The organism is Nonomuraea sp. NPDC049378 (genome assembly GCF_055586745.1).
Genome location: NZ_JBVJHP010000004.1, coordinates 222,297 through 337,215 on the forward strand (window position 1 = coordinate 222,297; position 114,919 = coordinate 337,215).

Sequence of the window (114,919 nt, forward strand, 5' to 3'; positions counted from 1 at the left end):
GGGGCATCGGAGAGCGGGCCTGGTGGCTGCAGCAGGTCATCGCCCGCGCCCCGCTGGCGATCTGGGGCCACCCGCCCGCCCGGCTGCTCCGGATGACGATCCCCGACTGGGACGCCGAGGTGAAGACGGCCTGGGTGCGCGCCGCCGTGCTGCAGAAGGAGCCGGATTGGGCGCGGGCGATGTTCGGCTGGGACCCGATCGCGGACCTTCTCGAATGCCTCCCGCCGGACGAGCAGCAGGAGCTCGCCGCTGGTTTCGTGAAAAAGCATGACCTGGACAGCCAGTTGATCATGGTGCTGGGCGGTGTCTCGTCCCACTGGCGCGACGAACTGGCCACGGCCGTGCTCCGCAAGATCGTGAAGGTGGCCACCACGCAACCGTGGAACCTCGGCGAGCTGGTCAAGCTGGCGGGAGAGCACATCGACCCGGCCCTGTTCCCGCTGGCCGAGAGCTACTCGCCCGTGGAGCCCATCCAGCAGGTCGCCGCCCTGCTGCGTTTCCGTGCCGACATGTACAAGGAGCTTTCCGTGAGTGAGACAACGATGAGGGAGGGCTCATGACCGTTCTGCGCCCGCACGCGGAAGACCAGTACTCCGAGGAGCTGGCCCTGCTCGCCAAGGACGACGACCGGCCGAGGCCGCCCGGCTGGAAGTTGTCCCCGTGGGCCGTCACCACCTACATCCTGGGCGACGGCGAGCGCGTCACCCCGAAATACGTCGGCGCGCGGCGGATCGTCGAGGTGGCCGTCGCCACGCTGGCGACCGACCGCGCGCTGCTGCTGCTCGGGGTGCCCGGCACCGCGAAGACGTGGTTGTCGGAGCACCTCGCCGCGGCCATCAGCGGCGACTCGACGCTGCTCGTGCAGGGCACCGCGGGCACCGCGGAAGAGGCCATCAGGTACGGCTGGAACTACGCGAGGCTGCTGGCCGAGGGGCCGTCGATCGAGGCGCTGACCCCGTCGCCGGTGATGCGCGCGATGGCCGAGGGCCGCGTGGCCCGCGTCGAGGAGCTCACCCGCATGCCGACCGACGTACAGGACGCCCTCATCACCGTGCTGTCGGAGAAGACGCTGCCGATCCCCGAGCTCAACCGCGAGGTCCAGGCCGAACGCGGCTTCACCGTCATCGCCACCGCCAACGACCGTGACCGGGGCGTCAACGAGCTGTCCAGCGCGCTGCGCCGCCGCTTCAACACGGTGGTGCTGCCCGTGCCCTCCACCGCCGAGGAGGAGGTGGACATCGTCGCCCGCCGCGTCACCCAGCTCGGCGCCTCACTGGAGCTGCCGGAGACGACGACCGGACTGGCGGAGATCCGCCGGGTGGTGACGGTGTTCAGGGAGCTGCGCGCGGGCGTCACCGAAGACGGCCGCACCAAGGTCAAGTCGCCCAGCGGCACCCTGTCCACGGCTGAGGCGATCTCCGTCCTCACCAGCGGCATCGCGCTGGCAGCGCACTTCGGCGACGGCGTGCTCCGCCCGTCCGACGTGGCGGCCGGGATCGTGGGCGCGGTGGTCCAGGAGCCGGTGTCGGACCGGGTGGTGTGGCGCGAATACCTGGAGACCGTCGTACGCGAGCGGCCGGACTGGCGCGACTTCTACCGCGCCTGCCGCGAGGTCTCGTGAACTCCCGCCCACCCTCCGCCGCGGCGGGTGTGCCGAGGGCCGGGCGGGGGGACGTCTTCGTGCTGGGCGTACGCCACCACGGGCCCGGGTCGGCGCGGGCCGTGCGCGACGAGCTTGAGCGGCTGCGGCCCGACGCGATCCTCATCGAGGGCCCGCCGGAGGCCGACCCGATCGTCTCGCTCGCCCCCGGCATGGAGCCGCCCGTCGCGCTGCTCGCCCACGTGCCGGGACAACCGTCCCGTGCGGCGTTCTGGCCGTTCGCGGTGTTCTCCCCGGAATGGCAGGCCATCGTGTACGGCACGTCCGCCGGCGTCCCGGTGCGCTTCTGCGATCTGCCCGCCGCCCACTCGCTGGCAGGCGACGGCGACGAGCGGGTGGCCGGCCTGCGGGCCGATCCCATCGGGGCGCTGGCCGCGGCCGCCGGACACGACGACCCGGAACGCTGGTGGGAGGACGTCGTCGAGCACCGCGGTGACACGCCCTTCGCCGTGATCGCCGAGGCCATGGCCGCGGTGCGCGAGGGCCACCAGCCGGACGAGCGGGAGGCCCGGCGCGAGGCGTACATGCGCAAAACCCTCCGCGCGGCGATCAAGAAGGGCTACGGGCGCATCGCGGTGATCTGCGGCGCCTGGCACGTGCCCGCGCTGGCAGAGCCCCTGCCCCCGGCGGGCGCGGACAACGCGCTGCTGCGCGGCCTGCCGAAGGTGAAGGCGGAGCTGGCGTGGGTGCCGTGGACGTACGGGCGGCTGGCCTCGTGGAGCGGCTACGGCGCGGGCATCTCGTCGCCCGGCTGGTACCACCACCTGTTCGACGCGCCCGACCGGCCCGTGGAGCGGTGGCTGGCCGGGGCGGCGGGGGTGCTGCGCGACGAGGGCCTGCCGGTGTCGTCCGCGCACGTCATCGAGTCCGTACGCCTCGCGCACGGTCTCGCGGCCCTGCGCGGCAGGCCGCTGGCCGGGCTCGGCGAGGTCACCGAGGCGGCCAGGGCCGTGCTGTGCGAGGGCGACGACCTGGCCCTGGCGCTGATCCAGCGGCGCATGGTCGTCGGCGACCGGCTCGGCCACGTCAGCGACGGCACGCCGATGGTGCCGATCCAGCGCGACCTGCGCGAGCAGCAGCGGCGGCTCAGGCTCAAACCCGAGGCGCTCGACCGGGAGATCGACCTCGACCTGCGCAAGCCGCTCGACCTCGACCGCAGCCACCTGCTGCACCGCCTGCGCGTCCTCGGCGTCGGCTGGGGGACGCCGGGGCAGGCACGGGGGAAGGGCACGTTCAGGGAGACCTGGACGCTGCGGTGGCGGCCGGAGCACGACCTGGCGCTCATCGAACACGCCGCCCTCGGCACCACCGTCGAGACCGCCGCCACCCAGCGGGCCAGGGGCCTGGCGGCGGCGGAGCCGGTGGCGCTGGCGGATCTGACGTCGCTGGTCGAGCTGTGCCTGCTGGCCGAACTCCCGGAGGCGCTGCCCGAGGTGCTGGCGGCGCTGTCGGCCAAGGCGGCCCTGGACACCGAGGTCACGCATCTCATGGCGGCGCTGCCGGCGATGGTCAGGGCCCACCGGTACGGCGACGTGCGCGGCACCCCGGCGGAGGGGCTGGCGGCGATCGTACGGTCGATGCTGGACCGGATCTGCGTGGGGTTGCCGGTGGCGGTCACGGGGCTGGACGACGAGGCGGCGGCGGGGCTGCTCAAGCACGTGGACGGCGTTCACTCGGCCGTCGCCCTCCTCAACGAGCCGGCCGGTCCCACCCCGGCCACGCCCGCCGCGCCGGTGACCGATGGGGGCGAGGAGGAGGTGTCGCCGAGGGGGCAGTGGCTGGGCACACTGCGGGGCATCAGCGACAGGCAGGATCTGCACGGGCTGATCGAGGGCCGGCTCACCCGGATCCTGCTCGACTGCGGAGGTCTCGACGACGCCGGCGACCGTATGTCCAGGGCCATGTCGCGGGGCCAGCCGCCGGCGCGGGCGGCGGCGTGGGTCGAGGGGTTCCTGGCCGGGGGAGGGCTGCTGCTGGTGCACGATCCGCGGCTGCTCGGCCTGGTGGACGGGTGGCTCACCGGGCTGTCCCCCGACCAGTTCACCGACGTGCTGCCGCTGCTGCGCCGTACGTTCGGCACGTTCGCCGCGCCGGAGCGGCGGGCGGTCGGCGAGCGGCTGCGCTCGGCCGGTCGTGAGGCGGGAGAGCGTGCTCAGGCCGTCGACGAACGCCGCGCCGCGCCCGCCGTCGCGACCGTGCTCTCCATCCTCGGCGCTCCCCATCCCCGGCACAGCGGGCCGGTGAGCGCCCCTGGGCGGGCGGACCGGGCACCCTGGGGACGATGGCGTGGGAAGGCGGAGCGATGAGCGCGGCGGACGAGCGGATGCGCCGGTGGCGGCTGGTGCTGGGCGGCGGCGACGCCGACGGGACCGGGTGCGCGCTGGAGGGCGCCGACGCGGGGATGGACGCGGCGCTGGCCGCCGTCTACGAGCCCGTTCACGAGAGGGGCGGTCGCGCGGGCGGGCTGGGGGCGTCGGCCCCGAGGGTGGCCCGCTGGCTGGGCGACATCCGCACCTATTTCCCCTCGACAGTCGTTCAGGTCATGCAGAAGGACGCGATCGAGAAGCTCGACCTCACCCGGCTGCTCCTCGAACCCGAGATGATCGAGGCGGTGGAGCCCGACGTTCACCTGGTCGGCACCCTGCTCGCGCTCAACAAGGTCATGCCCGACCAGGCCCGCGAGTCGGCCAGGGCGCTGGTCCGCCGGGTGGTGGCGGAGCTCGAACGCCGGCTCGCGCAGAAGACCAGGGCCGCGGTGACGGGCGCCCTCGACCGTTCGGCCAGGACCCACCGCCCGAAGCGGGTGGCCGACATCGACTGGAACCGTACGATCAGGGCGAACCTCAGGAACTATCTGCCCGAGCGGAACACCGTCGTCCCGTCACGCCTGGTGGGTTATGCCCGCAGGCAGCGGTCGGTGCAGCGCGAGGTGGTGTTGTGCATCGACCAGAGCGGTTCGATGGCGGCCTCGGTCGTCTATTCGAGCGTGTTCGGGGCGGTGCTGGCGTCGATGCGGTCGTTGAGGACGTCGCTGGTGGTGTTCGACACGGCGGTGGTGGATCTCACCGACCAGCTGCACGACCCGGTGGAGCTGCTGTTCGGCACGCAGCTCGGCGGCGGCACCGACATCAACAGGGCCGTCGCCTACTGCCAGGGCCTCATCACCAGGCCGGCCGACTCGATCGTCATCCTGATCAGCGACCTGTACGAGGGAGGCGTCAGGCAGGAGCTGCTGCGCAGGGTGGCGGCGATGACGCAGGCCGGGGTGCAGGTGATCGTGCTGCTCGCGCTGTCGGACGAGGGCGCGCCGTTCTACGACCACGAGAACGCCGCCGCGCTGGCCGCGATGGGCGTGCCCGCGTTCGCGTGCACGCCTGACGCGTTCCCCGACCTGATGGCGGCGGCGATCGAGCGGCGCGACATCGCCCGGTGGGCCGAGCGCCACGCCGCGGTCAGGGGCTAGGCGCCTCGGCCCTTGGGCGCCACCGGCTCGATCTCCTGCTCGACGGGATGGAGGGGCGCATGCCGTGACCGTGCCTTAGGTCCAAGGGCCTAGGGCCCGCGCCCGATGTGCTGACCTGTGGGTTCGCCATAGCTTGCCACCATGACGACAACTGTTGACGGGCCCGCGGCCGCCGCTCCGGTGAGCGTGGTGTCCCCGCCCTATCGAGCGCTCAGCGTGGGCCTGGTCGCGCTGATCATGTTGACGGCCTTCGAGGCGATGGCGGTGGCCACGGCGATGCCTGTCGTGGCCCGCGACCTCGGCGGCATGCACCTGTACAACCTGGCCTTCAGCGCCACGCTGGCGGCCAGCGTGATAGCGACGGTGCTGGGCGGGCGGTGGAGCGACGTGCGCGGGCCGTTGCCGCCGATCGCCGTCGGCGTGACGAGTTTCGTGGCCGGGCTGCTGCTGGCCGGGTTCGCGCCGACCATGGAGGTGTTCGTCGCGGGCCGGTTCGTGCAGGGCCTTGGGGCTGGTTTGATCCAAGTCGCGCTTTACGTGCTGGTTGCCAGGGTCTATCCGAGCGCGATGCATCCCAAGGTGTTCGCCCTGTTCTCCGCCGCCTGGGTGGTGCCCTCGATGGTCGGCCCGGCGATCGCCGGGTTCGTGGTCGAGAACATCGACTGGCGGTGGATCTTCCTCGGCGTCTCCCTGATCGTCATCCCGGCGGCGTTGCTGCTCTGGCGCGGCACCGCGGGACGTCAGGTGCGGGACGGCGTCGCCGGGCCCGCGCCCGGCCTGGGACGCAAGCTCGTCTGGGCCATGCTGACCGCCGTCTCCGCCGCCCTCATCCAGTACGGCAGCGCGCTCAAGCTCGCCGGCCTGCCCCTGCTGCTCATCGGGATCGTGCTGCTGGTCGTGGCGCTGCCCCGGCTGCTGCTTCCCGGATCGCTCAAGGCCGCCCGCGGCCTGCCGACCGCGCCCGTGCTGCGCGGCCTGGCCTTCGGCGCGCTGACCGCGGCCGAGGTGCTCGTCCCGCTCATGCTGATCAGCGAGCGCGGCCTGACCCCGACCGGGGCCGGCATCGTGCTCACCATCGGCGCGCTCGGCTGGTCCGCCGGCTCGTGGATCAAGGGCCGCGGCGCGATCAGCGACATGACCGCCATCCGCGGCGGCGCCGCCATGATCGCCCTGGGCATCTCCCTAATGACGCTCGTGCTGATCGACTCGGTGCCGATCGCGGTCGCCTACGTGGCCATGGCCACCGCCGGCCTCGGCATCGGCGCCCTGCACCCCACGGTGTCCGTCCTGGTGCTGGAGATGTCCGCGGAGGGGGAGGAGGGCCAGAACAGCGCTGCCGTCGGCGTCGGCGAGTCGGTGTTCACCGTCGTGGCCGTCGCGGTCAGCGGCGCCCTGTTCACGGCCGCCGCCGGGAACTATCTCGCCGGTCTGACCTTCACCATCGTGCTGGCGGTGCTGGCCTTCCTGCTGGCCCCGCGTTTTGCCAAGCCCGCGGTACCAGGCACTATGGAGGGAAGCGCGTCATAGAACGACGAGAAATCTCCCCTTCCGCCGCCCGCTGCTGACCGGGCACGACCCTGGGGCGGCGGCCGGAGGGGCGGGGCTCTCGCCGGTGAGGGGGATACATGCCGCGAGTGCGGGAGCTTGAGGTCTTCCGGCTGGCACTGCCGTTCGGCAAGAGGTCGGAGAGCCTGCTCGTGAAGCTCACCGACCACGGCGGCATGAGCGGCTGGGGCGAGGTGACCTCACCCCAGCCGAAGACCTGGTCGAGGCTGGAGGAGTCGCTGGCGGCCCTGCTGATCGGCGTGGACTGGGAGCATCCCGACACCGTGCCGAGCGGCGACTCCGCGGTCGACATGGCCTGCTGGGACCTGTGGACCAAGATGCGGGGCGTGCCGCTCGCCGAGGCGATCGGCGGCACCCGCACCTCGCTCATGGCGACCGTGCGCATCGCCCCCGACCTGTCCGTCGAGAGCCTCGTGTCCCGGGTCAACCAGCAGGTCTGCGCCGGCTACGGGCACGTCACGCTGGACGTCAGGCCCGGATGGGACGTCGAGCCCGTACGCGCGGTGCGGCAGGCGTACCCTGCGCTGACCCTGGCCGTCGACTGCGGCAACGCCTACTCCGACCTGGACCAGCTCGTCGCGCTCGACTCCTACGGCCTTGAGGTCATCGAGCGGCCCTTCGACGCCGGCGACGTCCAGTCGCACGCCCTGCTGCAGGACCAGGTGGCCGCCTCGGTCGCCGTCGAGGTCGGCTCGATCGCGGGTCTCGACGACTACCTGACGCTGCGCGCGGCGCGGGTCCTGCTGCTGCGGCCCGCCGCGTTCCCGTCGTTGTCGGAGGCCAGGCGGGCGCACGACCGGGCCGCCGCGGCGGGCTGGGACATCCAGTGCGCGGGCGGTCAGGGCGCGGGGCTGGCCAGGGCGGCGACGGTGGCGGTGGCGAGCCTGCCCGGGTGCACGCTGCCGTGCGACGTGACGCAGCCGCCGCGGCAGAACCAGATCGTCACCCCGATCGTGGGCGCGAACGCCGGCGTGATCGCCGTGCCGTACACCCAGTCGGGTCTCGGCCACGACATCGACGAGACACGCCTGCGCAAACTGGCGAAGGACTCCTTCCACGCGTGACCGCGACGCGGCGCGAACCCCGGCGGGCACGCCGTTCGGCGACCCTGAGCAGGGGTTTCCCGTCCGCCCGGCGCGCTCACGTGTAACGGCCAGGGCTTAACCTGGGTTAGGGGAGGTCCGACACTGACGGCTCAGCGCGTGCTGGGCCGCTGGAGTGATCAAGGCCATGGCTGAGTCGAACATCGCGAACGACTGCCGGCTGCCGGCGGAGCTGAACAGCTTCGTGGGCCGCCGGCATGAGGCGGCCGAGGTGAAACGGCTCCTGTCCGAGTCCAGGCTGGTGACGCTCGTCGGCGTGGGAGGAGTCGGCAAGTCCCGGCTGGCCCTGCGGGTGGCGTGCGACGTGCGGCGCGCCTTCCCCGACGGTGTGTGGCTGGTCGAGCTGGCCGCGCTGGAGAGCCCCGAGCTGCTCGCCCAGACGGTCAGCGAGGCCCTGGGCATCCAGGACCGGTCCGTACGCTCCCCGATCGACGTGCTCACCGGCCACCTGCGGGACAGACACCTGCTCGTGGTCCTCGACAACTGCGAGCACCTGCTGGACGACTGCGCGGTCCTGGCGGCCACGCTGATCCGCGCGGCGCCCCGCCTGAGCATCCTCGCGACGAGCAGGCAGGCGCTCGGTGTCATGGGCGAGGTGACGATGCCGGTGCCGCCGCTGGTGGTCCCGGGCCTGGACAGCGATCGCCCGTCCACCGCGTCGCTGCGGCAGTCGGACGCGGTGCGGCTGTTCGTCGACCGCGCCCACGCCGTGCTCCCCGGCTTCGAGCTCACCGACGCCAACGGCGACAGCGTGGCGCGGATCTGCCGGCGGCTGGACGGCATCCCGCTCGCGATCGAGCTGGCCGCCGTGTCGCTGAGGGCGATCTCCGTCGACCAGTTGCTGGCCCGGCTGGACGACCGCTTCCGGCTGCTCACCAAGGGCGCGCGGACCGCCATGCCCCGCCAGCGCACGCTGCGGGCGCTGATCGACTGGAGCTACGGGCTCTGCACCGAACAGGAACAACTGCTCTGGGCCCGGCTCTCCGTCTTCTCGGGAGGCGTCGACCTGGAGGCGGCCGAGCAGGTGTGCTCCGGCGACGGCATCGAGCCGGACGAGATGGTCGACCTGGTGAGCGGCCTCGTCGGCAAGTCGGTGCTGGCCCGCGAGGACCACGGCTCGTCGGTGCGGTACCGGCTGCTGGAGACCATCCGCCAGTACGGCCGCGACCGGCTGCGGGAATCGGGCGGCGAGCAGGAACTGAAGCTGCGGCACCGCGACTGGTGCCGGGAACTGGTCGACCGGGCGCAGCGGGGCTGGTACGGCCCCGACCAGCTGACCTGGTTCGCCCGCCTGCGCGCCGAGCACGGCAACATCCGCGCGGCCCTGGACTTCTGCCTCACGACGCCGGGCGAGACGGAACCCGGCCTGGACATCGCCATGGCGCTGCGCTTCTACTGGATCGCGTCGGGCTCGTTCCGCGAAGGGCGCAGCTGGCTCGACCGCCTGCTCGCCGCGGACCACGAGCCGAGCGCGGCCCGTGCCCGTGCCCTCGTCGTCGACGCCAGGCTGGCCGTCCTGCAGAGCGACTTCGCGGTGGCGGCGGCCATGCTGGACGAATGCCACAGCCTGGTCGCGCGGCTCGGCGAGGAGTCGATCCTGGCCAGGTCCGCCTATGTCGCCGGCTTCTCGGCCCTGCTCCAGCGTGACCTCGACGGCGCCCTGAGGATGCTCGGCGAGGCGGTGGAGCGCAGCCGCGACGAGGACGACCAGACGGGCGTGGTGAACGCGCTGATCTACCTCGCCACCGCGCACTCGCTCCTCGACCATTCCGAACAGGCCGTCACGCACTTCAAGGAGTGCCTGGAGATGTGCGAGGCCCGCCAGGAGCACTGGTTCAGGTCGTACACGCTGTGGGTGTTCGGGATCGAGAAGTGGCGGCAGGGGGACACCGCGGAGGCGGTCGGGATGGAGCGCCTGGCCATCCGGCTCAAGCAGCCCTTCGACGACCGCCTGGGCATCGCCCTGTGCATCGAGGCCCTGGCGTGGATGGCGGCCGAGGACGAACCCGAGCGCGCCGCCGTCCTGCTCGGGGCCGCGCGGGAGAACTGGCGCTCGTTCGGCGGACCGCTGTTCGGCAACCTGTCCGACTACCACGACGCCTGCGAGGCGTCCACGCGGGAACGCCTCGGCGCACGGCGCTTCGACACCGCCTTCCGCAAGGGCACCGAGTTCGGCTCCACCGCCGGGGTCGCGTACGCCATGGACGAGGACCCGCGGCCGGGCAGGCAGGCGGCCGATTCGTCGCCGCTCACCCGCAGAGAGACGGAGATCGCCCGGCTCGTCGCCCAGGGGATGAGCAACAAGGCGATCGCCGCTTCGCTGGTGATCGCCCGGCGGACCGCGGAAGGACATGTCGAGCACATCCTGAACAAGCTCGGGTTCACCTCACGGGCCCAGATCGCCGTCTGGGTCGGCGAGCAGGACCACCGCGACCCCGGGAGTTCCTCATGAAGTCCAACGGCGGCCTGCTGACCGGCGGAGCCTCCTTCGTCGGCCGGAGACGCGAGCTGGCCATGGCCAGGAAGGCGCTGATCCACGGACGGCTGCTCACGTTGACGGGGGCGGGCGGCGTCGGCAAGACCCGCCTGGCCCTCCAGATCGTCGAGCACGTCAAGGGGGCGTACCGCGACGGCGTCGGGGTGGTCGAGCTGGGCACGCTGGAGACCGGCGAGCTGCTGGAGCCGGCCGTCGCCTCGGCGCTGGGGCTGCGCGACACGGGCCCCGACCCGATGAACGTGCTGGTGGACCGCATGTCCGGCAAGCGGATGTTGCTCGTCCTGGACAACTGCGAGCATCTGAGCGCGATCTGCGCCCGCTTCGTGGACCGGCTGCTGCGGGTCGCCCCCCGGCTGCGCATCCTCGTGACCAGCAGGCAGACGCTGGGCGTCTACGGCGAGCAGGTGCTGACCGTGCGGCCGCTGGCCGTGCCCGACCCGGGCCGGCCCCTCGGGGAGATCGCCCGCCACGACTCCGTCCGCCTGCTCGAGGACCGCATGGCGGACGTCCTTCCCGGCTTCTCCCTCGCCGCGGACAACGCGTGTCGCGTGGCCCGGCTGGCCCAGCGCCTGGAGGGGGTGCCGCTGGCGATCGAGCTGGCCGTGGCCAGGCTCCGCACGATGCCGCTCGACCAGCTGATACGCGAACTGGACAAGCCGATCGACGTGCTGGAGGCCGACACCCGCGCCACGCTGCCGCGCCACCACTCGGTGCGCGCGACCACGGAATGGAGCTTCGGGCTGTGCTCGGCGGCCGAGCAGCGGTTGTGGGCCCGGCTGTCGATGTTCCCCGCCGGGGCCGATCTGGACACCGCCGAGTCGGTGTGCTCCGGCGACGGGATCGACGCCGCCGACGTGCTCGACCTGCTGGCCGGGCTGGTGGACAAGTCGGTGCTGTGCTGCGAGCGCAGGGAGAGCGGGCTCAGATACCGCATGCTGGAGAGCCTGCGCGCGTACGGCTGCGAGCGGCTGACGCCGTCCGAGAAGGACCGGCTGCGCGAGCGCTACGTCGATCACCACCGGCGGCTGGTCGAGGACAGCCAGATCGACCGGATGGTGCCCGACCAGCTCGAACGCTACCGGCGGCTGCAGGTCGAGCTGCCCAACGTGCGGGTCGCCCTCGAAGCGTGCCTGAGCACGCCGGAGCTGACGCGCGTGGGGCTGGACACCGCCTCGGCGTTGTGGTGCTACTGGCTGCTGGCCGGATCGCTCATCGAGGGGAGATACTGGCTCGAACGCGGCCTGCACCTGGTGCGGGAGCCCGGCAGGATCCGCGCGACGGCGCTCTGGGTGGACAGCATGCTCGCCCTGCGCCAGGGCGACCTCGTGATGGCGCTGCCCAGGCTGGGGGAGTGCCTCGACCTGGCCCGCCGCCCCGGCAACGAGGCCGTCCTGCCGTACGCCATCAGGACCGCCGGAGTCGCGGCGTTCTCCAGCGGAGACCACGAGCGCGGGCTCTCGCTGCTGCAGGAGTCGCTGGCCCTGCACCGCGCGGGCGAGAACCTCGACGGCGTCATGCTCAACCTCTACTACGCCTCCGCGTACGGCTCCGTCGGCCACCCCGAGCGCGCCGCCGAGTTCGGCGAGGAACTGCTCACGCTCTGCGAGAAGCACCATGCGCGGGTCTCCCGCGCGTACGCCCAGCTGGCGCTCGGCGTCGCCCGCTGGAACCTGGGCGACTGCCGCCGGGCCGAGACGCTGGTGACGTCGGCGGCCCTGTTCGCCGGGGAGGTCAACGACCGATGGTGTCTCACCCAGTGCCTGGAGGTGCTGGCGTGGATCGCGGGCGCCCGCGAGGAGCACGGGCGGGCCGCCGGGCTGATGGGCGCGGCCCACGCGCTGTGGCAGGCGATGGGAGCCTCGCCAGAACGGCTGTGGTATCACGCGGCATGGCACGAGCAGTGCAGGGAGCGGGCGCGCAGGGCGCTGGGCGGGAGGGCGTTCGCGACGGCCTTCCGCCAGGGGGCGCGGCTCGGCCAGGACCGCGCCGTGACCTACGCCGTCGCGGGCTGAAGCCCAGGTGGCACGTCAGGTCAGCGCGGCCTCCAGGAGCAGGGCGCCGGCGCCCAGGAGCGCGGCGTCGCGGCCGGCCCGCGCCGGCACCACCTCCAGGTCCCTGGTGGCCAGGGGGAGACAGCGTTCCCAGACGGCGGCCCGGATCGAGGTGATCAGCGGCTCGGCCGCCGACAGGCTGCCGCCCACCGCCACCACGTCCGGGTTGAAGAAGTTCACCAGCACGGTGAGGACCTCGCCGATCCGCCGGCCGGCGTTGCGCACCAGGCTGGTCGCCTCGGGGATCGCGTCGTTGACCAGGCCCACGATGTCGCCGGTGCGGGTCACCGGGATCCCGGCCTCCGACAGGGCGGCCATCAGGGCGGCGCCGCTGGCGTAGGCCTCCAGGCAGTCGGGATGGCCGCAGGCGCAGATGACGGACGAGTCCGAGCGGACGCGGACGTGGCTGATGTCGCCGGCCGCGCCCCGGCCCCTGTGCAGGCGGCCGTTCACGACGACGCCGCAGCCGATGCCCGTGCCTGCCTTGACGACCATGAGGTTACGGCGGTCCGGCCAGCATCGTGTCTCGCCCGCGGCCATCAGGTTGGCGTCGTTCTCGACCAGGATCGGCAGGTCGTAGCGGGTGGCCAGGTGCTCGGCCACGGGGAAGTCGTTCCAGCCGGGCATGCGCGAGGGCGTCACGACCCGCAGGGTGAGCGGGTCCACGGGGCCGGGGATGCCGGTGCCGATCCCGCGCAGCGGCACCGCCGCGGGCACGTGCTCGGCCAGCAGCGCGTCGAACGCGTCGGCGATGCGGTCGAGCGTGGCCCGGGGACCGTCGGCGATCTCGCAGGGCCGTTCCTCGATCACGATCGGGGCGCCGCTGAGGTCGAGCAGGCCGAGGCGCACGTGGTGGGCGCCCAGATCGGCGACCGCGAGCACGCCGGCGGTGTCCGACAGGCGCAGCAGCCGGGGCCGCCGCCCGCCGCGCGACGTGCCGGAGCCCTCCTCGGCCAGCAGGCCGGCGTCGAGGAGCTCTTCGACGCGCAGCGACACGCTGGACGCGGCCAGGCCGGATAAACGCGCCAGGTCCGCGCGTGACTCGGCTTTGCCGGTGGCGACGAGTCGCAGCAGGTCACCCTGTGCCCCCTGCACGGGCAGCCGCTGGTTCATGTGAAAATACCTACCATGCGTTGACTTCAGACGACAACGTATTGACTTGGTACGAAATATCCCACTACGGTCCGGCTTATCTTCGATATCGAAGGAAGCGAGCTGTTCATGAAGAGGTTTGTCGCCGCCGCCGTCCTCGCGGTGTTAACCCTGGCGGCCTGCGGTGAGTCGAGCAGCCCAGCCGTGCCGGGCGAGTCCCCGAGCAGCGGCCCCGACGCGCTGGCCAAGGCGCCCGTCGCGACGGCGGCCGAGATCCTGCCCGGCTCGACCATGGAGAAGATCAAGAAGCGCGGCGAGCTCCTCGTGGGCGGCTCGCTGGACGCGCCCCTGCTCTCCCAGCAGAACCCCGTCACCGGCGAGGTCGAGGGGTTCGACGCGGAGATGGGCAAGGCGCTGGCCACCTACATCCTCGGCGAGCCCAAGGTGAAGATCGTCAACTCGGCGTCGGAGACCCGTGAGGCGCTGCTCGCCAACGGCACCGTGGACGTCGTCTTCCAGACGTACACGATCACCGAGGAACGCGCGAAGCAGGTCTCGTTCGCGGGCCCGTACTACACCTCCGGTCTGACGATCGCGGTGAAGAAGGGCACGACGGGCATCGCCAAGCCGGAGGACCTGAACGGCAAGAAGGTCCTGGCGGGCGCGAACACCCCGGCCATTCCCGCGATCAAGAAGCTGGCGCCGCAGGCGGAGATCATCACGTTCGGCAGCGACCCCGAGTGCGTCCAGGCGCTCAAGCAGGACCGCGGCGTCGCGTACGTGCAGGACGAGACGATCCTCATCGCCGACGCCAAGGCCGACCCGGCGATCGAGATCGTCACGAAGCCGTTCACCGAGGACCCCTACGGCATCGGGCTCAAGCACGGTGACGACACGTTCAAGAAGTTCCTCAACGACTGGCTGAAGAAGACGCAGGACACCGGGGTCTGGCAGCAGATCTGGAAGAAGTCCATCGGCACCGTCGTGACCGGCGAGGCTCCGCAGCCGCCGCGGATCGGCTCCGTGCCGGGGTCCTGATGTCCGTCCTGCTGGATCATCTGCCCGAGCTGTGGCAGGGACTGGTCGTGACGTTCCAGCTCACCGCCGGGTCCTTCGCGGGCGCGGCGGTGCTGGGCGTGCTGGTCTGCGCCCTGCGCGTCAGCCCGGTCGGGGTGCTGCGCGCCCTCGGCACGGCCTACGTCGAGGCGTTCCAGAACCTGCCGCTGCTCGTGCTGCTCGTCCTCGCGTTCTTCGGCCTGCCGGAGATCGGCATCCAGGCCGGCCTGCTGGAGACGGCCATCGTGGTCATCGCGGTGTACGAGGGCGCCTACGTCGCCGAGGCCCTGCGCTCGGGGGTGAACTCGGTGTCGAAGGGCCAGGGCGAGGCGGCCAGGGCGATCGGCCTGACGTTCGGCCAGTCGCTGCGGCACGTCATCCTGCCGCAGGCGCTGCGCACGGTCGTCCAGCCGCTCGGCAACGTCTTCATCATGACGACCATGAACACCGCGCTCGCCGCGGCCGTCGGCGTCGTCGACCTGACGGCGGCGGCCAACCGGGTCAATCTCGTCGAGGCGCAGCCGATCCCCATCTTCGTGGGCGCGGGCGTGGCCTACGCCCTGATCGCCGCCGTGGCCGGGTTCGTCACCGGGCGCCTCGAACGGAGGCTGGTGATCCTCCGATGACCTTCCCCCCACTCCCGAGGCGGGCACTCCTATGACGAGCACCGCGCTCTTCGACGAGCCGGGGCCCAGGGCCAGAAGGCGCATCCGGATCGCGACCGTGCTCGGCACGCTCGCCGCCGTCGCGCTCGTCGCCCTGGCCGTGCGGCAGTTCGCCGCGAACGGGCAGCTCGACGCCGCGCGCTGGCAGCCGTACGCGACCTGGCCCATGTGGCGTTACCTGCTGGACGGCCTGTGGTCCACCTTCCTCGCGGCCGTCGTCTCGGCGGCGCTGTCCATGGCGCTCGGCCTGCTGCTGGCGCTGGGCCGGCTCTCGCCGCGCCGGTGGGTGCGGCTCCCGGCCGCCGGATACGTCGAGGTGGTCAGGACGATCCCGGCCCTGCTGCTGGTGTACGTCGTGCTGTTCGCCCTGCCGCGCTACGGCATGGACCTGCCGCTGTTCTGGAAGCTGGTCGTGCCGCTGACCGTCTCGAACGCGGCCGCCTTCGCCGAGATCTTCCGCGCCGGCATCAACGCGATCGAGCGCGGCCAGACCGAGGCGGGCCTGGCCGTCGGGCTCACCCGCTTCCAGACGATGCGGCTGATCGTGCTGCCCCAGGCCGCCCGGCGGGTGCTGCCGTCCATCGTCAGCCAGTCCGTCGGCCTGCTCAAGGACACCTCGCTGGGCTTCATCGTCAGCTACGGCGAACTGCTCTACAGCGGCAAGGTCCTGGCCGCCTACAACCACCTGGTCATCCAGACGTACCTCGTGGTCGCGCTCATCTACCTGGTGGTCAACGCCTCGCTGTCCAAGCTGGCCCGCACGCTGGAGGCCCGCCGGCCCACCCCGCTCAGAAGGAGACCCGCACGTGCCTGAACTCGCTTTGCTCGCCGAAGTGATCCGGTCGGGGTTCGTGGAGAGCGTGCACTACGGCAGCGCCGTCGGCCTCGGCCCTTCCGGGCGCACGGAGGTGGCGTTCGGCCCGGTCGACGCGCCGGTGCTGCCCCGCTCCTCGGCCAAGCCGTTCCAGGCGCTGGCCTGCCTGACGGCGGGCGCCGCCCTGGCGGGGCCGAGGCTCGCCATCGCGGCGGGCAGCCACACGGGCGAGGACTTCCACGTACGCCTCGTCCGCGAGCTGCTCGACGACTACGGCCTCGGCGCCGGGGCGCTGGCCTGCCCTCCGTCGTGGCCCGAGGACCAGCCCACCATGCGCGAGCTGGTCAGGCAGGGCCAGGACGTCTCCCGCGAGCGCATGAACTGCTCGGGCAAGCACGCCGCCATGCTCGCCGCCTGCGTGGCGGCCGGCTGGGACGTGCCCGGCTACCTGGCTCCGGAGCATCCCCTTCAGCTGCACGTGCGCGCCGTCACCGAGGAACTGGCGGGGGAGAAGGCCGCGCACGTCGCGATCGACGGGTGCGGGGCGCCGCTGTACGGGCTCACGCTGACCGGCCTCGCGCGGGCGGTGCGGGGGCTGGTGACCGCCGCGCCGGGCAGCGGGCCGCGCCAGGTCGCCGACGCGATGCGCGAGCACCCCGAGTACGTCGGCGGCACCGGCCACCAGAACACCGGCCTGATGCGGGCGCTGCCCGGCGCCCTGGCCAAGGGCGGCGCGGAGGGCGTGCTGGTCGTGGCGCTGGAGTCGGGGCACTCGGTGGCGGTGAAGGTCGTCGACGGCAGCCCGCGCGCCACGACCGCCATCGCGGTAGATGCGCTGCGCCTGATGGGCTGCGACGTCGGTGGTGCGGCCGCGTTCGCGCGGGTGGACGTGCTGGGCGGCGGCGTGCCGGTGGGCCGGATCGTCACCAGGCTGTCCTGACCGCGCCCGCCGGGGGAGCGCCTGGTCAGCCGTTCGCCAGTGAGGAGCCGCAGCCGTCCGTGAGGCCCTTGGCCGGGTCGCCCGGGTCGTCGCCGGTCTTCTTCGCCGGCGGCTCGGTGGCCTCCTTCGACGGCTTGTCCGCCTTCCCCGTTTTTGCGGGCCGCTCCGGCGACGGGGTGGCCGAGGCGGCGACGGCGGGCTTGGTGTCCTTCGAGTCGCGGATGGCCTTGTCGGCGACGTCGCGGATCTTGTCCCAGTCGGGGTAGCCGGTGTTGATGAGCGGCGGCACGAACTGCACGCTCGACACCTTCGCGTTCTTGACCTTCAGCGCGAGCGGGACCAGGTGCTTGAGCATCGGCCGGGGGATGTCGGTCCTGATCAGCTCTTTGGTGGCCAGCGCGATCTTGTTGAACCTGGTCAGCACCGTCGCCGGGTCGGCCTGGTCGAGGATGGCGCCGAGCACGCAGCGCTGCCGGCGCATCCGCGTGTAGTCGTCGCTGTACGTCCGCGAGCGGGCGTACCACATCGCGTCGGCGCCCTTGAGCTTGCGCGTGCCGGCCTTGACCAGGCCCTCGTTGTACCTGCCGAACACGACGTCCTTCTCGACGGTGATCGTGACCCCGCCGATGGCGTCGATGAGCCGGGCGAACCCCCACATGTTGACCAGGGCGTACCAGTCGACCTTGACACCCAGGGTGTAGCCGATCGTGTCCATCAGCACCTGGGCGCCCTGGTGCTCCTTGCCGCCGAAGATCTCCGGGTGCGAGTCGGCGTACTCCCAGACGCTGTTGAGCAGGTCGCTCCGGCCGCCGCCCGGGTCGGCGGGCAGGCGGAAGCCGCCGGGGAAACGCTCGGCCATCGGCGTGCCTGGACGGAAGCGTACGTCCTCCAGGTTGCGCGGCAGGCTGAACAGCACGGTGTTGCCGGTCTCCACGTCGACGCTGGCCAGGTTCATGCTGTCGGTGCGCACGCCGACCCGGTTGTCGTCGGCGTCGCCGCCGAGGAGCAGGATGTTGACCCGGCGCCGGCCCGCCCACGGGTTCTCCGGCTCCGGCTCGGCCGCTTCCGGGGCCCCGTCGTCGGCGGGGGGCTGCTGGAAGATGCCGTCGAGTGTCTGCTGCGAGGTCCAGACGAACTGCGCGACCACGCCGAACGGCACCACGACGACGACGGCGAGCAGCCCCGCGAGCGTGCCGGTGACGATCTGCCCCGCCTGCGGCAGCCGCCCCGGCCGCAGCACGACGAACGAGTGCACGATGAGGGCGAACCACCCCACGCCCAGCGCGGACGCGCCGACGAGGATCGCCGTCAGCCAGGAGTTCTCGGTCAGCGAGCCGAGCAGGTTGTCGGTCAGCAGGCCCAGGGCGAGCAGGCCCAGCAGCAGCGCGGCGTAGCAGGAGAGCAGCACGAGGCCGGTCTTGCGCCATCCGGCGCGCAGATGAGCGGCGCCGGGTGCGAGCGCACCCAGCACCAGCCAGCCCAGGACCGCTCCGGCGCTCATCGGTTCCTTCGCCTGCCGCACGCCTTCCCCGTTTCCCCGCGATGTCCACCATAGGCGCGATCGCCGCGTCTTGTGGTGGACCCGGCGGTGTGGCTCGCCGAAGACGCGGAGCTCGCTGCCCGAGGCAGGCCGCTGACGTGGCCCGTCTCAGGTCTGATCGAGGCGGCAGCCTACGCAGCGAATGCGAAATGTGTCCTTATCGGAGGATGAACATCAGCAACCGAATATGATTCTACTCATGGTCTTCACCGAGATCGGATACCAGGTGGCCGATCGTGTCGCCACCGTGACGCTGCGCCGCCCGGAACGCCTCAACGCCTTCACCCTCACCATGCGCGCGGAGCTGATCGAGGCGTTCGACAGGGCCGACGCGGACGACGACGTACGCGCCGTGGTGGTGACCGGGGAGGGCCGCGCGTTCTGCGCGGGAGCCGACCTGAGCGGCGGCGGCGACACGTTCGGACGCCGCGGCGAGCCCGGCGAGCGGGAACGCGTGAACGGCGCGCCCCGCGACGGCGGCGGCACGGTCGCGCTCAGGATCGCCAGGTCGCTCAAGCCCGTCATCGGCGCGATCAACGGCCCGGCCGTGGGCGTCGGGGTCACGATGACGCTGCCCATGGACGTCCGTCTCGCCGCGGACACGGCCAGGTTCGGGTTCGTGTTCGCGCGGCGCGGCATCGTCACCGAGGCCGCGTCCAGCTGGTTCCTGCCCAGGATCGTCGGCATCGCCCAGGCCATGGAGTGGGCGGCCACCGGCCGGATCTTCCCCGCGTCCGAGGCGCTCGAAGGGCGGCTGGTCTCGCGGGTGTACCCGGCGGACGAGCTGCTGCCCGCGGCGTACGCGCTGGCTCGGGAGATCGCCGCGAACACCTCCGCCGTCTCCGTGGCCGCCGTCCGCAGGCTGATGTGGTCCGGCCTGTCGGCGGCCTCCCCGTGGGAGGCGCACGCGGCGGACTCTCGGCTCATGACCGAGCTCGGCGGCGCGCCCGACGCGGTCGAAGGGGTGACCGCCTTCCTGGAGAAACGGCCCGCCGAATTCCCGATGACGGTCAGCCGGGATCTCCCGCCAGGCGTGCCGTCGTGGCCCGACGATCCCTATGGTGTCTAGCGTGTACGAGATCACCGTGCTGCCCCTGCCCGACGACTTCGAGGGCGCGGTCGTCGCGACGCTGGTCGCCAGGAGAGCCACCACCCCCACCCGCAGGGCCGTGCTCTACCTGCACGGGTTCACCGACTACTTCTTCCAGGACCACCTGGCCGAGCACTACGTGAGCCGCGGCATCGACTTCTACGCCCTCGACCTGCGCAAGTACGGCCGCTCACTGCTGCCCCACCAGACCAGGGGCCTGATCAGGAGCGTCACCGACTACTTCCCCGAGATCGACGAGGCCGTCCGCACCATCAGGCAGGACCACGACGAGCTGACGATCAACGCCCACTCCACCGGAGGCCTGATCGCGCCCCTGTGGGCCGACCGGGTGCGAGGCCGCGGCCTGGTGCAGGGGCTCGTGCTCAACAGCCCGTTCTTCGACCTCAACGTGCCCACGCCGCTGCGCCTGGCCGCCGACCTGCTCAAGACGCCGCTGTCCTACACCCGCCGGGTCATCCCGCTGGGAACCAGCACCGTCTACGGGCAGACGCTGCACCGCAGCCTGCAGGGCGAATGGGACTACGACCTGGAGCTCAAGCCCCTGGGCGGCTTCTCGGTGCACGCCATGTGGCTGGCCGCCATCCGCAGGGCCCAGCGGCGGCTGCACGCCGGCCTGTCGGTGGACGTGCCGGTGCTCGTCCTCACCTCGGCGACGGGCCTGCGCGTACGCGACTTCGTTCCCGAGGCACGGGCGGCCGACATCGTGCTCGACCCCCGGCACATGGCCCGCTGGTCCACCTCGGTCGGGCCGCACGTCACGTGCGTACGCATCGCGGACGGCCTGCACGACCTGGTGCTGTCGGCCGAGCCGGTGCGCAAGCAGGTGTTCGGCGAGCTCGACCGCTGGATGAACGCCTTCGTCTACCACGGGAACGAGAAGAGGCCGTAGTAGGCCGCCGCCACCATCAGCAGGCCGGTGCCGCCCAGCACGCCCGCGATCGCCACGTGCTGCCAGCGGCTCGGCCGCATGCCCTCGCGCAGCGCCGACACGAGCGCCGCCACCGCCGTGACCTCCTGGACCAGCATCCACACCGCCAGCACCCGCACGACCAGCCAGCCGGCCAGCACGGCGGGCCAGGCGCCCGCCTGGTTCACCGAGAACAGCACCAGCAGGGTGATGAACGCCACGACCGACATCAGCAGGCCGAGGCTCGTCCACGCGATCCTGCTCAGCCTGCGCCGCAGCGGCGGCCAGAGGCGGGCGTTGGCCTCGGCGGTGACGCTCGCGCGGCCGCGCAGCCGGACGACCATGGCGGCGACCGGCCCCGCCACGTAGCCGACGGCGGCCAGGCAGATCGTCAGCCCCAGCATCGTGCCGCCCGCGTACCAGGGGGCGGCGGGCACGTCGCTGGCCTCGAACCGCTGGACCGGGGTGGCGCCCGCCATGTGCACCGACGGCTCCGCGGTGCCCGGCAGGCCGATGATCCAGTTGGCGAGGGTCTCCAGATAGCCCTGGGTGAAGTCACCGCCGTGGACCCGCATGGCGTGGTCGCCGCGCGCCATGAAGCGGATCGTGTAGTCGTCGTTGCCCGCCTTCTTCATCGCCGTGATCAGCGCCTGGGTGGACTCGACGAAGGGGATCGAGGGGTCGGTGGTGCCGTAGAACGCCAGAACCGGCTGCTTGACCTGGCTTAAAGCCGGCATCGCGTCGTAGCGCAGGAAGTCGAAGCCCACCCCGCCCATCGCCCTGGTCAGCAGGTCGCGTACGCCGATCGGGGCGTGCAGCCTGAGCAACTGCTCGTTCAGCGCCCACGCGACCTGGCGCAGCGGGGAGACGTTCGGCGAGGACACCATCACCAGGAACTTCACCGCGCTGCTCTTCGCCGCCGCGACGGGCACCACCCAGCCGCCCTCGCTGACCCCCCACAGCCCGATGCGCGAAGGATCCACCTCGGGAAGGGTGCGCAGATACTCCACCATGCGCAGCGCGTCGTCGGCGAGCAGCCCGAAGTCGCGGTCGCGGAAGTTGTAGCCGATCGTGCGCTTGTCGAACGCGATCGTCACCACGCCCGCCATGGCCAGGAACTCGGCCTGCGGCGTGAACTCGGTCCGCGACCCGTTCCCCGAGCCGGAGACGAACACCATCGCCGGATGCCGCCCAGGCGTCAGCGGCACCCGCAGCGTCCCCTCCAGGCGCTGCCCCTCGCCGGCGACCGAGATCTGCTCCCTGCGGACGGAGGCGGTCGCCGCCACCGGTTCCAGCTCAGCCACCGGCTGGGCCGGGATCGACTGGAAAGCTGGATCGGCTTTGAGCGGCGGCGGGTCGAATGCGGGTGGCAGGACGTATCCGACCGTCGCGAGAGCCACCAGCACCAGACCGGCGGCCACGCTCAAGGTGCCACGGCCCGTGCGCATCGGCCTCCCCATGTGCGTTGGTTTGCCCGCCGATCGTCCAGCGTACTCCCGGCTCCTGAGACGGGTGAGCCCGCATTTGTCGGTGAGACCTGTTAGCTTCCTGCGACATGCGCATCCTGCACACGTCCGACTGGCATCTCGGGCGTTCGCTCCACCGCGAGAGCCTGCTCGCGGCGCAGGCGGCGTTCGCCGACCACCTGGTGGAGACGGTGCGGGCCGAGCGGGTCGACGTCGTGGCGATCGCCGGAGACGTCTACGACCGGGCGCTGCCGCCGGTCGACGCGGTCGCGCTGCTCGACGACGCGCTCGCCCGGCTGCGCGCCGCAGGGGCGCGGGTGGTGCTGATCAGCGGCAACCACGACTCGGCGCTGCGGCTCAGGTTCGGCTCGGCGCTGTTCGAGACGGCGGGGGTGCACGTGCGCACGCGTCCCGACCAGGCGTGGGATCCGGTGCTGGTCGGCGACGTCGCCTTCTACGGCATCCCCTACCTGGAGCCCGAGCTGGTCCGGGCCGGCTGGGAGTTGCCCGACCGCAGCCACACCGCGGCGCTCACCCACGCGATGACCCGCGTCAGGGCCGACGCCGCCCGCCACCGCGCCTCGGTGGTCCTGTCGCACTGCTTCGTCACCGGCGGGCAGGCCAGCGACAGCGAGCGCGACATCAGCGTGGGCGGGGTGGCCCACGTGCCCCTGCCGGTCTTCGACGGGGTCGACTACGTCGCGCTCGGCCACCTGCACGGGCGACAGCGCATGTCAGAGACCGTGCGCTATTCAGGCTCGCCGCTGGCCTACTCCTTCTCGGAGGCCGGCCACGTCAAGGGCTCCTGGCTGGTCACGCTGGGCGGGGAGACGGAGTTCGTGGCCGCCCCCGTGCCCCGTCCCGTCGGCACCCTGAAGGGCCGCCTCGACGAGATTCTCGCCTCCCCGCTGCACGCCCGTCTCGAGGACCACTGGCTCCACGTCACGCTGACCGACGCCGTCCGGCCCAAATCCGCGATGGAGCGGCTGCGCGCCCGGTTCCCCCACACCCTCGCCCTGGCCTTCGAGCCGGACGGCGCCCTCCCCGCCGTCCGGCCCGCGCGCCTGAGCGGGCGGCCCGAGGCAGAGGTCGCCCTCGACTTCGTCCGCGAGGTGCGCGGCGAGCCTGCGGCGCCTGATGAGGAATCCCTGCTAAGACAGGCCATCGAGGCATCGAGGGTGAAGGAGACGATGGCATAGATGCGGCCGCACCGGCTCACGTTCACGGCCTTCGGGTCCTTTCCCGGCACCGAGACCGTCGACTTCGACGCCCTTGCGGAGGCCGGCCTCTTCCTCGTCCACGGGCCCACCGGGGCGGGCAAGACCACGATCCTCGACGCGCTCTGCTTCGCCCTCTACGGCCAGGTCCCCGGCCAGCGCAACAGCGCCCGCAGCCTGCGCTGCGACCACGCCCCGCGCACGACAGGGCCTGAGGTCACGCTCGAGGTGACGATCCGCGGCCGCTTACTCCGCATCCAGCGCTCACCCACCTGGCAGCGGCCCAAGCTGCGCGGCACCGGGTTCACGGAAGAGAAGGCCAAGGTCGTCGTCTCCGAGCGGCGGGGGTCGTCCTGGCAAGGGCTGACCACCCGGCTCGACGAGGCGGGGCACCTGATGGGCGAGCTGCTCGGCATGAACGCCGACCAGTTCTGCCAGGTGGCGATGTTGCCGCAGGGGGAGTTCGCCAAGTTCCTGCGGGCCGGCGGCGACGAGCGCGCCAAGCTGCTCGAACGGCTGTTCACCGTCAAGATCTTCACCCAGGCGGAGGCGTGGCTGGCCGAGCACCGCAAACAGGCCTGGCGCGCGGCCCAGGAGCTGAGGCAGCAGGTCGACTTCGCGATCAAACGCGTCGAGGAGGCCGCCGGCGACGCCGCCGACCAAGCCGGGGACGCGGAGCGGCTCACGCCGGAGGCCGACCCGTTGCGCTGGGCCGGGGCTCTGCTCGACGCCGCGCGGGCGGTCGTGCACGGCGCCACCGAGGAGCGGGCCGCAGCCGGCCAGGCGCTGCGCTCGGCCCGCCTCCGGCACGAACGGGCCGCCTCCCTGGCCGACCGCCGGCGCCGCCACGCCGAGGCGCTCACCCTCCGCCGCACCCTCGACGAGCGCGCCGACGAGAGAGCCGACCTGCAGGCCATGCTCGACGACGCCGCCAGGGCCGACCGCGTCATCCCGCTCGTCACCGCCGCCAGGCAACGCGCGGAGGCCGCCACCAAGGCCCGCACCCTGGCCGCCGACGCCCTCGCCCGGGCACGCCCCCTCCTGACCACCACCCCACCCGCCCCCGGCACGGAACGGCCGGCCCTCGGCGCTCACTCCTCCGGGCGGCCCGCCAACCACACGCCCGATCCCGTACTCCAAGGGGACGGCGCCGCGGTCTCCGGAGGGCGGGGAAGCCGTCCGGTGCACCAGGGCGACGGCGCCGCACCTTCCGGAGGGCATGAGAGCGATCCGTCGGCCGGGGCGCGCGAGGGTGTCGCGACCCCCGACGGGCGTGGGGACGCTCCCCCGGGCCCGGGGTGCCACGGGGGATCGACGGTCCCTTCGGCCGCCGAGCTGGCGGTGCTCGAACGCGAGCGGCAGGCCGAGATCGCGCGGCTGTCGGAGCTGCTCACGGAAGAGGCCAGGCTGTCGGTGGTCAGGCGTGACCTTCTGCGCGTGGAGGGGGAACTGGCCGCTCTTGTCGAGGCCGACGAGTCCGTCGCGGAGCGGCTGGCCGTCCTGCCCGGCCTCGTCGAGCGGGCCGAGCGCGTGCTCGCCGAGGCGCGTACGGACGCCGCCAGGATCCCGGCGGCGCAGGCCGTGCGCGCCGCCGCCGCCCACCTGATCGAGATCGACGACGAGCTGGCCAGGCTGGCGGCCGAGCTGGTCGAGCTGTCGGAGCGCGAGGCCGAGGTATTCGCCGCCCAGGCCGAGCTCCCAGGCCGGATCGCCGACGCGAACGCGGCCCTGGCCGACGTACGCGCGCAGGCGGCGGCCATCCCCGCGGCGACCGCGAGCCTCGACGCCGCCAGGCTCGCGCTGGAGGCCGCGCACCGCCGGGAGAGCCTCGCCGCCGAGCTGGACGCGGCCGTCGCCGCCCATCAGGTGCTGGTCGACCAGGCCCAGTCGCTGCGCGAACGGTGGCTCGACCTGCGCCAGGCCCGCATCGACGGCATGGCGGCGGAGCTGGCCCGCGACCTGGCCGACGGGCAGCCGTGCGCGGTGTGCGGTTCCGACCACCATCCCGATCCTGCCGCTCCCGCCCCGAGCGCCCCTTCGGCCGACGACGAGCACGCGGCCGAGACCGAGCACGAGGCCGCACTCGCCGAACGCGAGGCGGCGGAACGCGCGCTCGCCTCGCTGGAGTCCAGGCACGCCGACGCGGTCGAGGCCACGGGAGGCCTTGATGTGGCGGAGGCCGGGGAGCAGGTGCTGCGGGCGGAGGAGGAGGTCGCCCGTCTGGAGGCGGTGGCGGCCCGCGAGCCTGCCCTGGCGGACGCGCTCGACCGCGTCGAGACCGAACGCGAGCAGGTCGGGGACCGGGCCATGGAGATCGCGGAGACCCTCGCCGCGCACCGTGCTCACCTCACCCAGCTCCGGTCCGAACGCGCCCGCCTCCGGACCGGCCTCGCCACGACCGGCCTCGCCACGACCGGCCTCGCCACGACCGGCCTCGCCACGACCGGCGCCGCCGGACCGCCAGGGCAAGCCGGCGCCCTTCCGCGTCCAGGCGCCGCGCACAACGGCCCCGCCGCGCCGGCGGCGGCCGGTGGTCTCGCGCGTCCGGGTGCCGAGGGAGGCGACCGTGGCGCGGGGCCACGCCCTGCCGGTCAGGACACCGCTTCGAGCGAGATGGCGGGCGACGGGGGTTCCCACGGCGCGCAGGAGGTCGATGGCACGGTCGTGCTGGCCGAGGCCGAGAAGGAGCTGCGGAGGTTGCGGGAGTCGGCCGGGCGGGAGAACGAGCTGGCCAGGGAGGCGGCGCGGCTCCATCGTGAACGGCAGGACCAGGAGGAGGAGCGCCGCAGGGTCGGCGCGAGGCTGGCGGCCTGCCGCACGAGACACGAGGAGCTGAGCGGTGACGCCGGAAGGCTCGGGGCGCGCCTGGACGCGGCGCGGGGCGGCGACCCGACCCTGACCGCCCGCCTGGCCAGGCTCGGCGACGAGGCCGAGCTGCTGCGGGAGGCCCGCGAGGCCACGCAGGCGGCGGCAGCGGCCCATGACGAGCTGAACAGAGCCCGGCAGGCGGCGGAAGAGGCGGCGGCCGAGGCCGGATTCGCGGACGTCGCGGAAGCGGAGGCGGCGGCCAGGAGCCCGGACGAGCGGGAGCGCAAGGCGGAGCTGCTGCGCCGCCTCGACGACGAGCACGCCGCCGTCATGAGCACCCTGGCCGACCCCGAGCTGGTCGCCGCCGCGGCCCAACCCGCGCCCGACCTGGCCGCGATCGAGGCGGAACGCGACGCCCTGGAGGAGACGCACACGCGGCTGTCGAGCGTTCGCGACGGGGCCGTGGCGAGGGTGGCACGGCTGGAGGAGCTGTACGGCGAGCTGGCCGGCCGGCTCGAACGCTGGCGCCCGGCCGCCGACCGGCACCGCCTGGCGGAGCGGCTGGCGGCGCTGGCCGGCGGCACGTCCGGCGACAACCGGTGGAGCATGAGCCTGTCGTCGTTCGTGCTGGGCGAGCGGCTGCGGCAGGTCGTGGACGCCGCGAACGAACGCCTCGACCACATGTCGGGCGGGCGCTACCTGCTACGCCACGACCTGCGGAAGACGGCGGGGTCCCGGGCGCGCTCCGGCGGCGGGCTGGGGCTGCGGGTGGCCGACGGCTGGACCGGCGTCGACCGCGATCCGGCGACGCTGTCCGGGGGCGAGAGCTTCATCACCTCGCTCGCCCTGGCGCTGGGCCTGGCCGACGTCGTCACGGCGGAGGCCGGTGGCGCGGAGCTCGGCATGCTCTTCGTGGACGAGGGCTTCGGCACCCTCGACGAGGACACCCTCGACAGCGTCCTCGACATCCTCGACGGGCTGCGCGACGGAGGGCGGGCGGTGGGCATCGTCAGCCACGTCGCCGAGCTCAGGTCCCGGATCCCCGCCCAGCTCAAGGTCACCAAGACCCGCACCGGATCCACCCTGGCCCCGGTGCGCGCCGGCTGAGACCGTCCCCCAGCCCGGCGCCGGGCGGCGCCGGGCTGGGCTCATGTCCCGCTGCCCACGGGGACCGGGCGGGCGACGGCGGCCAGCCGGGCGGCCACGCGGGACAGGTCGAGCCCGTTGGCCTCCTCCACCCGGGCGACCGCCGCGGCGGGCACCGCGGCGATGCCGTTGAGCGCGCCCGCGACCGCGGCGGCCATGCAGCCGACCGTGTCGGAGTCGCCGCCCGCGGTGGCAGCGGCGACCGCGGTCCGGAACGGGTCGCCGCCGGCCGCCACCAGCAGGCCGATGGCCGCCGGGCAGGCCTCGGCCGCGGGCAGGCCGGTGCCGATGACGGAGGCGATCCGCTCGATGGCGTCGTCCAGGTCGCGGGACTGCACGGCGAGCGTGACGGCGAGGTCGATGCGCTGGGCGACGGAGGGGCCGGGGACGTGCCGGCCCTGCTCGCCGCCGAGGGCCTCGCCGAGTTCGGCGCCGCGCCGCGCCGCCCGTACGACCTGGAACAGGTCGGCGCCGTCCACGCAGGCGGCGGCGGTCGCGGCGGCGATGGCCGCGGCTCCGGCGACGCCGATGTTCGTGTGGTGACTCGGCACGCACGTCAGGTGTGCCGCGCGGACGGCGCCCTCGACGTCACCGGGGTGCACCAGGCCGGCGGGGGCGACCCTCATGGCGCCGCCGTTGCTGGCGCCCTCGCTCATGACGCGTCCCGCCTTGCCCACCTCCCAGGGGTCGTCCCCGGCCTTGAGGCGTTCGATGGCCTTGCGCGTGGTCGGGCCGGCGAAGTGGGGATAGTAGGAGGGGTTGCCTGACCAGCCGATGAGCAGGCGCGCCATGACCTCGGGGGTGACCTCCCCGTCGTGCTCGGCGAACGCCTCGGCGAGCAGCAACATCTGGCTGGAGTCGTCGGTGATCTGGGCCGGCCCGCGCCCGACCGCGTACGGCGCGTCGGGCAGCGGCGCGTGGAAGCTCTCGACCCTGCGGCCGAACAGTTCCCGGATCTCCGGGATGGAGCGTTCCTCGGTGGGCGCGCCGAGGGCGTCGGCGATGCAGGCGGCGGCCAGGCTGCCGTGGATGCGGTCGAGAAGTGTGGTCATCGGATTCCTTGTGGACGGGGTGCGGCGTCGAGGGTGACGTTCCGCAGGGACGTCTCGAGGCCGGTGCCGGCGTCGAGGTAGGCGCGCGAGCCGAGGCGGCCCACGCAGAGGGAGGCGGTGGCGACGCCGGCGCGCAGGCTGCCGGCGAGGGAGCGCCCGAGGATCCAGGACCCGGTGAACGCCCCGGCCAGGGCGTCTCCGGCGCCGGTCGTGTCGACGACCTCGGCCTCCGGCCCGCGCGCGTGCCAGCTTTCGTCCCGGCTGTGGCAGGCCGCGCCGTTGCGCCCGCCGGTCACCACGACGACGGACGCGCCGGCGGAGATGAGCAGCTCGGCGCAGCGCCCGGGGTCGCCGCCGGCCAGCACCTCGACCGCGCCCTGGTTGCAGAAGACGAGGTCGCTGGCGTGGGCGAGGTCGAGCGTCCTGTCCAGGCGCCCGGTGACGGCGTCGGGTTCGAGGTCGACGGCCACGGCCGCGCCGTTCGCTCGGGCCCGGGTGGCGAGGTCGAGCGCCCAGTCCAGGTCGTCGGCCAGCGGGGCGACGACCCGCGCCGTACGGAGCAGGTCGTCGGAAACCTGTCCCGTGGCCGGGATCTTGACCTCGGTCACCGCTCCGACGAGGGACTTCTCGCCGGTGTCGTCGAGCTGGACCACGCAGAACCAGGTGTGCCCGCCGGCGACGGTGACGCTCGCGGAGACGTCCACGCCGTGGGCGGCCAGCCGGTCCAGCGCCTGGCGGCCGGGCTCGTCGGAGCCTACGGCGGTGACCAGGCCGCTGCGGGCTCCGGCGAACCGCGCGGCGGCGGCCAGGTTGGCGCTCATGCCCCCGCCCTGGATGCTCAGCAGCCGCCCGATCGCCTTGCCGTCGGCGGTGGCGATGTGGGGCACCCGGACGAAGTAGTCGACGCTGGCGTCTCCGACCGCCAGCACGTCCAGCGGCCGCGGGTTCGTGGCGGTCATCCGGGAGCCCTCCGGCTGAGGAGGTTGTTCAGCAGGGCGGCGCCGACCAGGACCAGGCCGAGGATGCCGGTCTGCACGGAGTTGCCGACCTGGGCCAGCTGCAGCCCCCAGGACAGCACCACCACGACGACGAGCGCCAGCAGGACGCCGCTGAGGTGCCCGCGGCCGCCGAAGATGTGGATGCCGCCCAGCACCGCGATGGTGATCGCCTGCAGCTCCATCCCGAGGCCGGCGCTGGGCCGGGCCGTGAGCAGCCACGCGTTGGTCACCACGGCGCCGAGCGCGGCCAGCGCGCCGGACAGGCAGTACAGCCGGAACCTGAGCTTGTCCACGTCGACCCCGGCCAGGGCCGCGGCCCGGTCGCTGGTGCCGATCTGGTGCAGCCGCCGGCCGAAGGCGGTGCGGTTCTGCGCCCAGATGGCCACGGCGAACGCGGGAGCCAGCACCAGGAGCACCTGCGCGGGCACGCCGAGGATCGCGGTCTGCCCGAGGGCGGCGAAGCCCTCCCGGTTGAACCCGCCGAGCTGGCCTCCGTGGGTCAGCACCTGGGCGAGCGCGCCGTACAGGAAGAGCGTGCTCAGCGTGACGATCAGCGGGGGCAGGCCCAGCCGGGCGATCATGAAGCCGTTGACGGAGCCGAGCAGCGCGCCGAAGGCGACGGTCACCAGCGCGGCCAGCCACGGGCTGAGCCCGAGGTTCTGGGCGAGCAGGCCCATGACGATGCCCGACAGGCTCAGCGCGGACCCGACGGACAGGTCGATGCCGCCCCGGCCGCCGAGGATGACCAGCGACACGCCGAGGGCCAGCAGGCCGATGACCGCGCCGTACTGCGTCATCGCCAGCAGGTTGCCCACCTCGAGGAAGTACGGCGACAGCAGGCTCATCAGCGCGCCGAGGGCGACGATGAGCACGGCGAGGAACACCCTGCGATCGCTCACGCGGTCCCGCATGGACCGCCGGGGCAGGGCTCCCGTTGTCATTTCTTCGCTCCGATCCGCTTGTCGAGGGTGCGCCGGGTCAGCACGTCGAAGGCCACCGCGAGGGCGACGGCCGCCCCGACCAGCACGCCGTTCCACAAGGGCGGCACGCCCATCAGGACGACGCCGTTCTGCAGCAGCGCGATGAAGGCCAGGCCGCCGAGGGTGCGCAGCACGCCGCCCTCACCGCCGAGGATGCTGGTGCCGCCGACGACCACGGCGGCGATCGCGGGGAGGGTGAGCTCGTTGCCGGCCGTGGCCTGGACGACGCCCACCCTGCCCACGTAGATGAGCGCCGCGACGCCGACGAGGACGCCCACGAGCACGTACGCCGCGAACGCCGTCCGGCCGACGGGTACGCCGAGCAGCCGCGCGCCCTCCGCGTCGTTGCCGATGGCGAACAGTCGCCGGCCGAACACCCGGTGCCGCAGCACGTACGCCAGCACGCCGAACACGGCCAGCACGACCAGGCCCACCAGGGGGATTCCGCCGGCGCGGGCCGGGCCGAGCGCGGGCACGACGGGGCCGGCGAAGACGTCGGTGCTGTTCCAGAGGACGAACAGCACGGTCTTGAAGACGGCGGCGGTGCCCAGCGTGGTGATGATGGGGGAGATCCGCCCGCCGACGACCAGGCCGCCGTTGATCGCGCCGAGCGCGCCGCCGAGCAGCACGGAGATCACGACGACGAGCGGGGGCGGCATGCCGGCGACGACGAGCGTGGCGCCGACCCACGCGACCACGCCGAGCATCGGCCCGACGGACACGTCGATTCCGGCCAGCAGGACGACCAGCGTCACGCCGGCGGCCAGCAGCGCCAGGTCGGCCGAGTTGATCACCACGTTGGCGAGGTTGGCCGCGGACAGGAAGCCGGGGGCGGCCACGGTGAAGAAGATCACTTCCGCGATCAGGAGGATCGGCAGCAGCGCGTTGCGCAGGAGGACCAGCATCCGCGCGGAGGGCGCGAACGCGGAGGGGACGGTGGTCGTGGTCACCGGTTCACCCCCATCGTGGCGCGCAGCACCGCGTCCTCGGTCAGGTCGTCGCCGCTCAGCTCGGCGGCCATGCGGCCCTCCCGCATGACGTAGACGCGGTCGGAGACGGCGAGGAGCTCCGGCAGGTCGCTGGAGACGACCAGCACCGCGGTGCCGTCGCGGGCCACCTCGACGAGGCGCTGCTGGATGTCGGTCTTGGTGGCCACGTCGATGCCCCGGGTCGGCTCGTCCAGGATGAGGATCTTGGGTTCTGTGGCGAGCTGCCGGGCGAACAGCGTCTTCTGCTGGTGGCCGCCGGACAGGCCGGTGACGGGGAAGGCGGGTGACGGGGCCTTGATGCGCAGCCGGTCGATCCACGAGGTCGCGAGCTCGCGCTCCTCGGCGCGGCGGATGACGCCGAGCCGGCCCAGCAGGTCCGGCAGCTTGACGGCCGTGATGTTGCTGAGGGTGTCCATGCCGGGGAAGATGCCGAGCGTCTTGCGGTCCTCCGGCAGGTAGGCGATGCCGCGGGCCATGGCGTCGCGCGGGCCGCGCGGCGTGTGCGGCTCGCCGTCCACCCGCATGGTTCCCGCGCTGGGGCGCAGCACGCCGAAGACGGTCAGCGCCAGCTCGGTACGCCCGGCTCCGACGAGTCCATACAGGCCGACCACCTCGCCGCCGCGCACGGTCAGGTCGACGTCCGACACGGCTCCCGGCACGGTGAGCCCCGAGGTCTCCAGCATGACCGGCCCGGGCCGGGCGGGTGAGCGGCTGATGGCGGAGTTGACCGGTCGGCCGGACATCATCTCCAGGATCCTGTCGTGGTCGGCCTCCGAGGCGGGCAGGTCGCCGGCGAGCCTGCCGTCCTTCAGGACGATGAACCGGTCCGCGACGTGCTCGAGCTCCTCGAAGCGGTGGGTGATGTACAACACGCCCACCCCGGCCTCGGAGAGCCGCTGCACGATGAGGAACAACCTGCGGACCTCGGCGTCGGTCAGGATCGAGGTGGGCTCGTCCAGGATCAGCACCTTGGCTTCGACGTCGACCGCCCGGGCGATCAGCGCCAGCTGCTGTTCGGCCAGGCTGAGCGCGTCCATGCGCCGGGTCAGCAGTTCCACGGGGACGTCGAGCCGCCGGAACAGCTCCTCGCCCCTCCCGCGCATCCGGCGCCAGTCGACCTGGCCCGCGCGGTCGCGGGGCTCGCGGCCGACGTAGAGGTTCTCCAGCACCGACAGCCGGGGGAAGAACGACGGCTCCTGGTAGACGACGCTGACGCCGCCGGCCAGCGCGCCCCCCGGGGAGGCCGGCCGGTGCGGTGCGCCGTCGAGCACCATCGCGCCGCCGTCGGGCGGATACACGCCAGCGATGATCTTGATGAGGGTGGACTTGCCGGCGCCGTTCTCACCGAGCACCGCGAGCCGCTCGCCCGCCCCCAGCGTGAAGCCGACGTCGTCGAGTGCGGTGGTGGCTCCGAAGCTCTTGGACAGGCCGGACACCGAGAGGATGGGCCGCACGTCGCTCCTAGTAGTCATACTGGGCGATGTTCGCCTTGGTGAAGACCATCGGCGGGCCCATGACGAGCGTCGTGGTCGCCGCGGAATACTCGACGGGGTCCTTCAGCCCCGGCACGGTGTTCTTCGGGGCGAACTCCTTGCCGTCCATGAGCTGCTTCATCGCCCAGACGGTCAGCACGCCCAGGTTCGGCACGTCCCAGAGCACGGTGGAGCTCATCACCCCGGACTCGACGTACGGGCGCGCCGTCCGCGGCGAACCGAAACCGGAGACCGCCACCTTTCCCGTCTTGCCGGCGTTCTGGACGGCCTGCGCCACTCCGGGGACCGCGGTCGACGGCACCGCGATGATCGCCTTGAGATCGGGGTAGGCGGTCATCAGGTCCTGCGCCTCTTTGAGCGCCTGCGCGGTGTCGGTGGTGTAGCGCACGCCGCCCACCAGTTCCATGGCGGAGTAGGTGGACTCCTGCCGCTTGCGCGCCTCGGCCACCCAGCTGTTGAACGTCTGCGTGTCGGCCGCCCCCGACACGATGCCGTACTTGCCCGTGCCGCCCATGGCCTTGGCGATCTCGTCCATCACGGTCGCGCCGAGCGCGGCGTCGGAGGCCTGCTGCACGAACACCTGGCGTTCGCTGTCGGGCGCGTCGGCGTCGGAGGTGACCACGACGATGCCCTTCTTCCGCGCGGCCGCGATCGCCGGGTTCATCGACCGGGGGTCGAGCGGGGACACCGCGATCGCGTCGTAGCCCTGCTGGACGAGGCTGTTGAAGATGCGCAGCTGCTCGGTGGCGTCCGCGGTGGAGGGCCCCGCCTGGGTGTACGACATGCCGAGCGACTTCGCCGTCTTCTCCGCGCCCTCCTTGAAGGCGGAGAAGTAGGGTACGCCCTCCACCTGGGAGACGAAGGCCACCTTGGGCCCCTCGCCGTCACCGGTGCTGGGAGCGGCGCTCTGGCCGGCCGGCCCTCCCACGGTCGAACAGGCCGCCAGGGCGACGGCCGTGCAGATGGCCACGAGCCCGGCACTGATGTTTCGCATATCGCATCCCGAGGAGACGAACGGACAGGTCTGTAGGCGCGCCCCCTTATTCGCCCGACGCGGCCACCGTAAGAATTAGTACCAACGAGTGTCAAGAGTTGTAGGTACAAATCTGGATGTTGTTGGTATATGTTGTGCATGGAGCTGGTTGACTGGTACTTCGGTCTGCGCCGGGTTCGCGAGCGAGGGGAGATGGGCCCGCATGACCAAGCGCCATGCGCACGAGATCGTGGCTGATTCGCTGCGCACGCACATCCTCGAAGGCCGCTACAAACCGGGGCAGCGCCTGCCGTCGGAGGAGGCGCTCACCGACGAGTACGGCGTCAGCCGCAACACCGTGCGGGTGGCGCTGAACCACCTCGCCGCGGCCAACCTGATCACCCGGCGCCGCGGATCCGGCAGCTACGTCAACGCCGACCTCGGCATCAGCCACTCCCTCGGCAACCTGCGCAGCTTCACCGTGCTCCTGCGCGACCTGGGCCTGCAGCCGGGCATCACCGAGGTCGAGGTGCGCCTCGACCCCAGCCCTCCCCTGGAGATCCTCGGGTTCCTCCCCTCCGAGGTCGCCTGGCTGGTCCGCAGGGTGCGGACGGGCTCGGGCTCGCCCTTCGCCCTGCTCGACTCGTGGCTTCCCGACCGCATCGGCTCGCGGATCGACCCGGAGGCCCTGACCCGCCGCCAGTCCCTGTACGCCTCACTCGCGGAAGACCTCGACATCAGGGTCGCCGAGGCCACGGAGAGCATCCACGCCGAGGCCGCCGACGAGCGCGAGGCCCGTGTCCTCGACGTCCCGGTCGGCAGCCCGATCATCGTCATCAGGCGGTGGACCTATGACCGCGCGGGCAGGCCCGTCGAATACACCCGGTCGGCCGCCCGCGGTGACCGCTACCGGTACGTGGTCAAGCTCCGCGCCTGACGGCGGCGCGCCTGTGACGTCTGCTCAGCCGAGCGACGTGATCAGCCGCGGCAGGGTCGCCGGGTCGTGGAAGAGCGTGGCGCCCAGGCCCGCGAGGCGGCCGGCGGGGGTGAAGCCGCCGGCGTAGGCCAGGCAGCGCATGCCCGCGCTCATCGCCGCCGTCACCCCGAACGGGCTGTCCTCCACCACCACGCACCGCTCCGGCGGCACCCCCATCGTGTCCGCCGCGTGCAGGAACAGGTCGGGCGCCGGCTTGCCCCTGGCCACGTCCTCGGCGCTGAACACCCGTCCGTCGAACCATTTGGCCAGCCCCGTGAGCTCCAGGCTGCGGCGGATCGTGGTGTGCCGGCCGTTGGAGGCCACGCAGGCCGGCACCGTGAGCTGGTCGATCGCCGCCTCGATGCCCTCGATGGCCCGCAGCTCCGCCATCATCGCGGCCTTGTGCTCGGCGTTGAGCTGCTCGCGCCAGCCCGGTGGCGTCTCGCCGACCTGCTCGGCCCAGTATTCGTTGGTGCAGCCCACGAAACGCTCGGCGTACTCCGCCTCGTCGATCGTCCAGCCCAGACGCCGCAGCGCGGCGGTGCCCACGCGCGTGGCGATGGGCTCGCTGTCCACGAGCACGCCGTCGCAGTCGAAGATGACCAGGTCGATGGCCAAGCCTGCTCCTTTCCCGGGGAGGTCCGGCTACGAACCTATCTGATGTGACATAGCGCCAGGTGATAGCGTTCGCGTATCGCTTCACAAGACGCCCGTCCGCATAGTGAGACCCGTATGACGACATCCCCCCAGACCGTGGCCCCCAGCAGGTCAAGGGTCGCGGCAGCCAGCCTCATCGGCACCGCGATCGAGTTCTACGACTTCTACATCTACGGCACCGCCGCGGCCCTCGTGCTGAACGCCGCCTTCTTCCCCGACCTCGACCCGGTGGCGGGCACCCTGGCGTCGTTCTCGACGTTCGCCGTCGCCTTCATCTCGCGCCCGCTCGGCTCGGCGGTGTTCGGGCACTGGGGCGACCGGATCGGCCGCAAGTCCATGCTCGTCGTGTCGCTGCTGGTGATGGGCCTGTCAACGGTGGCGATCGGGCTGCTGCCCGGATACGCGGCGATCGGCGTCATGGCGCCCGTGCTGCTGGTGTTGTTGCGGTTCACGCAGGGCATCGGCCTCGGCGGCGAGTGGGGTGGGGCGGCGCTGCTGGCCACCGAGCACGCGCCGCCCGGCAAGCGCGGGCTCTACGCGATGTTCCCGCAGCTCGGCCCGTCGGTCGGCTTCATCGTGGCCAACGGGCTGTTCCTCGTGCTCGGCGAGACGCTCAGCGACGACGCGTTCGGGAGCTGGGGGTGGCGGCTGCCGTTCGTGGCGAGCCTGCTGCTCGTGATCGTCGGTCTCTACGTACGGCTGAAGATCTCCGAGACGCCCGTCTTCCAGAAGGCCATGGACCAGCGGCGCATCGCCAAGGTGCCGTTCGCCGGGCTCATGCGGCAGCAGTGGCGGCGGGTGCTGCTCGGCGCCGGCGCCATGACCATCGCGTACACGCTCTTCTACACCGCCACCACCTACTGCCTGGCGTACGGGACCAGCGAGCTGGAGATCCCGAAGACCACGATGCTCGCGCTCACCATGATCGGCGTCGTGTTCATGGCGGCGGGCACTGTGGTCTCGGCGATGGTCTCCGACCGGCTGGGCCGGCGCCGCACCCTGATCGCGGGCACCGGCGTGGCCGTTGTGTGGGGACTGGTGATGTTCCCGCTGATGGAGACCAGGTCCGTCTTCCTCACCGGCCTTGCGCTGGCCGGGGCGCTGGCGCTGATGGGATTGATCTTCGGGCCGATGGGGGCGTACCTGCCCGAGCTGTTCAGGACCGAATACCGCTACAGCGGCGCGTCCGTCGCCTACAGCCTCGGCGGTGTGCTCGGCGGCGCGGTGCCGCCGCTGGTCGCCACCGGCATGCAGGCCGGCGGCATGGGAGCGCTGGCGGTCGGCGGCTACGTGTCGGCGATGGCGCTGCTGAGCCTGCTCTGCCTGCTCGCCCTGCCCGAGACGGGCGACGAATCCCTATGAAACCAACAAATCGCGGCGGCGGGCTCGGTAACATGAGGGTCATCAACACGGCGGTCGAACAGAGCCGTGGCGCCCACGGCCGCGCTGACTTCACGGGCCGCTTGAAGGAGTCAGCCCGTGAAGTCAGCGCGGCCGGAACGCCTCAACCGCTCTCGTAACCCGGGAAGAGCAGAGCCAGCTCCCGCGGGTACGCCCCGATCAGGCGCAGCTCGTCGTCCGTGAGCGGCCTGCCCGTCATCGCGTTGCAGAGCTGCACCAGCCGGAAGGCCAGCTCCTCGTCGGGCGTCTCGATCCCCAGCCCGTCCATGACGTGCCCGAACCCGGCCTTGCCGCCGTACTCGCCGGTCAGCACCACCCGCCCGCTCCTCGCGTGCCAGTCCTCGGGGAACGGCCCCAGCGTCGCCTCGTCGTACAGCTCGTAGTTGCCGTGGTCCTTCAGCGCGCCGTCGGCGTGGATGCCCGACTCGTGCGCGAACGCGTTGCGCCCCACCCCCACCTGGTTGTACGGCAGCGGCTGCCCCAGCGCGTAGCTCGCCCACAACCCGAACCTGCGGGCCCACGACAGGTCGAGCGCGTCGCCGATCTCGGCGTCGAGCCCGAAGCCGTGCTCGAAGGCCAGGATGGTGGAGAGCAGGTCGGCGTTCCCCGAGCGCTCGCCGACGCCGTTCACGCACGTGTTGATCCACGCGTCCTGCCCCGCGTCGAGATCGCCCAGAGCGCCCGAGACCGAGTTGGCCACGGCCATGCCGAGGTCGTTGTGGCAGTGGGTCTCGACCGGCATCGCGGTCGCCGCGGCCAGCTCGGCGAAGCGCTCGCGGATCCGGCCGGGCGTGTCACCGCCGATCGTGTCGCAGTAGCGCACGCGGTCGGCGCCCGCCTCCTTGGCCGCCAGGGCGAACTCCAGCAGGAAGGCGTCGTCCGTACGCGAGCCGTCCTCGGCGTTCACCCCCACGGTCAGCGCGCCCCCGGCCTTGGCCGCGCGGACCGCGGCCGCCATCTCCCTGAGGATCGCCTCCCTGTCCAGGCGGCCGCGGAACTTGTTCTGGATCATGTAGTCGGACGTCGAGATGGACAGGTTGTAGTGCTTCAGCCCGAGCGGCGCCGCCTTCTCCACGTCCTGCGGCACGCCCCGGCACCAGCCGGACAGCCGCAGCTCACCGAACGCCCCGGCCTCGGCCAGCGCCACCTGCGCCCTGACGTACGGGACCTCGTGGAAGAGGAACGGGAAACCGATCTCGGACTGAGCCACGCCGAGCCTGGCCAGATAGAAGTTGACCATGGTCTTGCCGAACTTCGACAGGCCGGTGCGTGCGGTCTGCACGCCGTCCCGGTTGGTGACATCAAGGAAATGAACGTTGGGCATGCCCTCACGTTGACATGGTTGCTCAACGTGTATCAATATTGATTTTCGTCAACATGCCGGAGGGCTTCCCCGCGATGGAGTGGATCGACGCGGCCACGGCCGCCGAACGGCTCGGCGTCAAACCCGCCACGCTGTACGCGTACGTGAGCAGGGGAGTGCTGCGCCGGCGGCACGGCGACGACGGGCGGCGCAGCCTCTTCTCCGCCGAGGAGGTCGAACGCCTCGCCCGCCGCGGCCGCCCCCGCAACCAGCCGCCCGAGCTCGTGATCGAGTCGGCCGTCACCGCCCTCGGCGTCGACCGGCCCTACTACCGGGGGCGCGACGTGCTGGAACTCGCCGCGACCAGCGGCTTCGAGACGGTCGCCGCATGGCTCTGGACCGCCGGCCCCGCCCTCCCGCGCCAGCGGCCCGCACCCGCCGGCTCCCCTGCGGGAAGCGGCGGTCACGGCGAGGAGCCTGCGGCGCCCTCCGGCGGCGCGGTGTGGCGGTGCGAGCCGCAGGCGCTGCGGGCCGCCGTCGCCGCCCAGCAAGGGCTGCCGGAGGACCTGCTGCCGCTCGATCGCCTCCAGGTGATCGCCACCGTGCTGGGCGCCTCCGACCCCCTCCGCCACCAGCTCGATCCCGCCTCCGTGAGCGACACGGGCCGCCGCCTGATCGCCGGCCTGGTCGACGCCATGCCGCGGCTCAGCGAGCCCCAGGGCGAGTCGATCGCCCAGCGCCTGTGGTCCCGCCTGTGCCCGGCGCCGCCCGCTCCCGGCCTGCTCCACGCCCTCCAGGCGGCGCTGGTGCTGCTCGCCGACCACGAACTGGCCGCCTCCACGCTGGCCGCCAGGGTCGCCGCCTCCGCGCGGGCGGACCCGTACGCCGTGGTCCTGACCGGCCTCGGCGTGCTGGGCGGCCCGTTGCACGGCGGTGCTTCGTACGGCGCGGAGCGCCTGCTCGCCGAGGTCGCCGAGCCACGCCAGGCCGCGCGCGCGATCACCGATCGCCTGCGCCGCGGCGAACGTGTCCCCGGCTTCGGCCACAGCGTCTACACCAACGGCGACGGCCGCGGCGGTGCCCTGCTGGACCTGGTCAAGGAGGCCGCGCCGGAGCACGAGCGGATCGCCGCGGGACAGGCCGTGCTGGCCGAGATGCGCCGCAGGCGGCTGCCCGAGCGCAACATCGACTTCTCCCTCGCCATCCTGGCCGCCGTCAGCGGCATGGTGAGCGGCGCGGGCGAGGCGATCTTCGCGGTCGCCAGGGCGGCGGGCTGGCTCGCGCACGCCATGGAGGAGTACGAGCGCGGCACCCTCCTCCGCCTGCGCGCCTCCTACACCGGCCCGCCGATCACCTGACGTCGGCCGGGTGGTCATGCAGCGATCAGGACGGGTTTAATGCCTATGAACCAGATGTGCCAAAGGTGAGCAACCAGACTGGAGTGATGACGTGCGAGCGGCCCCTGAGGACGATCCGCCCACCGGAGCGGGGGAGGCGGCCGGTGGTCAGGTCAGGGCGGCCGTCGGTGAGGACGGCCTGCTGACCAGGCTGAAGCTGGACCCGCGGGCGATGCGCCTCGGGTCGCACGAACTGGCCGGCCACATCGTCGCCGCCGTGCGGGCGGCGCAGCAGGATCGGCTGGCGCGGGTCGCCGAGCCCGCCACGCCCGCGGAGGACGGCCCGGACACGGAGGAGTTCATCCGCCGCGTCAACGACATGGAAGCCCAGGCGGCCAGCGATTTCGCCCGGTTGACGTCCAGTCTGGAAGAGATGTTGCGCCGCCTGGACGATCCGCCCTCAGGAAAGATGCACCGTGATGACAGATGAAGAGATCACCTGGGACGTCGCCGGCCGCGAAGCGTCCGCCCGGCACTTCCGTACGCTGACGGACGAGCAGCAGCAGGTCCACGAGGGCTTCCGGGGGCAGGTGGCGGGCAGCACGGGCCCGTTGCCCTACCCCGACTTCGCCGGCCCCTACCAGGACTACCTGGTCGCGCTGTTCGGCGGCTCCGCGGAGGTGATCGCCGGGCTAGGTGAGACGGGACAGGGCCAGGCGCTGATGGCGGCGACGAACGCGCAGGCGGAGGCGGCGGCGATGGGAGAGGTGAGCGCCGATCATGGCTACCGGGCTTGAGGAGGCCGGTTTCGGTCTGCTGGGTGTTCCGCGCCCGCCGGACACCGCCGAGCTGGAACGCCAGGCCGGCGTTCTGGAGTCCCTGGGCCGCGCGCAGGCGTCGGTCGCCGGCGACGGCGCGCGCGCGTTCCGGCTCGGCGGTGCGAACACCGGCGCCGCGACGGACGCGCTGGCCGAGCACGTGACGGGTCAGGCGGGCGTGCTGCGGCGCAGCACCGTCCAGGCGCAGCTCGCCTCGCTCGGAGCGGGCGCCGCGCAGGTCGCGTGGACCGCGGTCAAATGGGCGGGCGGGATGCTCGTCGGGCTGGCCGGGATGGCGGGCCTGGCCGCTCTCACGCCGCAGGGACGGGCGCTGATCAGGCCGCTGCTGCGGCCGGTCGCCCAGCGCATGCAGCAGTGGCTGCTCACCGCCACCCGGTTCATCGGACGGATCTACACCAAGCTCGCCCAGCGGCTCAGGGGCACGCCCGCCAAAGCGCCGGCGGTTCCTCCGCGTCCTGCGTACCCGCCTCCCCCTGCGCACCCGCCTGCCTACCAGCGTGGCCCGATGCAAACGTCGGCCGGCCGGCGGGCCCTCACGCAGGCACAGGCCCAGGCCACGCGCGCCAGGATCTCGGCGAACCAGGCCACCATGAGCCTGGACCGGGCCGGCGAACGGCTGAGCCAGGTCGAAAGGCACGTGCGTGACGCGAGAGACACGCTCAGGGCCGCGTACTCCCGCTACGGGACCGACGCCGCCACCAGGGCCCGGCTCGACGCACAGGGGCTGGCGAACCACCCGTATCTCGACGAGATGTCCAGATGGAACCTGCGGCAGCAGGGAGAACGGCTGCAACAGATCGAGACGCAGCTCAGCCGGCACACCGCCGGTCACCTGGACGACGCCCGGCGGCGCGTGAACGAAGGGCTCAAGATCGCCAGGGAGAACGGGCTGGACGCCTCAGACCTGAACGGCATGCGGCATCAGGTGAGCGAGCTGACCTTCCAGCGCGCCGAGCTGGCCGACCGCGCGTTCACCACCCGCATGGACATCAACGGCCCGTTCGACATCCAGCAGATGTACCGGATCGTGTGACCAGCCGCATGGACGTCAAGGGTCCCTTCAGGATCCAGGACACGCGCCGGAACGTGTGACCCAGCGGGCCGTGATGCTCGCGTTCACCTTGATCGGTGTCGGGTTTCATGGCGGCGCTCACCGTGGTCTCTGAGGTCTCCTACCGGCTGGGCCAGCTGTGCGCCCTGATCGCAGGCACCGGGGCCACCATCGTGTGAGGGCTGGTGCCGAGTAGTCATGCGCACCTGGGGCGGGTTTAATCTGTTGACTCGGATGTGTCAAAACCGTTCAAGGTGGAGGGATGACGTGCGTGCGCTGCCTGAGGACGACCCGCACACCGGAGCCGGGGAGGTCGCCGCTGGTCTGGTCGGGGCGATCGTCGGAGGAGACGGCGTGCCGGCCAGGCTGAGGCCTGGATCCGTGGGGGAAGCGTCTCGGGTCGCACGAACTGGCGGGTCACGTCGTCGCGGCCGTGCGGGCGGGACGGGGCAGGGCCAGGCGCTGATGGCGGCGACGAACGCGCAGGCGGAGGCGGCGGCGATGGGAGAGGTGAGGGCCGACCATGGCCACCGGGCTTGAAGAGGCCGGTTTCGGCCTGCTGGGTGTTCCGCGCCCGCCGGACACCGCCGAGCTGGAACGCCAGGCCGGGGTTCTGGAGTCGCTGGGCCGGTCGCAGGCGTCGGTCGCCGGCGATGGCGTGCGCGCGTTCCGGCTCGGGGGTGCGAACACCGGCGCCGCGACGGACGCGCTGGCCGGGCACGTGACGGGTCAGGCGGGCGTGCTGCGGCGCAGCACCGCCCAGGCGCAGCTCGCCTCGCTCGGAGCGGGCGCCGCGCAGGTCGCGTGGACCGCGGTCAAATGGGCCGGCCGGATACTCGTCGGGCTGGCCGGGATCGCGGGCCTGGCCGCTCTCACGCCGCAGGGACGGGCGCTGATCAGGCCGCTGCTGCGGCCGGTCGCCCAGCGCATGCAGCAGTGGCTGCTCACCGCCACCCGGTTCATCGGACGGATCTACACCAAGCTCGCCCAGCGGCTCAGGGGCACGCCCGCCAAGCCGCCGGCCACCGGGCAGCCGGCGGCCACCCGGACCGCGTCCGCCACGCAGCGGGGGACGGGACAACATCCCCTCACGGCGGCGCAGTCCAAGGCCACGCAGGCACAGGACCGTGCCGGGGAGTCCATCCGACAAGCCAGGTCCATCATCGTCCGCGCCGAAAAAGGATTGGCACAGGCACAAAAGCACGAGCAGGACGCCAAGATGACCCTCGATGTCAGGCTGAGGGGCGCGTATGGGCGCGGAGAGATCAGCGAAGTAGAGAGAAGGCGACTCGCTGGGCAACCGCTGGCGGACCATCCGTATCTTGACGATTGGATGAAGCAGCGCCTCCGGCAGCAGGCCGCGTCGCGGCAACGGATCGAATCAGAGCTCGGGCTTGGCGGCAGACATCTGGACGACGCCGGCCGCCGGGTGGACGATATCGCCAGGGCGAACGGGCTGGACGCGTCCGACCTGCAGAATCTGCGCCGCGAGGTGAGCGACTTGAGGCGCCGGTTCTCCCGACTTGGCTGACAGTCCGGCCGGCACAGCGCTCACCTCGGCGGGACACCGCGGTCCACGTACGCGGCGAGCGCCCGCACGCGCTCGCCGTGCTGGTCGTGCCCGACGATCACCGGCGGCTCGTTGTACGGCATCGCGTCGGACGAGCGCCGCAACTTGATGTACTGGCCGCAGGCGTCGATCGCGTACGGCTCCATGTCGTCCTGCAGCGCCCCGATCACCGTGATGCCGTACGTCTCCCCGATCCTCCTGAACAGCGCCACCGCCTCCCTGCGGTGCTCCTTGCCCAGGTTGCGCCCCAGCTCGTCGAGCACCAGGCACAGATGCCCGCCTCCGGACGAGGCGATGGCCGCCGCGCACACCAGCTTGACCGCCTTCTCGTCCATGAGCGCGGTGTTGGCCCGCCGGTTGTAGGGCACGAACCCCTGCCCCTCGCCGCGCCGCCACTTCGGCGTCACCCGCCACTGCCAGCGCTGCTCGGGATCGGCGGGCGCGGGAGGCACCGGGAACTCGAGCGTCGCGCCGTAGCCGCCGTACGAGGTGTCGAGCTTCTCGAACTCCTCGGCCACCCGCGTCAGCCGCGCCCTGATCGCGGCCGTCAGCGCGGCCCGGTGCACGGCCGTGGACTGCGCCGCCTCCTCGGCCCCCCTGGCCGCCGCCGCCAGGTCGCGCTGCCTGGAGACCAGCTGGGCCTCGATCTGCCGGCGCTGGTGGCGTTCGTACTCCTCCTGACCTCGAAGGTAGGAGGCCAGCGACCCGCACACCGCCGCGAACGTCGCCTGCTCCCGCGCCGTGCTCCCGCCCCGCTCCTCCAGCAGGAACCGCAGCTCTTCGGGGACCTCCGCGTCGTCCTCGGGGAAGGTGTCGCGCAACGCCTGGTCGAGGTGGCGTTCGGCGATCCGCCACCACTCCTCGGTCGTACGGGGCCGCTCCTCCTCCGGCAGCGCCGCCAGCCATTCGCGGGCCGTCTCGACCGTGCCGCCCCAGTCGGCGGCCAGCGCGTCGAGCTTGAGCGACTCGCGTTCGGCGGTGACCTTCGCCGCCTGGTCACGGGCCTGCGCCCGCTCGGCCTCGTGCCGCTGCCGCCGCCCCTCGAGGCGTTCGATCTCCATGTCCCGGGTGCGGGCGCGGAAGTCCAGCGCCCCCGCCTGGCGTTCGGCCTCGGCGACCTTCGGCGCGAGCTCCTCGATGGCGGAATTGAGCTCGCCGAGCCCGGCCCGGCGCTCGGCCAGCTTCGCCTCCAGCTCGTCCAGGCGCACCCCCGCCCTGGCCCCCTCCAGACGGCGTTGCGCCTCGGCGACGGACTCCTCCCCGTCGTGCACGGCCTGCGCGGCCGTCTCCTGGACGTCCTTCGCCCGGTTGAGCCGCTGCTCGGCGGCCTTGATGCGGGCCTCACGCCCCGTCGCCACCCCGTCGAACGCGCCGACGACGCTCACCCCCGCGGCACTCACCAGCACCGAACCCGGCAGCTCCGCCAGGGCCGCGGCGGCGTCGTCGAGGTGCGCCGCGTCCACGATCACCGCATGCTCGTTCGGCCACCCCCGCAGCTCGCCCAGCGGGACCGCCCCCGGCCGCCCGTCCTGCTGCCCGCCGGCCTTGCCATAACGCGCCTTGAGCGCGGCGCCCAGATCTCCGGCGGCGTCCGGCGCCTTCTGCCGTGCGGACTCCTGGGCGGACTCCTGGGCGGACTCCTGGGCGGGGCTCGCGGAGTCGCGGGCCTGTTCGGCCACGTCGAGGGCGTCGAGGAGGCCCGTCGCGCCGATCCCCGCCGCCGTCAGCGCGTCGAGCTGGGCCGCAGCCGGTCCGCCCTCGGCATCGTCGAGCGCCGCCTGAGCGGACGACACCTCCTGGTCGGCCACCCCGAGCGCCTTGAGCGCCTCGTTCAGCCGCAGCCGCGCCTCCCGCAGCTCCCGCTCGGCCGCGGGCACGTCACGCCCGTCCGCGAACCTGCGGCTCTCCTCCAGCGCCGGGATCAGCCCGCGCAGCTCGTCGGCGGAGTTCTCCGCCACCGCGCGGTCGGCGTCCAGCTTCGCGGCCCGCGCCTGCATCGCCGCCAGCTCCTTGCGCGCCTGGGAGACCTGCCGGTCGAGGGTGTCCTCCCGCAGGGTCGTGATCTCCGCCTTGACCATGGCGATCGACCCGGCCGCGGCCTCCTCCGCCGCGACGTGCCGCTGGAGGCCGGCGGCCAGGACGTCGTCCTTGCCCGCGGCGTCGGCCAGCTTGCGCGCCAGCCTGCCCCGCCAGCACCGCAACGCGCCCGCCAGCCGCACCCTGGCCTGGTCGCGCCGGTCGAACGTGGTCAGCAACGCCTTCGACTCCGACTCGAACTCGGCCAGCCGATCGGCGGCCCGCGCCGCGCGCACCCGCCTGGCGTGCTCGTCGCGCCGGGCCTCCCGCTCCTGCTCCAGCTCGGCGTCCAGGCCGGTGAGCGCGGCGATGGCTTCGAAGACACGCTCGGGGGAGATCTCGTTGAGCGGCTGGGAGAGCAGGTTGGTGGCGACCTTGCTGCGCACGGACGTGGACAGGAACGACACGCACCTGACCCGGTCGCCGTAGAGCACCTTGGTCAGGTCGCGGGCCACGACGTCGCGCCGCCCGGCCGACTTCGGCAGCGACGCCCAGATCTCGTCGGCGCGAGCCACCCGCTCGGCCTCCGACGGGGACGCCGCCAGGTGCACACCCTCCCGCCACCTGATCTCCAGGTGGGGCGCCTCCTGGTTGACCTTGAGCCACACGGTGAGCGCCCCGCCCGAGGTGTCGGGCACCTCGAACAACTCCGCGCCCGCTCCGGGATCCCCGAGAACGAACGCCGCCTCCCCTCCGGAGGCGGAGCTGCCGGACCCGGCGTCCGCGGTCACGGAGAGGTCGGACACCGGGCCTTCTGATGCGGCACGGCGGGGGACCGGGCCGCCGGATGCGGCGTCGTCCGGAGCGCCGGACGCCGCCCCGGTCTCCGGGGCGTGGGCCGTCGAAGCGGCGCCGTGGTCCGCCGGTGCGAAGCCGTCCATGCCGGGCGGCCCGAACACGCCCACGATGTAGCCGTGGTCGGCGCTCGCCCACTGGCGGGACCCGGCGCCGCTGGCCAGCTCGGCGTTGAACAGCAACTCGGACACCGCCTTCGCGCCCGACGCGAATCGCCACTGCTCATCACCGAGCAGCGCCGTGATCGAGGCGATGAACGATGACTTGCCGGCGCCGTTGGAGTCTTTGGGCCCGGCGCCGGCCACGACGATGAGCGTGCCGGGCACGGTGGGCACCGGATGGGTCGAGAGCCGCGAGATGTTGACCGCTTGCACGGCGATCAGCACGCGGTCTCCGACGACGTTCTCCACCTGCGACACTCGTACCCCCGTTACCCTTGCATCCGTCATCTTCACCGCGCTGACCTGCGCGCGCGTACGGCCGCCGCGAGCGGGGTGCTCGGCCCCGCGGCCAGGATCAGCTCCTCCTGCAGGCGGCGCCGAGCCGCCGGGGTGAGCCGGTGGAACTGCGGCCCCGGCACGTAGCCGCCCGCCTCCTCACCGGCCTTCACCTGGCCCAGCAGCCCCGCCTGCCGCAGCGCCCGCAACGCCGCCTCCAGCTCGCCGATCGGCAGCTGGGTGTGGCGGCGCAGTTCGTCGACCGGCGTGGGGTGCGGTGACAGCCAGCTGTCCTCGGGCAGCAGCCCCTCGGCCCTCGGGATCGCCACGGAGTGCACCAGGACGAGCGTCAGCACGGCCCGCTCGCTCACCCCGAGCCGCGCCCCCGCCTCGGCGAGGTGCGCGTCTCCCCGGGCGTGCGCGCCCTCGCCACGGTCCGCCGGCTCGGCCTGGGCGGGCACCTCGACGGCTCCGGCACCACCGACGCCGATTTCGACGCCCGAGGTGGGCACGGTGGACACGGTGAGGGCGGCGGCGCAGGCGTCGTCGTAGCCGGAGATCCAGCGTTCGCGGTGCTGGACGAGTGTACGGCCGCGCCGGGCGCATCTCGCCCACCGTGTGCCGCAGCGCCGGGTCGCGCAGGGCGGCGAAGCGAGCCTCCTGCACCGGCTCTGCCGCGTGCTCCACCACCATGAACGCCGCCACCAGCTCCGCCCGACGCCGCTCGTCGTAGCCGCTCAGCAGGTCGTCGAACTCCGCCGCGCCTGCCTCGACCCGGCCTCCTGGCTCCGCCGCCGGCTCCGGCGCGCTTTCCGAGGCGGCGGCCACGATGTCGGCATCGCCCACCACGGTCAGCTCTGGGCGCTCGGGCTCGGGCAGCCGCCGGACCAGCTCCTGCAGCTGGGCATGGGACTCGACCGGCCAGAGAGCGCAGCGCGGGCCCGGGCAGACGACGCCGTCGTCCATGACGATCCAGGCCGAGTCGTGCAGGCGGCGCAGCGCGCCGACCGCCCAGTTGCGCATCAGGTCGTCGGTGCGGCCGATCAGCGCGCGGTAGGTGTCGAGCACCAGCTCCACCGGCGCGGGACGGCCCGGCCACGGGTCGGCGGACAGGTCGGTCCAGCAACATTTGAGCACGGCGGCGAGCACCCGCCGGGTCTCGCCGGAGCGCTCCACTGGCAGGGGAGCGACCTGGTGCTCGTCCAGCAGGGAGGGCGTCACCCCGTCGGGCCACACCGGCAGCGCCTGCCCGGTGGAGTCGGGGCGCGTCAGCCGCGCCATCCCCGGCGGCGGGACGGCCCCTGCCCTCAGCCGCAGCGGCCCGGTGGATCGTGCCCGCACGTGCGCCATCGCCGCGTCTTCGGTCATCGGGCGCGCTCCAGATAGCCGTGGGACAACCAGGCGGGCTCGCGCTCCGGGGCGATCGTGAGCCCGTCGGCCCACGTCAGCCGGTAGGGCAGCTCGGGCCGCAGGTCGAGCGTCGTCAGGTCGGCGAGCACGCGGCGCGCCGACGGCCAGTCGGAGCCGAGCACGTCGGCCAGCGCCACCCGGGAGGCGTCGCCCAGCAGCGACTCGGCGACCTGCGTCAGCCGCTCCGTGGCCGCGTCGGGCGAGGTGTCGAGCGCGTCGCCGGGCCCCGGATCGGGCAGGTTGGAACGCGGGGGAGTGGGCTGGGCGGGCGCGGGCCGCGGCGCCTCGTCGACGGCGCGGGCGATGGCGGCGGGATCGTGCCAGGGCGCGGGCGCGTCGAAGACGACCCCGTCGAGCACCGCCGCCAGCTGCTCCCTGGAGGCGGTCTGCGCGAACGTGCGCCACGTCTCGGTCGGCAGCAGCGTCAGGTTGCGCGTGGTGCCCGCGGAGTCGGCCAGCCGCCCGGCGGCCCGGCGCGAGGCGTCGCTGTAGGCGTAGATCGCCGCGCGCAGGTCGGTGCAGACCCGGTCGAGCTGCGGCCAGCGGGTCAGGATCGTGCCGTGCAGCCCCTGCGCGCGCCGCGCGATCTCCTCGGTGCCCCACAGCTTGGGCGCCTGCTCGCGCAGCTCCTCGATGGTGCCCATGGTGAGAGTGATCAGCTCCAGCGCCCACAGCCGGAACGCCCGCGTCAGGTTGACCGCGCTCTGCCCGGCCTCCTCCATCGTGGTGCGCGGGTCGGCGACGTTGAGGTCTTCGAGCGCGAGCAGCCGGTGCATCTCCGACTGGCCGCCGTCGTCCATCATCCGCCGGATGAACATCAGCCCGACCACGCTGGTGAACGACGCCCGGTAACGCAGCTGGTTGGGCTTGGGGAACACCTCGCGGATCGCCCCGAGCCCCTTGAGCACCCGCAGCCGGTTGTCGAACTGGTCGGTGGGGTGGGCCCGGCAGGCGAAGCGCATCTGCTCGTGCGTCAGCCACTCCTCGCCCGCCTCGGCGAACGCGGCGAACAACGTCTCGGCGATGTCGACCAGGGCCGGATCGTCGACCACCGCCCCGCTGTCGCGGGCCAGCGCGGCGAACATGCGGCGGTAGGTCGACAGGACCGCCTCGTCGGTGAGGACGGCGTCGAGGGTCAGAGGCTGTTCTGGCACGGGGACTAAGGTACGGCTTCGCACCGACACTCTCCGCCGTCTCCTGGCGAACCCATGCCCCTACCAGCGAGTACATACGCGCAAGCGACGGCTGAGCGCTAAGGTGATGCCCGGTAAGGCGGGGGCAAAAGCTCTGTAACTGTGCATACGGGGAGTTAGCGGTGCGGACGCGCATGCTCCGAGGTGATCGGGGCACGGCGATGATCGCCTCCGTGGTGGCCGCGTGCCCGGTCGCGGCGCCCGAAGGCGACGGTCCCCTCGGGAGACTCTGATGGCCACACCGCGCGGCGGGTTCCCGGCCGCGCCGCTCTACGAGTGCACCGGCTGAGAAGGGGACTCAGTTGACCCAGTACAACCACCAGGACCAGTTCGAGCAGACGGTGCAGCCGTACCAGCAGCCGCCGCAGCAACCGGCCCAGCTGGCCGGCCAGTTCGCCCAGCGCTTCCAACTGCTCGCCGCCAACATCGAGCGCATCATCCGCGGCAAGCACGAGGCCATCGAACTGGCCCTGATCTGCCTGTTCTCCGAGGGGCACCTGCTCGTCGAGGACGTGCCGGGCACCGGCAAGACCACGCTCGCCCGGTGCGTCGCCGCCAGCGTGGACGCCGAGTGGCGGCGCATCCAGTTCACCCCCGACCTGCTGCCGAGCGACATCACCGGTGTGTCGATCTACAACCAGGCGCACCAGAAGTTCGAGTTCCACCACGGGCCCGTCTTCGCGAACATCGTGCTCGCCGACGAGATCAACCGGGCCTCGCCGAAGACCCAGGCCGCGCTGCTGGAGGTCATGGAGGAGCGCAGGGTCACGGTGGACGCCGAACCGCATCCGGTGCCCCGTCCGTTCCTGGTGGTGGCCACGCAGAACCCCGTCGACATGGACGGCACGTACCCGCTGCCCGAGGCCCAGCTCGACCGGTTCCTGATGAAGATCTCCGTCGGCTACCCCGACCACGTCTCCGAGGTCGAGGTGCTCAAGGGCATGCCGACCGGGCCGCAGGTCGAGCGGCTGCCCGTGGTGGCGCGGGCGTCGGACGTGTCCGGGATGATCGACTTCGCCTCGCACATCCACGTGGCCGACCCCGTCTACGACTACATCGTGGCGGTGTGCGCCGCCACCCGGACCAGCCCGCACCTGCGGCTCGGCGCCAGCCCTCGGGGCAGCCTCGCGCTGCTGCGCGCGGCCAGGGTCAAGGCCGCCGCCGCCGGACGCCACTACGTCGTCCCCGAGGACGTCAAAGCGCTGGCCGTACCGGTGCTCGCGCACCGCCTGATCCTCACGCCCGAGGCGGAGCTGCGCGAGGTCACCACCGCGGCGGCGCTCGGCGAGATCCTCGCCGGGATGCCGGTGCCGCAGGCGGCGTAGGGCCCCGGTACAGCGCCACCGTGAAAGCAGAACGGCGTGTCGGGTGATATCAGGTGACGACTGACACACCGGAAGGGTGCACATGACGGGGGAGACGATCGTGAAGCCGGTGCCCTGGGCGGCCGCACATCCACCAGGCGTGCTGGACGGCACCGAGGCGTTCGCGGCGGTGTTCGACGCCCACTTCGCGGAGATCCACACCTACGTCGCGCAGCGGCTCGGCGCCGACCACGCGGACGACATCGTCGCCGAGACGTTCCTCACCGCGTTCCGCAAACGCGATCGTTACGATCCGTCGAGAGCGGGCGTGCGCGCCTGGCTGTACGGCATCGCCACCAACCTCATCGGCAAGCACCGCCGCCTCGAGGCCCGCACCCTGCGCGCCCTCGGCCGCTGCGGCCCCGACATGGACACGCCCGGGCACGAGGACTCGGTGGCCGTCCGGGTCAGTGCCCAGAGCCTGCGGCCTGAGCTCGCCGCCGCCCTGGCCGAGCTCGACCGGCGCGACCGTGACGTGCTGCTGCTGGTCGCGCTCGCCGGGCTGAGCCACGACGAGATCGCCTCCGCGCTCGGCATCCCGTACGGCACCGTCGGCTCCCGCCTGAACCGGGCGAGGAAGAAACTGCGGGCGCTGCTCGGGGAGGTGCGCGTCCATGGATGAGCTGGCACGCGTGCGCGACCTGTACGGTGAGCCGCGCCCGGGGCCGCACGACCAGGCCAGGGTGTGGCGGCGGGTGCAGGCGGGGCGGCGGCGCAGCCGGCTGCCATGGCTGGCGGTCCCCGCCGTCGCGGCCCTCGCGCTCGCCTTCGTCATACCTGGGCTTCCGGAACGCCACATCGACGGCCGCTCGGTCCTGTTGTCGGCGGCCACCACGGCGGCGGCCACCGGGTCGGAAGGCACCTACTGGCACGTCAGCAAGCTGCACGGCGGCACCAGGGTGACCGAGCTCTGGGTGACCAGGCAGGGCCGGGCGTGGATCGCCGAGCAGGGCGAGATCACCCGCGTCACCGGCCGGTCGCCGTTCAGCATGGCCGGGCGCGACCTGACGTACCAGCAGATCCAGGCCCTGCCGTCCGACGCCGCGGCGCTGCGCGCGCGCGTCGCCGCGATCCTGCCCGCCGGTTCGGAGGGGCTGCTGGCCGACGCGCTCAGCGGCCTGCTGTGGACCAAGCCGTCCACGCCGGGGGTGCGCGCGGCCGCCTACCGGGCGCTCGCCGACCTGCCCGAGGTCCGCTACCTGGGCGCACGGCAGGACGCGCGGGGGCGCGCCGGCGAGGCGTTCTCGTTCGACCTGCCCTCCGGCGTCGAGCGGACCCTGATCATCGACCCGGTCACCTCGCAGGTGCTGTCCTGCGAGGACGGCGGCCACGGCGGGCGCTCCGAGATCGTGCTCGGCGCGGGCTGGACCGACCGCGGACCGGACCTCCCCTAGCCTTTCCCGCCCGCATCCATCGGCGCGGCGCGCGGGTCTCGCGCGCCCTCTCACAGGAGCCACGACGTGTTCCGGCGTGCCCGCACCACGTCAGGCAGGGCCATCTGCCTGAGCGACCAGTTTCCCGTGATCAAGGTGGAGGAGGTGATGCGCGGGCTGGTCAGGTTCGCCGGGCAGCCGGCCGTCGAGCTCGGCACGGACGTCGACTGGGCCGCGAACCCGCACGGCAACCGCTCGTGGGCACTGAACCTGCACACGCTGCGCTGGCTGGGCCGCCTGGTCGCCGAGTACGAGCGGACGGGGGAGCCCGCCTACCTCGACCGCGCCCGCACCCTGGCCGGCCACTGGGCCGGCGCGAACCCGCGCGGCGGCCAGGGCGTCAGCCCGTGGGCGTGGGCCGAGCACGCGGTCGCGCTGCGCGCGCCCGTGCTCGTGTGCCTCAGCGAGCACGTGCGCGCCCGCTGGTTGTGGGACTCCCTGGCCGCGCACGGTGAACTCCTGGCCGACCCGGCGCTCTACCGCGAGGGCCACAACCACGGCCTGGACCAGGACATCGCGCTGCTGGCCGTCGGCTGCCGGCTCGGGCGGACCCGGTGGCGGGACCTCGCCGTGCGCAGGATGACCGCCTCGGCCGAGCTGGCCATCGACGCGCAGGGCGTGCTGCACGAGCAGGCCCCCCGCTACGGCCTGTACGTGCACCGCAGGCTCGGCGTGGCCCTGCGGGCGATCCGCGAGAGCGGCGCGGAACCGCCCGCGCGGCTGGTCGCCAGGCGGGCGGCGCTGGAGGCGTACGTCGCGCACGCCACCCAGCCCGACGGCCGCCTCGTCCCGATCGGCGACGGGCCCGCCGACGTGCGCGCGGTCGGCTTCCCCTGCGAAGGGCCGGTGGTGCGGGTGTTCGACGGCGGTTACGTCTTCGGCAGGACCGCGTGGGACGACGCCGCCTCCGCCCACTACTCGATCAGGTTCGGTCCCGGGCGGCGGCTGCACGGGCACGAGGACCATCTGGGGGTCACCTACAACGCCCACGGCAGGCGGATCCTGGTGGAGGCCGGCTTCCACTCCTACGAGCACACCGGGTACGCGCAGTGGACCCGCTCGCCGGAGGCGCACAACGTGCCGGTCGTCTCCGGGACCTTCCGCCCCGGCACCGCCACGCGCCTGGTGAGCTCCGCGATCGGGCCGTCGCGCCAGTCCTTCGAGCTGGCCGACGACGCCTACGGGGTGCCCAGGACCCGGCGTGTCCTCGTCTGCCACAGCCCGGATCTGATGGCCGTGCACGACTCCGTGCCTTCGGGCGCCCTGCGCAGTCTGTGGCACTTCGACCCCTCCCTCAGGCTCGTGTCCCGGCGCGAGGGGACGATCGTGCTCGGTGACGGGGACTTCCACGTGACGCTGCTGCAGTTCCCCGGCGCCGGCCAGGCGGTGCGCCCGGGCCTGATCTCGCCCGGTTACCTGCGCACGTCGGAGGTCGTCACCGTGCTGTCTCCCGAGACCGCCCGCGTGCTGACCGTGATCGTGCCCGGCGTCGCCGAGCCCTCGCTGTCGCGCTCCGACGGCTCGCTGACCGTGCGCACGCCCGGCGGCCCCGTCACCCTCCAGCCGCCGTACAGCCAGTGTGGCTGATCCTCGACCAGCCGAGCTGCGCTCCTCCTCCACATGCCGCGCGACCGGGCCTGGACCTCAAGCCCTTCTCCGGCACCGTAGTCGGGAGAAGGACGAGCTCAGGACGGATCAAGGACGGCCGCCTCCAGATTCCTCACCAGTTCGCGCGGCGTGCATGTTGGGGGCACAGGTGAGAAAAGGGATCAGACAAGGCACCGCTGTGGTCGCCATGACCGCGGCAGGCATGACCGGCTGGCTGGGTGTGCCGAACGTGGCGCATCAGGCCGGCCAGGCCACCCTGGCCAAGGGACGCCACACGGTGTCCGCCAGGGAACTGGCCCGAGCCTTCCAGACCGGCTTCGGCATGCGCCACATCTCCCGCGCCTGACGCGCCTCGATCCACCGGCGTCACGGTTTCCTCCACCTGGTGGTGCGGCCGCTGCGCCCTCGGCCGACGTACGGCAGCACCGCGCCTCGAAGTACGCGGGCCGTCATCGCTCGTGTGATCGCAAACGTGACAAGCCGCCGCCCCAGGTAGGAGCGGCGGCCTACGCCGGTTCGCCGGACTGCTGACGACTGGTCTTCGCCTCAAGGACAGGGGCTCAGATGATCCGGGCGCGGGCGTCTTGCAACACTGACGTGGCGGCTTGCTCCGCCCTGCCTCCTGCCCTGGCTTCTGCTCTGCCTTTGATGCGGCCTTCTGCGAGGCCGCGGCCGTAGTGCTCGCGGGCGAAGGGGCTGTAGACGGGCCAGTCGGTGGACGTCATGACCTCCTCCATGAGGTGTCGGATATCGGGCGCGACTATGCTGTTGGCGTATGGCACCCCATTGGGGTTAGAGTGGGGGTATGCCTAAGATCAATGTGTACCTCCCTGACGATCTCGCCGAGGCCGTCAAGCAGGCCGGCGTCCCGGTGTCGGCGATCTGTCAGCGCGCCCTGGAGCAGGCGGTGCGCCGGGTGACCGCCATCAGGGAGATGGCCCTGGTCCCCCAGGACCTCGACGAGCCGACCGGAGCGCTGGCCCACCTCACTCCCAGGACTCGTGTCGTGGCGGTCAAGCTGGCCCAGGAGGCGGCCAGAGCCGACGGGGCCACCAGCGTCGGCACCGAGCACCTGCTCGCCGGCATGCTGGCCGACGGCGCCAACCTGGCGCTGCATGTGCTTCGCGCCATGGAAATCGACCCAGAGCAGGTCGGGCGCGACCTGTCCCGCCACCGACCGGCCCGGCGGCCTGAGAGCGCCGCCACGGCCACGGACGGCGCCGCGCCGCTGGCGCTGAGCACGGAGGCCGCCAACGCCCTGGAGTTCACCGTCACTGAGGCCACCTCCCTCGGCCACAACTACGTCGGCTGTGAGCATCTTCTGCTCGGCCTCGTCACCGAGCCCGACGGGATCGCCGGCCAGGTCCTGCGCGGGCTGGGCGCCGAGCCCCGGCTCACCCGGCGCGCGGTGGTGGCGGCCCTCGCGGGATACGTCCACCTGCGCGCCCAGGCCCAGCAGGACGCCCCCGCGCCCCCGGCCGGGCAGGCGGCGGGCGAGTCCGCCGTGCAGGCGAGACTGGCGGCTGCGATCCGTCAGGAGCTCCAGCCGTTCGTCCAGCGCCTCGAACGACTGGAAGAGCGCCTCGGCCCGGACGCCTGAGGACCACAAATGATCATCACCGGCCGGAAGCGTACGCTCGCCGCGCTGCGCGTCGCCATCGTCTCCGTGGTCGTGGTCGGCATCGTGATCGCGGCAACATGGTGAGCCGCCCTCCGGGATCCGGTGGCGACTCTCACAACTCTGCCGGGATGCCGATGGCCTCCACCTCGAAGCCGCGACGAGGCACCGGATCCGCGAACGCTGGAAGTTCAAGATCCGCTCGCCCGGCTGTCAGAGCAGATGAGAAGCGGGGCGTGCTCAGGTGAACAGGTCCTGAAGGGTTTGGGCGGTGGCCGCCCGAGTGAGCCAGGTTTCGAGCTGGGCCAGGTCGGTGCAGGAGCGGATCCGGACGCGGGCGTCCTCTGAGACGTCGAGGCTGCGGGCTGTCAGCACGAGCAACACCGACTTGGCTGCCTCTTCCGCTTTGCCTTTGATGTGGCCTTCTTCGAGGCCGCGGCCGTAGTGCTCGCGGGCGAAGGGGCTGTAGACGGGCCAGTCGGTGGACGTCATGATCTCCTCCATGAGGCGCCGGATCTCGGGCGCGGCCATGCTGTAGGCGTATTCATAGTACTTCGGAGCGTGGTCGTTGTGGGCGTCGGCCAGCGCTGTGGCGAACGCCTCGACGACCTTGCGGCTGAGGCCGTGGACCATGACAGACATGGCAGCCAGGTCCAGGTGGTCGGCGGCCTGCTGCGGGTCGGTGATGGCCGGGATGCCGTCCGGTCCCAGCGCCCGGGCCTGGAAGCGGTAGCCGCTCAGCCCTGAGTCGATGGGTTGCGCGTAGTGGTCGGCGACTGCTTGATCGGCGGAGATGACCAGCACGGTGACGTCGCACTTCAGCATCAGCCACAGCGATGCGGCATAGCGGGCCAGTTGCCGGGGGTCTTTGGATTTGTCCTGCTGGATCTCCACGATGACGGCATGGGCGAGGCTTTGCGGCGGCCCCAGGGTCAGGACCAGATCGGCCTCGATGTCGTCGGAGGTGCGGGTGTTGAAGGTCGTCTTCTCTATCTGGATCAGCGGAGTGATGGGCACGTTCACGCCCATGAGGTCGCGCAGGATATCCACCACCAGTTGGGGGCGGTCGTGGAACAGCTTGATCAGGGTGTCATGTCGGGGGGACGGCATGACACTCATTGTCGCAAGTCGGTCGCTGAAAGTGATGAACTTTCGCCATGCCTGCTGCACGGGGGTGTGGATTTTCGCCCAGACCTTATGGCCCGCCTCGTCGTCGTCTTCGTGTCCGGCCTGGTCGGCGTGCGCTCGGGTCCTACCCGCGTTGCCGGGGATCGGGCGGGTGAGGGAGCGCGTCCGGAAGTGCGCTGATCTTGGGCACTAGGCCTCTCCGTGGACACGTGAGCGGTTGGTTCGTTACCCCTACGCTGCCTTGCCGGGCGCGTCGCGTGGATCTCCACCGCGCACTAACGGACCACCCACCTGACTCTGACGCTGACCTGCGCAAATCTGCTGTCGATCTATGATCGGTGTCCCGCTGTGGCCTTGATTGATACTCCGCGGCCGGGCGGGCCCGCCGCTGGCTTTCGTTCGATGGTCCACCCCAGGATTACGGCTGCCCTCTGGCTCTGCGCCTGGCCAGGGCGCCTGGGCGAGACCACTGTGATTGTGGCGAGGGGTGGAGAGAGAAGAGGGGCTTTCGTGCCAGGTTGGCAGCATTGGTGGGTTTCGTGTCCTTCTGAGCTATGATCGCGCAGCCCAGGGCTTCTGAGCGGGCCCGTGTCGCGGACGACCTGGCTTATGGCCCAGAGCCACGCACACCAGGTTTCGCTCCGGTCAGACAACGGCGTACGGGCTCAGAGCCAGTCGCGGCGTTTGAAGACGGTGTAGAGCACCAGGCAGACCGCCGCCATGAGCAGGATGGCGAACGGGTAGCCGAACGCCCAGTGGGTTTCGGGCATGACGTCGAAGTTCATCCCGTAAATGGTGCCGACCAGGGTGGGCGCGAAGAGGATGGCGGCCCAGGCGGAGATCTTCTTGACCTCCTCGCCCTGCCTGATGCTCGCCTCCGTCATCCTCGCCATCTCCTCGTTCTGCGCCTGCGTGACGAGCGTCGAGTTGACGATGAGGATGTTCTGCAACGTCTGCCGGAAGGACGAGATGCGCTCCGCCACCGTGATCGCGTGGTCGGCCACGTCACGCAGATAGCTCTCGAGCTCGCTGGTCACGCCGTATTTCGCCGCTCCCGCGATGAACCCGTGGATCATCCCGACCAGCGGCGCCGTGGCCCGCTGGAACTCGATCACCTCGCCTGACAGCTCGTAGACGCGGCGGGAGACCGAGGGGTCGCCGCCGAAGACCTGGACCTCGATCTCCTCGATGTCCTTCTGCAGCCCGGCCACCACCGGCGCGTAGCCGTCGACGATGGTGTCGAGGATGGCGTAGAGCACGGCCTGCGGGCCCTGCCGCAGCAGGTCGGGGTCGGACTCCATACGCCGGCGCACACCGTGCAGGTCGGGGGCCTCCGCGTGGCGTACGGTGATCACGAAGTTGGGGCCGACGAAGAAGTGCAGCTCCCCGAACGCGACCTCCTCCACGTCGTCGAGGTAGCGTGCGGCCCGCAGCACCACGAACAGCGTGTCGCCGTATCGGTCGGCCTTGGGCCGCTGGGAGCCGACGATGGCGTCCTCCAGCGCCAGCTCGTGCAGCTCGAACTCCTCGCCGAGCTTGACCAGCTCCCATTCCTTCGGCCGGTAGAGGCCGATCCAGGCCATGCTGCCCGGCTCCTGCTTGAGGCGTTCGAAGGCGTCGGCGAGCGAGCCCGGGTTGCCGACGCGCTCGCCGTCGCGGTAGATCGCGTTGTCGATGACGGTCGGCCGGTCGGGCGGCTCCTCCGAAGCGCGCGGGTCCATGGAGAGCTCGGGCGCCTCCTCGCGCGCGTCCGTGCCGCGCCTGAAGCCTCTGACCCTGGCCATGCCCCTCCCAACGGCCTTCCCGACGGTTACGCGGGCCTGAACTCGTCGAGCTGCTGCACCGCCCGGTCCCTGATGGACTTGCGCCACATGGGCGTCCAGCCGAACAGCAGCCCGTGCGGCCTGCCCAGCGCCATCTTCGACCAGCGCCTGAAGTCGAACTCGTCGTGGTGGCGGACGATCAGGCCGTCCTCGAACCTGAACAGCGCGTCGATCTCGTTGACGACCTCGCGTCCCGTGCGCGAGAACGTGTAGCGGGCCGTCCAGTGCGCGGCGCCGCTGTGGTCGTCCGCCGTCACGTCACGATAGGCGGACTTCAGCCCGTCGCGGACGCCGAGCTGCAGCCGCCACATCCGCATGACCCTTTCGCGCCCCTCCACCTCCTGGAAGATGGGGTCGCCGAAACTGACCTCGGGGTGGTAGCAGCTCTCCATGGACGCGAAGTCCGCCCGCCCCAGAGCGTCGTAGAAGGCGCTGATGAGCGCCACGTGCCGATCGTTCACTTTCCCATCAGATCATGTCCGCGCCGTTGTCCCAGCACACGGCCCTGAGCCAGGCGTCGCCGAGGTCGAGCCGGGCGAGCGCGTCGAGCTGGTGCGCGTAGGAGTACGGGATGGTCGGGAAGTCGCTGCCGAGCACCACCTTCCCCGCGAGCCCGAGATCAAGCAGGGCGGGCCGCAGCCGGGCGGGGAACGGCATGCCGCGCTCGGCGAAGTCGGTGAACGCCATCGTGGTGTCCAGCGCGACCCGTTCGTAACGTCCGGCCAGCTCGAAGAACGGGTCGTACTCCGGCATCCCCAGGTGCGCGATCACCAGCCGGAGCCCGGGATGGCGGCGCAGCACCTGACCGATCGGCTCGGCGCCGACGTGACCTCCGGGGACGGGCACCGAGCTGGCGTGCGTCACCACCGGCACTCCGGCCTCCGCCAGCAGCCCCCACACCTCGTCCAGGTCCTCGCTCCGCGGGTCGAACCCGCCGACCTGCAGGTGCACCTTGAAGATCCGGGCGCCGTCCGTGAGCGCGCGGCGCACGTAGTCCCCGACTCCAGGCTCGGGGTAGAAGGTCGCCGACGGGAGACATTCCGGTGTACGGCGGGCGAAGTCGAGGGTCCAGCTGTTGAGATCGGCGGCCATGTCCGGTTTGTGGGCGTAGGCCAGGGCGGGGAACGTGCGCACACCCATCTCCCTCAGCCGCGCCAGCCGCTCCTCCACCGGCCACTCGTACTCGATCTTCCAGCCGTCGCCCACCAGCGGGCCGCCGTGGCGGAAGTGGTGCCAGACCCGCCGCTGCATGCGGTCGGGCAGGAAGTGGACGTGCAGGTCGATCAGGCCGGGCAAACCGAGGCCCCGCCACCAGTCCGGCACCTCCGCGTCAGAATGTCGTTCCGTGGCCACGGAAAGGACTTTACCTGGATAGGGTTTTCCCTCGATGGACAAGTTCTGGGCCCACCTGATCGAGGTTCAGCCCGACCCCGACCCCTGGGTCGTGGCGGTCTCGGCTCTCGCCGCGCTCGTGCTCGTCGGTTTCCGGTTGCCCTGGCAGCTGTCCAGAGGCCTGATCACGATCGCCCACGAGGGCGGCCACGCGCTGATGGCGCTGGCCACCCGCCGCAAGCTCGAAGGCATCCGTCTGCACTCCGACACCTCGGGCGTCACCCTGACCAGGGGCAGGCCCACCGGTCCCGGCATGGTGCTGACCGCGCTGGCCGGCTATCTCGCGCCCTCGCTGCTGGGCCTGGCCGCGGCGTGGCTGACCGAGCAGGGCCGCATCACGCTGCTGATCTGGGTCGTGCTGCTGTTCCTGGTCTGCATGCTGCTGCTCATCCGCAACCTGTACGGCGCCCTGATCCTGCTGGCCACCGGCGGCGCGGTGTTCGCCCTGATCATGTACGCGCCGGCCGAGGTGCAGCAGGTCGTGGCCCTGGTGGCGGTCTGGTTCCTGCTGTTCGGCGGGATCCGCCCGATCATCGAGCTGCAGCGCAAGCGGCACCGGCGCCAGGCCCGTGACTCCGACGCCGACCAGCTCGCCCGGCTGACGATCCTGCCGGGCGGGTTCTACGTGTTCTTCTTCCTGCTGGTGTCACTCGCGTCCGTGGCGTTCGCCGCCTACCTCATGAATCCCCTTTAGGCTGGCATATCCCCACTGAACTCCCTTGCGAGCCTCATGGCAGGGAGTGTCGTGCTGCCTGGTCGAAGCCCGTGTGCGTGCGGGGCGCGGTGGCGCGCTCAACCGAGTAGCTTGCGCGCTGCCTGCTCGATCTCCTCCTCCGACAGCAGCACGTGGTCGGCCGCCCCGCCCAGCGGGATGAAGCTGTCGGATGAGGTGACCCGGGCGATCGACCCGGTGAACCCGGCGTCGAGCAGCTCGGCCACGACGCCCTCCGACACGCCTCCCGAGTGGCGGGTCTCGTCGGCGATCAGCACGTTGCCGGTCAGCTCCGCGGCCCGCAGCAGGTCGTCCATCGGCAGCGGCGCCAGCCAGCGCAGGTCGAGCACGCGGCAGCCGTAGCCCTCCTGGGTGAGCCGGACCGCGGCGCGCAGGCTCATGCGCACCCCGTTGCCGAACGTCACGATCGTCAGGTCGCGCCCGTCGCCGTAGGAGCGGGCACTCCCGACGGGGACGTGCGTCTCGGCCCAGCGACCGGGCGGCGCGTAAGGTGCCAGCCAACCGCCGTCGCCCGCCTCGAACAGGTCACGCGTGTGGTAGAGCGCGATGGGCTCGAGGTAGACGCAGACCGACCCGGACGTGCGGGCCGCCGCCAGGCAGGTGCGCAGCATGGCCGAGGCGTCGTCGGGGCGCGACGGTGAGGCGATGACCAGCCCTGGGATGTCGCGCAGCGCGGCCACCGCGTTGTCGTTGTGGAAGTGGCCGCCGAACCCCTTCTGGTAGGCGTAACCGGCCACCCGCACCACCATCGGGTTGGTGTAGTTGCCGCGCGAGAAGAACGACAGCGTGGCCGCCTCCCCACGGATCTGGTCGAGCGCGTTGTGCAGGTAGGCGAGGTATTGGATCTCGGGCACCGGCAGCAGCCCCGACACGCCGGAGCCGAGCGCCAGCCCCAGGATGGCCTGCTCGTCGAGCAGCGTGTCGAACACCCGCCCTGCCCCGAAACGTTTCTGCAACCCCCTGGTCACGCCGTAGACGCCGCCCTTCTTGGCGACGTCCTCGCCGAGCACCGTCATCTCCGGGTAGACGGTCAGCGCGTCGGCGAGCGTGCGGTTGATGGACTGGCAGAGCGTCAGCGGCTGCTCGTTCTCCGGCAGCGAACCGGCGAACGCCTTCTCCCTGGCCTCGCCGGTGGCCGCCACCGGGCTGATCCTGGCGATCAGTTCGGCGTCGCGCGGCGCGATCGGCTCCATGACCTCGCGGGCCGAGCCGAGGCGCGGGCTGCGCGTCGTCTCCATCGCCATCCGCAGCACGTGCTCGCGGGCGGACTCGTACGTGGTGAGCAGCCCTTCAGGGGTCTCCAGCCCGGCCTCGACGAGCAGCGCCGCCGTCCGCAGCAGCGGGTCGCGCGCGAGGTCGGCCTTGATCTCGCGCTGCGTACGGTAGGCCGACTCGACGTCGGAGCCGGCGTGCCCCATGAGCCGCACGGCCGACAGGTGCAGGAACGCGGGGGAGCGGTGCTCGCGTACGTGCTCGGCGGCGCGGACGGCCACGTCGTAGGCCTCTGCCAGGTCGCATCCGTCGGCGGCGAAGTAGGCGATGCCCGGGCGCCGCGCGGCCGTCTCCACCCATCCCTTGGGGGTGCGGACGCTGATGCCGATGCCGTTGTCCTCGCACACGAACAGCAGGGGCAGCGCCTGCCCCTGGTAGGTCGCGTAGGAGGCGGTGTTGAAGCCGGACAGGGCGCTGGCGTGGTTGATCGAGGCGTCGCCGAAGCTGCAGACGGCGACCGCGTCCTCCGGCCATGCGGACCTGACGCCGAGGGCCCGCGCCCGCTCGATCGCGAACGCCACGCCGACGGCTCTGGGCAGGTGGCTGGCGATCGTGGAGGTCTGCGGGATGACGGCCAGGTCGGGATGGCCGAACACCTTGTGCCGGCCGCCCGCGATCGGCTCGTCGGCCGCTGCGGTCAGGCCCATCAGCACGTCGCGGATGCCCTGCTCGGGCAGCCGCCCGGCCTGCTCCGACCGGGTGAGGTAGAAGGCGCCGGAGCGGTAGTGGAGCAGGGCGGGGTCGCCGGGCCGCAGGGCGGCGGCGACGGCGGCGTTGCCCTCGTGACCGGCGGAGCCGATCGTGTAGTAGCCCTCGTCCTGCGCGCGCAGCCAGCGGGCCGCGACGTCGAGCAGCCGGCTGTCGAGCTGGCGGTGGAACAGGGTGCGGCACCGCTCGCCGGTCAGGGCGACGCCGTCGCGGACCGGCTGTGCGGGATCTCGGGCGGGGCCCGCCTCAAGCATCGCCACGGCCTGGGTGAAATGAGTCTCAACTGTGTCGCGCGCCACAACTCGATTATGTCTTTGTTCGGCGCCGCCGTCTGCTGGACGCCGGCGACATGTCGTGGACCGGTTTCGGCGGCCGGCACATCGACGGCGCCTCAAGCCCCGTCATCGCCAGGGTGAGCATCGCCTCCAGCCTCCTGATCGGCGTCTCCAAAGCCGCGGTCGGGACCAGGTTCGCCACCGAGGCGGCCGGTCCTACCACCCGCCCGCGCCGACCGGCTGCCTCGCCCGAGTGCCGGACCCCTCACCTCGAACGACACCAGGAACGAGCCCGGCTCCGGGCCGGTGGAACCGGCGTCCCCGCGGCGACACGCGACGGCCCGCCCAGGACCGTGGACTCCACAAAAGCCGACAGGCTCGTGACGCGTCGAGGTGGGCTTCCGGAGGGGCCGACAACGGCCGAGCACTCCCAGGTGATCTCATTCCGCGTCGTCGGACCAATACATGTAGGGGCTCTCGTAATAAGGCCCCTCCGCGAACGGTGGACGCCTATCATGATCTCGGAGCACCTCATAGGAATGTTCGATCGGGTCCCTCCCCGAATCAAGCCTGCCTTCTCGGAGCGCATCGATCGTCGTATCTCCGTAGATCCCCGGAAGCCGTGGCAGGATGATGTGCAGCTTGCCCGGCAGTTGTCCGTGTTCGTAGACCACCATCCGGTTGAACTCGCGTAGGTGATCTCTGGCCTTGTCGTGGGCATCGCCCGTCAGGTCGGCCCACAGCTCGTCCGGCCGGAAACGTACGTCATAGCTCTCCGTGACGTTTTCGAAGCTCTGCTTGTGGTTCTTGAAACTGATGCCGAACGAATCGCACACGTCGCTGGTCTGACCGGCGACGTAAGCCAGCGCTTGCGCGGATCCGTGGAACTTGCGCATGGATTCCCCGATGAGCTCACCCATCTCCTCCGGCAACGCCTTGGACGCGCGGAGAGCGAAACCCTCGAGCTGATCCACCTTTTTCTCGAACTGGTTGGCGACTTTACGGAGCACATCCGCGTTGAAGATCAAGTCTTCCGGAGCGCTCCGATCAAAAAACTTCTTGATGACCGAGTAGTCGTTGGGCGAAACGTCCTCGTTTTCTTCCATGTGGTCGACCAGAACTTCCTCGCATGTATAGGTGCCGCCCCCGCTGGTCGTGTTCAGCAGTAGATCTTTATTCTCCATAAATGCTTCTTCGGCGGCAGTGTAGTTGGCTGAAGTGGTGGCAAGCATGCCGCCGATATTGCTGTATTGCCAGTGGAATTCCCGTCCCGCATCGGCTAGTACGTCGATCACCTTCGCCAGATCGAGCTGCATTCTTGAAATGGTTCGCCAAGAACCGGGCAGGAGAGAGTCCTGATAAGCTTGTTTGGCCAAGGGGGAGGAGTCAAGGTTCTCTAGTTGAAACTGAAACGTGCTGCTGTGTCCGAAGTCCGGTCCGGGGGTAGCGCCGCTTTTCCAGAGGATTACGCTGGTCTGGTAGCTCCATGGTGTCGGCTCGGAGGTGTCAAAATAATCTGATGACCTTTGCATGTCGGCCGCCAGTCCGGCGAGCTCGGAGTGGTTGACATTGATGCCACGCGAGGGCCAAGGCCAATCGCTGGTGCGAGCAAGCTGGATCTCTCCGGACCACTCTCTCCATTCTGAGTAGGATTTCTCTGCCATGGTTGAATCCTCCTGTGAGTTCCGGCAAGGTCGGCCCTCCAGCTCGAAGGTCGGGGACTTCTGCGTTGTCACACGAACAACATCGAGCTGCAGCGCCTCAATGAGACTGGTAATGGGATCGCAGGAGCCATCACCTGTCATGCGCTGGCTCTTGCTGGTGAAAGCGGTCCGAATATTACCGTGATCTTCCCCCTCCATCGCCGCCGCGAGGAAGAAGGGCGGGCGACCTCAGAGCCGCGTCACCCAGATATGGCGTTCCGCAGGGTTAGGGGCGACACCAGCCAGCGATTGCATCCCCTCAGAACCCTCTAATGGCGGTCTGCGCAGACACAAGGACAAGACGCCCACGATTTCAGACATTAGCTGTCGTCCATGTCGTGCACGGTGATCAGGGGTCTGCTGCAGATCGCCGACGAGGGCTCCTGGGTACCAGGGCCGGGTGTCGCTGTACTTCAAGCCGCTGGGCTCGCGCTCGTGGCAGTACGTGAAGACGACCTGGTCCAGCGACAGCGGCCGCCTCTACACCAAGGCCAAAGCCCGGCGGTCGGGTCACTGGAGGTTCGTCTTCCGCGGTGACGACGACGCCCACGGCGACACCAGCGGCCTCGGACTACGTCCGGGTGCGACGGTGACCGCCTGAGCTGGGGAGGGGGGGGGGGGGGGGGGGGGGGGGGGGGGAGGGGGGGAGGGGGGGGGGGGGGGGGGGGGGGGGGGGGGTGGGGGGGGGGTGGGGGGGCACCCCCCCCCCCCCCCCCCCCCCCCCCCCCCGCACCGGTCTCGGCCTAGTTGGGCTGCTGGCCGGGCAGCTTGGCGTCGATGCGGACAAGAAGGGACTTGATGTCCGCGATGTCACTGTCGACGGCGTCGAATCGCCGGTCCACGGCCTCGAACCGGTCGTCCACCGCCTTGAACCGGTCGTCCACGGCTGTGAAGCGCTCGTCCATGGCCCTGAACTGCTCGTCCACCGCCTTGAACCGGTCGTCGATCTCACGGGCCTGCTTGCCCATGAACGCCTCGAGACGGTCGAACCGGGCCTCGTGCGAGTCGAGCCGCTGGTAGATCTTGTCGATCTGCAGCTCCATCCGCGCGGCCTCAGAGCGATCGGCCGCAGTCGGATACGAAAATCAGTCCTATTCGGCCCGCCTGAACTGGGCGATGCCCACGCCGAGCAGCGCCGCTCCGAGCGCGGCCACGACGCCCAGCTCCAGCAGCACCGGCACCTGCTGGCCGAACCACGTCACCCCCGGGTTCAGCACCGCGTTCACCTGGGCCGGCACGTCCAGATGGGAGAAGACCGCCTGCCGCATCGGATCCACCGCGTACGTCATAGGGTTGACCACGGTCAGCACGTGCAGCCACGAAGGCAGGTTGGCCAGCGGGAACATCGCCCCCGACAGGAACATCATCGGCATGATCGCCATCTGCATCAGCCCGAAGAAGGACTGCATGTTCTTCATCCGGGCGGCCAGCATCACCCCGAAGGCCGTGATCGTGAACGCCGCCAGGAACATCTCCGCCAGCAGCGTGAGGAACAGCGAGGGGGAGTAGGGCACGCCCACCAGCCCCGCCATGGCGAGGATCACGACGCCTTGCCCGGTGGCCACGATGGCGCCGCCGAGGCACTTGCCGACCACGATCGCGCCGCGCGACACGGGCGCGACGAGCATCTCCCTGAGGAACCCGAACTCGCGGTCCCACACGATGGACCCGGCGGAGAACATGCCCGTCATGATCACGGTCATGGAGATCATGCCGGGGAACATGAACGTGCGGTAGTCGATCCCGGGGATCGAACCCTGCACCAGCGAGCCCAGGCCCGTGCCCATGACGAACAGCCACAACACGGGCTGCATGAGCATCGACAACATGCGGGTGCGGTCGTTGACGAAGCGCAACATCTCCCGATGGAGCACGATCTTGATGGCCCGGAGATCGTGACCGGCGCTGCGGGCCGGCACCCGGACACTGATGGTCTCTGCCGCCATGACTACCGCCTCGCCATCGCACGCATCCACGCCATGGTGTCGCCGCCGGCCTCGGCGTCGCGGATCGTGGAGCCGGTGTAGGACATGAACACGTCGTCGAGCGACGGCCGGGAGACGCTGACCGAGCGGATCGGCATGCCGAGCTCGGCGAACAGCCGGGGCACGAACTCCTCACCCGACGGCACGGCGAACGTCACCGCGCCCTCGCGCACGGCCGCCTCCAGCCCGAACCGCTCCCGCAGCGCCTCGATCGCCGCGGTGTCGTCGGCGGTCTGGATCTGCACGCGGTCCTTGCCGACGCTGGCCTTGAGCGCCTCGGGCGAGTCGATGACGACGATCTCGCCATGGTCGATGATCGCGATCCTGTCGCAGTATTCGGCCTCGTCCATGTAGTGCGTGGTCATGAAGATGGTGATGTCCTCCATGAGCCGTAACTGGTTGATGTAGCCCCAGATGGCCGAGCGGGTCTGCGGGTCGAGGCCGACGGTCGGCTCGTCGAGGAACAGGACCCGCGGCGAGTGCAGCAGGCCCCTGGCGATCTCCAGCCGCCGCTTCATGCCGCCGGAGAACGTCATCACCTTGGCGTCCTTGCGGTCCCACAGCGCGACCATCTCCATCACCTGCCGGATCCGGTCGCCGACCAGGCTCTTCGGCACGCCGTACAGTTCGGCGTGGAACCGCAGGTTCTGCTCGGCGCTCAGGTAGCCGTCGAGGGTGGGGTCCTGGAAGACCAGGCCGATGTTCCTGCGCACCTCGTCACGTTCCCGCACCACGTCGTGCCCCGCGACGGTGGCGGCGCCGCCGGTCGGGTTCACCAGGGTGCAGAGCATGCTGATGGTGGTGGTCTTGCCGGCGCCGTTGGGGCCGAGGAAGCCGAACACCTCGCCGGGACGCACCTCGAAGTCCACGCCTTTGACGGCGTCGACCTTGCCGTACGACTTGCGCAGCCCTTGCACGGCCACCGCCGCGTTCTCGTTCATTCAGCCCTCCGCGAGGATCTGGAAGACGGACCTGCGGGTCTGCTTGATCAGCTTCTTGGCCTCCGCCACCTGCCGGTCGCTGCCCGTCCTGGCCAGGTGGGAGAAGGCCTCGCTGAGCTGGGCCCAGAGCAGGCGCAGCTCGTGGTGGCCGGTCGGCACGGTGCGGGCGACCTCCTCCCACGGCGCCTCGCCGGCGTGCCGGGCCGCCTGCGCGCGCCCCTGCTCGCTCACCCGGTACGTACGGCTCCCGCCCGCTTCGTCCGCCACCACCAGCCCTTCGTCCTCGAGCTGCTGGAGCGCCGGGTAGACCGATCCAGGGCTGGGCCGCCACACGCCGCCGCTGCGCTCCTCGATGTCCTGGATCAGCTGGTAGCCGTTCTGCGGCCCTTCGTGGAGGAGGGCGAGCAGGGCCGCCCTGACGTCACCCCTGCGCACCCTCGGCGGGGGCGTGTCCCACCCAGGCCCCGCGCCGAACGGTGGCGGTGGTGGTGGCGGTGGCGGGGATGGTGGCGGTGGGCCGGGTGGGAAGGCTCCGGGCCCGGGCGCCCCTGGCGGGGGGACGGGCGGCGGCGCATTCCAGAAGTCGTTCTCGCGCATGCTGCCTCCAACCTATCGAGATAGCGTGACGATATATCTAGATAGTTGGCATGAGCAAGGGTATGTCCAGTAAGTCGGAGAAAGTTAGCGAGCGCTAACTGAGGCTTCGATCGCGGACCTCGCCATCGCGTGCAGCAGCGGCCGCATCTCCTGCGCGGGCAGCTCGCCGGCGCTGTGCGGCGTCGAGTTGAGCAGGCCGAAGACCGCGTGCGTCGCGGCGCGCAGGCGCGCGGCCGGGCAGGCGGGGTGCAGCTCGGCCAGCACGGTCACCCACTCCTCGACGTAGAGGCGCTGCAGCCGCCTGATCTGCCGGCGCGCCGGCTCGGGCACGTTGCCCAGCTCCCTGTCGTGCACGGTGATCAGGGCCGGCTGCTCGATCGCGAACGTGATCTGCACGTTGAGCAGCGCGTCCAGCGTCTCCGCAGGGCCTGGGGAGGAGGTGGCGACCGCGACGGCCGACTCGCGCAGCCGCGAGCTGACGTCGAGCAGCATCTCCGACAGCAGCGCGTCCTTGCCGCTGAAGTGCCGGTAGAGAGCGGGCCCCGAGATGCCGACCGCGCCCCCGATGTCCTCGATCGAGACCCCGTGGAAGCCGCGAGCGGCGAACAGCCGGGCCGCCGCCTCCAGGATCTCCGCGCGCCGGTTGCCGCGATTGCGGGTAGGTGGAGAGACGGTGCTCACGTCTCACATGCTAGACGATTAGGTTAATGATGACTAACATCCCAGCCATGGGAGGGGACTCATGAACGAGTGGCCGGTGCTGAAGTCGGCGGCTGAGCCCGGCGCGGAGGCGTACAAACGACATGCCGAGCACAACGAGCGGCTCGCCGCCGAGCTGCTCGAACGGCTCGCGGCGGCGGCCCTCGGCGGTCCCGAGCGGTCGCGGCGGCGCCACGTCGAGCGGGGCAAGCTGCTGCCGCGTGACCGCGTCGACGGCCTGCTCGACCCCGGCTCCCGCTTCCTGGAGCTGTCGCCCCTGGCCGCGAACGGCCTCTACGACGACCAGGCGCCGGCGGCGGGCATCATCACCGGCGTCGGCAGGGTCTCCGGGCGCGAGTGCGTGATCGTCGCCAACGACGCCACCGTCAAGGGCGGCACCTACTACCCGGTCACCGTCAAGAAGCACCTGCGCGCGCAGGAGGTGGCGCTGCACAACCGCCTGCCCTGCGCCTACCTGGTCGACTCAGGCGGGGCGTTCCTGCCCCGGCAGGACGAGGTGTTCCCCGACCGCGAGCATTTCGGGCGCATCTTCTACAACCAGGCCACGATGTCCGCCCGCGGCATCCCGCAGATCGCCGCCGTGCTCGGCTCGTGCACGGCCGGCGGCGCCTACGTGCCCGCGATGAGCGACGAGGCGGTGATCGTCCGCGGCCAGGGCACGATCTTCCTGGGCGGCCCGCCACTGGTGAAGGCCGCCACCGGCGAGGAGGTCACGGCCGAGGAGCTCGGCGGAGGCGACCTGCACGCCCGCGTCAGCGGCGTCACCGACCACCTCGCAGAGGACGACGCGCACGCGCTGGCCATTGTCCGCGACATCGTCTCCACGCTGGCGCCACGCGCCGAGCGGCCGTGGACGACGACGAAGCCGGAGCCACCCCGGTACGACCCGCGCGACCTGTACGGCATCGTGCCCGCCGACACCCGCCAGCCCTACGACGTGCGCGAGGTGATCGCCAGGATCGTCGACGGGTCGCGTTTCCTGGAGTTCAAGGCCGAGTACGGCTCGACCCTCGTCACCGGGTTCGCCCACCTCCACGGGCATCCGGTGGGCATCGTGGCCAACAACGGCATCCTGTTCGGCGAGTCCGCCATGAAGGGCGCCCACTTCATCGAGCTGTGCGACCAGCGGCGGATCCCCCTGGTCTTCCTCCAGAACATCAGCGGCTTCATGGTCGGCAAGGCGTACGAAGCGGGCGGCATCGCCAAGCACGGGGCCAAGATGGTCACGGCCGTCTCGTGCGCCCGGGTGCCCAAGTTCACCGTGGTGATCGGCGGGTCGTTCGGGGCGGGCAACTACGCCATGGCCGGGCGGGCGTACTCACCCAGGTTCCTGTGGATGTGGCCTAACGCCCGCATCTCGGTCATGGGCGGCGAGCAGGCCGCGAACGTCCTCACCACCGTGGGCGACGCCGACCCCGACGCGATCAGGGCCCAGTACGAGCACCAGGGCAACCCGTACTACTCCACGGCCAGGCTCTGGGACGACGGCGTGATCGACCCGGTCGACACGCGCACGGTCCTGGGCCTGGCGCTGTCCGCGGCGGCCAACGCGCCGCTCGAGCCCGCCGGTTACGGCGTCTTCAGGATGTGAGCGAGGTGAAGGAAACCGTGCGAAGCACCGGGCGGCAGGCGAGTTCCCCGCGCGGAGAAGGCGTGCGAAGCACCGAGCCGCCGGGGTGCGTGCGGGGGGCGAAGCGCCCGCAGGAGGGCTTCACGAGCGTGCTGATCGCCAACAGGGGCGAGATCGCCGTGCGGATCGCCCGCACGCTGCGCGGGCTCGGCATCACGTCGGTGGCCGTGTACGCGCCGTCCGACGCGGGGGCCAAGCACACCCTCGAAGCAGACATCGCCCTTGAGGTGCCGACATATCTTGATATTGAGGCCATTGTGGCGGCGGCTCGCGACTCGGGGGCGCAAGCCGTACATCCCGGTTATGGATTTCTTGCGGAGAACGCCGCGTTCGCGCGGCGCTGCGCCGAGGCCGGGCTCGTGTTCGTCGGGCCGCCCGCCGACGCCGTCGACGCGATGGGCGACAAGATCCGGGCCAAGGCCACGGTGGCGGCCGCGGGCGTGCCCGTGGTGCCCGGCCGGGCCGAGCCCGCCTCCGTGGAGGACTGGAGCGACTTCCCCGCCCTGATCAAGCCGTCCGCGGGCGGCGGCGGCAAGGGCATGGTCCTCGTACGGTCGGCGTCCGAGCTGCCCGAGGCGATCGCGTCGGCCCGGCGCACGGCACTGGCGGCCTTCGGCGACGGCACGCTGCTGATCGAGCGCTACGTCGAGAACCCGCGGCACATCGAGATCCAGATCATGGCCGACACCCACGGAAACGTCGTGCACCTGGGCGAGCGCGAGTGCAGCCTCCAGCGCAGGCACCAGAAGATCATCGAAGAGGCGCCCTCGCCCTTCGTCAGCCCCGAGACCCGTGCCCGCATGGGAGCGGCCGCGGCGGAGGCCGCGCGCGCGGTCGGCTACGTCGGGGCGGGCACGGTCGAGTTCATCGTGGACGGCACCACCGGGGCCTACCACTTCATGGAGATGAACACCCGTCTCCAGGTCGAGCACCCGGTGACCGAGCTGGTCACCGGGCTGGACCTGGTCGAGTTGCAGCTGCGGGTGGCGGCCGGCGAGCTCATGCCGTTCGGGCAGGACGACGTACGGCTGACCGGCCACGCCGTCGAGGCGCGCGTCTACGCCGAGGACCCGGCCCGCGGCTTCCTGCCCAGCGGCGGCCGTGTCCTGGCGCTCCGCGAACCCGGCGACCCGGCCCCCGGCGAGACCGCGACGGCGTCGCCGCGCGGCGGGGCGGTCGTGCGGGTCGACTCGGGGCTGGTCGAAGGAGCGGCCGTGGGCACCTCTTTCGACCCGATGTTGTCCAAGGTCATCGCCTGGGCCCCCGACCGCGCGACGGCGCTGGCCGTCCTCGACCGGGCGCTCGCCAGGACGGCCGTGCTCGGCGTGGTCACCAACATCCCGTTCCTGCGCGCGCTCGCCGCCCACCCGGCCGTCACGGCCGGCGAACTGGACACCGGCCTGGTCGAGCGCGTGCTCCCCGACCTCGTCCCCGCCACGCAGGTGCCCGACGAGGTGCTCGCCGCGGCCGGTCTCGTCTTCCACGCCATGCCCCAGGGCGACGACCCGTGGGACATCACGGACGGATGGCGGACCGGCGAACCGGCCTGGACCACCTGGCGGCTGGAGTCGCGGGACGGCGTGCACGAGGTCCAGGTCCGCGGGCTGCCCCGCGAATCGGCCGAGGTCCGGATCGACGGCGACGCGGTGCCGGCGCGCATCCGGACCGACGAGACGCCGGCCGGCGCGCTCTCCGGGCTTCGCGGCGGCGCGCTGCTGCACGTCACCGTCGGCGGCCGTACCGAGCGTTATCTCTGCGCGCGCGACGCCGACACGCTCTGGCTCGGCAGGGACGGAGCCTCGTGGGCGCTCACCCGGCACCTCATCGGCGACCCGGGAGACCGGCCGGGCGCCACGGCCGCCGGCGACGGCGCGGTGCGCAGCCCCATGCCCGGCACCGTGCTGGTGGTCAAGGCCCAGCCCGGCGAGCGGGTCAGCGAGGGCCAGCCGCTGCTCATCGTGGAGGCCATGAAGATGGAGCACACGGTCACCGCCCCGCACGACGGCACAGTGTCCGAGCTGGCCGTGCAGGCGGGCCAGCCGGTCGACATGGACGCCGTCCTGGCCGTGGTCCGCCGCGAACCCGCCGAACGGAGTGAGGCCATGGACCGTGAGGGAGCGCCGTCGTCCGGAGGGGACAGGGAGGCGTGATGCCGTACGCGATGGAAGGTCTTCCGCACCAGGTCACGATCTACGAGGTGGGCCCGCGCGACGGGTTGCAGAACGAGTCCGCCATCGTGCCCGTCGAGGTCAAGGCCGAGTTCATCCACCGCCTCGCCGACGCGGGGCACAAGGTGATCGAGGCGACCAGCTTCGTGCACCCGGACTGGGTGCCGCAGCTGGCCGACGCCGGTGAGCTGCTCGGCAGGCTGCACAGGAAGCCAGGAGTGCGCTATCCCGTGCTGGTCCCCAACATGCGCGGCCTCGACCGGGCGCTCGAACTCCAGGCCGACGAGATCGCCGTCTTCGCCAGCGCCACCGAGACGTTCGCCGCGAAGAACCTCAACCGCAGCCTGGAGAGCCAGTTCGACATGTTCGAGCCGGTCGTGGCCCGGGCGCTCGACAACGGGCTGAAGGTGCGCGCCTACGTGTCGATGTGCTTCGGCGACCCCTGGGAGGGGCCGACGCCGGTCAAGCAGGTGGTCGCGGTCGGGGAGCGGCTGCTCGGGCTCGGCTGCCACGAGCTGTCGCTCGGCGACACCATCGGCGTCGGCACGCCCGGCCACGTCACCGCCCTGATCAACGCCTTCCGCACGCCCGAGCGGCTCGCCGTGCACTTCCACGACACGTACGGGCAGGCGCTCAGCAACACCCTCGCCGCGCTCGAAGCCGGCGTGACCACCGTCGACGCCTCGACCGGAGGCATCGGCGGCTGCCCCTACGCCGAGTCCGCCACCGGCAACCTCGCCACCGAAGACCTCGTGTGGATGTTGCAGGGACTCGGCATCGAGACCGGGCTCGACCTGGGCAAGCTCGTGTCCACCAGCGTCTGGCTGGCGGAGCTGCTCGGCCGGCCCAGCCCATCCCGCGTCGTACAGGCGCTTTCGAAAGGGTGACCATGCTCAAGGACGAGTACGAAGAGCTCCGCAAAACCGTCGAGGCGTTCGCGCGCGACGTGGTCGCGCCGGTGATCGGCGACTACTACGAGCGCGAGGAGTTCCCGTACGACATCGTGCGGCAGATGGGCGCCATGGGGCTGTTCGGACTGCCGTTCCCGGAGGAGTACGCCGGCATGGGCGGCGACTACTTCGCGCTCTGCGTGGCGCTGGAGGAGCTGGCCCGCGTCGACTCCAGCGTGGCCATCACCCTGGAGGCCGCGGTGTCGCTGGGCGCCATGCCGATCTTCAGGTTCGGCACCGAGGAACAGCGCGAGACCTGGCTGCCCAGGCTGGCCGCCGGCGAGATGCTGGGAGCGTTCGGCCTGACCGAGCCCGGCGGCGGCACCGACGTGCCCGGCGGCATGCGCACCACGGCCGTGCTCGACGGCGACACGTGGGTGATCAACGGGACGAAGGCGTTCATCACCAACGCCGGCACCGACATCACCGGCGTCGTCGGCGTGGCCGCGCTCACCGGCGAGCGGGAGATCTCCACGATCCTGGTGCCGAGCGGCACGCCCGGGTTCACGGTGTCGAAGAAGTACTCCAAGGTCGGCTGGAACGCCTCCGACACGCGCGAGTTGTCGTTCACCGACTGCCGCGTGCCCGCCGCCAACCTGCTCGGCGAGCGCGGCCGTGGCTACGCCCAGTTCCTGCAGACGCTCGACGAGGGCCGCATCGCGATCGCCGCGCTCAGCGTCGGGCTGGCGCAGGGGTGCGTCGACGAGTGCCTGAAGTACGTCAGGGACAGGAAGGCGTTCGGCCACCCGATCGGCCACTACCAGGCCATCCAGTTCAAGATCGCCGACATGGAGGTCCGCGCGCACACCGCCCGCCTGGCCTACCACCACGCCGCCGAGAAGATGCTGGCCGGTGAGCCGTTCAAGAAGGAGGCCGCGATCGCCAAGCTGGTCTCGTCCAACGCGGCCATGGACAACGCGCGCGACGCGACGCAGATCTTCGGCGGGTACGGGTTCATGAACGAGTTCCCCGTCGGGCGCTTCTACCGCGACGCCAAGATCCTGGAGATCGGGGAGGGCACCAGCGAGGTGCAGCGCATGCTGATCGCCCGCCGGCTGGGACTGGGCGATCTCTGAGGTTTGCATCAGGAACGTGCGACGATCTAGTGTCGTCAGTCATGACGGCTGACGATCTTCTGATCAGGAGGGCGGAGAAGGCCGACGCGGACGCGGTGTTCGCGCTGGCGCGTGAGTTCGGCCTGACCTTCAGGCCCGAGCGCGAGGCCTTCGACTCCGCGCTGCCCGAGCTGCTGGCGAACAAGGACGCCCTGCTGCTCGCGGCCGTCGTGAACGGGCGGGTCCAGGGCTACCTGCTGGGGTTCGTGCACCTCACGCTGTTCGCCAACGGGCCCGTGGCCTGGGTCGAGGAGGCCATGGTCGGGTCCGGTTCGCGCCGGCAGGGCATCGGGCGGGCGCTGCTGGAGGAGTTCGAGAAGTGGGCCCGCTCCCGCGAGGCGGGCTACGTGGCCATGGCGACCCGGCGGGCGCCGGAGTTCTACCACGCGCTCGGCTACGAGGCATCGGCCACCTTCTTCCGCAAGGTCCTGCGCTGAGCCCGGTCCCGCGCTGGGCCCGGGCTTCCGCGAGGTCCTGAGCCGCGTCCGCGAGGTCCCCGCGCCGAGCCTGGGATCACGCCACCCGCGGGCGCGTTCTGTCGGCGCCGGATGGCATCCTTGGGACGTGAGCATCCACGCCGTGAGCCCCTTGTTCGTCGGGCGTGCCCGTGAGCTCGCCGTTCTCGGCGACGCGCTGGTCAGGGCGCGGGCCGGGGCGTCGGCCACGGTGCTCGTCGGCGGCGAGGCCGGCGTCGGCAAGACGCGGCTGATCAACGAGTTCACCGGCCGGGCCGGCGACGCCATGGTGCTCGTCGGCGGGTGCCTGGAGCTGGGCACGGAGGGCCTGCCGTTCGCGCCGTTCACCGCCGTGCTGCGCGGGCTCGTGCGCGAGCTGGGGCGTGACGGAGTCGCGGCGCTCGTCCCCGGCGGCACCACGCGCGGGCTGGCGCGGCTGCTGCCGGAGTTCGGCGAGCCGGACAGGGACGGGCCGGAGGCCAGGGCGCGCCTGTTCGAGCAGGTGCTCGGCCTGCTCGAACGGCTGGCGGAAGAGCGTCCCGTGCTGCTGGTCGTGGAGGACGCGCACTGGGCCGACCGCTCCACCCGCGACCTGCTGTCATTCCTCGTCCGCTACCAGCGCACCGCGGCCCGGCTGCTCGTCGTCGTCTCCTACCGCGCCGACGAGCTGCACCGCACCCACCCGCTGCGCCCGCTCATCGCCGAGCTGAGCAGGGTCGAGTGGGTCAGCCGGATCGAGCTGCGCAGGCTCACCCGCAAGGAGGCCGTCGAGCAGGCGGCCGGCATCCTCGACCGCGCGCCGTCCGCCGCCGACATGGACGTGATCTACGCGCGCAGCGAGGGAAACCCGCTGTTCGTCGAGGCGCTGCTGAGCGACGAGAGCGGCGGCCACGCGCTGCCCGAGTCGCTGCGCGACCTGCTGCTGGCCGGCGTCGAGCGGCTGCCCGACGAGACGCAGGAGCTGCTGCGGGTGGCCAGCGCCGGCGGGCAGCGCATCGAGCACGACCTGCTGAGCGCCGTCGCGGGGCTTGACGAGAGTGCGCTCTCCGGAGCGCTGCGGCCGGCGGTGGCGGGCAACGTCCTGGTCGTCGACGGCGAGGGCTACTCCTTCCGGCACGCCCTCATCCGCGAGGCGCTCCACGACGACCTCCTCCCCGGCGAGCACACCCGCCTGCACACCCGCTACGCCGAGGCGCTGGAGCGCGACCTGTCGATCCTGCCCGCACCGCGCGGCGCGATCGAGCTGGCCCACCACTGGCACTCCGCCCACGACTCCACGTGGGCGCTGGTCAGCGCCTGGCACGCGGCCGCCGCGGCCCGCAAGTCCGCCGCCTACGACGAGCAGCTCAGGATGTTGTCCAGAGTGCTCGAGCTGTGGGACCAGGTGCCCGACGCGGCCGAGCGCATCGGCGCCGTCCGCGTCCGCGTGCTGCGGCAGACGGCCACGGTCGCCCACCTGGCCGGCGAATACGAGCGCAGCATCGCCCTGGCCGGCGCCGCCCTGGCCGCGCTCGACCACGACACCGACCCGATCGACTCGGCGCACGCGCTGCGCCAGCGCGGCCTGACCCGCTACGACCTGGGCCGCCCCGGCTACATCGACGATCTCCGCCAGGCGGCCGCGCTGGTCCCCTCGCACGAGCCCAGCAAGGTGCGCGCCCAGGTCCTGGAGAGCCTTTCGCGCATGCTCCACCGGCCCCAGGACCTGCCGGAACGTCTGGCCACCGCCCAGCTCGCCAGGCAGATCAGCCGCGAGGTCGGCGACGCCAACGTCGAGGCCCACGCCCTGATCGACTACGCCTGGGGCCGCTGGGGCTACTCCGAGATCGAGGACCAGCTCGGGGCCTTCGGGGAGGCCCGCGCCATCGCGTCGGGCGGAGGGGCGTACAACGCGCTGATGCGCTGCGCGATCTCCGAGTCCGACGCGCTGGAGGGCGCGGGCCGGCACGAGCGGGCCGCGCGGGTCGCCCGCGAGGGCGTGGCCGAAGCCGGCCACTACGGCCTGGCCCGCACGTCCGGCACGTTCCTGTCGATCAACCTGGCCGAGCCGCTGGTGTCGCTCGGGCAGTGGGACGAAGCGCTGCAAGTGATCGAGCACGCGCTCGATCTCTCGCCGCCCGCCCCCTACTGCGCCAGCCTGCAGGGCTTCGCCGCCGACATCGCGCTGGCGCGGGGCGAGCACGACCGGGCCGAGACGCTGCTGGGCTCGGTGCGGAGGGTGCTGGCCCGCGGGGTCCACCGGGACCAGGTGCTGCTTCCTCATCTGCGCAGGGAGATAGGGCTGCTCGAGGCACGCGGGCGGATCGAGGAGGCGGTGGAGACGGCGGGGCGAGCGCTGGAGGAGCGCGACCTGCTGGCCAGCCCGCGATATTCGTGGCCGGTGCTGGTGGCCTTCGCCCGGCTCTTCGCCTCCGTCGCGGCGCCCGTTCCCGCCGGAGGTTCCGGCGGGCCGGCGCGCCCCGGGGCGCCCTTCCTGCCGCGGCTTCGTGCGCTGGCGCAGGAGCTCGAGGTCGACGGGGCGCTCCAGCAGGCGCACCGGCTCACGTTCGCCGCGCTGACCGGCCCTCACTTCCCCGCCGCTGCGGCGGTGCTCGCCGGGGAACACCCGGCCGCCTGGCAGCTCAAGGCATGGGACGCGGCGGTGCGGGCGTGGGCCGGGCTGCGGCAGCCGTACGCCGAGGCCTGGTGTCTGATGAGCGCGGCCCAGGCCGCGCTCGCGTGCGGCGACCGGCAGGAGGCCGCGGCGCGGCTGGCACGGTCGCGGGAGCTGGCCGAGCGGCTCGGCGCCGGGCCGCTGATGGAGCAGGTCGACGCCTTCGGCCGCAGATCCAGGCTCGCGGGGCCGGACGCGGCGGGCGAGGGAAACCCGATGGGGCTGACGGCTCGCGAGCTGGAGGTGCTCCAGGAGGTGACCAACGGCCGCAGCAACAGGGAGATCGCGCAGGCGCTGTTCATCTCGGTCAAGACAGTGAGCGTGCACGTCTCCAACATCCTGGCCAAGCTCGGCGTCGCCACGCGGGGCGAGGCCGCGGCCACGGCCCACCGCCTCCGCCTCTTCGACATTCCGACGTGAGTCGTCCCGTCCAGTCGGGCCGGATGCTCCAGCCCGCCACGGCTCGTCGCCGGCTCGCACGGCTCCGCGTCACCGGCCACGCCACGCCGGGCAAGTGAGCGGACGCACCGGCCGGCCGGCGTCTCCAGGCCACCGCCCGGCCCTGCGAGCATGCACCGACGGTCGAAGAAGGCGTTTCGCGGGTCGTCGCGGGTGGGTCGAAGGAGTTTCCCCTGGCGGCGGGTCCGCAGTGGTGTTGGGTGGATGCCACGGGTTCGGCGACGGCGCTTGACCGTTCGGCGAGGGGTGACGGGCGTTCGCGGGTGGCGGGCAGGGGTGTGGTCAGCCGGTCAGCTGGGCCTCGAGCCGGTAGCCGTCCACGGTGACGTACACCTGGTCACCGGGCCGGGCGTTCAGGCGCATGAGCACCGGCTGCAGGGAGTCGAAGACCGGCTGGTGGCCCTGCCACACCAGCACGATGGCGTTGTCGCCGGGGCCCGTCACCGACAGCAGCGTGCCGGGGCGCATGCCGAGCTGGGCCGCGTACCCCTCAGGCACCGGCACCGGGCCGCCCCTGAGGTGTTCAGGAGTGACCTCGATGCGCTGCCAGCGGCGCGGGTCGGAGGACGGGCCCGGCAGTGGCGGGGGTGGCGTGGACGGGGCGCCTGCCAGGCCGCCGGGCACCTTCCCTGAGCGGCTTCCCGACAGGGCCGACAACGTGGCCAGGGCGGCGGAAGGGTCGATGGAGCTCGCGTTCACCGTCGGGATGGGCTGGCCGCCCCGGTGGTGGCCGTTGGCGCCGGGCGTGCGGCGGGGGAGAGGCTGGGCGGGGGCCTGCGCCGCGGCCGGGTCGGGGACCGTCTCGGCGGGGAGGGCGTCGAGCCAGGCCTTGGCCGAGTGGGCGCGGATGCCCAGCTCCGCCATCAGCTCCACGACGTCGGCGTCGGGCGGGCTGGAGGCCAGGAGCTGCCGCGTACGGCTCTGGAGACCGTGGATGTCGCCCACCACCAGCCAGCCGTCCTGGAGACGGCGGTCGGGCATGAGCGTCACCAGCACACGCCAGAGCGGGGTGCGCAGCGACGGGACGGTCACCGGGTGGGCCGGGTCGGCGCCGATGAGCTGGTCCTCGGTGGCCGCCGCGCCGAGCCACTCGGTCAGCCGGAACATGTGGCCGGTGACGGGCGCGGACTCGGAGGAGCGCAGCCAGTGCAGGACACGCTCCTCCGCGGTGCGCTGGGCCTGCGAGAGCGCGTCCCTGTCGACCAGCAGCTTGTGGGCGAGCGTACGCAGGCTGACCGGGTCCTCGGCGAACAGCCGGTGGACGGCCACCGCCAGCTCCATCTTGTCCAGGCTGCGGAACAGGCTGTCCACGACCCGCACCATCGCGTGGTCGTTGTCGGTGGGCGCCGCGCCGGACGGCGGCGCGCCGGGAACAGGAGCCGCGTAGGCGGGCGCGCCCTTGGCGCCGTCAGGGCCGGGGACGGCGGGCACCGAGCCGGTGTGCGGGCCTGTTCCGGGAACGGCGGGCATCGAGCCGGTCTGGGGACCGGAATGGGGGACGGCGGGCATCGAGCCGGTGTGCGGGCCTGATCCGGGAACGGCGGGCATCGAGCCGGTCTGGGGACCGGAATGGGGGACGGCGGGCATCGAGCCGGTGTGCGGGCCTGATCCGCGGACGGCGGGCATCGAGCCGGTCTGGGGACCGGAGCCGGGCATGCCGGGGAGCGAGCCGGTGTCCTGGCGCCCGGGCGCCGCGCCCCCGGGACGCTGCGGAAGGCGTTCGGACGGGCCGCCGGGGGCCGGGCGCTGGGGAAGGCCCTCGACCCCCGGGCCCTGGTGCGGGCCGCCGCCCGGAGGCTGGGCCGGGAGCGACCCCGTCTGGCGGCCGTCAGGTTGCGCGGGGAAGGAGCCGCTCTGCGGGCCGGCCGGGCGGTCGGACGGCTGAGCGGGGAAGGAGCCCGTCTGGCTCTGCCGGCCGCTCTCCGATTGCGCGGCGAACGACCCTGTCTGGCGGCCTTCCCCTTGCGCGGGCGTGGAACCCGGCTGGCGGCCTTCCGGCTGCGCGGGAAGCGGGCCGGTCTGGCGGCCTTCCTGCTGTGCGGGGAAGGAGCCGCTCTGCGGGCCGGGCCTGCGATCCGGTGGCTGGACGGCGAAGGCGCCCGTCTGCGGCTGGGCGTGCCCCTCGGCCGGACTGGTGAACGGTCCTGTGGACGGCGGCTGCGCGCCGGCGCCGGGTTGGGAGGCGCTCTGGGCGACGAACATCCCGGTCTGAGGGGGCGCCGAGGGAGCGGCGCTCTCCTGCGGGCCGGGTTGCGCGCCGGCAGGCTGGGAGCCCGCGGGCTGAGGCGGGCCGGACGGGCCTGCCCCCGGCTGCTGGGGTGCGCCGGACTGCGCGGCCGCGGGTTGTGGTGCTCCGGGCTGGGTGCCCGCGGGTTGTGGTGCTCCGGGCTGGGTGCCCGCGGGTTGTGGTGCTCCGGGCTGGGTGCCCGCGGGTTGTGGTGCTCCGGGCTGGGAACCCGCGGGTTGTGGTGTGCCGGGCTGGGCGGCGGCCTGGGGCTGCGGTACGCCCTCCGGCTGGGCGGGGAAGGAGCCGGTGCTCCTGGACGAGAGACCGGCGGCCGCGCCGACATGGAGCGGGCGGGTCACCTCCGGATGGTTCGCCCGTGCCGCGAGCACCGGCTCGCGCTGGGCCGGGATGCGGCCGAGGATCTCGCGGAAGATCGAACCGACCACCACTTCAGGCGTGGCCGACGGGGTGCTCAGGTCGCTGGGGGACAACCGGCGCAGCCGCTGCCAGCCGCCGAGGCCGGTGATCGCCGTCCGGGTGGCCTCGGGCCAGCCCGGCAGTGCCGGGTCGATGTGGTGCACCGTCAGCGCGGGCAGCAGGTCGCACAGCGGCAGGTGATCCCAGCGGGAGGTCGCCAGCCGGGCCAGCCGCTCGCAGATCCAGTCGAGGCCCGCCGTGCCGAGCGCCTTCGACAGCGCCATGGAGGACCACCACCCGGCGGGCAGGCGCGGGTCGCCGAGCGCCTCGGCCACCTGCTGCGGACGGCTCCAGCGCAGCGCAGGGACTAGGTCGCTCAGGCAGATCGATGACTCGACATCCATCGGCGGACCTTATCCTCCCCAGTGAGCCGCATGGTGCTGCCCGTAGTGATGTGGCTAATGGTGCAGCCTACGCGGCAAGCTATCAATCAGTGTGAATAGGGTAAAGACGGTTCAGATCCAAACCGTACCGTGGTCGGCCGCCCACGTGGGCCACACATTCGGCCCCCGCGCGGCAACCGGCCTCCAGAGCGGCCCCTTCCCCGGCACCATGTAAAGCCGCCGCGAGGAAGCCCGCGGCGAACGCGTCACCTGCCCCGGTCGAGTCGACGACCTCGGCGGGCACGCCCGCCGCCGTCGCGACCACTGCACCGTCCACGGCGGCCAGCGCTCCCTCGGCTCCCAGCTTCACGACCGCTGTACCGTACGTCTCACTCAAGAGTACGGCGGCACGCTCCGCCGTTGGGGCACCACTGAGAATCAGGGCCTCGTCAAGATTCGGGATGATCAGGCTGGCAGGGGCGGTTTCCTGGATGAACCGTTCGACGCCGAAGTCGCGCAGCGGCCCCGTGGAGGCCGGGTCGATGCTGATCGCGACGCCTCTGGCCGCCGCCTCCGCCATGGCGCGTCGGGCCAGCCGCAGCCCGCCTTCCCCGAAGAGGATGTATCCCGACAGATGGAGCCGGCCGACGCCGTCGAGCAGGGCGGGATCCCAGTCGGCGTCCGAGATCAGGCCGCCGGCGCCGCGGTTGGTGAGCATCGAGCGCTCACCGCTCTTGTCCACCATGGCGATCACGACCGCGGTCGGATGGTCGGAGTCCACGGAGAGGTGCGGGCGTACGCCCGTCTTGAGAAGCTCGGTCGTGTGCCACTCGCTGCTGTCGTAACCCAGCTTGGCCAGCAGCCGCGCGTCGGCGCCCAGGCAGGCGGCCCAGGCGGCGGTGTTCGCGCCCGAACCTCCGGGACGGAGCACGATGTCGGCGGCCGTGTCGGCGCCCGTCATGACCGGTGAACCATGCAACGCCACCACATCGGTGACGACGTCGCCGATGATCAGGAGAGCGTTGTCCATCACGGTCTCGCCCATGCGAGGGCGATCTGGGCGGCGAGTGCGGTGTTGCCGCGCACGGCGGCCAGGTTGGCCTCCAGGGAGGCGCCGCCGGTGCCGTCCACGAGATAGCCGAGCAGGAACGGGGTGATGGCCTGCCCCTTGATCCCCTGGCGCTCGGCGGCGGCCAGCGCCTCGGCGAGCACGCGGTCGTGCAGCTCGGGATCGAGCTGGCGGTCCTCGGGCACCGGGTTGGCCACGATCAGCGCGCTCTCCTGGCCGCCGAGTGCGTCCTGGCCGCGCATGATGGCCGCGGCCTGGGCGGGCGACTCGATGCGCCAGTCGATCGGCTGGCCGGAGGAGTGCAGGTAGAAGCCGGGGAAGGTGTCCGTACGGTAGCCCGCCACCGTCACGGCCCTGGTCTCCAGGCGCTGGAGCGTCGCGGGCACGTCGAGGATCGACTTGACGCCGGCGCAGACGATGGTGATGCGCGTGCGGGCGAGGGCGTCGAGGTCGGCGGACTCGTCCTGGTCGTCCGTCCAGCCCCGGTGCACGCCGCCCAGGCCTCCGGTGGCGAAGATCCGGATCCCGGCGCGGGCGGCGAGGAACGACGTGGCCGACACGGTGGTCGCGCCGCTCGCCTTCAGCGCCGCCGCCACGGGCAGATCCCGCTGTCCCAGCTTGCGCAGGCCGGACTCCGTCGCGACGCGCTCCAGCTCCACCTCGTCGAGCCCGATGCGCGGCACGCCGTCGAGCACGGCGATCGTGGCCGGCACGGCGCCGGCGTCGCGGACGATCCCCTCCAGTTCGCGCGCCACCTCGAGGTTGCGCGGTTGCGGCAGCCCATGGGAGATGATCGTGGACTCCAGCGCCACGACGGGCGCGCCGCCGGCCAGGGCCTCGACGACCTCGCTGGACGGCTGAAGAACGGAGTCGGTGGCGCTGCGCATGGTGAGTTTCGTGCTCCCTGAGTGATCCTTACCGGCATACCCTGAACGGGGTAGTTTACGGTATTTGTTCCGAGCTGAGCACGGCGCTGCGGCCGTCCATCCGAGGATCACACGAGAAGCGCCACTCCGGCCAGTGAGACGGCGGCGATGACCGCCGTGGCGATGCCTCCGAGCAGCATGACTCGTCCGCCTTTGACCAGTTTTCGCAGGTCGATGCCGGTGCCCAGGCCGAACAGGGCGGCCGCCATCAGCACGCCGGTCACCTGGGGGATCTGGTCCGTCACCGCCGCCGGCACCTGCCCGGTGCTGCGCAGGGCGACCATGGCCAGGAACGCCACCACGAACAGCGGCACGACCGGCGGCCGGGACGAGGCGTCCCCGGTGCGGCCGGAGAACAGGGCCACCATGGGGGCGAGGAGGAGCACGCGGCCCAGCTTGACCGTCACGGCGGTGGCCAGGACTCCCGAGGCGGCGCCGATCGCGGCCACCTGGGCGACCTCGTGCACGGCCGCCCCCGTCCACACCGCGAGTTGTGCGGGCGACAGGCCCATGAGGGAGGCCAGGAGGGGGATCGCGGCGATGGCGGCGGTGCCGTACAGGACGACGACGCCGAGCGCGCCGGCGGCGTCGTCATCGTCGGAGGTGTCCGAGCTCTCGTGCATGGCGGCGATCGCGGCGGCGCCGCAGATGGACACGCCGGTCGCGACGAGGAGTGACGTGCCGGGCGTGAGGCCGAGCATGCGCCCGATCCGCGGCGTCACCGCGAACGTCACCCCGGTGGCCACCACCACGACGGCGAGCGTCTGCCAGCCGAGCGCGAGCACCTGAGGCAGCGCGATCTGCAGGCCGAGCAGGGCGACCGCGACCCGCAACACCCGCCTGGAGACGAACGCCAGCCCCGGCTTCAACCGTTCGCCGATCCCGGCCACGTTGGCCAGCGCCGCGCCGGAGGCCACCGCGATCACCGCGGGACTGAGCGCCGGGAAGAACCGGCTGGCGGCCAGCGCGAACACCACCGCGAGCGCGGTCACGGCGACACCCGGCCAGGTCGCGGCGAGGAAGGAGCCGGTACGGCGCATCCGCGCCCGGGCGAGGCGGAGGGTTCGGGATCCCGGCGTGGTGGAGCGGCGAGCCCGCGACCCCGCTGTGGCGGTGTCGTGAGCCCGCGGCTGCGGCCCCGATGGGTGGCGGGCGGCAGCGGGCGAGCCGTCGGTGAGGGACATGATCCCAGTCTTTTGAGCGGGTGGCACGGCCGGTAGGCGCCAGCTGACTGGGAGCCCATAGCCTGGGGCTATGAGTGCACTGCCCGATCTCGACTCCTTGAAGCTGCTGGTCGATGTCGGCGTGCTGGGCAGCCTCGGGCAGGCGGCCAAGGCCGCGGGCATCGCCCAGCCGTCGGCGAGCAAGCGCGTCGCCCACCTCGAACGCCGCCTGGGCCTGCCGCTGGTCGAGCGCACACCGCGCGGGTCGACGCTCACCGCCGAGGGCAGGATGGTGGCGGGCTGGGCCGCGCAGGTGCTGGCCGCCGCCGAAGAGTTGATGCGCGCCGTGCAGGCCGTGCGGCACGGAGAGGCGGCGCATCTGCGGGTGGCGTCCAGCATGACCGTGGCCGAGTATCTCGTGCCGAGGTGGCTCGGTGAGCTGCAGAACCGGGAGCCGGACGTGCCGGTCGGGCTCGACGTGGTCAACTCCGCCGACGTCGCGGCGCGGGTGCTGGCCGAGGACGTGGAGCTGGGGTTCGTCGAGGGGCCGAGCGTGCCCGAGGGGCTGGACAGCCGGGTCGTGGGCACCGACAGGCTGGTGGTCGTGGTGGCGCCCGGCCATCCGTGGGCGCGGCGCCGCACGGCGCTGCGGGGCGTGGAGCTGGCCGCGACGCCGCTGGTGGTGCGGGAGCCGGGGTCGGGGACGCGGGAGACGCTGGACGTGGCGTTCAAGGGCCTGCACCAGGCCAGCCCGCGGCTGGAGCTGGGGTCGAACGCGGCGGTCAAGGGAGCCGCGCAGGCGGGAGCGGCGCCCGCGGTGCTCAGCGGGTACGCGGTGGAGGCCGACGTGGCGACCGGGCGGCTGGTGGAGGTGCCGCTGGCTGGGGTGAATCTGGTCAGGAGCCTGCGGGCGGTATGGCGCCGCGGCCGTCCCCTCACCGGCCCTGCCGCGATCCTGCTCGCCATCGCCAGCCGTCCGTGACCGTTCCGGGCGTTGACGGATGGTGTGGTTTGCGCCTTATGGTGCGTGGATGGGCGCTTATGACGTGATCGTGGCCGGCGGCGGGCACAACGGGCTGGTCGCCGCGGCGTACCTGGCCCGGGCGGGACGGCGGGTGCTCGTCCTGGAGCGGTACGGCCACGTGGGCGGCCTGGCGGTCTCCACCCGGGCCTTCCCCGGAGTGGACGTGCGCCTGTCGCGCTACTCCTACCTCGTCAGCCTCCTGCCCCGCGAGATCGTCCGCGACCTGGGGCTCGACCTGGAGCTGCGGCGCCGCCGCCACGCCTCCTACACGCCCAGGGGCGGCACGGGCCTGCTCGTCGACAACGAGGACGCGGCACGTACGGCGGCCTCGTTCCGCGCCGTCACCGGAGGGGAGGCCGACCACGAGGCCTGGCGGGACTTCTACGGCATGACCGCGCGGGTCGCCCGCGCCCTCGCTCCCACCCTGCTCGAACCCCTGCGCGCGCCGGCCGAGATCGAGCGGCTGGTCGGCGCGCAGGCGTGGCGGGACCTGTTCGCCAGGCCGATCGGCGAGACCGTGGACGAACGTTTCGCCGACGACACCGTGCGCGGCGTCGTGCTCACCGACGCGCTCATCGGGACGTTCGCCGACCCCGCCACCGACCTGTCGGCCAACCGGTGCTTCCTCTACCACGTGATCGGCGACGGCACCGGCGACTGGAACGTCCCCGTCGGCGGCATGGGCGCGGTCTCAGGGGCGCTGGAGGCGGCGGCCAGGCGGTCCGGCGCCGAGATCAGGACCGGCGCGGAGATCGTCGGGATCTCGCCGTCCGGGGAGGTCGCGTTCGTGACGGAGGACGGCGAGCACACGGTGAACGGCGGGCACGTGCTGGTCAACCTGCCGCCCGCGGTGCTCGACCGGCTGATGGGCCGGCCGGCAGAGGTGCCCGAGGGAGCGCAGCTGAAGGTCAACATGGTGCTGTCGCGGTTGCCACGGCTGAAGGACGCGCAGGTGGATCCGCGCGCCGCCTTCAGCGGTACGTTCCACATCAACGAGGGACGCGACCAGCTCGCCGGGGCGTACGCCCAGGCGGCCCGAGGGGAGATCCCGGAACTGCCGCCCGCCGAGGTCTACTGCCATTCCCTGACCGATCCGTCCATCCTCGGCCCCGAGCTCAGGGGCAGGGCCGAGACGATGACGCTGTTCGGGCTGCACATGCCCGCCCGACTTTTCCGGAAAAATCCGGATCAGGCCCGGAAGCAGGCGCTGGAGGCCACCTTCGCGTCCGTCAACGCCGTCCTGGCAGAACCTCTGGAGGACTGCCTGCTCAAGGCCCCCGACGGCACCCCGTGCGTCGAGGCCAAGACGCCCGTCGACCTCGAGAAGGACGCGGGGCTTCCGGGCGGCCACATCTTCCACGCCGACCTGAGCTGGCCGTACGCCGAGCAGGGCCGCTGGGGCGTGGAGACCGAGCACGAGCGCGTTCTCGTGTGCGGCGCGAGCGCCCGCAGGGGCGGCGGCGTGAGCGGGATCGGCGGCCACAACGCCGCCATGGCCCTGCTCGGCCGCTGATCGCCGCTAACCGTCCTCGGAGACCAGCTTGGTGGCCACCTCCAGCGCCACCGCCACCCGCTCCGCCTCCGACAGGTCCGTGTCGACGAGGAAGGGCACGTTGCCCAGGATCACCGCGATCACCGCGAGCCTGGCCTCGAACCGCCGCACCGGGCTCGCCTCCGGGGGCACCAGCAGGGACAGCATGCTGATCAGGCTCTGGCGCATGCACTCGCCGGCCGGCAGCTCGCGCATCACCCCCTGGTTCACCTGAGCGAACTGGAACAACGGCCGCCACTGATCAGCCAGCAACTCCGCGATCCGCCGCAGGATCTCCTGCTTCGACTCGGCGGTCATGGGCTGCTGCCTGGCCCAGGTCACCAGCTCGTCGATCGAGTCGACCAGCCGGTCGACGACGCCGGCGAGAATCGCCTCCTTGGTGCGGAAGTGGTAGTAGAGCGCGGGCCTGGTGATCCGCAGCCGCTCGGCGACCTCCTGGAGCGTGGTCTTGTCGTATCCCCGCTCGGCGAACAGTTCCAGCGCCACCTGCTGGATCCGCTCTCTCGTATCCGTCCGCCGTCCAGCCATTCCGCTCCCATCACTTGACCGCCGGCCACTTCATTGCTTACTTTCGCGTAAGTAATGAATGATGCCGGACTCGTTGGGAGCAGACTATGGCCGAGAACTTCCCCGTCCCGCGCACCTGCCCGTTCGCACCTCCACCCGCGTACGAACGCATGCGCGAGCAGGCCCCGCTCGTCCGCGCCAGGCTGCCCCGCGGTGAGGCGTGGCTGATCACGCGGCACGCCGAGGCCCGGCAGGTGCTCTCGGGCGCGGGCATCAGCACCAACCCCGCCACCCCCGGCCACCCGAGCGGCGCGCTGAGCAGGGAGCCCTCGACCCCCGAGCAGGACGCCGCCATGGCGAAGTTCGCCATCGGCCACTTCATCGACCTGGACCCGCCCGAGCACGGCAGGTTCCGCCGGCTGCTCATCCCCGAGTTCACCGTCAGGCGGATGAGAGAGCTGCGACCCGGCATCCAGCACATCGCCGACGAACTCGTCGACGACATGATCGCCAAGGGGCCGGAGGCCGAGCTGGTGGAGGCGTTCGGGCTGGCGCTGCCCTCGCTGGTCATCTGCCGGCTGCTCGGCGTCCCGTACGCCGACCGCGAGTTCTTCCAGTCGCGGACCCGCAGGATGATCTCGGCCGGCGTCGGCCAGGAGGCGCGTCACGCCGCGGTGATGGAGATCAGGGGCTTCCTCGACGCGCTGGTCACCAGGGCGGAGGCGGATCCGGAGGACAACCTGCTCGGCCGGCTGATCGGCACCGGGCGGCTCAGCCACGACGAGATCGTGGGCGTGATGTTCCTGCTGCTCGTCGCCGGCCACGAGACCACCGCCAACATGATCCCGCTCGCCGCGCTCACGCTCATGCGCCACCCGGCCCAGCTCGCCGCGCTGCGCGCGGACCCGGACCTGTGGCCCGCGGCCGTCGACGAACTGCTGCGTTACCTCTCGGTCGTGGACTGGGTGGCGTTCGACCGCGTGGCCATCGAGGACCAGCACATCGGCGGGCAGCTCGTCAGGAAGGGCGAGGGCATCTTCGTGCTCGGAGCCTGCGCCAACCGGGACGAGCGGGCCTTCGAGCGGCCGGACGAGTTCGACATCGGCCGCTCCGCCCGGCACCACGTGGCCTTCGGCTACGGGGTGCACCAGTGCCTCGGCCAGAACCTGGCCAGGGCCGAGCTGGAGATCGCGCTGCGCACGTTGTTCGAGCGGCTGCCCGGGCTGCGGGTCACGGTGGCGGACGAGGACGTGCCCGTCAAGCACGAGAGCCCCATCCTCGGGCTCAAGGCGTTGCCCGTCGCGTGGTGATCCACGGAAAAGAACCGAGGGCGTTCATCACCTTTTCATGATGAACCTCTAGCGTTTGCAGCATGAGTGAGCCCGCACGGTTGCTGGTGGTGGACGACGAGCCCGCGTTGCGCGAGGCGCTCCAGTCGAGCCTCGAGTTCGAGGGCTACAAGGTCGTCACGGCCGGCGACGGGCACGCGGCGCTGGAGGCCCTGGCGAGCGACTCGTTCGACGGGGTGCTGCTCGACGTCATGATGCCGCGCCTCGACGGGCTGACCGCGTGCCGCCGGCTGCGGGCGTCCGGCAACCACATCCCCGTCCTCATGCTGACCGCCCGCGACGCGGTCGGCGACCGGGTCTCCGGGCTCGACGCGGGCGCCGACGACTACCTCGTCAAGCCGTTCGAGCTGGACGAGCTGCTGGCCAGGGTACGCGCGCTGCTGCGGCGAGGCGCGCTCAGCGCCGGACCGGCCGAGAACGGCGACGCGCTCACGTACGACGACCTGCGCATGGACCCCGCCACCAGGGAGGTCACCCGCGGCGAGCGCAGGCTCGACCTGACCAGGACCGAATACCTGCTGATGGAGCTGTTCCTCGCACATCCGCGCCAGGTGCTGACCAGGGACCAGATCCTGAGCGAGGTGTGGGGATTCGACTTCGAGCCGACCTCCAACTCGCTCGACGTCTATGTGATGTACCTGCGGCGCAAGACCGAGGCCGGGGGAGAGCCGCGCGTGATCCACACGGTGCGCGGCGTGGGATACGTCCTGAGAGCGGCGCCGTGAGACGAGGGAGCCTGAGGTCCCGCCTCACCCTCCTCGTCACGGTGGCCGTGGCGCTGGCCATCACGGTGTGCGCGGGCATGTCGTGGTTCATCGTCCAGGACCAGCTGATCAAGCAGCTCGACCAGACCATCATGGACCCGGAGGAGTCAGGGGACAGGGACTTCCTCCTCCACCACTGCACTCCTGAGGGCTCGTCCGACGAGTACGCCGGCATGGCGATGTTGTTGCGCGCGGACGGCACCACGTGCTCGCTCGGCGCGCCCATCCTGTGGACGGAGGAGGACCTGACCCTGGCGGCCGACCGCCGCGAGCCGATCTGCCGTGACGGCGTGACCCGCGACGGCAAGCCGGTCCGCGTGGTGATCTCGAACTTCTCCCCTGGCACCGCCGTTCTGGAGGCGGCTCCGCTCTACCACACCAGGCGCACGCTGCGGAACACCGCGTTCGCGCTGGCGGCCGTCGCGGCCCTGGGCGTGTTCGGCGCCGCGTGGGCGGGCCTGGCCATCTCGCGCGCCGGGCTCCGCCCGGTCGGAGACCTCACCAAGGCGGTCGAGCACATCGCCCAGACCGAGGACCTCGGCACCCGCATCCCCGTCAAGGGCAACGACGAGATCGCCCGGCTGAGCTCGTCCTTCAACGCCATGACCGCGGCGCTGGCCGGATCCCGCGAGCGCCAGCAGCAACTCGTCGCCGACGCCGGCCACGAGCTGCGCACCCCTCTCACCACCCTGCGCACCAACATCGACCTGCTGCTGCGCAGCGAGCAGACCGGACGCAGCCTCGACCCCGGGGCGAAGGAGCGCCTGCTGGTCAACGTGAAGGCGCAGTTCGCCGAGCTGTCCACGCTCGTGGGCGATCTGCTCCAGCTGGCCAGGGGCGACGCCCACCACGAGCCGCACGTCGAGCTGGCCTTCCACGAGGTCGTCACCGCCGCCGTGGAGCGCGCCCGGCTGCGCGGCGCCGAGGTCGTCACCGACCTGAGCCCGTGGTACGTCGTCGGCGCCGCCGCCTCCTTGGAACGTGCCGTGCTCAACCTCATCGACAACGCCGCCAAGTTCAGCCCGGAGGGCCAGGTCGAGGTGAGCCTGCGCGGCGGCCGGCTGACCGTGCGGGACCATGGCCCGGGACTGCCCGAGGAGGACCTGCCGTACGTGTTCGAGCGCTTCTGGCGCTCGCCGTCGGCGCGCGGGCTGCCCGGGTCGGGGCTGGGCCTGGCGATCGTGGCGCAGGCGGTCGCGGAGGCGGCAGGAACGGTACGCCTGGAGAACGCGCGCGGCGGCGGAGCGATCGCAACCATGGATCTGCCGGGAACTCCCGATCCGCGGCCGACAACAAGGCCGTATGAGGGGCGAAATGAGGGGCGAAATGATGGCCCGGAGAATACGTCTGGCTAATTTATTCGGATAGGTCCGAATTTATGCCGCCAATAGCCCGCTGACCAGGGGAAACTTTCTTCGGTTCCCTTCATGGCCGACGCCCGGCAAGGTATTCTCGTGGCAAACGAACGGGACCGGAGAGCCATTACATCCCCGGTCCCTGCCTTCAAAGGTAGGGGAGATCGAGTTGAGCTACAAGGACGCGGCTGTCAAACTCGCTAACGAGTTGGCCACCGAGTTCGTCAACATCCGGGCGGATCGCATGGAATTGGGACAGCAGCTCACCGAGCGCGTCAACGGCGTGGGCTCCCGCGTCAAGGTCGTCGACGGGAAAGTCACCACTCTCGACGCGAAGGTCGACACCTTGGACAGCAAGATCGATGCCCTGGACGGCAGGGTGGGGTCGCTCGGGACCAAGGTCGACGCCCTGGATGCCAAGGTCGACGCCAAGTTCGCGGAGACCGACCGCAGGCTCGACAAGCTGGAGAGCAAGGTCGACGCCAAGTTCGCGGAGACTGACCGCAGGCTCGGCAAGCTGGAGAGCAAGGTCGACGCCAAGTTCGCGGAGACTGACCGCAGGCTCGGCAAGCTGGAGAGCAAGGTTGACGCCAAGTTCGCGGAGACCGACCGCAGGCTCGGCAAGCTGGAGAGCAAGGTCGATAGTCTGGAGAGCAAGGTCGACGGGCTGCAGGGGACGCAGCTCGAGATGCTGGACATCCTCGTCGCGATCCGGCGCAAGCTCGACGTGAACTGAATTCGAGCCCCTCCCGAAGGGCGGGCCCGCACGCCATGCGGACCCGCCCTTCGCGTGCGCAGGACCCCCGGACCGGGCACCCGGCCACCGGACGCCCTGCGCGCCCCCTGCCCGGCGGATTTTCGGGCCTTGTGACCTTCCGCGGCGAACGGGTGGTCGGGCGCGGGATCGGGTTTCGGTCTTGACAACGATGTCAGAGGCATCCTTGATGGTGCTATGGGCGCACCGCTGATCGCCGCCCGCGGGATCGTGAAGAGCTACGGCCACGTGGAGGCGCTGCGTGGCGCGGACTTCGCGGTGCGACCGGGCGAGGTGGTCGCGCTGATCGGCGACAACGGCGCGGGTAAGTCCACCCTGGCGAAGATCCTGTCAGGCGTCGAACGGCCCGACACGGGCACGATCGAGGTCGACGGCCGGCCGGTGGCGTTCGGATCGGCCGACGAAGCCAGGGGCGCCGGCATCGAGACCGTCTACCAGGACCTCGCGCTCTGCGCGGAGCTCAGCCCGTCCGCCAACTACTTCCTCGGCAGGGAACGGCTCAGGCCGGGGCTGCTCGGAATGCTGGGCGTGCTGGACAACGCCGCCATGCGGCGCGAGACGCGGGAGGCGTGCGAGCGGCTGGGCGTACGGCTGAAGTCGGAGACGGCGCCGGTCTCGACGTTGTCGGGCGGGCAGCGGCAGGGGGTCGCGGTGGCCAGGGCGGTGGGATGGGCACGGCGGGCGGTGTTCATGGACGAGCCGACCGCGGCGCTCGGCGTGGTGCAGACGCGGCGGGTGCTCGACCTGATCAGGAGCGTACGCGACGCGGGCGTGGCGGTCGTGCTCATCAGCCACAACATGCAGGACGTCATGGCGGTGTCGGACCGGGTGGAGGTGTTGCGGCTGGGCCGCAGGGTGGCCAGGTTCGACACCGCGCGCGTCTCGATGGAGGAGCTGGTCGGCGCCATGACCGGCGCACTCGAACAGGCCGGTCCCGACGGGCGGCCGGACGACGCCGGGCAGGACGCCGCAGATGGGGACGGAGCGGAGGACGGGCCCGGGCGGGGCGTCGCGGGTGGGGACGGGCCCGGGCGGCGCGGCGCGGGGGCGGACGGACAGGAAGACGGCCGATGAGCCGCCTCCGGTTCGGCGCCCCGCAGGTCGTGTGGATCGGCCTGGTGCTGGCGGGGCTGTTGGTGACGTTCTCGGTGCTCGCGCCGCGCACGTTCCCCACCTCGTTCAACGTGCTCAACCTGGTCAGCGACGCGGCCATCCTGCTGCTGCTCGCCGCCGGCATGACGTACGTGATCATCACGGCGGGCATCGACCTGTCGGTGGGCGGGGTGCTGGTGTTCTCGGCCGTGTCCGCGGCCAAGGTCATGGAGGCCACCGGGTCGCTCGCGCTCGGCGGCCTGGCCGCCCTCGTGGCCGGGCTGGCCTGGGGAGTGCTGAACGGCGTGCTGATCGCCATGGGCCGTATCCCCGCGCTCATCGTGACGCTCGGCACCCTCGGCATGTCTCTCGGCGGCGCGCTGCTGCTCACCGGCGGCGTCGACCTGCGCGCCCCCACCGAGCTCAACCTCGGGCTCGGCCTGGCCCGCTGGCTGGGCGTGCCGGTGATCGTGTGGATCTGCGCCGCCATCACCGCGGCCCTGGCCCTCATGCTCGCCTGCACCCGGTTCGGCCGCCACACGTACGCGATCGGCTCCAACGTCGAGGCCGCCCGGCGTGGCGGCGTCGCCGTGCGCGCACACCTGGTCAAGGTGTACGGGCTCGCGGGGCTGCTGGCGGGCCTGGCCGGCTGCCTGTCGCTGGCCAAGTACGGCATCACCGGCGTGTCCGCGCACTCCACCGACAACCTTCAGGCCATCGCGGCCGTGGTGATCGGCGGGACGTCCCTGTTCGGCGGGGTCGGCACGGTGGCCGGCACGGTCATCGGCGTCTTCATCCCCGTCGTGCTGCAGAACGGCTTCCAGATTCTCGGCGTGCGGCCGTTCTGGCAGCAGGTGGTGGTGGGCGCGGTGCTCGTCGCCGCCGTCTACGTCGACCAGTGGAGGCGCAGGGCCCGCGACCGATAGGAGGAGGCACCAGCATGCGCAAGATCACGGCCGCGCTCGCGGCGACGATGATGATCGCCGCCTGCGGCGGGCAGGGGAGCGAGGCGGGCGGCGACGACCAGACCAGGGTCACGCTCGTGCAGGGCCTGGCCGGTGAGGAGTTCTACGAGACGATGGCCTGCGGCGCGAAGGCCAAGGCCCAGGAGCTGGGCGTGGCGCTCGACGTGCAGGGGCCGCAGAAGTTCGATCCGACGCTCCAGACGCCGATCGTCAACTCCGTGACCGCGAGCGCGCCGGACGCCATGCTGATCGCGCCGACCGACGTCAAGGCGATGATCGCGCCGCTGACCCAGGCCAAGCAGCAGGGCATCAAGATCATCCTGGTGGACACGGTGGTCGAGGACGAGAGCATCGGCCTGTCGCGGATCAGCACCGACAACGTCAAGGGCGGCGCGGCGGCGGCCCAGGCGCTGTCGGAGCAGATCGGCGGCAAGGGCAAGGTGCTGGTCATCTCCACCGACCCCGGCGTCAGCACCGTGGACGCGCGGATCAGGGGCTTCGAGCAGGAGATCACGGCGAACCACCCGGACGTCGACCATCTCGGGGTGCAGTACTCGCACAACGACGTCGGCGAGGCGTCCAGGATCGTCAACGCGGCGCTGGCGAAGGATCCCGAGCTGGCCGGGGTGTTCGCGGCGAACCTCAACTCGGCCACCGGTGCGGGCTCGGCGCTGCGGCAGGCGGGCAAGCTGGGCGAGGTCAAGATGGTGGGGTTCGACGCCGGGCCCGCGCAGGTCAAGCAGCTCAAGGACGGCGTCGTGCAGGCCCTGATCGCGCAGTTGCCCGGCGACATCGGCGCCAAAGGCGTCGAGCAGGCGGTGGCCGCGGTCAAGGGGCAGCAGGTCACGGCGTCGATCCCGACGGACGCCACGATCGTCACGGAGGAGAACGTCGACCAGCCGGAGGTGCAGAAGATCCTTTACCGGGCGGGGTGCTGATCCGGGCCGGCAGGACGGAGGGGAGCCGGGAGCGGAGCCTGACCTAGGCCGGCAGGGCGGCGAGGAGGAAGGCGAGCCGGGCGGCGGCGGACTCGACGTCTTCCGAGGTGCCCAGGCGGTAGCCCCAGGAGGTGATGAACGCGCCCTCGTCGGAGCAGGTCACGGTCTCGGCGAGGGTGGCGGAGAAACGGTTGCGGACCGACACGTAGGCAGGGTCGCTGGACAGGGCGAGGCTCTGGACCGACAGGTCCGCGTGACGACCCGCGTGCCAGGCGAACCGCTCGAGGCAGAGCGCGGTATCAAGCATCATGCGTCACCTCCGCAACGTCTCGCGACAGAATTGCACGATCTTGGGGCGGGAGGCAAGCAATTGCTGCGGTTAATGTGCGGTTTGTTTCCGGTAATCGTGAAGGATCCTGATGATGACCTCCCGCCCGGACTCCTCGAACTCGGCCACCTTCGCGAAGTCGTCGAACGCCCGGACGTAGAAGGCGATGTCGTCGGGGTCGCGCAGGATGAGGTCCTTCGTCATGGTGGCCACGCCGACCATGGAATCGTTGTAGATCCAGAACCCGTTGACCGGGTTGGACGGGAACTCGGCGTCGAAGGGGATCACGCCGAACTCCACGTTCGGCAGCGTGCTGACGGCCAGCAGGCGGTCGAGCTGGCCGCGCATGACCTCGGGCGGCGCCAGGAGGGTGCGGAGCGTGGACTCCGACACCACGAACCGGAACGTCCTCGTGCGGTCGTAGAGGATCTCCTGGCGCTGCATGCGCACCCGGACCGCCGCGTCGATCTGGTCGGCGGCGCTGTAGAGGCGCTTGACCTTGCGGAACACGTGCCTGGCGTATTCGGAGGTCTGCAGCAGGCCCACGATGATGCCGGGCTCGAACACCCGGAACAGCTTGGTGCGCGCCTCCAGGTCGCGGACGTCCTCCTGGAGGGCGGCCAGCCCGCTGCGGTGGCGCTGCTTCCAGTCGTCGTGCCGTTCGAGCAGCGCGATCGCCTGCCGGATCAGCTCGTCGGTCGTGTCGGGCGAGGCGCGTACGGCCTGCGCCCACACGACCACGTCGTCCTCGGTGGCGGTCTGCCTGGCGTTCTCCAGGCGCGAGACCTTGGACGGTTGCCAGCGCAGCTGCTCGGCCAGCTCCTTGCCGGACAGCCGGGCCGCCTCGCGCAGCTGGCGTAAATGGCTGCCGAGGTCGATCCGCGCCTGCTGAAAGGACGTCACGCCGCAAGAGGCTAGCCCTGCTTGCGTCGATCATGCCAGTGGGGTGCGCAATTGTGATCAGCCGGTAGCCGTGGGTGTTCCTCCGCAGGTGGGGAAAGCGGTTGCCGAACCGTCGGTCAGGACCCGGCGGGCGATTTCGGTGATGAGCTCGCGGGGCACCTCGACGGCGCCCTCGCCGTCGAGCACGTCGCGAAGGTCCGCGAGCGCCTCCGCGTCGGTGACCTGGAGGCCCTGGACGACGATGGTGCCGCGGTCGGTCTCGTACAGGGTGGGACAGGCGCCCGCCTCCGAGGTGGACCCGAGGAACCGCATACGCATGACGATCCTTCCCCGATGAAAGATGCAATTGCGCGCAATTGTATGGCTCGGGGGTCTATGTGTGATCGTTTCTCCGAAAATCGTGATATTTGGTCAGTTGAGCGTGCCGCCCTTGAGCTCCTGGGCCCGCTCGAACAGGCCGAGCGTCACCGCGTACCAGTCGATGGCCGACATGTCGCGCTCGGACAGTGCCGCGTAGGAGGCGATGATCTCCTGCGGCGCGGGCAGTCCCGGCACGTGGTCGTCGCCCGCCGGCCATCCCCGCGCAAGCGGGACGAGAGGCCGCTCCCTTCGGGAAGCGGAGGAGTCACGAGGTAGAACACCGGCTCCCGCGCGGCCACCAGCGCGGGGGCGGGCACCGGCGTGCCGTGCGGCGCCGCCGGCACCCGGGCCTCGCGGTGGAGCACCTCGTTGCTCATGCGGCGGGCGCGCAGCGGACGCCTGCGCAGGATGTACGGCGGCCGCCGCGTTCGAGGCGGACCATGACGTTCTGGGTGCCGCCGGGGACCGGCGTGGCCCCCGTGATCGGGACCGGCGGCGGCCCCTGATCGTCCATCCACGCGCCGGGCTCGTCGAGGTCGATGGCGCCGGCGTCGACGTGGATGGAGGTCATGTGCCGCCCTTCGGCCAGAACGATGTTCTGGTGGGGGCCCTATGCGGGCCCCGCGAACCGGGTCAACCGAGTGCCTGCATGAAGGGGAGGAACTGGCGTGACCGGTCTCCGGGCAGGTCGTCGCCGCGCACCATGAACGCGACCTCCCACGGCTCGCCGATGCCGTGCTCGCCCGCCCACCGGATCATGGACTCGTGGGCGAGGTCGAAGTCCATCCGCACCTCGCCGCCCGCGTCGAGCGCCAGGTCGCCGATCAGGGCGCGCGCCGTCTCCTCGTCGCCGGCCACGACCGGGCCGATCACGGTGTTGTCGTCGTTGCGCCAGCACTGGCCGAAACCGCCGGCCGCCACCCTGACCTGCTCGCCGAACGTGAACATCCGCCGCAGCGCCGCCGACCTGTCCATGCCGAACACCTCGGCGTCGAGCGCGAGGACGGCGTCGAGGTCGGCTGCCGTGGCGGGACGGGTCAGGCCCGAGGGCTCGCCCGCGAAGACGCCCGTGTGCTTGGCCACCCGGCCGACCGTCCGGAAGCCGAGCTGCTCGTAGAGCGGCCGGCCCTGCCCGGTGGCGTGGAGGAAGACGGTGCGGTCGCCGGCCTGGTCGAGCACGTGCCGCATGAGCGCGCGGCCGAGGCCCTGCCTGGCGTAGCGGGACGCGGTGAGCACCATGCTGATCACGGCGTGCCCGTCGCCGTAGGGGGTCAGGACGTTGCACGCGGCAAGGCCGTCGCCGTCAGGGGCGTCGATGCCGTACGGCTCGCCGATCTCGAACAGCAGGCGCCACTTGTGCTCCTCGGGCGGCCAGTCGCGGTCTTTGGCCAGGCGGACGCAGTCGTCCAGGTCATGGATGGTGAGGCGGCGCATGAGACCTCATCCTGCTGCATCGGCGGACATGATCTCAAAAGGTTTCTGCAGCAGGATGAAGGCATGGAGTGCGTTGTGGCGGTTGATGTTGGCGGCACCACCATGAAAGGCGGACTTGTCACCCGCGACGGGACATGTCTGCATGTCGAGCGGCGGCCCACCCCGCGCGCCGGCGGCCCTGAGCGCGTGATCGCGGCCGTCTCCGCCTTCGTCGCCGACCTCGCCCGGCCCCGGCCCGGAACACGCCCGCAGGCGGTGGGGCTGGTGGTGCCCGGTCTCGTCACGGCGGAACGGGCCGTCTTCTCGGCCGCGTTCGGCTGGCGGGACGTGCCCGCGTCGTCGTTCACGGACGTGGACATGCCGGTGGCGCTCGGGCATGACGTCCGCGCGGCCGGGGAGGCGGAGCTGGCCTACGGGGCGGGCGGGGACGACGTGCTCTACCTGCCCATCGGCACGGGCATCGCGGGCGCGGTGGTCCTGTCCGGGTCGCCGTACGGGGGCGCCGCCGGATGGGCCGGGCAGATCGGCCACATCCCGGTACGGCCCGGCGGGGCGGCCTGCGGGTGCGGGCAGCGGGGCTGCCTGGCGGCGTACGCGTCGGGCGGCGCGGTCGCGGCCCGGTACGGCGCCGGCGGGGCCGAGGAGGTGGTGCGGCGAGCCTCGGAGGGAGACGCGGCGGCCGGGCGGGTGTGGGACACGGCCGTGGAGGCGCTCGCCCTGGCCCTGGCCACGTACACGCGGCTGCTGGATCCGGCGGCCGTCGTCATCGGCGGCGGGGTCTCCCACGCGGGCGACGCCCTGATCGTCCCCCTCCGGGCCCGCCTGTCAACCCTCCTGTCCCCTCATCCGCCGTCCCCGTCCCTGCCGGCCGACGGGCGGTCAACGTCGCAGGAGGCGGCGGCACACGCGCGGTCGTCGCCGGGGGCGCCGGAGCGGCGGGTGCAGGAGCGGCGGGCGCCGGAGGTCAGGGCGTCGGCGCTCGGGGCTCGGGCGGGGGTGCTGGGCGCGGGGCTGCTGGGGTGGCGGATGGCCGGCTCAGTCCAGGAGCGCCGTGGGGATGCGCAGAGGCCGGGCGCGTAGCTCCTCGCCCAGCGCCTTGGCCTGCGGGTCCATGCGCGGGCTCGCCGCCACACCCCGGCCCAGGAGCCCGTGGATGACGAAGTTGAGCGCCTTGAGGTTCGGCAGCTCGTAGCGGTCGACGCGGTACGCGGCCAGATGCGGCAGGAGGCGCTTGAGCCGGTCAGGGGTCAAGGTGGCGGCCAGCCACGCGTAGCGGTCCGGTGTCCCGGCCCAGACTCCCAGGTTGGCGTTGCCGCCCTTGTCGCCGGAACGGGCCCCCACGATGCGCCCCAGCGGCATCCACACGGTCTCCTCACCCGCGACGCCGCCCGTGCCGTGCGCGTCCTTCTCGTGCGCGGCGCCTGCCGGGGCGGGGTGGGCCGCGCCGGGCGCCCGGACGGAGGCGGGATCCGCGGTCCGCTGGGGGGTGGCGGGGTCGAAGGGCTCCGACGTGAGCGGGGCTGCCGGGGCGGGGAGGGAGGACGGAGGGTGAGGACCGGCGGGGACGGCGGGGACGGGTATCTCCGCGCCGTTCACGAAGACCTGCGGGCGCACGCCCGAGGCCGGGACCAGGACCGGCCAGTAGACCCCGTACGGCGTGGCGTTGCCGGGCGGGGTGAGGCCGTAGAAGCCCGGGTAACCGGCCAGCCCCGTCTCGACCACGGCCGAGGAGAAGGCCCGCCCCGCCGTGCGTTCGTCTGCGTCCATGACCGTGATCCGCAGCAGGCCGGACTCCGTGAGCGTCACGTCCACCGCGTCGAACGACTCGCGCGGGATCCGCGCCCAGACGGCCTCCTCCGCCACCCGGGCCTTGGCCTCCATGTCGAGCCCCGTGAGGACGAGGGTCATGGTGTTCCGGTAGCCGCCCAGGTAGTTGACGGCGACCTTGAGGGTGCCGGGCGGCGGCTCGCCCCGGACCCCGGAGACCAGCACCCGGTCGGGCCCGTCGCCGGCGAGTGTGATCGTGTCGAACCTGGCCACCACGTCGGGGCCGAGGTAGCGGGGGCCGCCCACCTCGTACACCAGCTGGGCGGTGACCGTGCCGACCGAGACCAGGCCGCCCGTGCCGGGATGCTTGGTGATCACGGCGGATCCGTCCGGGCGGAGCTCCGCGAGCGGGAAGCCGCAATGGGCCAGATCAGGCACGTCCTGGAAGAACGGGTAGTTGCCGCCCGTGGCCTGGCAGCCGCACTCGATGATGTGCCCTGCGACCACCGATCCCGCCAGCGGGTCGAGGTCGGCGGGGCCCCAGCCGTACCGCCAGATGCCGGGCCCGGTCACCAGGGCGGCGTCGGTGACGCGGCCGGTCACCACCACGTCCGCGCCCGCCGACAGGGCGGCGGCGATCGGGCGGCCGCCCAGGTAGGCGTTCGCGGTCAGCGGGGTGGCGTCAAGGCGCTCGCCGGTGTCGGCGTTGACGAGGTCGAGGGGCGTGCCGGTGAGGTCGTCGCCGGTGACGTGGGCGACCGAGGGGGACAGGCCGAGGCGGGCGGCCAGCTCGTGCACGGCCTCCGCGCACCCGGCGGGGTCGAGGCCGCCCGCGTTCGTCACGATCTTGATGCCCCGGTCGAGGCAGGGCCCGAGGACGTCCTCCAGCTGCCGCAGGAACGTCGGCGCGTAGCCGGCGCGGCCCTTGAGCCGGTTGCCGGCCAGGATCAGCATGGTGAGCTCGGCGAGCCAGTCGCCGGTCAGCACGTCGATCGGCCCGCCCTCGACCATCTCCCTGGCCGCGGAGAGCCGGTCGCCGTAGAAGCCGCTGCAGTTGGCGACGCGCAGGGTCATCGCGTGGCCCAGGTGGGCGGCCGCTTCTCCATGTACGCGGCGATGCCCTCCTGGCCCTCCTCCGAGGTGAAACGCTCGGCGGACAGCGTCGTCATCTGCCGCAGCCCTTCACGGAACGACATCGCCGGCACCTGCCTGACCAGCTGCTTGGTGAGGGCCAGCGCCTCGGGAGCGCCCTTGATCAGCAGGTCGGCGTAGTGGGCGACCGCCGCGTCCAGCTCCTCCTCCGGCACGGCCTTGGAGATCAGCCCGATCTCCGCGGCCCTGGCGGCGTCGAAGACCTCGCCGGTCAGGAAGTATTCGGCGGCGGCCCTCGGGTCGAGCCTGCGCAGGACCGGCACCGAGATCATCGCGGGCACCACGCCGAGGCGTACCTCCGTGAACGCGAACGACGCCGTCACCGGCGCGACCGCGAAGTCGCACGCCGCCACCAGGCCGAGGCCGCCGGCCCGCGCGGTGCCGTTGAGCCGGCAGATCACCGGCTTCGGGCTCTCCCAGATGAGGGTGAGGATCTCCGGGAACGACGCCGTCACCGGCGCGTCCGGCTTGCCGTCGGCCGCGCGCTGCTCCTTGATGTCGGCTCCCGAGCAGAACACCTTGCCCGTGGCCGTCAGCACGATCACCCTGGCCGCCGGCTCGGCCAGCGCCCGGTCGAGCCGCTCCCTCAACTCGCCGAGCAGGCGGACGGACAGGGCGTTGCGGTTGGGCGGCGAGTCCAGCGTGATGGTCGCCACGCCCGCGGCCAGGTCCTGGTGGACCAGGGTCATGTGCTCTCCTCCTGAATGATCGCCAGCACGGCTCCCGCCTCGACCTGCCGGCCTTTCTCCACGTGTACGCCGGACACCACGCCGTCGGCGGGGGCGGCGACCCGGTGCTCCATCTTCATGGCCTCGAGCACCAGCACCGGCTGGCCCTTGGCGACCCGGTCGCCGGCCGCCACCTCGACGCGCAGCACGCTGCCCGGCATGGGGGCCAGCAGGGACCCCGGCGCGACGTGCTCGACCGGCTCGGGCAGCCGGGGGAGCGGGGTCAGCACGGCGCAGCCGCCCGCGTGGTCGACGTAGACCTTCGGGTCGCCGTCGTACCGGGCCACCTCGAAGGTGTGGCGGACGCCGTCGTGTTCGAGGACGACGGTGTCCGGTCCGGCGCCGAGCACGGTGACGTTCTCGGGGAGCGGGTCGTACACGGTCTCGGCCTCGGCGAAGCGGGCGCGGCGGGGCTGGGAGCGCACGTTGCGCCAGCCGCTCGGCAGCCCGGCCAGCACGCGCGCGTCGCGCCGGTTGGCGGCGGCCAGGGCGAGGGCGGCGGCCAGCGCGGGCAACTCGCCCGCGGTCTCGGCTGCAGCCTCGCCGGCCGGTTCGGGCTGAGGGCGGGCGGTGGTGCCGTGGACGGGGCCGTCGGGGTCAAGGAATCCGGTATGAGTCTCACCGGCCAGAAAAGCCGGATTTGTCAGGACTCGTACGAGCAAGTCGCGATTAGTGGTGACCCCGTGGAGCTTCGCCCGCCGCAGCGCCGTCGCCAGCCGCCGCACCGCCTGCGCCCGCGTCGAGCCGTGCGCCACCACCTTGGCCAGCATCGCGTCGTAGTGCGGCGACACCACGGATCCCGACTCGACGCCCGCGTCCACGCGCACGTCCCCGGGCACTTCGAACCGCCGCAACACCCCCGTCTGGGGGAGGTAGGCGTCGTCCTCCGCGTACAGCCGCGCCTCGACCGCGTGCCCCGCGGGCCCGGGAGGGCTCGCGGGCAGCGCGACCCCCTCGGCGATCTCCAGCTGGAGCCGGACGAGATCGACGCCGTGGACCAGCTCGGTCACGGGGTGCTCGACCTGGAGCCGGGTGTTCATCTCGAGGAAGGCCACCCGGTCGCCCTTGACCAGGAACTCCACCGTCCCGGCTCCGACGTGGCCGACCGCCCGCGCGGCCCTGACGGCGGCCTCGAACAGGCGCTCCCTCAGCCCGGCGGAGATCCCGGGCGAGGGGCACTCCTCGACGACCTTCTGGTGCCGCCGCTGCACGCTGCACTCGCGCTCGCCCAGCGCCCACACGGTGCCGTGCCGGTCGGCCAGCACCTGGACCTCGACGTGCCGGGCCGCCTCCAGCAGCGGCTCCACGAACACGGCGCCGTCGCCGAAGGCCGCCGCCGCCTCCCGCTGCGCCGACCCGATCTCCCGCGCGAGCTCGCCCGGCTCGCGCACGACGCGCATGCCCCGGCCGCCGCCACCGGCGGACGCCTTCACCAGCAGCGGGAACTCGCCAGGAGCGGCCGGGTCGAGCGACGGCAGCACCGGCACCCCGGCCTGCGCCATCAGCCGCTTGGCCGCGATCTTGGACCCCATGGCCGCGATGGCCGCCGGCGGCGGGCCGACCCACACCAGCCCGGCGTCGAGCACGGCCTGCGCGAACTCGGCGTTCTCCGACAGGAAGCCGTACCCGGGGTGCACGGCGTCCGCCCCGGCGGCGCGGCACGCGGCCAGGATGAGCCCGGCGTCCAGGTACGTCTGCGAGGGATGCGCGCCCGGCAGGCGTACCGCGAGATCGGCCTCGGACACGTGCGGCGCGCTCGCGTCGGGGTCGGAGTGCACCGCCACCGTGACGATGCCGAGCGAGCGGCAGGTGCGGAAGACGCGGCGGGCGATCTCGCCCCGGTTCGCGACGAGCAGGCGGCTGATCACGGGCGGAACACCCCGAATCCCGCCGGCTCGGGCACCGGCGCGCTGTTGATCGCCGACAGGCACATGCCCAGCACGGTGCGCGTGTCGCGCGGATCGATGACCCCGTCGTCGTAGAGGCGCCCCGACAGGAAGAACGCCAGCGACTCGGCCTCGATCTGGGCCTCCACCATCTCCCGCATCGCCGCGTCGGCCTCCTCGTCGTAGACCTGCCCCTTCGCCTGCGCCGACGCCCGGCCCACGATGGACAACACGCCGGCGAGCTGCGCGGGCCCCATCACCGCCGACTTGGCGCTCGGCCAGCTGAACAGGAAGCGGGGGTCGTAGGCCCGCCCGCACATGCCGTAGTTGCCCGCGCCGTACGACGCGCCCATGACGATCGTCAGATGGGGAACGGTCGAGTTGGACACCGCGTTGATCATCATCGCGCCGTGCTTGATGATGCCGCCCTGCTCGTAGTCCTTGCCGACCATGTAGCCGGTCGTGTTCTGCAGGAAGACGAGCGGCGTGCGCGACTGGTTGGCCAGCTGGATGAACTGCGTGGCCTTCTGCGACTCCTCGCTGAACAGCACGCCCCGGGCGTTGGCCAGCACGCCGACCGGATAGCCGTGGATCCGCGCCCGGCCCGTCACCAGCGAGACGCCGTACGCCGGTTTGAACTCCTCGAACTCGCTGCCGTCCACCACCCGCGCGATCACCTCCCGGGGATCGAACGGCACCTTCAGGTCCTCGGGGACGATGCCGAGCAGCTCGTCCGCCGGATAGGCCGGCTCCCGCGCGGGCAGCGGGACGGCGCCCCGCTTGCGCCAGCCGAGCGAGCGCACGATCGAGCGCCCGATGCGCAGCGCGTCGTGCTCGTCCTCCGCCAGGTGGTCGGCGAGCCCGCTCACCCTGGCGTGCATCTCCGCCCCGCCCAGCGACTCGTCGTCGGACTCCTCGCCGGTCGCCATCCTGACCAGCGGCGGCCCGCCCAGGAACACCTTGGCCCGCTCCCGCACCATCACCACGTAGTCGCTCATCCCGGGCACGTAGGCGCCGCCGGCGGTGGAGTTGCCGAAGACGAGCGCGACGGTCGGGACGCCCGCAGCCGACAGCCGCGTCAGGTCGCGGAAGATCTGCCCGCCGGGGATGAAGATCTCCTTCTGCGTCGGCAGGTCCGCGCCGCCGCTCTCGACCAGATTCACGTACGGCAGGCGGTTGCGCAGCGCGATGTCCGCCGCGCGCAGGGACTTCTTCAGCGTCCACGGGTTGGAGGCGCCGCCGCGGACGGTGGGATCGTTCGCCGTGATCACGCACTCGACGCCCTCGATCACGCCGATCCCCGAGACCATGCTCGCCCCGACGGGGAAGTCGCTGCCCCACGCGGCCAGCGGCGACAGCTCCAGGAAGGGGGAGTCGGCGTCGATCAGCAGCTCGACGCGTTCGCGCGCGAGCAGCTTGCCCCGCGCGCGGTGCCGCTCGACGTACTTCTCGCCGCCCCCGCCCACCGCCCTGGCGTGCTCGGCGTCCAGCTCGGCCAGCTTGGCCAGCATCGACGCGCGGCGCCGCTGATGTTCCTCGCTCGCGGGGTCGAGCCTGCTCCTGATCATGCGCCCTCCTCCGGGCGCGCCGAAGGTGACGTGCACGTCAACCCGATCGCCCGCGCCCACAACCGCGTCAGATGGTCGACGGCCGTCTCCTCCGCGGCCTGCTCGCCCAGGTCGAGCCAGACGTGGGCGAAGTGCTCGACCATCCCGCCCAGCATGACCGCGGTCAGCCGGGGGTCGAGCGCCGGGTCGGCCAGGCCCTGCTCCTGCAGCCGCCGCAGCCCGTCGGCGCCCCGGCGCACGAACACCTCGCGCAGTTCGAGCAGCAGTCGCCCGAACCGGTCGTCGCCGGTCGCCGCCTGCTCGAACATCCGCACCAGCCGCGAGTTCGCGGCCCAGGCCCGCAGGTAGAGCCGGTTGGCCGCCTCGATGCGGGCGTAGGGGTCGGCGGAGGCGGCCGTGCCCACGACGCTCGCCGCGAACATCTCTCCGACCACCGCCTCCGCGACCTCGCCGAACAAGGCCTCCTTGGAGCCGAAGTACGTGTAGAAGGTGCCGTGGGAGACCCCGGCCCGCACGCACACGTCGTCGACCCGCACGGCGTCGTATCCGTGCTCCTCGAACGCCTCGCGCCCGGCCTGCAGCAACGCGGCCCGCGTGCGCCTCCCCTTGGAGGTGGACGCCGGAGACTTGACGATCACGTCAGCCACGCTAGCGCACGAGAGCGCTCAGGTCACCGGGCGCGGAGACTCCGCGCGGGCCCGTACGCGCGAGGCCCGGCTGCCGGGTCAGCCGCAGTGGCTCCAGCCGGACTTCCAGCTCTGCAAGCCCCACGAACCGCCCCAGATCACGCACTTCTTCTTCGCCGCCAGCCTGACCGGGCCCGCGTACGCCGAGAACTTGCCCGGGTTGCTCGCCTTGCCGCCCTTCTTGACCTGGAGCAGCGCGTTCATCTGCATCTTGCCCGTCCCGACCAGCTGCGACATCGTGACCACGCAGTTCTTGCCCGACTTCGCGTTGTACGCGAGGTGGATCGTGGCGTTGCTGCCCAGCGCGTGCGAGTCGATGACCTTGTAGCCGGAGCCGCACACCTTGGTCACGGTGTAGGGGTTCTTCTTGGGAGCGACCTTCCTGGGCGCGGCGGCCTGCTTGGGCCGCTTGAAGACCGGGATGGTCCGCGTGGGGCCCGCGGTCGGGCGCGCGGTCGGCTCCGCGTTGGGCTCGACCATCGTCTTCTTCTTTTTCTTGGTCGGCGTGGGCGTCGGCTGCGGCCTGCGGGTCTGCGGGACCGGCGGCGGGGTGTAGCGGTTCGGCCGCGGGGTGACGGTCTTCTTGGGCTTCCTGGGCTTCTTGGTCGTCGGGTCGATGTCCAGGGTGGGGACGGGGACCGTCTCCATCGGGGTGACGGAGGCGGGCGGCTTGCCGGGCTGCCCGGCGCCCGAGCCGTCACCCGGCGTGCTGGTCGTCGAGTTGCCCACCGGCACGACCGGGACTTCCTGGCTGTTCGCCTGCACCACGACGGCGCCGACGACCACGAGCAGGGCCGCGGCGGCGGCGCCCGAGAGCGCGAGGGTCAGCGTGCGGCGCTGCTTGGCGTGCGGGCCGTCACCCGGCCTCGGCGAGCCGCCGGGAGTTCCCTGCTGGAACCCGCCGCCCGGGGGCATGCCGGGGCCGTGCGGCGGCATGCCGGCTCCGGCGCCCTGCGGGCCACTCTGAGGGCCACCCTGCTGGCCACCCTGGGGCGCCCCCGGATACGGGGAGCCGTGCGGTCCCTGGGGCGTACCGTGCGGGCCTTGAGGACCCTGCGGGTGTTGCGAGCCCTGGGGACCTTGGGGGCCGTTCTGAGGGGCTCCCGTTCCGGGCATCGCCGGCTGCTGGCCTCCCGGGGATCCGGCCGGATGGTGCGGTCCAACGGGACCGCCGCCGGAGTGCGGGGCGTTGTGCGCCAGACCCGCCTGGACGGGGCCCGCCTGGACCGGGACATGGGGGACGGGTCCGCCGAGCCCCGGGGTGTGGCCTGCGCCCGGTACAGGGCCGCTCTGGCCAGGGTTGCGCACGGGGCCGCTCTGGCCCTGCCCGGGGACGGGGCCGCTGTGGCCCGGGTTGCCCTGGCCGGGGACGTTCGGGATGGGCCCGCTGAGGCCGGGGTTGTGGCCGGCGCCCGGGACGGAGCCGCCCTGGCCGTGCTGGGCGGCCGCGGGGGGCGTGACGTACTGGCCGGTCTGCGGGGGTCCCACGGGCTGCGGGCCGGTCTGGAGCGGGCCGCCCACGAGGTGAGGGCCGGTCGGCTGCGTCCAGGGGCCGGGGTAGACGTCCTCCGAGGGCGCCGCCTCGCCACCCGGACCGTTCTCGGCTTCGGGACCGCCGCCCTCCGGCTGCGCCGGCGCAGCGGACTGGGTGGCGCCGAACTGCCGGCCCACCGGTTCGATGGCGGTCTTCGGGGCCGGCTGGCCGGTGAGGTTGACGATGAGCTCGTCGGCGGAGGGCCGCTGCGCCGGGTCCTTGGACAGGCAGGCGGCCACCAGCTCGGCGAGCACGCCCTCCATCCTGCCGAGCTCCGGCTCCTCGTTCAGGATGCGGTTCATCACCACGGGGATGGAGTCGGCGCCGAACGCGGGTTTGCCCGTCGCCGCGAACACCATCGTGACGCCCCAGGCGAACACGTCCGCGGCCTCCGACACGGCCGCGCCGGTGAGCTGCTCGGGCGCCAGGTACGACGGCGTCCCCATGGCCATGCCCGTGGCCGTCGCACCGGGGGAGTCGAGCGCGCGGGCGATGCCGAAGTCGATCACGACGGGCCCTTCGGGGCCCATGAGCACGTTGGCGGGCTTGAAGTCGCGGTGCAGGATGCCGGCGCGGTGGATGGCGGCGAGCGCGGTGGCCGTGCTGATCGCGAGCCGTTCGAGTGCCGCACCCCGCCGCGGTCCCTCGTTGATGACCAGCTCGCGCAGCGAGGGCCCGGGGACGAACTCGCTCACGATGTACGGGCGGCTGCCCTCCAGGTCGGCGTGGAGCACGGGGGCGGTGCAGAACCTGGCCACCCGCTGCGCCACCGCGACCTCGCGCAGGAACCTCGTCCTGGCGTCCGTGTCGGCGACCAGGGCGTTGTGCAGCAGCTTGACGGCGACCTGTTCCCCCGAGTCGCTCTCGCCAAGATAGACGATCCCCTGGCCGCCCTCGCCGAGCCGGGCGACGATGTCATACGTCCCCAGCCGCCGCGGATCGTCCGCCTCCAGCGGCTGGAACTGATTCACGTCGGACCCCCATCACAACCCAGTAGATGAGGCAAAACGCTACCAGCGAGACCGTTGGGGCGTCTGCCGGACCTATCAGAACCTTCACGTTTTGACGTAGTAAGTCAGGGTTACTTCGCAGGTAGTGTGCTCTGCGAACCCCAAGGTCACGGCTTGATGAAGCCGAGGTCACCTTTTGTCAAATGGCTTTGCCCGGGTTGAGGAGACCGAGCGGGTCGAAGACCGCCTTGATGCCCCGCTGCACCTCCGTGGCGACCGGCCCCGCCTCGAGGGCCAGCCAGCGCTGCTTGAGCAGGCCGACGCCGTGCTCGCCGGTCAGGGTGCCGCCGAGCTCCAGCGCGTGCGTGAACACCTCGTCCGCCGCGGCCCAGACCTCCGGGGGCGGCTCGATGGTGCCGTGCTCGAAGATGAAGACCGGATGCAGGTTGCCGTCCCCCGCGTGCGCGACCGTGGCGATCCGCACCCCGTGCCGGGCCGCCGCGGCCTCGATCGCGGTGATCATGTCGGGCAACACCGAACGCGGCACGCACACGTCCTCGACCAGGCACGCGCCCTGCCGCTCCTTGGCCTGGTAGGCGAGCCTGCGCAGCCCGATCAGCTCCTCGGCCTCCTGCGGGCTGGAGGAGACGGCCACGAACGAGGCGCCGTTCTCCATGCACAGCTCCTCCATGCGCGCGGCCATCGCCTGGCCGTCCGTCGCGTCCGACTGGCCGATCAGCATGGCCTGGGTCGACGCCTCGAGGCCGATGTTGCGCCACTCGTCGATGGCCTCGAGCGTGGCCCGGTCGAGCAGCTCCATGAGGGAGGGCTGGCAGCCGGCCGCCATGATCGCCGACACGGCGGCGCCCGCGTCGCGCAGCGAGCCGAACTCCGCGGCGAAGGTGGCCGGTGGCGCGACGGGAGCGCGGCGCAACCGCACCGTGGCCGCCGTGATCACGCCCAGGGTGCCCTCCGAGCCCACGAACAGGCCGGTCAGGTCGTAGCCCGTGACGCCCTTCATCGTGCGGCGGCCGGTGTCGAGGATCCGCCCGTCGGCCAGCACGACCTCAAGCCCGAGCGCCGAGTCCCTGGTCACGCCGTACTTGACGCAGCGCAGCCCGCCGGCGTTGGTGGCCAGGTTGCCGCCGATCGTGGAGATCTCGTACGACGACGGGTCGGGCGCGTACATCAGGCCGTGCTCCCTGGCGGCCTTGTCCAGGTCGGCGGTGATGACGCCGGGCTCGACGACGGCGATCTCGTCGGCGGGGGAGAGCTCCCGGATCGCGGTCATCCTGGCCAGCGAGAGGATGACCGAGCCGTCGCCGGCCACGGAGGCGCCCGCCAGGCCGGTGCCCGCCCCGCGCGGCACCACCGGCACCCGGTGCTCGGTGGCCCACTTCATGGTGGTGACCACGTCGTCGCGGGAGGCGGCGAGCACTGCCCCGGCCGGCTTGCCCGGCTCCAGGAACGTCCGGTCGCGGGCATAGGAGTCGATCACGTCCGGATCGGTCAGGACGCGGCCTTCGGGCAGAGAGCTCACCAACGCATCAATCGGTCTCACACCATGCACCTTATGGGCAAATCCCCACTATCCGGAGAGGGGCTCTGGAGGGCGGCTCGGCGGGCGGTTTGCGCAGGCCGTGGCTTAGGGCCAAACTGCCCGAGTGAAAGTCAGGTGCCCGGTGTGTTCGGAGACCGACCAGGTCGTAGCGGTCCCCGGAGCGGTCGCCGCGGGGACCACGTACAAGATCGGGCGGGTGCGGTTACCCGGGGCGCGCGAGGTGGCCGATCTGCCGATGGCGGCGACCCTGGGCGCCTCGAAGCACGTCATGAGCCGCACGCAGCTCGCGGTCTGGTTGTCGTTCCCCAGCCGCCACTACACGCCGTGGGCCAGGAACCAGGGCTACATCCTGCTGCTCCTGGCAGCCCTGGCCCACCTCGTCATGTCGCTGGTCATCGCGATGGGCCAGGACCCCAACTGGGGTGAGGTGCTGCTCGCGCCGTTCTGCCTGACGGGCCTGTTCTGGGGGCTCGGCCTGCTGAACGTGCTCGGTTCGTACGGCGCACGCAAGCGCGACGACAGCGAGGCTCCGGCCAGGGAGAAGGCCATGGCCGTGTGGGAGGGCCTGTGCTACTGCGCCCGCGACAACGTCGTGTTCGAGCCGGGGGTCGGCGTCTCGTTCCATCCGAGCGAGACGCGCGAGTACATCTTCGGCTTCCGGTCGGGCCGCTGACTCAGCCCCGCTCCTCCGCCACCAGGCGCACGCAGACGGCCAGGCCGTTGATGGCCTGCTCCAGCTCGTCGAGCTCTGGGTAGGTCGGCGCGATCCTGATGGTGCGGTCGCCGGGGTCGTCGCCGTAGGGGTGGGTGGCGCCCGCGGGGGTCAGCGCGATGCCCGCGGCCTTGGCCTTGGCCACCACCTCGGCGGCGTGCGGCACCTCCAGGCTGATGAAGTAGCCGCCCTTGGGGCTCGTCCAGGTCGCCAGGTCGCCGAGCTGCTCGGTCAGCACCTTGTCGACCAGCTCGAACTTCGGCCCGATCAGTTCGGCGTGGCGGCGCATGTGGGCGGCGACCCCGGCGCCGTCGCGGAGGAACTCCACGTGCCGCAGCTGGTTGAGCTTGTCGGGGCCGATGGACTGCTTGGCGGTGTTGTGCAGGAACCACTCGACGTTGGCCGGTGAGGAGCCGAAGAACGACACGCCCGCGCCCGCCAGCGTCACCTTCGAGGTGGAGGCGTAGACGAACACGCGGTCGGCGTTGCCCTGTTCGGCGCTGAGCGCGAGCAGGTCGGCCAGCTCGGCCGGGGTGTCGGTGAGGTGGTGCACCGCGTAGGCGTTGTCCCAGAAGATCCGGAAGTCGGGGGCGGCCGCAGGCATGGCGGCCAGCCTGCGCACGGTCTCGTCGCTGTAGACGACGCCGGACGGGTTGCTGTACTTCGGCACGCACCACATGCCCTTGACGCTGGCGTCGGAGGCGACCAGGCGCTCCACGACGTCCATGTCGGGCCCGCCGGCGTTCATCGGGACGGGCACCATCGTGATCCCGAACCGCTCACAGATCGTGAAATGCCGGTCGTACCCCGGCACCGGGCACAGGAACGTGACCTTCGGCTCCTCCACCCACCGGCGCGCGGCGCCCGGCAGCGGCGTCAGCAGCGCGTGCACGATCGTGTCGTGCATCAGGGCCAGGCTGGCGTTGCCGCCCACGACGAGCTGACCGGCGGGCACCTGCACCAGCGGGGCGAACAGCTCGCGCAGCTCGGGCAGGCCCTGCAGGTTGCCGTAGTTGCGGCCGTCGGTGCCGTCGGCCGCGCGGTAGGACGTGGGCAGTTCGAGCATGTCGTTGGAGAGATCGAGCTGGCGCGGTGACGGCTTGCCCCGGGTGAGGTCGAGCTTGAGCCCTCTCTGGACGAGGGCGGCGTAGTCACGCTGAGCGGTCACGAGATCTCCTCCATGTCGGTTCGGTTACGAAGGATAGAAGACGCCGCCATGTGGACCGGCACCGATCCGCGATATGGACGCTCGCGCGTCGCGGAACGTCCAAGCTTTGCCGCAAAGGGTAAAGAACGGCTTCCCGAGCGGCGGTCATTGGCGTGGAATGGGTAGATCGGGGCAGTTGGCACTCCGCACGGGAGGGAGCGGCCGTGACGACCGTTCGCGAACCCTCGATCGAACAGGTCAGGCGCCGGCACACCGGGACCGTGATCGCCTCCTGGTTGTCGACGACCGACCACAAGGTCATCGGCTACCTCTACCTGATCACGTCGTTCGGGTTCTTCCTCGTGGCGGGCGTCATGGCCATGATCATCCGAGCCGAGCTCGCCGGGCCGGGACTGCAGCTGGTCAGCCAGCACCAGTACAACCAGCTGTTCACCATCCACGGCACGATCATGCTGCTGCTGTTCGCCACCCCGCTGTTCGCCGGGTTCACCAACGTGATCATGCCGTTGCAGATCGGCGCGCCCGACGTCGCCTTCCCCCGGCTGAACGCGGTGGCGTACTGGTTGTTCCTGTTCGGCGGGCTGATGGTGCTGGCCGGGTTCTTCACCCCCGGCGGGGCGGCCGACTTCGGGTGGTTCGGGTACACGCCGCTGTCGACGTCCGTCTACTCGCCGCAGGTCGGCGGCGATCTGTGGATCATGGGACTGGCTTTGTCGGGGCTCGGCACGATCCTCGGCGCGGTCAACTTCATCACCACGATCATCGCCATGCGGGCGCCGGGCATGACGATGTTCCGGATGCCGATCTTCTGCTGGAACGTGCTGCTGACCTCGATGATGGTGCTGCTGGCGTTCCCCGTGCTGGCCGCCGCGCTGCTCGTGCTCGAGTCGGATCGCAAGCTGGGCACGCAGGTCTTCCTGGCCGAGAACGGCGGGCCGCTGCTCTGGCAGCACCTGTTCTGGTTCTTCGGCCACCCCGAGGTCTACATCATCGCGCTGCCGTTCTTCGGCATCGTCACCGAGGTCATCCCGGTCTTCAGCCGCAAGCCCGTCTTCGGCTACCTGGGGCTGGTCGGCGCCACGATCGCCATCGCCGGGTTGTCGATGACGGTCTGGGCGCACCACATGTTCGCGACCGGGCAGGTGCTGCTGCCGTTCTTCTCGTTCATGACGTTCCTCATCGCGGTGCCGACGGGCGTGAAGTTCTTCAACTGGGTCGGCACGATGTGGCGCGGGCACCTGAGCTTCGAGTCGCCGATGTTGTTCTCGGTCGGCTTCCTGGTGACGTTCCTCCTGGGCGGCCTGACCGGCGTCATCCTGGCCTCGCCGCCGCTCGACTTCCACATCAGCGACACCTACTTCGTCGTCGCGCACTTCCACTACGTGGTGTTCGGCACCGTGGTGTTCGCCATGTTCGCCGGGTTCTACTTCTGGTGGCCGAAGATGACCGGCAAGATGCTCGACGACAAGCTGGGCAAGCTGCACTTCTGGACCCTGTTCATCGGCTTCCACATGACGTTCCTCGTGCAGCACTGGCTGGGGCAGATCGGCATGCCCAGGAGGTACGCCGACTACAGCGCGGCGGACGGCTTCACCTTCCTCAACGAGGTCTCGTCCGTCGGCGCGTTCCTGATCGGCGCCTCGACGCTGCCGTTCCTCTACAACGTGTTCAAGACCGCGAGGAGCGCGCCCAAGGTCACGCTCGACGACCCCTGGGGCTACGGCAACTCGCTGGAGTGGGCCACGAGCTGCCCGCCGCCGCGGCACAACTTCACGTTCATGCCGCCGATCCGCTCCGAGAGGCCCGCATTCGACCTGCACTATCCGCGGGAACGGACGAACGTGCCGCCCGAGGTGGACCCCGGGGCGGACCCCGAGCTCCGGCCCGGCGAGGGTACGAGCGACTGACCTTTCCCGAACCGTGACGCGGTGCTTGTGTGGAGGTGACGTTTCGCCTATCTAGGGAGATCGGCGATGACCGGCACGAAGATCCCCTTCGACCCCGAGACGGCTCCCTGCGGGAAGAAGTCCGGTGGTGAACGCCTCATCGACGACGACGAGTACGGCCTGGTGATCCGCGACCAGTTCTTCGACTGCGGCTGCCGCATGATCCGGCACGAGTACCACGACGGCAGCATCCACCTGTCCGCCATCCGCCACGACGGCAAGCGGGTGAAGGACCCGATCCAGCCCGACCACGGGAAGTGACGTACATGATCGACGTGCTCATCGTCGGAGGAGGCGGAGCGGGCCTGCGGGCGGCGGTCGCGGTCGCCGAGGTGGATCCCGCCCTCAAGGTGGCGGTCGCGTCCAAGGTCTATCCGATGCGCAGCCACACGGTCTCCGCCGAGGGCGGCGCCGCCGGGGTGATCGGCCTCGACGACACCCTCGACGAGCACTGCTACGACACGATCTCGGGCGGGGACTGGCTGCCCGACCAGGACGCGGTCGAGGCGTTCGTGGACGAGGCGCCGCGCGAGCTGATGCAGCTGGAGCACTGGGGCTGCCCGTGGAGCCGCGAGCCGGACGGGCGGGTGGCGGTGCGCCCGTTCGGCGGGATGAAGAAGATGCGCACCTGGTACGCCGCCGACAAGACCGGCTTCCACCTCCTGCACACCCTCTTCCAGACAACGCTTAAATATCAGGACATCATCAGGTACGACGAGTGGTTCGTCACCAAGCTCGTCGTCGACGACGGCCGCGTCCACGGCGTCGTGGCCGTCGAGATCAGGACCGGCCGCATCGAGACCATCCCCGCCAGGACCGTCATCCTGGCCACCGGCGGCTGCGGCCGCGCCTTCCCCTTCACCACGAACGCCGCCATCAAGACCGGCGACGGCATGACCCTCGCCTACCGGGCGGGAGCGCCGCTGAAGGACATGGAGTTCGTCCAGTACCACCCGACCGGCCTGCCGTTCACCGGCATTCTCATCACCGAGGCGGCCAGGGCGGAGGGCGGCTGGCTGATCAACAAGGACGGCTACCGCTACCTGCAGGACTACGACCTCGGCACCCCCACGCCCACGCCGAAGCTGCGCAGCATGGAGCTCGGCCCGCGCGACCGGCTGTCCCAGGCGTTCGTGCACGAGCAGGAGAAGGGCCGCACCGTGGACACGCCGTACGGCCCGGTCGTCCACCTGGACCTGCGCCACCTCGGGGCGGGCAAGATCGACGACCGCATCCCGTTCGTCCGCGAGCTGTGCCGCAGCTACCAGAACCTCGACCCAGCCACCGACCTGATCCCGGTGCGCCCTGTCGTGCACTACATGATGGGCGGCGTCCACACCGACATCGACGGCGCCACCCCCGTCGCCGGGCTGTACGCGGCCGGGGAGACGGCGTGCGTCAGCATCAACGGGGCCAACCGGCTCGGCTCCAACTCCCTGCCCGAGATCCTCGTCTTCGGCCGGCGCGCGGGCGTCGCCGCCGCCGGGTTCGCCCGGTCGCACAGGAGCGGCGAGCCGTCCTGCGTACGCGCCCAGGGGGAGGACGAACGGCGGCGGTTGGAACGCGCGCGCGGGGGCAGCGGGCACGGGGAGCGGATCGCCGACCTGCGCGAGCAGATGCAGCACACGCTCGAAGGAGCGGCGGGCATCTACCGCACGGGCGACGCGCTGGCCAAGGCCGCCGACACGCTGGCCGAGCTGCGCGAGCGCGCCGAGGAGGCCCGCATCGACGACACGAGCACGACGTTCAACACCGAGCTGATCAACCTGCAGGAGCTGCACGCCATGCTGGAGGTCGCGCAGACGATCGTCGCCTGCGCGCTGAACAGGAGGGAGTCGCGCGGCGCGCACCAGCGCACCGACTTCCCCGCCAGGGACGACGAGGCGTTCCTGGCGCACTCGCTGGTGCACCGCGCCCCCGACGGCACGCCGTCCGTCGGCCTGCTCCCCGTGACGATCACCCGATGGCCCCCGGGAGAAAGGGTGTATGGCCGTGACTGAGCCGATGAGCGCGTCTGAATCAGGCGTGACTGATGGCAAGGAGACCAGGACGCTGCGGATGGAGGTGTCCCGGTACCGGCCGGGGGAGGACGACGAGCCGGTGCTCCAGGGATACGACGTGCCGCTCATGCCCGACTGGGCCGTGCTCGACGGGCTCAACTACATCAAGGACCAGCTCGACGGCAGCCTGTCCTACCGCTGGTCGTGCCGGATGGGCGTGTGCGGCTCGTGCGGCATGACCGTCAACGGCGAGCCCCGGCTGACCTGCGGCACCTTCCTCACCGAGTACGGCGACGGCCCGGTGCGGATCGAGCCGCTGAAGGGGTTTCCCGTCATCAGGGACCTGGTCGTGGACATCGACGACTTCC

At 71.9% G+C, this 114,919-nt stretch carries 97 protein-coding genes (2 of these 97 only partly in view); 52 read left to right on the plus strand and 45 right to left on the minus strand.

The genetic code is table 11. The features are described 5' to 3' along the window. The 8 genes from ACZ6SA_RS11050 to ACZ6SA_RS11085 all read left to right on the plus strand — a co-directional run. Positions 1-560 carry the 3' portion of a DUF5691 domain-containing protein gene (locus ACZ6SA_RS11050; RefSeq protein WP_465827605.1) on the plus strand. The gene continues 814 nt to the left of window position 1, outside the view, so only the last 560 of its 1,374 coding nucleotides appear in the window; its start codon lies beyond the left edge, outside the window; the stop codon is at positions 558-560. Beyond that, on the plus strand, positions 557-1,621 hold the full coding sequence (locus ACZ6SA_RS11055) for an ATP-binding protein (RefSeq protein ID WP_347644210.1): 1,065 nt from the start codon (positions 557-559) through the stop codon (positions 1,619-1,621). Before ACZ6SA_RS11050 ends, ACZ6SA_RS11055 begins: the two co-directional genes overlap by 4 nt. Beyond that, a complete protein-coding gene (locus tag ACZ6SA_RS11060; RefSeq protein ID WP_465827606.1) occupies positions 1,618-3,966 on the plus strand; it encodes a DUF5682 family protein in 2,349 nt (782 codons plus the stop codon). Before ACZ6SA_RS11055 ends, ACZ6SA_RS11060 begins: the two co-directional genes overlap by 4 nt. Continuing rightward, positions 3,963-5,123: a VWA domain-containing protein gene (locus tag ACZ6SA_RS11065; RefSeq protein ID WP_465827815.1), complete on the plus strand. Its 1,161-nt coding sequence runs from the start codon at positions 3,963-3,965 to the stop codon at positions 5,121-5,123. The genes ACZ6SA_RS11060 and ACZ6SA_RS11065 overlap by 4 nt, the downstream gene beginning before the upstream one ends. A 141-nt stretch (positions 5,124-5,264) precedes the next feature. Beyond that, positions 5,265-6,650, plus strand: coding sequence for an MFS transporter (locus ACZ6SA_RS11070; protein ID WP_465827607.1), 1,386 nt, complete (start codon positions 5,265-5,267; stop codon positions 6,648-6,650). Positions 6,651-6,748: 98 nt separating this feature from the next. After that, positions 6,749-7,753, plus strand: coding sequence for an enolase C-terminal domain-like protein (locus ACZ6SA_RS11075; protein WP_465827609.1), 1,005 nt, complete (start codon positions 6,749-6,751; stop codon positions 7,751-7,753). A 166-nt stretch (positions 7,754-7,919) separates the two neighbouring features. Beyond that, entirely contained in the window at positions 7,920-10,244 is a 2,325-nt protein-coding gene (locus ACZ6SA_RS11080; RefSeq protein ID WP_465827610.1) for an ATP-binding protein, read from the plus strand. Beyond that, positions 10,241-12,301, plus strand: a complete 2,061-nt coding sequence (locus ACZ6SA_RS11085; RefSeq protein ID WP_465827611.1) for an ATP-binding protein — start codon at positions 10,241-10,243, stop codon at positions 12,299-12,301. The genes ACZ6SA_RS11080 and ACZ6SA_RS11085 overlap by 4 nt, the downstream gene beginning before the upstream one ends. A 15-nt stretch (positions 12,302-12,316) precedes the next feature. Here ACZ6SA_RS11085 and ACZ6SA_RS11090 read toward each other — a convergent pair whose 3' ends face one another. Next, positions 12,317-13,453, minus strand: a complete 1,137-nt coding sequence (locus ACZ6SA_RS11090; protein ID WP_347644204.1) for an ROK family transcriptional regulator — start codon at positions 13,451-13,453, stop codon at positions 12,317-12,319. Between the two features lie 108 nt (positions 13,454-13,561). Here ACZ6SA_RS11090 and ACZ6SA_RS11095 point away from each other — a divergent pair, with 108 nt between their 5' ends. From ACZ6SA_RS11095 to ACZ6SA_RS11110, 4 genes are read left to right on the plus strand one after another with little or no spacing between them, the layout of a single operon-like run. After that, on the plus strand, positions 13,562-14,470 hold the full coding sequence (locus tag ACZ6SA_RS11095; protein ID WP_465827613.1) for a glutamate ABC transporter substrate-binding protein: 909 nt from the start codon (positions 13,562-13,564) through the stop codon (positions 14,468-14,470). Then, the gene (locus ACZ6SA_RS11100) at positions 14,470-15,114 is read left to right on the plus strand and encodes an amino acid ABC transporter permease (RefSeq protein WP_465827614.1); all 645 of its coding nucleotides are present in this window, start codon (positions 14,470-14,472) and stop codon (positions 15,112-15,114) included. Before ACZ6SA_RS11095 ends, ACZ6SA_RS11100 begins: the two co-directional genes overlap by 1 nt. 31 nt (positions 15,115-15,145) lie before the next feature. Beyond that, positions 15,146-15,967 (plus strand): amino acid ABC transporter permease, encoded by an 822-nt coding sequence (locus ACZ6SA_RS11105; protein WP_347644201.1) that lies wholly within the window; start codon positions 15,146-15,148, stop codon positions 15,965-15,967. After that, positions 15,960-16,907: an asparaginase gene (locus ACZ6SA_RS11110; RefSeq protein WP_465827616.1), complete on the plus strand. Its 948-nt coding sequence runs from the start codon at positions 15,960-15,962 to the stop codon at positions 16,905-16,907. The genes ACZ6SA_RS11105 and ACZ6SA_RS11110 overlap by 8 nt, the downstream gene beginning before the upstream one ends. 25 nt (positions 16,908-16,932) lie before the next feature. On the opposite strand, the gene ACZ6SA_RS11115 is transcribed toward ACZ6SA_RS11110, so the two are convergent. Further along, a complete protein-coding gene (locus ACZ6SA_RS11115) occupies positions 16,933-18,408 on the minus strand; it encodes an LCP family protein (protein ID WP_465827618.1) in 1,476 nt (491 codons plus the stop codon). 238 nt (positions 18,409-18,646) lie between these two features. Between ACZ6SA_RS11115 and ACZ6SA_RS11120 the strand changes: the two genes are divergently transcribed. Both ACZ6SA_RS11120 and ACZ6SA_RS11125 read left to right on the plus strand, forming a co-directional pair. Continuing rightward, positions 18,647-19,516 (plus strand): enoyl-CoA hydratase-related protein, encoded by an 870-nt coding sequence (locus ACZ6SA_RS11120; protein ID WP_465827619.1) that lies wholly within the window; start codon positions 18,647-18,649, stop codon positions 19,514-19,516. A 1-nt stretch (position 19,517) separates the two neighbouring features. Next, positions 19,518-20,447 (plus strand): alpha/beta hydrolase, encoded by a 930-nt coding sequence (locus tag ACZ6SA_RS11125; RefSeq protein WP_465827621.1) that lies wholly within the window; start codon positions 19,518-19,520, stop codon positions 20,445-20,447. Here ACZ6SA_RS11125 and ACZ6SA_RS11130 read toward each other — a convergent pair. Next, positions 20,420-21,913: an alpha/beta hydrolase family protein gene (locus ACZ6SA_RS11130; RefSeq protein WP_465827622.1), complete on the minus strand. Its 1,494-nt coding sequence runs from the start codon at positions 21,911-21,913 to the stop codon at positions 20,420-20,422. The two genes, ACZ6SA_RS11125 and ACZ6SA_RS11130, sit on opposite strands and share 28 nt — an antisense overlap. Before the next feature lie 107 nt (positions 21,914-22,020). Here ACZ6SA_RS11130 and ACZ6SA_RS11135 point away from each other — a divergent pair, with 107 nt between their 5' ends. Further along, positions 22,021-23,130 carry an exonuclease SbcCD subunit D gene (locus tag ACZ6SA_RS11135; RefSeq protein ID WP_465827624.1) on the plus strand — a complete coding sequence of 370 codons (1,110 nt, stop codon included), beginning with the start codon at positions 22,021-22,023 and terminating at the stop codon, positions 23,128-23,130. Further along, positions 23,131-27,063 carry an AAA family ATPase gene (locus tag ACZ6SA_RS11140; RefSeq protein WP_465827626.1) on the plus strand — a complete coding sequence of 1,311 codons (3,933 nt, stop codon included), beginning with the start codon at positions 23,131-23,133 and terminating at the stop codon, positions 27,061-27,063. A 41-nt stretch (positions 27,064-27,104) separates the two neighbouring features. On the opposite strand, the gene ACZ6SA_RS11145 is transcribed toward ACZ6SA_RS11140, so the two are convergent. Genes ACZ6SA_RS11145 through ACZ6SA_RS11170 form a run of 6 tightly spaced genes read right to left on the minus strand, consistent with a single transcriptional unit; the run spans position 27,105 to position 33,608 of the window. Beyond that, a complete protein-coding gene (locus ACZ6SA_RS11145) occupies positions 27,105-28,154 on the minus strand; it encodes an ADP-ribosylglycohydrolase family protein (protein ID WP_347644193.1) in 1,050 nt (349 codons plus the stop codon). Then, positions 28,151-29,113, minus strand: a complete 963-nt coding sequence (locus tag ACZ6SA_RS11150) for a carbohydrate kinase family protein (RefSeq protein ID WP_465827627.1) — start codon at positions 29,111-29,113, stop codon at positions 28,151-28,153. The genes ACZ6SA_RS11145 and ACZ6SA_RS11150 overlap by 4 nt, the downstream gene beginning before the upstream one ends. Continuing rightward, positions 29,110-30,051, minus strand: coding sequence for an ABC transporter permease (locus tag ACZ6SA_RS11155; RefSeq protein WP_465827629.1), 942 nt, complete (start codon positions 30,049-30,051; stop codon positions 29,110-29,112). Before ACZ6SA_RS11155 ends, ACZ6SA_RS11150 begins: the two co-directional genes overlap by 4 nt. A gap of 38 nt (positions 30,052-30,089) precedes the next feature. Beyond that, positions 30,090-31,082 (minus strand): ABC transporter permease, encoded by a 993-nt coding sequence (locus ACZ6SA_RS11160; RefSeq protein ID WP_465827630.1) that lies wholly within the window; start codon positions 31,080-31,082, stop codon positions 30,090-30,092. Next, complete coding sequence (locus tag ACZ6SA_RS11165; RefSeq protein ID WP_465827632.1) at positions 31,079-32,575, minus strand: sugar ABC transporter ATP-binding protein; 1,497 nt, start codon at positions 32,573-32,575, stop codon at positions 31,079-31,081. The genes ACZ6SA_RS11160 and ACZ6SA_RS11165 overlap by 4 nt, the downstream gene beginning before the upstream one ends. A 7-nt stretch (positions 32,576-32,582) precedes the next feature. After that, on the minus strand, positions 32,583-33,608 hold the full coding sequence (locus tag ACZ6SA_RS11170; RefSeq protein WP_347644188.1) for an autoinducer 2 ABC transporter substrate-binding protein: 1,026 nt from the start codon (positions 33,606-33,608) through the stop codon (positions 32,583-32,585). A gap of 202 nt (positions 33,609-33,810) precedes the next feature. On the opposite strand from ACZ6SA_RS11170, the gene ACZ6SA_RS11175 reads away from it, so the two are divergent. Beyond that, positions 33,811-34,524 carry a GntR family transcriptional regulator gene (locus ACZ6SA_RS11175; protein ID WP_347644187.1) on the plus strand — a complete coding sequence of 238 codons (714 nt, stop codon included), beginning with the start codon at positions 33,811-33,813 and terminating at the stop codon, positions 34,522-34,524. Between the two features lie 24 nt (positions 34,525-34,548). Here the strand turns inward: ACZ6SA_RS11175 and ACZ6SA_RS11180 are convergent, their stop codons facing one another. After that, complete coding sequence (locus ACZ6SA_RS11180) at positions 34,549-35,181, minus strand: HAD family hydrolase (RefSeq protein ID WP_347644186.1); 633 nt, start codon at positions 35,179-35,181, stop codon at positions 34,549-34,551. Between the two features lie 114 nt (positions 35,182-35,295). On the opposite strand from ACZ6SA_RS11180, the gene ACZ6SA_RS11185 reads away from it, so the two are divergent. After that, complete coding sequence (locus ACZ6SA_RS11185) at positions 35,296-36,582, plus strand: MFS transporter (protein WP_465827634.1); 1,287 nt, start codon at positions 35,296-35,298, stop codon at positions 36,580-36,582. Positions 36,583-36,724: 142 nt separating this feature from the next. Here ACZ6SA_RS11185 and ACZ6SA_RS11190 read toward each other — a convergent pair whose 3' ends face one another. Then, the gene (locus ACZ6SA_RS11190; protein ID WP_465827635.1) at positions 36,725-37,945 is read right to left on the minus strand and encodes a LeuA family protein; all 1,221 of its coding nucleotides are present in this window, start codon (positions 37,943-37,945) and stop codon (positions 36,725-36,727) included. Between the two features lie 53 nt (positions 37,946-37,998). Here ACZ6SA_RS11190 and ACZ6SA_RS11195 point away from each other — a divergent pair, with 53 nt between their 5' ends. From ACZ6SA_RS11195 to ACZ6SA_RS11215, 5 genes are all read left to right on the plus strand, one after another. After that, positions 37,999-39,282, plus strand: a complete 1,284-nt coding sequence (locus ACZ6SA_RS11195) for a citrate/2-methylcitrate synthase (RefSeq protein ID WP_465827636.1) — start codon at positions 37,999-38,001, stop codon at positions 39,280-39,282. Between the two features lie 91 nt (positions 39,283-39,373). Continuing rightward, entirely contained in the window at positions 39,374-39,751 is a 378-nt protein-coding gene (locus tag ACZ6SA_RS11200) for a YbaB/EbfC family nucleoid-associated protein (protein ID WP_465827638.1), read from the plus strand. Beyond that, a complete protein-coding gene (locus ACZ6SA_RS11205) occupies positions 39,741-40,058 on the plus strand; it encodes a hypothetical protein (protein ID WP_465827639.1) in 318 nt (105 codons plus the stop codon). The genes ACZ6SA_RS11200 and ACZ6SA_RS11205 overlap by 11 nt, the downstream gene beginning before the upstream one ends. Continuing rightward, positions 40,042-41,133, plus strand: a complete 1,092-nt coding sequence (locus ACZ6SA_RS11210) for a hypothetical protein (RefSeq protein ID WP_465827640.1) — start codon at positions 40,042-40,044, stop codon at positions 41,131-41,133. The genes ACZ6SA_RS11205 and ACZ6SA_RS11210 overlap by 17 nt, the downstream gene beginning before the upstream one ends. Positions 41,134-41,674: 541 nt before the next feature. After that, positions 41,675-42,682, plus strand: a complete 1,008-nt coding sequence (locus ACZ6SA_RS11215; protein WP_465827641.1) for a hypothetical protein — start codon at positions 41,675-41,677, stop codon at positions 42,680-42,682. 20 nt (positions 42,683-42,702) lie between these two features. Here ACZ6SA_RS11215 and ACZ6SA_RS11220 read toward each other — a convergent pair whose 3' ends face one another. The 3 genes from ACZ6SA_RS11220 to ACZ6SA_RS11230 form a co-directional block, all read right to left on the minus strand. Then, entirely contained in the window at positions 42,703-46,011 is a 3,309-nt protein-coding gene (locus tag ACZ6SA_RS11220) for a coiled-coil domain-containing protein (protein WP_465827643.1), read from the minus strand. A gap of 32 nt (positions 46,012-46,043) precedes the next feature. Further along, the gene (locus ACZ6SA_RS11225) at positions 46,044-46,541 is read right to left on the minus strand and encodes a hypothetical protein (protein WP_465827644.1); all 498 of its coding nucleotides are present in this window, start codon (positions 46,539-46,541) and stop codon (positions 46,044-46,046) included. A gap of 852 nt (positions 46,542-47,393) precedes the next feature. Next, positions 47,394-48,593, minus strand: coding sequence for a hypothetical protein (locus ACZ6SA_RS11230; protein WP_465827645.1), 1,200 nt, complete (start codon positions 48,591-48,593; stop codon positions 47,394-47,396). A gap of 341 nt (positions 48,594-48,934) precedes the next feature. Between ACZ6SA_RS11230 and ACZ6SA_RS11235 the strand changes: the two genes are divergently transcribed. The 5 genes from ACZ6SA_RS11235 to ACZ6SA_RS11255 all read left to right on the plus strand — a co-directional run bounded on the left by ACZ6SA_RS11235 (position 48,935) and on the right by ACZ6SA_RS11255 (position 53,383). Next, positions 48,935-49,957 carry an AAA family ATPase gene (locus tag ACZ6SA_RS11235; RefSeq protein ID WP_465827646.1) on the plus strand — a complete coding sequence of 341 codons (1,023 nt, stop codon included), beginning with the start codon at positions 48,935-48,937 and terminating at the stop codon, positions 49,955-49,957. Positions 49,958-50,039: 82 nt separating this feature from the next. Further along, positions 50,040-50,618 (plus strand): RNA polymerase sigma factor, encoded by a 579-nt coding sequence (locus ACZ6SA_RS11240; RefSeq protein ID WP_347644173.1) that lies wholly within the window; start codon positions 50,040-50,042, stop codon positions 50,616-50,618. Continuing rightward, entirely contained in the window at positions 50,611-51,390 is a 780-nt protein-coding gene (locus tag ACZ6SA_RS11245) for a hypothetical protein (protein ID WP_465827648.1), read from the plus strand. The genes ACZ6SA_RS11240 and ACZ6SA_RS11245 overlap by 8 nt, the downstream gene beginning before the upstream one ends. A gap of 66 nt (positions 51,391-51,456) precedes the next feature. After that, positions 51,457-53,016 carry a heparinase II/III domain-containing protein gene (locus tag ACZ6SA_RS11250; RefSeq protein WP_465827649.1) on the plus strand — a complete coding sequence of 520 codons (1,560 nt, stop codon included), beginning with the start codon at positions 51,457-51,459 and terminating at the stop codon, positions 53,014-53,016. Between the two features lie 208 nt (positions 53,017-53,224). Further along, positions 53,225-53,383 (plus strand): hypothetical protein, encoded by a 159-nt coding sequence (locus tag ACZ6SA_RS11255; protein WP_465827650.1) that lies wholly within the window; start codon positions 53,225-53,227, stop codon positions 53,381-53,383. A 214-nt stretch (positions 53,384-53,597) separates the two neighbouring features. Here ACZ6SA_RS11255 and ACZ6SA_RS11260 read toward each other — a convergent pair whose 3' ends face one another. Continuing rightward, positions 53,598-53,762 (minus strand): hypothetical protein, encoded by a 165-nt coding sequence (locus ACZ6SA_RS11260; protein WP_465827652.1) that lies wholly within the window; start codon positions 53,760-53,762, stop codon positions 53,598-53,600. A gap of 80 nt (positions 53,763-53,842) precedes the next feature. Here ACZ6SA_RS11260 and ACZ6SA_RS11265 point away from each other — a divergent pair, with 80 nt between their 5' ends. Further along, the gene (locus ACZ6SA_RS11265; protein ID WP_465827653.1) at positions 53,843-54,637 is read left to right on the plus strand and encodes a Clp protease N-terminal domain-containing protein; all 795 of its coding nucleotides are present in this window, start codon (positions 53,843-53,845) and stop codon (positions 54,635-54,637) included. A 258-nt stretch (positions 54,638-54,895) separates the two neighbouring features. Here the strand turns inward: ACZ6SA_RS11265 and ACZ6SA_RS11270 are convergent, their stop codons facing one another. The 4 genes from ACZ6SA_RS11270 to ACZ6SA_RS11285 all read right to left on the minus strand — a co-directional run bounded on the left by ACZ6SA_RS11270 (position 54,896) and on the right by ACZ6SA_RS11285 (position 58,959). Next, a complete protein-coding gene (locus ACZ6SA_RS11270; protein ID WP_465827654.1) occupies positions 54,896-55,825 on the minus strand; it encodes a hypothetical protein in 930 nt (309 codons plus the stop codon). A gap of 623 nt (positions 55,826-56,448) precedes the next feature. Further along, a complete protein-coding gene (locus ACZ6SA_RS11275; protein ID WP_347644165.1) occupies positions 56,449-57,567 on the minus strand; it encodes a magnesium and cobalt transport protein CorA in 1,119 nt (372 codons plus the stop codon). Between the two features lie 26 nt (positions 57,568-57,593). Further along, the gene (locus tag ACZ6SA_RS11280; RefSeq protein ID WP_347644164.1) at positions 57,594-58,067 is read right to left on the minus strand and encodes a nuclear transport factor 2 family protein; all 474 of its coding nucleotides are present in this window, start codon (positions 58,065-58,067) and stop codon (positions 57,594-57,596) included. Between the two features lie 7 nt (positions 58,068-58,074). Next, positions 58,075-58,959 (minus strand): amidohydrolase family protein, encoded by an 885-nt coding sequence (locus tag ACZ6SA_RS11285; RefSeq protein ID WP_465827656.1) that lies wholly within the window; start codon positions 58,957-58,959, stop codon positions 58,075-58,077. Between the two features lie 34 nt (positions 58,960-58,993). Here ACZ6SA_RS11285 and ACZ6SA_RS11290 point away from each other — a divergent pair, with 34 nt between their 5' ends. Continuing rightward, positions 58,994-59,692: a M50 family metallopeptidase gene (locus tag ACZ6SA_RS11290; RefSeq protein WP_347644162.1), complete on the plus strand. Its 699-nt coding sequence runs from the start codon at positions 58,994-58,996 to the stop codon at positions 59,690-59,692. A gap of 98 nt (positions 59,693-59,790) precedes the next feature. Here ACZ6SA_RS11290 and ACZ6SA_RS11295 read toward each other — a convergent pair whose 3' ends face one another. After that, positions 59,791-62,010: a thiamine pyrophosphate-dependent enzyme gene (locus tag ACZ6SA_RS11295; protein WP_347644161.1), complete on the minus strand. Its 2,220-nt coding sequence runs from the start codon at positions 62,008-62,010 to the stop codon at positions 59,791-59,793. 416 nt (positions 62,011-62,426) lie between these two features. After that, complete coding sequence (locus ACZ6SA_RS11300) at positions 62,427-63,650, minus strand: hypothetical protein (protein WP_347644160.1); 1,224 nt, start codon at positions 63,648-63,650, stop codon at positions 62,427-62,429. A gap of 439 nt (positions 63,651-64,089) precedes the next feature. Here ACZ6SA_RS11300 and ACZ6SA_RS11305 point away from each other — a divergent pair, with 439 nt between their 5' ends. Then, positions 64,090-64,290 (plus strand): hypothetical protein, encoded by a 201-nt coding sequence (locus tag ACZ6SA_RS11305; RefSeq protein WP_347644159.1) that lies wholly within the window; start codon positions 64,090-64,092, stop codon positions 64,288-64,290. Positions 64,291-64,432: 142 nt separating this feature from the next. On the opposite strand, the gene ACZ6SA_RS11310 is transcribed toward ACZ6SA_RS11305, so the two are convergent. The 5 genes from ACZ6SA_RS11310 to ACZ6SA_RS11330 form a co-directional block, all read right to left on the minus strand. After that, positions 64,433-64,732: a hypothetical protein gene (locus tag ACZ6SA_RS11310; protein WP_347644158.1), complete on the minus strand. Its 300-nt coding sequence runs from the start codon at positions 64,730-64,732 to the stop codon at positions 64,433-64,435. 48 nt (positions 64,733-64,780) lie between these two features. After that, positions 64,781-65,635 carry an ABC transporter permease gene (locus ACZ6SA_RS11315; RefSeq protein ID WP_347644157.1) on the minus strand — a complete coding sequence of 285 codons (855 nt, stop codon included), beginning with the start codon at positions 65,633-65,635 and terminating at the stop codon, positions 64,781-64,783. Between the two features lie 2 nt (positions 65,636-65,637). Then, a complete protein-coding gene (locus ACZ6SA_RS11320) occupies positions 65,638-66,615 on the minus strand; it encodes an ATP-binding cassette domain-containing protein (RefSeq protein WP_347644156.1) in 978 nt (325 codons plus the stop codon). Continuing rightward, positions 66,616-67,050 carry a PadR family transcriptional regulator gene (locus ACZ6SA_RS11325; protein ID WP_347644155.1) on the minus strand — a complete coding sequence of 145 codons (435 nt, stop codon included), beginning with the start codon at positions 67,048-67,050 and terminating at the stop codon, positions 66,616-66,618. It abuts the gene before it with no gap. 246 nt (positions 67,051-67,296) lie between these two features. Then, positions 67,297-67,893: an SACE_7040 family transcriptional regulator gene (locus tag ACZ6SA_RS11330; protein WP_347644154.1), complete on the minus strand. Its 597-nt coding sequence runs from the start codon at positions 67,891-67,893 to the stop codon at positions 67,297-67,299. A 61-nt stretch (positions 67,894-67,954) separates the two neighbouring features. On the opposite strand from ACZ6SA_RS11330, the gene ACZ6SA_RS11335 reads away from it, so the two are divergent. The 6 genes from ACZ6SA_RS11335 to ACZ6SA_RS11360 all read left to right on the plus strand — a co-directional run bounded on the left by ACZ6SA_RS11335 (position 67,955) and on the right by ACZ6SA_RS11360 (position 77,323). Further along, the gene (locus tag ACZ6SA_RS11335) at positions 67,955-69,523 is read left to right on the plus strand and encodes a carboxyl transferase domain-containing protein (protein ID WP_347644153.1); all 1,569 of its coding nucleotides are present in this window, start codon (positions 67,955-67,957) and stop codon (positions 69,521-69,523) included. A gap of 62 nt (positions 69,524-69,585) precedes the next feature. Continuing rightward, positions 69,586-71,712: an acetyl/propionyl/methylcrotonyl-CoA carboxylase subunit alpha gene (locus tag ACZ6SA_RS11340; protein WP_465827659.1), complete on the plus strand. Its 2,127-nt coding sequence runs from the start codon at positions 69,586-69,588 to the stop codon at positions 71,710-71,712. Continuing rightward, positions 71,712-72,617, plus strand: a complete 906-nt coding sequence (locus tag ACZ6SA_RS11345; protein ID WP_347644152.1) for a hydroxymethylglutaryl-CoA lyase — start codon at positions 71,712-71,714, stop codon at positions 72,615-72,617. Before ACZ6SA_RS11340 ends, ACZ6SA_RS11345 begins: the two co-directional genes overlap by 1 nt. Before the next feature lie 2 nt (positions 72,618-72,619). Further along, a complete protein-coding gene (locus ACZ6SA_RS11350) occupies positions 72,620-73,756 on the plus strand; it encodes an acyl-CoA dehydrogenase family protein (RefSeq protein ID WP_347644151.1) in 1,137 nt (378 codons plus the stop codon). A gap of 41 nt (positions 73,757-73,797) precedes the next feature. After that, on the plus strand, positions 73,798-74,232 hold the full coding sequence (locus ACZ6SA_RS11355) for a GNAT family N-acetyltransferase (RefSeq protein ID WP_347618320.1): 435 nt from the start codon (positions 73,798-73,800) through the stop codon (positions 74,230-74,232). Positions 74,233-74,359: 127 nt separating this feature from the next. Further along, positions 74,360-77,323, plus strand: coding sequence for a helix-turn-helix transcriptional regulator (locus ACZ6SA_RS11360; protein WP_465827662.1), 2,964 nt, complete (start codon positions 74,360-74,362; stop codon positions 77,321-77,323). Between the two features lie 321 nt (positions 77,324-77,644). Here the strand turns inward: ACZ6SA_RS11360 and ACZ6SA_RS11365 are convergent, their stop codons facing one another. From ACZ6SA_RS11365 to ACZ6SA_RS11380, 4 genes are all read right to left on the minus strand, one after another. Beyond that, on the minus strand, positions 77,645-80,410 hold the full coding sequence (locus ACZ6SA_RS11365; protein ID WP_465827664.1) for a hypothetical protein: 2,766 nt from the start codon (positions 80,408-80,410) through the stop codon (positions 77,645-77,647). An 82-nt stretch (positions 80,411-80,492) separates the two neighbouring features. Next, on the minus strand, positions 80,493-81,434 hold the full coding sequence (locus tag ACZ6SA_RS11370) for a carbohydrate kinase family protein (RefSeq protein ID WP_347644148.1): 942 nt from the start codon (positions 81,432-81,434) through the stop codon (positions 80,493-80,495). Then, the gene (locus tag ACZ6SA_RS11375; protein ID WP_347644147.1) at positions 81,419-82,345 is read right to left on the minus strand and encodes a pseudouridine-5'-phosphate glycosidase; all 927 of its coding nucleotides are present in this window, start codon (positions 82,343-82,345) and stop codon (positions 81,419-81,421) included. Before ACZ6SA_RS11375 ends, ACZ6SA_RS11370 begins: the two co-directional genes overlap by 16 nt. Positions 82,346-82,452: 107 nt before the next feature. Further along, a complete protein-coding gene (locus ACZ6SA_RS11380) occupies positions 82,453-83,568 on the minus strand; it encodes a YeiH family protein (RefSeq protein WP_465827667.1) in 1,116 nt (371 codons plus the stop codon). Positions 83,569-83,638: 70 nt separating this feature from the next. On the opposite strand from ACZ6SA_RS11380, the gene ACZ6SA_RS11385 reads away from it, so the two are divergent. Beyond that, complete coding sequence (locus ACZ6SA_RS11385; RefSeq protein WP_347644145.1) at positions 83,639-84,529, plus strand: LysR substrate-binding domain-containing protein; 891 nt, start codon at positions 83,639-83,641, stop codon at positions 84,527-84,529. Between the two features lie 49 nt (positions 84,530-84,578). Beyond that, the gene (locus ACZ6SA_RS11390) at positions 84,579-86,084 is read left to right on the plus strand and encodes a phytoene desaturase family protein (protein WP_465827669.1); all 1,506 of its coding nucleotides are present in this window, start codon (positions 84,579-84,581) and stop codon (positions 86,082-86,084) included. Positions 86,085-86,090: 6 nt separating this feature from the next. On the opposite strand, the gene ACZ6SA_RS11395 is transcribed toward ACZ6SA_RS11390, so the two are convergent. Beyond that, positions 86,091-86,651, minus strand: a complete 561-nt coding sequence (locus tag ACZ6SA_RS11395) for a TetR/AcrR family transcriptional regulator (RefSeq protein ID WP_347644143.1) — start codon at positions 86,649-86,651, stop codon at positions 86,091-86,093. A gap of 86 nt (positions 86,652-86,737) precedes the next feature. Between ACZ6SA_RS11395 and ACZ6SA_RS11400 the strand changes: the two genes are divergently transcribed. From ACZ6SA_RS11400 to ACZ6SA_RS11430, 7 genes are all read left to right on the plus strand, one after another. Then, positions 86,738-87,940, plus strand: coding sequence for a cytochrome P450 (locus tag ACZ6SA_RS11400; RefSeq protein ID WP_347644142.1), 1,203 nt, complete (start codon positions 86,738-86,740; stop codon positions 87,938-87,940). Positions 87,941-88,002: 62 nt separating this feature from the next. Beyond that, positions 88,003-88,704, plus strand: a complete 702-nt coding sequence (locus tag ACZ6SA_RS11405; protein WP_347644141.1) for a response regulator transcription factor — start codon at positions 88,003-88,005, stop codon at positions 88,702-88,704. Beyond that, positions 88,701-90,098, plus strand: a complete 1,398-nt coding sequence (locus ACZ6SA_RS11410; RefSeq protein ID WP_347644140.1) for a HAMP domain-containing sensor histidine kinase — start codon at positions 88,701-88,703, stop codon at positions 90,096-90,098. Before ACZ6SA_RS11405 ends, ACZ6SA_RS11410 begins: the two co-directional genes overlap by 4 nt. A gap of 169 nt (positions 90,099-90,267) precedes the next feature. Further along, positions 90,268-90,834, plus strand: a complete 567-nt coding sequence (locus ACZ6SA_RS11415; RefSeq protein ID WP_465827673.1) for a coiled-coil domain-containing protein — start codon at positions 90,268-90,270, stop codon at positions 90,832-90,834. Positions 90,835-91,050: 216 nt separating this feature from the next. After that, complete coding sequence (locus ACZ6SA_RS11420) at positions 91,051-91,947, plus strand: ATP-binding cassette domain-containing protein (protein ID WP_347644138.1); 897 nt, start codon at positions 91,051-91,053, stop codon at positions 91,945-91,947. Next, positions 91,944-92,891: an ABC transporter permease gene (locus ACZ6SA_RS11425; RefSeq protein ID WP_347644137.1), complete on the plus strand. Its 948-nt coding sequence runs from the start codon at positions 91,944-91,946 to the stop codon at positions 92,889-92,891. Before ACZ6SA_RS11420 ends, ACZ6SA_RS11425 begins: the two co-directional genes overlap by 4 nt. Positions 92,892-92,905: 14 nt before the next feature. Next, positions 92,906-93,868 carry an ABC transporter substrate-binding protein gene (locus ACZ6SA_RS11430; protein ID WP_347644136.1) on the plus strand — a complete coding sequence of 321 codons (963 nt, stop codon included), beginning with the start codon at positions 92,906-92,908 and terminating at the stop codon, positions 93,866-93,868. 43 nt (positions 93,869-93,911) lie between these two features. Here ACZ6SA_RS11430 and ACZ6SA_RS11435 read toward each other — a convergent pair whose 3' ends face one another. From ACZ6SA_RS11435 to ACZ6SA_RS11460, 6 genes are all read right to left on the minus strand, one after another. Next, positions 93,912-94,178, minus strand: a complete 267-nt coding sequence (locus ACZ6SA_RS11435) for a hypothetical protein (RefSeq protein ID WP_347620896.1) — start codon at positions 94,176-94,178, stop codon at positions 93,912-93,914. 69 nt (positions 94,179-94,247) lie between these two features. Continuing rightward, positions 94,248-95,099, minus strand: a complete 852-nt coding sequence (locus ACZ6SA_RS11440; RefSeq protein WP_347644135.1) for a helix-turn-helix domain-containing protein — start codon at positions 95,097-95,099, stop codon at positions 94,248-94,250. Positions 95,100-95,156: 57 nt separating this feature from the next. Next, positions 95,157-95,417 (minus strand): hypothetical protein, encoded by a 261-nt coding sequence (locus ACZ6SA_RS11445; protein WP_132598580.1) that lies wholly within the window; start codon positions 95,415-95,417, stop codon positions 95,157-95,159. A 93-nt stretch (positions 95,418-95,510) separates the two neighbouring features. After that, entirely contained in the window at positions 95,511-95,654 is a 144-nt protein-coding gene (locus tag ACZ6SA_RS11450) for a hypothetical protein (RefSeq protein ID WP_465827677.1), read from the minus strand. Positions 95,655-95,832: 178 nt separating this feature from the next. After that, positions 95,833-96,030 carry a hypothetical protein gene (locus ACZ6SA_RS11455; RefSeq protein WP_465827679.1) on the minus strand — a complete coding sequence of 66 codons (198 nt, stop codon included), beginning with the start codon at positions 96,028-96,030 and terminating at the stop codon, positions 95,833-95,835. A 62-nt stretch (positions 96,031-96,092) separates the two neighbouring features. Further along, the gene (locus tag ACZ6SA_RS11460; protein ID WP_347644133.1) at positions 96,093-96,893 is read right to left on the minus strand and encodes a GNAT family N-acetyltransferase; all 801 of its coding nucleotides are present in this window, start codon (positions 96,891-96,893) and stop codon (positions 96,093-96,095) included. Positions 96,894-96,968: 75 nt separating this feature from the next. On the opposite strand from ACZ6SA_RS11460, the gene ACZ6SA_RS11465 reads away from it, so the two are divergent. Further along, positions 96,969-97,973 carry an ROK family protein gene (locus ACZ6SA_RS11465; RefSeq protein WP_347644132.1) on the plus strand — a complete coding sequence of 335 codons (1,005 nt, stop codon included), beginning with the start codon at positions 96,969-96,971 and terminating at the stop codon, positions 97,971-97,973. Here the strand turns inward: ACZ6SA_RS11465 and ACZ6SA_RS11470 are convergent. From ACZ6SA_RS11470 to ACZ6SA_RS11500, 7 genes are all read right to left on the minus strand, one after another. Then, positions 97,929-99,734, minus strand: coding sequence for an acyclic terpene utilization AtuA family protein (locus ACZ6SA_RS11470; RefSeq protein ID WP_347644131.1), 1,806 nt, complete (start codon positions 99,732-99,734; stop codon positions 97,929-97,931). The genes ACZ6SA_RS11465 and ACZ6SA_RS11470 overlap by 45 nt on opposite strands. Further along, positions 99,731-100,501, minus strand: coding sequence for an enoyl-CoA hydratase-related protein (locus ACZ6SA_RS11475; RefSeq protein WP_347644130.1), 771 nt, complete (start codon positions 100,499-100,501; stop codon positions 99,731-99,733). The genes ACZ6SA_RS11470 and ACZ6SA_RS11475 overlap by 4 nt, the downstream gene beginning before the upstream one ends. Next, positions 100,498-102,408: an ATP-binding protein gene (locus ACZ6SA_RS11480; protein WP_347644129.1), complete on the minus strand. Its 1,911-nt coding sequence runs from the start codon at positions 102,406-102,408 to the stop codon at positions 100,498-100,500. The genes ACZ6SA_RS11475 and ACZ6SA_RS11480 overlap by 4 nt, the downstream gene beginning before the upstream one ends. Next, positions 102,405-103,994: an acyl-CoA carboxylase subunit beta gene (locus ACZ6SA_RS11485; protein WP_347644128.1), complete on the minus strand. Its 1,590-nt coding sequence runs from the start codon at positions 103,992-103,994 to the stop codon at positions 102,405-102,407. Before ACZ6SA_RS11485 ends, ACZ6SA_RS11480 begins: the two co-directional genes overlap by 4 nt. Next, complete coding sequence (locus ACZ6SA_RS11490; RefSeq protein WP_465827683.1) at positions 103,991-104,632, minus strand: TetR/AcrR family transcriptional regulator; 642 nt, start codon at positions 104,630-104,632, stop codon at positions 103,991-103,993. Before ACZ6SA_RS11490 ends, ACZ6SA_RS11485 begins: the two co-directional genes overlap by 4 nt. Before the next feature lie 87 nt (positions 104,633-104,719). Further along, entirely contained in the window at positions 104,720-107,185 is a 2,466-nt protein-coding gene (locus tag ACZ6SA_RS11495; RefSeq protein WP_347644126.1) for a serine/threonine protein kinase, read from the minus strand. A 178-nt stretch (positions 107,186-107,363) separates the two neighbouring features. After that, positions 107,364-108,725 (minus strand): FAD-binding oxidoreductase, encoded by a 1,362-nt coding sequence (locus ACZ6SA_RS11500; RefSeq protein WP_347644125.1) that lies wholly within the window; start codon positions 108,723-108,725, stop codon positions 107,364-107,366. A 121-nt stretch (positions 108,726-108,846) separates the two neighbouring features. On the opposite strand from ACZ6SA_RS11500, the gene ACZ6SA_RS11505 reads away from it, so the two are divergent. Continuing rightward, positions 108,847-109,398, plus strand: coding sequence for a hypothetical protein (locus tag ACZ6SA_RS11505; RefSeq protein ID WP_132602028.1), 552 nt, complete (start codon positions 108,847-108,849; stop codon positions 109,396-109,398). A gap of 1 nt (position 109,399) precedes the next feature. On the opposite strand, the gene ACZ6SA_RS11510 is transcribed toward ACZ6SA_RS11505, so the two are convergent. Next, complete coding sequence (locus tag ACZ6SA_RS11510; protein WP_347644124.1) at positions 109,400-110,605, minus strand: aspartate aminotransferase type Ic; 1,206 nt, start codon at positions 110,603-110,605, stop codon at positions 109,400-109,402. Between the two features lie 203 nt (positions 110,606-110,808). Between ACZ6SA_RS11510 and ctaD the strand changes: the two genes are divergently transcribed. The 4 genes from ctaD to sdhB form a co-directional block, all read left to right on the plus strand. Next, positions 110,809-112,512, plus strand: coding sequence for an aa3-type cytochrome oxidase subunit I (ctaD, locus tag ACZ6SA_RS11515; RefSeq protein ID WP_347644123.1), 1,704 nt, complete (start codon positions 110,809-110,811; stop codon positions 112,510-112,512). A gap of 66 nt (positions 112,513-112,578) precedes the next feature. Next, on the plus strand, positions 112,579-112,812 hold the full coding sequence (locus ACZ6SA_RS11520) for a hypothetical protein (protein WP_347644122.1): 234 nt from the start codon (positions 112,579-112,581) through the stop codon (positions 112,810-112,812). A gap of 5 nt (positions 112,813-112,817) precedes the next feature. Next, a complete protein-coding gene (gene frdA / locus ACZ6SA_RS11525) occupies positions 112,818-114,551 on the plus strand; it encodes a fumarate reductase (quinol) flavoprotein subunit (protein ID WP_347644121.1) in 1,734 nt (577 codons plus the stop codon). Between the two features lie 25 nt (positions 114,552-114,576). Then, on the plus strand, positions 114,577-114,919 hold the beginning of the coding sequence (gene sdhB / locus ACZ6SA_RS11530; protein WP_347644120.1) for a succinate dehydrogenase iron-sulfur subunit. 398 nt of this gene lie beyond the right edge of the window; 343 of the gene's 741 nt are visible here — the first part of the coding sequence; the start codon lies at positions 114,577-114,579; its stop codon lies beyond the right edge, outside the window.

Excerpts from the sequence above, each read along its gene's own strand:
- ACZ6SA_RS11435 (WP_347620896.1), bottom strand. The coding sequence starts at position 94,178 with ATGATGCTTGATACCGCGCTCTGCCTCGAGCGGTTCGCCTGGCACGCG.
- frdA (WP_347644121.1), top strand. The coding sequence starts at position 112,818 with ATGATCGACGTGCTCATCGTCGGAGGAGGCGGAGCGGGCCTGCGGGCG.
- ACZ6SA_RS11145 (WP_347644193.1), bottom strand. The coding sequence starts at position 28,154 with ATGACCACACTTCTCGACCGCATCCACGGCAGCCTGGCCGCCGCCTGC.
- ACZ6SA_RS11105 (WP_347644201.1), top strand. The coding sequence starts at position 15,146 with ATGACGAGCACCGCGCTCTTCGACGAGCCGGGGCCCAGGGCCAGAAGG.
- ACZ6SA_RS11260 (WP_465827652.1), bottom strand. The coding sequence starts at position 53,762 with ATGACGTCCACCGACTGGCCCGTCTACAGCCCCTTCGCCCGCGAGCAC.
- ACZ6SA_RS11175 (WP_347644187.1), top strand. The coding sequence starts at position 33,811 with ATGACCAAGCGCCATGCGCACGAGATCGTGGCTGATTCGCTGCGCACG.
- ACZ6SA_RS11460 (WP_347644133.1), bottom strand. The coding sequence starts at position 96,893 with ATGCGCCGCCTCACCATCCATGACCTGGACGACTGCGTCCGCCTGGCC.
- ACZ6SA_RS11190 (WP_465827635.1), bottom strand. The coding sequence starts at position 37,945 with ATGCCCAACGTTCATTTCCTTGATGTCACCAACCGGGACGGCGTGCAG.
- ACZ6SA_RS11290 (WP_347644162.1), top strand. The coding sequence starts at position 58,994 with ATGGACAAGTTCTGGGCCCACCTGATCGAGGTTCAGCCCGACCCCGAC.
- ACZ6SA_RS11455 (WP_465827679.1), bottom strand. The coding sequence starts at position 96,030 with ATGACCTCCATCCACGTCGACGCCGGCGCCATCGACCTCGACGAGCCC.
- ACZ6SA_RS11245 (WP_465827648.1), top strand. The coding sequence starts at position 50,611 with ATGGATGAGCTGGCACGCGTGCGCGACCTGTACGGTGAGCCGCGCCCG.
- ACZ6SA_RS11475 (WP_347644130.1), bottom strand. The coding sequence starts at position 100,501 with ATGACCCTGGTCCACCAGGACCTGGCCGCGGGCGTGGCGACCATCACG.
- ACZ6SA_RS11425 (WP_347644137.1), top strand. The coding sequence starts at position 91,944 with ATGAGCCGCCTCCGGTTCGGCGCCCCGCAGGTCGTGTGGATCGGCCTG.
- ACZ6SA_RS11385 (WP_347644145.1), top strand. The coding sequence starts at position 83,639 with ATGAGTGCACTGCCCGATCTCGACTCCTTGAAGCTGCTGGTCGATGTC.
- ACZ6SA_RS11100 (WP_465827614.1), top strand. The coding sequence starts at position 14,470 with ATGTCCGTCCTGCTGGATCATCTGCCCGAGCTGTGGCAGGGACTGGTC.
- ACZ6SA_RS11090 (WP_347644204.1), bottom strand. The coding sequence starts at position 13,453 with ATGAACCAGCGGCTGCCCGTGCAGGGGGCACAGGGTGACCTGCTGCGA.
- ACZ6SA_RS11275 (WP_347644165.1), bottom strand. The coding sequence starts at position 57,567 with ATGGCCAGGGTCAGAGGCTTCAGGCGCGGCACGGACGCGCGCGAGGAG.
- ACZ6SA_RS11115 (WP_465827618.1), bottom strand. The coding sequence starts at position 18,408 with ATGAGCGCCGGAGCGGTCCTGGGCTGGCTGGTGCTGGGTGCGCTCGCA.
- ACZ6SA_RS11365 (WP_465827664.1), bottom strand. The coding sequence starts at position 80,410 with ATGGATGTCGAGTCATCGATCTGCCTGAGCGACCTAGTCCCTGCGCTG.
- ACZ6SA_RS11485 (WP_347644128.1), bottom strand. The coding sequence starts at position 103,994 with ATGATCAGGAGCAGGCTCGACCCCGCGAGCGAGGAACATCAGCGGCGC.
- ACZ6SA_RS11310 (WP_347644158.1), bottom strand. The coding sequence starts at position 64,732 with ATGGAGCTGCAGATCGACAAGATCTACCAGCGGCTCGACTCGCACGAG.
- ACZ6SA_RS11300 (WP_347644160.1), bottom strand. The coding sequence starts at position 63,650 with ATGGCAGAGAAATCCTACTCAGAATGGAGAGAGTGGTCCGGAGAGATC.
- ACZ6SA_RS11370 (WP_347644148.1), bottom strand. The coding sequence starts at position 81,434 with ATGGGCGAGACCGTGATGGACAACGCTCTCCTGATCATCGGCGACGTC.
- ACZ6SA_RS11355 (WP_347618320.1), top strand. The coding sequence starts at position 73,798 with ATGACGGCTGACGATCTTCTGATCAGGAGGGCGGAGAAGGCCGACGCG.
- ACZ6SA_RS11095 (WP_465827613.1), top strand. The coding sequence starts at position 13,562 with ATGAAGAGGTTTGTCGCCGCCGCCGTCCTCGCGGTGTTAACCCTGGCG.
- ACZ6SA_RS11120 (WP_465827619.1), top strand. The coding sequence starts at position 18,647 with ATGGTCTTCACCGAGATCGGATACCAGGTGGCCGATCGTGTCGCCACC.
- ACZ6SA_RS11345 (WP_347644152.1), top strand. The coding sequence starts at position 71,712 with ATGCCGTACGCGATGGAAGGTCTTCCGCACCAGGTCACGATCTACGAG.
- ACZ6SA_RS11265 (WP_465827653.1), top strand. The coding sequence starts at position 53,843 with ATGCCTAAGATCAATGTGTACCTCCCTGACGATCTCGCCGAGGCCGTC.
- ACZ6SA_RS11320 (WP_347644156.1), bottom strand. The coding sequence starts at position 66,615 with ATGAACGAGAACGCGGCGGTGGCCGTGCAAGGGCTGCGCAAGTCGTAC.
- ACZ6SA_RS11315 (WP_347644157.1), bottom strand. The coding sequence starts at position 65,635 with ATGGCGGCAGAGACCATCAGTGTCCGGGTGCCGGCCCGCAGCGCCGGT.
- ACZ6SA_RS11065 (WP_465827815.1), top strand. The coding sequence starts at position 3,963 with ATGAGCGCGGCGGACGAGCGGATGCGCCGGTGGCGGCTGGTGCTGGGC.
- ACZ6SA_RS11140 (WP_465827626.1), top strand. The coding sequence starts at position 23,131 with ATGCGGCCGCACCGGCTCACGTTCACGGCCTTCGGGTCCTTTCCCGGC.
- ACZ6SA_RS11240 (WP_347644173.1), top strand. The coding sequence starts at position 50,040 with ATGACGGGGGAGACGATCGTGAAGCCGGTGCCCTGGGCGGCCGCACAT.
- ACZ6SA_RS11195 (WP_465827636.1), top strand. The coding sequence starts at position 37,999 with ATGCCGGAGGGCTTCCCCGCGATGGAGTGGATCGACGCGGCCACGGCC.
- ACZ6SA_RS11390 (WP_465827669.1), top strand. The coding sequence starts at position 84,579 with ATGGGCGCTTATGACGTGATCGTGGCCGGCGGCGGGCACAACGGGCTG.
- ACZ6SA_RS11070 (WP_465827607.1), top strand. The coding sequence starts at position 5,265 with ATGACGACAACTGTTGACGGGCCCGCGGCCGCCGCTCCGGTGAGCGTG.
- ACZ6SA_RS11150 (WP_465827627.1), bottom strand. The coding sequence starts at position 29,113 with ATGACCGCCACGAACCCGCGGCCGCTGGACGTGCTGGCGGTCGGAGAC.
- ACZ6SA_RS11395 (WP_347644143.1), bottom strand. The coding sequence starts at position 86,651 with ATGGCTGGACGGCGGACGGATACGAGAGAGCGGATCCAGCAGGTGGCG.
- ACZ6SA_RS11350 (WP_347644151.1), top strand. The coding sequence starts at position 72,620 with ATGCTCAAGGACGAGTACGAAGAGCTCCGCAAAACCGTCGAGGCGTTC.
- ACZ6SA_RS11080 (WP_465827610.1), top strand. The coding sequence starts at position 7,920 with ATGGCTGAGTCGAACATCGCGAACGACTGCCGGCTGCCGGCGGAGCTG.
- ACZ6SA_RS11255 (WP_465827650.1), top strand. The coding sequence starts at position 53,225 with ATGACCGCGGCAGGCATGACCGGCTGGCTGGGTGTGCCGAACGTGGCG.
- ACZ6SA_RS11380 (WP_465827667.1), bottom strand. The coding sequence starts at position 83,568 with ATGTCCCTCACCGACGGCTCGCCCGCTGCCGCCCGCCACCCATCGGGG.
- ACZ6SA_RS11185 (WP_465827634.1), top strand. The coding sequence starts at position 35,296 with ATGACGACATCCCCCCAGACCGTGGCCCCCAGCAGGTCAAGGGTCGCG.
- ACZ6SA_RS11085 (WP_465827611.1), top strand. The coding sequence starts at position 10,241 with ATGAAGTCCAACGGCGGCCTGCTGACCGGCGGAGCCTCCTTCGTCGGC.
- ACZ6SA_RS11135 (WP_465827624.1), top strand. The coding sequence starts at position 22,021 with ATGCGCATCCTGCACACGTCCGACTGGCATCTCGGGCGTTCGCTCCAC.
- ACZ6SA_RS11335 (WP_347644153.1), top strand. The coding sequence starts at position 67,955 with ATGAACGAGTGGCCGGTGCTGAAGTCGGCGGCTGAGCCCGGCGCGGAG.
- ACZ6SA_RS11375 (WP_347644147.1), bottom strand. The coding sequence starts at position 82,345 with ATGCGCAGCGCCACCGACTCCGTTCTTCAGCCGTCCAGCGAGGTCGTC.
- ACZ6SA_RS11075 (WP_465827609.1), top strand. The coding sequence starts at position 6,749 with ATGCCGCGAGTGCGGGAGCTTGAGGTCTTCCGGCTGGCACTGCCGTTC.
- ACZ6SA_RS11055 (WP_347644210.1), top strand. The coding sequence starts at position 557 with ATGACCGTTCTGCGCCCGCACGCGGAAGACCAGTACTCCGAGGAGCTG.
- ACZ6SA_RS11215 (WP_465827641.1), top strand. The coding sequence starts at position 41,675 with ATGGCCACCGGGCTTGAAGAGGCCGGTTTCGGCCTGCTGGGTGTTCCG.
- ACZ6SA_RS11520 (WP_347644122.1), top strand. The coding sequence starts at position 112,579 with ATGACCGGCACGAAGATCCCCTTCGACCCCGAGACGGCTCCCTGCGGG.
- ACZ6SA_RS11205 (WP_465827639.1), top strand. The coding sequence starts at position 39,741 with ATGACAGATGAAGAGATCACCTGGGACGTCGCCGGCCGCGAAGCGTCC.
- ACZ6SA_RS11430 (WP_347644136.1), top strand. The coding sequence starts at position 92,906 with ATGCGCAAGATCACGGCCGCGCTCGCGGCGACGATGATGATCGCCGCC.
- ACZ6SA_RS11210 (WP_465827640.1), top strand. The coding sequence starts at position 40,042 with ATGGCTACCGGGCTTGAGGAGGCCGGTTTCGGTCTGCTGGGTGTTCCG.
- ACZ6SA_RS11130 (WP_465827622.1), bottom strand. The coding sequence starts at position 21,913 with ATGCGCACGGGCCGTGGCACCTTGAGCGTGGCCGCCGGTCTGGTGCTG.
- ACZ6SA_RS11445 (WP_132598580.1), bottom strand. The coding sequence starts at position 95,417 with ATGCGTATGCGGTTCCTCGGGTCCACCTCGGAGGCGGGCGCCTGTCCC.
- ACZ6SA_RS11420 (WP_347644138.1), top strand. The coding sequence starts at position 91,051 with ATGGGCGCACCGCTGATCGCCGCCCGCGGGATCGTGAAGAGCTACGGC.
- ACZ6SA_RS11470 (WP_347644131.1), bottom strand. The coding sequence starts at position 99,734 with ATGACCCTGCGCGTCGCCAACTGCAGCGGCTTCTACGGCGACCGGCTC.
- ACZ6SA_RS11405 (WP_347644141.1), top strand. The coding sequence starts at position 88,003 with ATGAGTGAGCCCGCACGGTTGCTGGTGGTGGACGACGAGCCCGCGTTG.
- ACZ6SA_RS11400 (WP_347644142.1), top strand. The coding sequence starts at position 86,738 with ATGGCCGAGAACTTCCCCGTCCCGCGCACCTGCCCGTTCGCACCTCCA.
- ACZ6SA_RS11170 (WP_347644188.1), bottom strand. The coding sequence starts at position 33,608 with ATGCGAAACATCAGTGCCGGGCTCGTGGCCATCTGCACGGCCGTCGCC.